We start from the raw sequence: 104,219 nt of genomic DNA, 5'->3' as shown, positions 1-104,219 counted from the left end.
ACCGGACCTACTGGCATCACTGGCCCTACGGGGAATACCGGACCTACTGGCATCACTGGCCCTACGGGGAACACCGGGCCTACTGGCATTACTGGACCTACGGGATCTGCCGATAGTGCTTCAGCAAAAAGTATTGTTTTTCAAGGAACAAATGCTGGTTTTCAACGTATAGCGGGTTCTCCTGGAATTGACTCCAATGTTATTCCATATGTCACTGCTGGAGCCGGTAGTGTTGTCGGCTTTTCTGCGTCTATAAATATAAATAATTTACCTGCTGCTATTTATACGATTAATATTTGCAGAAATGTCCCAACAAACCTTACAACCCCTTCTTCTAGCTACATCCTATCTACTATTACCTTAACTACTACTGACAAAATTACCGGAACTATGGTATTTTCCATTAAACCAACGGATAGCGGATCAGAACAAATTCAAGTATTTAATCCTACTCCGGCAGTAGGTCCCGCTACTGTAACTTGGACTAGCATTACAACTGGAAACCCAGTTGCAAGAGGAGATGCTATATCCCTTTATATTACCCCTGGAATTACTGCAAGTGCTGTATATTCTATTTTTCTAATTACTAACATATAGCAATTCATTTCATAAAAAAAGACCCGAGATTCGGGTCAACAAATAGAAATATAAATGAACTACAACAAATAACAGACAAAGCCATTATATATTTTTCGTAGTAAAACATCCATTAATTTCTTTTTACACTATCAATATATTATTTTTCGTTATCGTCCTCTTTTTTAGAACGTCTACCTAAGAAGAATACAAGAACTAATAATATAATTAACAGTAGTACTCCGCCGATAATGTAATATAATGTGTAGTCTTTTTTCGCTTCTACCGCTGTATCATTTAACTTATCAGCTGTCTTTCCTTCAATTGTAAATTTCTTCGTCCATTCCCATTTTTGATCGCCATCAGTGGCTTTCACTTCTACTCGGTACGTTCCTGGATCAAATGCTTTGTTTTCCCAGCTAATAGCATAATCAAAGTTTGAGTTTGGCGCCATTCTTAAATTTTCTTTTTTCGCTTCAAATAAAACGTCTCTACCTTTTTCTTTATATACTTTTGCATCAACACTTAAATTTTTTAACATTGCTGGCTTTACGTTTTGTAAATTTGCAGTAACAACGTTACGCCCGTTAATTTGTGTTGGCTTTACTTCGTTTAATTTCATGTCTGGTTTTACTTCAGCATCCGTCTCTTTTAAAACAACACCAATTGCGTATGCATATTTATTTTCAATTTGCACACCTTCATCTTTTTTCTTTGCATTCTCATCTTCTTTTTCTTTAAAGTATAAACCACCTAAAATAACACCATCAAACGACTCACTTGGCATTTCTAGGTTTATATCAACTGTCACTATGCTGTTAGCTGGGACTTTCGTTTCTTTTGGCATTTTAGCAATTTTAGAAAACGGATATTTCAAAGTAGAATCCGTTTTTGGTTCTACTGTACTATAATCTGTAATACCATTGCTATTCGTAATTGCTGTATTAGCAAACGATTCTACCACAACTTCTTTATTCGTATCATTTTTCATTTGGACTTGAATTGTTTGCTTTTGTCCAGGTTGCATTTTCAAATCAAAATACGTTTGATTTTTATCAATTTGATTTTCTGGTATAACTGCTGTCACAGCGAATTTCATTTCAGCTGCATATACTGAAAAAGCGTTTACCATGAAGAATGTAATTAATAGTAAGCTAGTAAATAGTTTTTTTACCATCTCTTATGTAATCCCCTTCATATCCATTTTATAGACAAGAAAGAGACAAGGTTAAAGCCATTCCCTTATCTCTTCTCATTTTCCTCTTTTATCTTAAAATTCCTCTTACTTACATAGGAGCGTCTGTTAGTTCCCAAGTTAGTGAAGTTGTGTATTGTGTTTGTTCTTTTTTCGTTTTACCTGGTACAGATAACTCTACGCTTTGTTTCGCTTCTGTTGCATCTTTACCAAACGTATTTACCCATGTACCCATACCTTGGTTTTCTTTTGCATCGATTAAATCAGATGCTGCACCACTTGGATTTAATGTGATAGATTGTTCTGCTGTTGGTGCGTCGCTACCTGCATTTGATTTCAAAGCTGAATTTTTTAATGTTAATGCCGCACCATCCAACGCTTTATCATCTGCAGTTTTGAATTGACCATTTTGTTTTACTGTTAAATGCCATCCAGCATTTGTACCACGATTATCTGTTACTTGAACGTAGTTCGGCACGTCAATTACAGAACCGTCTACTTTTTTCTTTACTTTATCTAATTCTGCAAAGTAGATTTCGTTATTCCCTGATGCTTTTTGTGTTTTAAAGTTGAAGTTAGATACATAATCAATACTTAGTGGACCATCTGTACCTTTTTTATCTGGATCTACAGTTTCATCTGGATTCTCTGGATTAACAACATCAATTTTATCTGTATTTTTCTCGAATTTAATGAATGCTTTTGAGTCTAATTTCCCGCCATCTTTCTCAGCTGCAAATGCAGACGTTCCTACTGATACTGATGATAATGTTACCGCTCCAATTAATGCTATTTTTGCTAGTTTCATAGTTTTATACCCCTTTATGATCATTTTTAAAATTCAGTCATTCTTAATTTTCAATCTTGTATAAGCTTAGTTTGGTGTATCTTCTAAAGTCCAAGTTAACTCAGCTGAATATTTCGCACCTTTTTCTTTCGCTGTCGTACCTGGTACGAATAAGCTCACACTCTGTTTACCTTGTTCTGTTCCTTTACCAAATGCAGTCGTCCAATCACCCATACCTTTATTCTTTGCGGCAGTAGTAATTTCCACCGCATCTCCACCTGGAGCTAGCGTTACTTTATTTTTAAATGTTGTAGGTGCATATTGTGCATCAGTTACAGAATTTACAGCTGGGTTACTTAAGCTTAAAGCTGCATTTGTTAACTCACTATTACCACTTTTAAATTGTGCATTTTGCTTTACTTTCAATTTCCATCCTGCATTTGTACCACGGTTATCTGTTACAGATACGAAGTTAGGTACTTCAACTGTTTTGCTCCCTTGTTTCACTTTATCCAATTTTGCAAAGTATGTTTGATCATTACCAGAGATAACTTGCTCGCCGAAGTGTAAGTTAGAAACGTAGTTAATACTTAATGGACCTTTTGTTCCTTTTTCATGGTCACCAGGGTTCTCTGGTGTAACTTTTTCATTTGGATTTTCTGGATTGTTTGGATCTGTTGTGCTTGTATCTTCAATAAACGTTACATCGGTTTTTGATTTCATATTTGCTTTCTCTTCCGCAAATGCTGAAGTTCCTACTGCTGCAACTGATGTTAATGATACTGCACCGATTAATGCTAATTTTGCTAGTTTCATATGTACCTTCCCCTTTTCTCTGTTTTCATCTATTTTTTATTTTGAATACACTTGCTTTCCCCTAATTCTTTTGAATACATATAGAGATAAAACAATCGAAAACAATCCTATATATTGTTTGAAGTCCCGTGTCTGGCCTCCTGTTTTCGGTAAATATTTATCTCCATTTTTATTTTTATCAACTGTCTCTTTTTTTGTATTTATCTTTGTCGGATCAGTTGATGTATTTGGTGTATAGCTATTCGAAAATGTAATACCCGCTTTTGAATTCGTACTTGTAGCCGTTACTACATTTGCCATAAGAAACGGCACACATATAACTGTGGAAACGATAATACCAACTATTTTTTTCATTACTCTCTCCTTTCTAAAATTTATATATTTCATATATTTTTAGAGAGGAGCATCGGTTAATGTCCATTCTAGCTGTCCAGCATATTTAGTATTTGCTTTGACATTCGGCCCTGGTTTTACTTGTAAATGAATTCCTTCGTTTTCCTTCCAATTTAGTGAAACCTCCTCGTCGTTTTTAGAAATATACGAGAATGCTTCTATACTAGAGGTACTTAAAGGTGTATCCTTTCCATTTCGTTTGTAAATCAATGCTCCTGTCAATGTGTCATTTTGCGCTGAAGTTAATGGTGTGATTTCCTTTACATATACACTCCATTTTTGCTTTTTAACACGATCATCGGTTACCTTTAAAGGATTTGAAATCGTCTTCGGTGCGTATGTCGTTGTTTTCGATGGAATTGTTAAATCTCCAAATGTAATTTCTTTTGGTACGTCTACTAACTTTAAAGTCCCATCAACGACAGTAACCGGCACTTGAATCTCCGCTTGTACACCTTGCTTCGTTTCAATTACAACCGTTACAGTATGATTCCCTATTGTTTTGGTATCTGGAATATTGATTAACTTCACTACTGATATTGGTTTATCTACATCCAAATTCGTATCTACAGATAAATCTGTCACAAATTTAGAAATATCCATTTTTGTTAAATCTGTTCCTTGCACTACTTTTTGTGGGACTGGTTTCCCAGTTGGAATACCTTTATACCTTATTTTTGCGATTCCATCTCGATTACTATCTTGTCCATTCTTATCGCCATCTAAATAATTTTTAGCTGACACCGGTATTTCAAGATAACCATCTTTGTAATATTTCATTACATTAGCACCTTTTACAGGAGAACCTGTAATTGTCATTTCATAAATTTTCCCGTTGAATTCTTCTGTTTTTAGCGCATTTACTTTCGCAACCGCAGTGACTTTATTGTTTGTCCTGCTAATATCAAAGAAGCTACTTACATCATCTCCACTCTCCACATCTTGAATGGAAACATCATTCACAGTAAAATCCTTATTCACTTCACTTTCTAATACAAAAGATTTCGCATAGTGAATCTCTTTCGATTGAGCAGGCATATTTTGATATACCTTATAAGAAAGTTGACGGGAATTATCTTCCACAATATCTCCTATTACACTTGGAGCTGGAATTTCAATTTGTGCAATCGCTAATTGGTCGTATGATACATTAACACCTGAAGCATTTAATCTAACTTCTAGCGGTAATTCTGTTAAATTATCAAATGTAATTGTCATATCTGCTTCTGGAGTAGCTACTGGACCTGCTGTTCCAGAAAACTCGATTTTATTATTCCCTTTGTCTTGATACCTAATTGAACTCGTATCATACACGTATAAATTCGTTAAATGACTACCATCATTACGTAACGTTACATTTTTATAACTATTTATCCTTTTGAAATTCCACATTGCCGTTAATGGTACTTTTTTACTTGTTCCGTGTTCATAAAATTCAAAGGAAGCATTATAAGTTTGTCCTGACCTTCCGTTCCCATATAATTGTAAAAAGTTTTTTGCATCACCTTTAGTTATTGGTGTTTTAACATCTACAGATGAAGCTGTCATAGAGTGAATATTAATACGGACATCAATCCATTTCCCTTGATATTCACCAGCTTTTTTTACTAATACGTACTGTTCTCTATTTGAATTTCTAAATGTATATTGACTTTGACCAGTTCTGTCATTGCTACTACCCTTTACCTCATATGTTACTTGTGGGCTCCAAACAAATCTAAAAGCATATTTACCCGAGATAGAAGGCCCTTCACCTGTTCTATTATTTATTACCTTTACATTTGGATATTTAAGAATACTTGTAACAGGACTAGCAGCTAGTAGAGATTGGCTCTTTAATACCTTCTCAGCTTGAATAGCAGGTAATTCCTGATTATTTTCGTTTATCCTATTGCTCTCTTTTAATTCATTTTCCTTTGGTACGAGTTCTTCATTAACCTTTTCTTTCGCTAAAGTCTTCGTTTCTTTTGGAACTTCAGCATTAGTAGAATTTATTTCTTGTTTTTTATTTTCTTCCGATACTTTCACTTTTTCACTTATTTCTTTTCTCATAACTTCCTCTGAAGCCTTTGGATTTTCATCAGAAATGGCTACATTTAAAGCCTCTTTTTTCTCTACAACATGTAGAGAAGGAGATTCAATTTTCTTTTCATCCCCTTCAAACTTCACTATCGGTTCAAATTTGTACTCTCCAGCTTTTTTCATTTGAATGACTACATATACGTCACCGATAAAATTACTTTGTTCATTCTTTTCAATTTTTACAATGTGATCTTCTGTTACTGAAATGTTTTGAATCGCTTTATTGTTTTCGTTCATTTTTTTCGTTTCTGCTTCATTGAACAGCTGTTCATTAGATAATTTCAGCTCGATATTAGCATCTTGTTTATTTGTATTTGTAATCTTTAATACTACATTTTCATCAACTTTTATTTCTTGTTTATCCATATGAACGATAAAACGTCCTTGCTCGTCGTTTGTAACCGCATAAACTTTCGTTGCAGAGTAATCTAGCACACCAACTTGCGTAAATAATATTCCTCCAGCGAGAAGTATACGCCCAAATTTACCTATTTGATTTTGCAATGTACTTCCCTCCCTCGCTTCTTATGAACCGAATATTTCGAACATTAAATTTATTATCCAGCTAAATTTACAATCATAATGTGTATTCCTAGAAAATAAAAAGCCTGGTTGCCTTTTCGATTTTCATACATCACAACATGTGTGAAAATCCAAACTGCAACCAGACTATCATAGTAATTTTCATTACCTTAGACTCTTAGCTTTGCGACCTATCCTTTCGAATAGTGTGCCCATTTATTTTTTCTTTTTGAGACAATAAAAAATCTGGTTGCCTCTTCGATTTTCATACATACAACTATGTGTGAAAATCCAAACTGCAACCAGACTATCATAGTAATTTTCATTACCTTAGACTCTTAGCTTTGCGACCTATCCTTTCGAATAGTGTGCCCATAATTTGTATTTATTTATCGTGTTTTGAATATACCATTAAAACCCAAAAAAGAAAATAGTTTTTTTAGAAAAAAACAATTAATTTTTATAGTCTAAATTTTTCACTGAAAAATCCATAATAAAAACTAAAAAAAACATTTTGATCTTAGAAATACATCATACATTCTTTATCGATAAAATGAGATTTTTACTATCCACAAATAGCAAGATAAAATAGAAAAACATCACTTATTTGGAAGTGATGTTTTTTCTATTTAATGCAGTGGTAACATAACCTCAACCGTCGTTCCAACCCCAACTTCACTTTCAAAATTCATTTTACCGTTGTGGTCTTTAATAATTTTTTCTGTAACTACTAAACCTAGACCAGTTCCTGTTTCTTTCGTTGTATAAAAGGCTTCATTTAACTTTGGAATTTTATCTTTCGGAATGCCGCATCCCTCATCTTTCACTTGAATGATGATTCCATCTTTTACAGTAACTTTAATCGTAATTGTTCCGCCAACTGACATTGCTTCAATTGCATTTTTAATTAAATTAAAAAAGACCTGTTTTAATCGTTTTTCATCACATGTAATTGATGGTAAGTCTTTACTGTAAATACCTTGTATGTAGACTCCTTGTTTTAAAGCAGGCTTTTCCATAACTCGAATAACATAAGAGATAATTTCTTGTATGTTATGAGTTTCTGATTCTAGTGATTTAGATTTCTCAAATCCACTAAGTTCTGTAGCAATTATATGAATCCGATCTACTTCTTGTTTCATAATATCACTATAAATTTTATCCTCTGGATGCTTGTCTGCTTGTTTATTCACAAGTTTTTTTAAGTTTGCTAAAGGTCTTCTAATCTTATAACCAATAACCGTCGCCATTTTTCCAACAGCTGCTAGTTTTTCTGTCTGTTTTATTTCTTTGTCCATCATCTCAAGCGTACGAACGTAAGACTGAACCCTCAAAAATATAATCCAACATATGATAGTAAATACACTATATAATGCCATTGGGATTAAAACGAGAGAAGATTGAATAATGATTCCTGTAAGAGCGTACTTCCCGACAAGTATCGCTGGAACTAACCAGAAATATCTTTTGTTCACAAAGATTGGTGCGAACAAAATAAAAAATACTTCTACTATATTTCCACCGTCAAATTCCGCATCGCTACCATAATAAATCATAATGTTATGGATACAATCTAATACATTATAGCCAATTAGAATAATATACTTTACCACAAAAACATTCTTCCATTTCATAAAGTATATTCCAATGCAAAACAATACTACCGTCAAAAAGTAAAGCCATAAACCTAAACCATCTTCAAACTTTCCTACGCCTTCTTGCTCTCCCGCGATTAAAGGTACGATAAATTCATAGGCAAGATCATACACAAAAAATATAATAAAAAATAAACTTAAAAATACTTTCAACGCCTTTATTTCTTCATTTTTAAATATATAGCCTTTATTCATATGGTAACTCCTAGCTTTTCTTCCACTTGGATTTCAGTATTTCCACACTCCCTTGGGAGAATGATGTCTATTCTCGTTCCAGTATCTCTTTCACTTGAAATATGCAGCTCACCAAGGTGCTCGGCGACAATTCGATTCGCTACCGTAAGTCCCAGACCAATTTTATCTTGTTTCGTTGTATAAAAGGCCTCTGTAACACGGGTTAAGTTTTCTTGCTTAATACCATAACCATTATCGATTACGCTGATTATTACATATTCTTTCCCTTTATTCTCTAATTGCAAATGTAATATGCCACCTTGTTCCATTGCCTCTAAAGCATTTTTTATCGTATATAAAAAGACTCCTCTTATTTTTCGTTCATCACATTCAACTTCTATTGTTTTTTCTTCCACATTAGAAATAAACTGTACGTTTAATTCATTCATTTTTTCGCGAAGACTTGTTATTACTTGTAATACAATTTTTCCTACATCATGTTTCTTATAAATAGAAGGTTTGCATGTAGCAACTTCCATTAACTCACTTATCATATTATTCATATTTTCTATTTCAAAAATCATACGTTTATAAATAGGATCCTCTTCATGCTTCTCTCGTTGTAATTGCGTAAATCCTTTTAATGAAGCGAGTGGATTTTTAATTTCATGTCCAACCGTCGCTGCCATTTTTCCGATTACTGCTAATTTCTGTGATTCGCTAGCAATCGCAATACTTTCCTTTACGGCTGAAAGATATTGTAAAAATCGATTTAAAATGATATATGCAGCTATTAACATAAGTGTACACATAATAAGGAACATAAATGCTTTTACTTCCTCTAATACAAATAAATAAATTAAATATTTTCCTACAATAGAGGAAAGTAAAAACACATAGAATTTTTTATTTAAAAATATAGGTACAAAGAAAATGAGAATAATTTCTATTATATTTGTCGCATCAAACGCCGCTTTATTATAAAAAACATATGCAAATATATTAGCGATTTCTATCGCTATGTATGCAAATATCCATGCATATTTAACAAGGTTTGCCTTCTCTTTTTTCATTAAATATATATTCACGCACAGTATTGCTACTCCGCAAATAACTTGCCATATTATGTTGTATCCCTTATCCATTATTGATTTCTCTTCTAATACGATTGCATAGAAAATTTGATATACAATAACAATGACATATAACACCCATAAAAGGATTTTTGCATTCTTTTCTTCTTCTTTATATGATAGAAAACTTTCTTTCACTTCAACACCCCTTCAAAATAATATCTCGAAGAATACCATTTATTATAATAAATGATTTTCATAGACAAACAAAGATAAATCGAACATTTGAGGAAAATCGTACCAAAAACGCAATATATTTAGACTATATACAGAGCATAAAATCTATGATCATTAATACGTATATTATGGAGGATGTTTTATATAGACGGCCTAAAAAGTAAAACAAAGCTTTTAGAATGGAGCCTATTGATAGAACAGGGGGAAATTTATGTTTATTACTGTCGAGAAAGATGTGCATATTTTTGTGCAAGACGTTAATCCTGGTCCAGGTAGTAAGACTGTTTTCTTCGTTCACGGATGGCCTTTAAATCATCAAATGTATCAATATCAACTCAATGTTTTACCAGAGCATGGCTTTCGCTGTATCGCCATGGATATACGAGGGAATGGACAATCTGATAAGCCATGGACTGGTTACACGTATGATCGATTAGCCGATGATATCGCAATTGTTCTAGAAGCACTCCAAGTAGAGAACGCTACATTAGTCGGTTTCTCAGTTGGTGGTGCTCTTTCTATTCGATATATGTCTCGCTATAATGGGCGCCGCATTTCTAAGCTCGCATTAATTGACGCTGTCTCTCCCTCTTTCGTTAAAAGTCAAGAGTCCCCTTACGGTGTACCGAAAGAACAAGCAGATGCTCTCATTAATCAAATGTATGCTAATTTACCAAAATTTTTAAATGATGTATCTTTATCCTTTTTCAATAGAAACTTAGGAGCTGCAACCCTTGAATGGTTTTCTTATCTCGGTATGCAGTCCGCTTCTTATGCCCTTATCAAAATTTTACAAGCAGCTGCAAATGAAGATGTAACGAAAGATTTAAATAAAATTAACGTCCCAACAAAAATCTTCCACGGCGTTCACGACCAACTAATTCCTTACAAAAGTGCTGAACTTACGCAACAACGAATTAAAAATTCTCAGTTACATGCTCTTACAAATAGTGGTCATGGTTCACCAATCGATCAAGCGGATGAATTAAATAAAGAACTGATAAAATTTTTACAAACATAACAACTGCAATATAAGAATGAACGTTAACATAATCGTTTTTTATAAAACATAAAATTCACACATTTCTCACAAATACACAAATAAAACGATTATATTTTCATATATACTAAATGTACAAGTAATACTCCCTAAACCCAGCTTGTCTGGTTACCCCGTTAAATATTATGAAAAAAGAACTTGTATCGTTATACAAGTTCTTTTTGTTTCTTTTATTTAAAGAGAATATCTTTACTATATTGATTTCCAACGAGTAAATCATATTGAAGCATTTTATATTTCTCTAACATTTCTTTTTGTTTCTTTGTTAAATCATTGATTACTTCTCCGTTTTTATCAACTTTTAATTCATCTCTAAGCACTGGTATTTCCTTGTAAAGTTCCGATAAAAATTGATAAAATAAGGATTTATTTAATCCTGCATAATCAAAAATAAGATTAGAAAAATGAATTGGGCTTACTAAACCTAAATTATCATTTGGCATATCAAAGTTTGCATACATTAATAACGGAGTTTGCGCCATCGCTAAACGTTCGCTCGGTGTTTTTTCATTCGTTATATACCCATTTTCTTTATAAAAAGATTTATTTGTTCCTAATGATGGAAGATGATCTCCAAAGAATACTAATAATGTAGGTCTATCTAAATTATCTAGTTGCTCTATTAAATATTGAAGAGCCTCATCTGAACGTCTTAATCCTTCTGTATACGTCTCTAATTCTCCCTTTGATTCTTCATTTTCTAGACCGCTAATTTCTATTAGGTTTTCACCAAATCGGCCTTCTGTAAATGGAAAATGATTTTGCATCGTAACTGCATGAATAAATGTTGGCTGTTTTTGTTCCTCTAACTCAGCAATTATCTCTTTACTCATCGCTAAATCACTAATATAATCTCCATCAATATCCACATTTTCCATCGTGTCATCTGCATTAAACTTATCAAATCCTAACACCTTATATACATCGTCACGTTTAAAGAATGTGCGACCAAATGAATGAATTGCACTTGTGTAATAACCTTCTTTCTTCAACGCCGTAGGGATTGATGGAATTTCTTTCTTATTTGTAATGACCTGCTGATATGGTATAGAACCTGGCTTTAACAAACTCATTGAATAACTTGTTAATGCCTCAAATTCAACGTTCGCCGTATTTCCCCCAAATGTAGGAGAAATAGTTTGTCCACCAGGAAAGTTTTCTATATAATGATGTAAATTTGGTACAGGATCTTCACTAAAAGAAAGGTTAGTTACTTTCGTCGGATCCCAAAACGATTCACTCATTACAAAAATAATATTCGGTTTCTCTTTTTTCTTTTCATTCCCTATATTTCCACTATATTGTTTTTTTATATCGTTTGCTATTTGAAGCATATTTTCTTTAGAATAATTTTTTGGTTTTTCCATAACTGTTGTATCTAAATTGCTAATAAACCCAAGTACAAAACCATTTGAAGCATAGTTCTCATTTTGATTCCACAAAACAAAATCTACACCTGATTTTTGAAATACTTTATTCATAAATGTATTTGCAAAATTACCATACGCATATAGAACAAAAATAGATCCTACTACTAATAAGGCTCTTATTCCTAGATGAATCTTTACATTTTGAATATACCTTCTCATATATATCCCTGCTACAATACAAGCTACGATACTTACGATAATGATAAAAATATAACTCCAACTAAAATAGTCCATCACCATCGGTATAACAGATTGCATATGCGTAATTTGTGTGAAATCAGAAGGATATAACGGATCACCTCTGAAAATAAGCTTCAAATAATTTACAATACCTAAAATAACTAACGTACAGCTCGTTAAAACCATACTTAGAAAAACCTTACCTATTAAATTATATACAAGAATATATATTGCATAAATTACTACAAAACTTAATATAAACTGCATATTATAAAAGTAAATCCAATTCATTGCCTCTATGAAAATCATATTAACTTGCATGACAATATAAAATAACGCTACTGTATGAGCTAGTAAAAGTAATATAAAATGCACTCGCAGGGATGCTCTAAGTATAGACATCTCTTTTTTATTGAAATGCGTAATATAAAACGTTATGCCCCATATGAAAATCATCATAACACTTAAAACAAACTTTTGATTTAAATGATCTTTCATCATGTCTAAATTAAAAACCTTTAAAATCATAAACAGCATAGTTATTACTAATAAAGTCACCATACTACTTATAATGCTAGAAATTAATATATTTCTTTTTGGAAGATGAAAAAGTGTAGAACCATACTTCAATTCATTCCCTCGTTTCTATGTCTTAATTTCCCCCGCATCGAAAGAACTATTTCTATTAAAATAACATATATTACATATTTCGTCTGCATACTTGCTTCTATCATAAATGTTTTGTCTTAATATTCCCTTAATCAACCGTTAAATTATGGTATACAAATTACTCATTCTTGAAAAGCTTAATTTCAGCACTCCACTTTATGATATAATAACTATTTTTTAGAAATCCTTAATGCTATTAAAGATTCCACATGAAAATACGAAAGAATTAATAAACAGGCGTTGCACGTTTTTAACAACTATTACTATAACGAAAAGAACCTGCCACAAGACAGGTTCTTTTCGTTATTTTATGATAAAAGAGAAAATGATTATTATGTGTATTATATAAAGGGAAGCAGCCATATTTTCCATACGATACATACGAGTACTATAACCACAAAATCAAAAAAATCTAATCTCGGGCCTTTTTTCATATTCATATGTAGCCACATATGAAACCATTTTATTTTTGTATATTTATGGATGTTTTTCTTTGCAAATCGGTAAATAAGCATTTGCACGATAAAAAATCCGGCCACAAAAATAAATAATAAGATGAGAAATCCAATCACAAAATTCCTCCTATTTTTGTAGCGTTTTTTCTACTATCCGATTTTTCAAAACCCACTCTTCAAACTGGGCACTTCCAAATTCCCAGCTAAGATCGCGAGCATGTACAGAAAAAACGTAATGGCCAGCATATTCATCCATAAATCTCCCTAACTTTACATCGTCTTTCTCAATACCGTATACTCCAAAATTAAAATACACATCCCATACGTCTTCATTCTTCCTCTTATAAGCAATCGATTCCATATCACATTCTGTCCCGAAATAATCAAGATGTAAATGTACGCTATCATCGTATTCGTACTCCATTTTATCACCCCTTATATTTGTACTTCTTTATCACCCAAAAAATTCCTGCTATCTACACTCACATATGGGCAATTACCTACATATCATGCTTGTAGAGTGACTTCTAGGAGGTGTTATATAGTGAAAAAATTAATCGCGATTTTTTGCATCATGTTACTAGCTGTTTTTACTTTTGCTGCTTGTAGTAGTAAAAAAGAAGGTACGAAAGAACAAACTCAAAACATTCGCGTCGGCGAAGTTACCCATTCTCTCTTCTATGCCCCATTATATGTTGGGATTGAAAAAGGATTTTTTAAAGATGAAGGACTAAATATTGACCTACAAACAACAGCTGGTGGCGATAAAACGATGACCGCCCTATTATCTGGCGGAATTGATATCGCTCTCGTCGGTTCTGAAACGTCTATTTACGTTCATCAACAAGGAGCGAAAGACCCTGTCATTAACTTTGCACAGCTTACACAAACAGATGGGACATTTTTAGTTTCACGTAAAAAACTAGACTCTTTTAATTGGAATGACGTAAAAGGTGTTACATTTTTAGGACAGCGTAAAGGCGGCATGCCGCAAATGGTTGGAGAATACGTTTTAAAGAAAAATGGCATTGATCCTCATAAAGATACAAACTTAATTCAAAATATCGAGTTTGCTAATATTGCAAATGCCTTCTCATCTGGTACTGGAGAGTTTGTACAGCTCTTTGAACCGACTGCAAGTATACTTGAGAAAGAAGGTAAAGGTTATATCGTCGCTTCATTCGGAAATGAATCTGGTACTGTTCCTTATACAACGTTCATGGCAAAAGATAGTTTCTTAAAGAAAGATAAAGCTGCTGCTGAAAAGTTCACACGTGCTCTCTATAAAGCACAGCAATGGGTTGATACACATAGTTCAGAAGAGATTGCTGATGCTGTTTCCCCGCTATTTAAAGACACTTCAAAAGACATAACAGTAAAAGTAATTGAACGGTACAAAAAACAGCATTCTTATGCGACAAATCCACTACTAGATGCGGAAGAATGGAAACAGCTCCAAACTATTATGAAAGACGCTGGCGAATTACAAAAAGAAGTCCCACATGAAGCGCTCGTCAATACAAAAATTGCCGAAAGCGTTATTAAGAAATAGAGGCGAAGTGTATGAGTTTTTTACAAATACGTAACGTTTCTCACTGCTTTTTTGCAAAAGAGAATGCCAAACTTATTCTCGAAGATATGAGCTTACAAGTGGAAGAAGGCGAATTTATTTCTATACTCGGTCCAAGTGGTTGTGGTAAAACAACGCTCCTCTCAATCATTGCTGGACTACTTGATCCAATTGACGGTATCGTCTTTTTAGATGGTGAACCGATTACAACGAAAACATCATCTATGGGATATATGTTGCAACAAGATTACTTATTCCCTTGGAAAACGATTGAAGAAAATATTATGCTCGGACTTCATATTCGAAAGATTTATGATGAGCAGATGAAAGAACATACTTTAAATCTTTTAAAACAAGTCGGTCTGCATGGTGTAGAAGAACAATATCCCCGTGAACTATCCGGCGGTATGCGTCAACGTGCCGCTCTCGTTCGAACATTAGCGACTGATCCGAAAATTTTATTACTAGATGAACCATTCTCCGCACTCGATTATCAAACGAAATTAAAACTAGAAGAACTCGTTTTCAACTTACTAAATAAATATAAGAAAACATCACTACTTGTTACTCATGATATTGAAGAAGCGATCGCGATGAGTGATCGTATTTATTTACTGCAAGCGAATCCCGGAAAAATCGCAAAAACCTTTATCGTCCCGGAAAGTATCCGTTCTTTATCACCGTTAGAAGCACGCCATCACTACGATTTCCCAGCCCTCTTTCAAGATATATGGAAGGAGCTGGAACGACTTGGATAATATAAAACAACTACATGAACAATTTCGAAAGAACGAATGCAGACGCGCTTGGATTGCTCGCTCGCTACAACTTTTACTACTTATTCTTTTCTTTGCACTATGGGAAATAGCTAGTAAAAAAGAATGGATTGATCCTTTACTCTTTAGCTCTCCTTCGAGTATTTTGGATCTCTTCTTAACGAAATGGATCGACGGTTCACTTTGGGTCCACATATGGACGACATTGCTGGAAACAGGAGTAGGCTTCATTCTCGGAACGGTACTCGGTGCTATTATTGCCACGTTTCTTTGGTGGATGCCACTTCTAGCCCGCGTACTTGATCCTTATCTCGTCGTCCTAAATGCAATGCCAAAAGTTGCACTCGGTCCAATCATCATCGTTATTTTCGGTCCAAACATTTCATCTTCTATTGCAATGGGAGTAATCATTTCCATCATCATTACCATTCTCGTTATTTACAGTGCATTTCAAGAAGTCGATTCTAACTATATAAAAGTGATGGACACATTTGGTGCAAATAAATGGCAATGTTATAAGCAAGTCGTTCTCCCTGCATCCTTTCCAGCAATTATCTCAACGTTAAAAGTAAATGTTGGTTTATCCTGGGTTGGTGTTATTTTCGGAGAACTTCTCGTTTCCAAACAAGGACTTGGCTACTTAATTAGCTACGGATTCCAAGTCTTTAACTTCACACTCGTCTTACTTAGCGTACTACTCACATGTGTTCTTGCAACTCTTATGTATGTGTTTGTTGAAGCATTTGAAAAAATTCTAATTGGAAAAAGAAAAAGAAGCTGACTCAAAACAGTGCGCTATAGTCAGCTTCTTTCTTTTACCTTTTATCACACATTTTCGTTTCATTTGTAATGTTTCCATCCGCAACCGTAACTGTATGGAAACAGTCTTTCACACGTACTGTAACGACATTATCTTTTCGATCTATCACATGATAATCATTAAACTTTTCATTCAAAGCACTACGAATTTGCTCCCCTTCAAAAATCGGAAAACCGTGAGACATTACCCAAATGAGACCAGCAACAGCAAGAATCGTTTTCATACGTTTCATTACCTCCTCGAGAGTAAACTTATAGTCCCTACAACACGCGCATTATAATTGTGTCTAAATTGTGACATTTTTATACTAATTCTATTTTATACCGCCAGTTCCTTCTTCTTTTAAATAAAAATACAGAATTTTCAATTTTATAAACATAAAAAAACGCAAAGAATTAAAAATTCTTCACGCTTTACTTTAACGAAACTATATCGAACGCATAACTCACATTAGTCTCCACTTTGTTGTTCTATCGTTTTCGAAACATCATATAATCCTGACAGCACTTCCGCTCTCATTTTTACAAGCTCAGGGAACTGATAGAAGAAAGCAATTTTCTTATATTTTAACTCTGTTCCTTCTTTCACTTTTTTTGAATCTTGTAAAATGAACGCTGTAAATGTATCTGCGATATCTTCTGCTACATTTGTCGTTCCATACTGTGAGACAAACTCATCTTGCTTTTCTTTAAAAAACTCAATTTGAGTTTCTTCACTTTCTTCTACTTTCTTTTCTGTCCACTCTTGCTCAATAGGCTTCCAGAAAGAGTTATAAAATTGATTAATATAAGATTTTCCCTTCGCACATCCCTCTTGTAAGAAAAGATTTCCACATTTATTTCGGTACGTTGAAATATCTTTATCTTCTTCAAAAGCCTTTACATAGTTTTCATCTACTGGTATTTGCTTATGCCCGAGCGTCAACACGTGAGCCGTCTCATGAATTAATGTTTTCATCACTTCATCGATATTTACCGCAGAATCAAGCGTATCTAGGCTAAGAGTCCAGTCTTTCGGATTCTCCATACTCGGCATAACATGGGCAACAACACCGTCATAACCATCTGTTATTAAATCAAATTCTGTTATATTCCCACGATATTTAGCTGGAATGAGTGTACGATACATATCCCATAAGTCTTCATGATACCCTCTATCTTGACGTTGTTGTAGCACCTCTTCTTTCGCTTCTTTATCTTCAGCGAATACTTTATTTAAACGTTTCCGTTCTATTTTTTCAAAATAAGGATCTACAATTTCATCACCATCGATATAATAAGAAGCTAAAAAGAAATAACTTTCATCATCATCCTCATCATCTTTTTTCTGCTCTGCCTCTTTCATATCCGCACTTTCATGCTCTTCTATTTCATAATCTTCTACTGCTTCAAGCTCAGATAATCCATCTATTTTTTCATATACTTTTTGAAGTTTCTTATCTCCTATTTCCACACATTCTTCGTCTGTTTTACACACTTCTTTTTCTTTCACACTCTTCATAGAACTTTCGCATCCTGCTAGTAAGCCGATTGCAACGATAACCCCTACTAACTTGCCATACAGTCTCTTCATACAGTCCTCCATCAATACATTCTACAAAAATATAATAATCATTTTTTAACGAATATGCGATAATTAATTATAAAAACTGCAAGGAGGCTTCTCATGATTCGTGCAATCTTATTCGACTTAGATGGAACACTATTAGATCGGCGCCAATCTTTAGAACAATTTATTTGTGAACAATATAATCGCTTCTCCTCACATTTGATGAGTATAGAGAAATCAGAGTATTGTTCTCGATTTCTTGAACTCGATAATAATGGTTATACGTGGAAGGATAAAGTATATGCTACTCTCCTTTCCGAATACAACATTACTACTTTAACGCAAGAGCAACTGCTACACGACTATATTACAAACTTCCAAAATCATTGTATTCCTTTCAAAAACACGCATGAACTACTTCAACAGTTAAAACAGCGAAACATTAAAATTGGTATTATCACAAATGGTTTTACTGAATTTCAGATGAGCAACCTTCGAGCACTACATATACATACGTATACAAACACCATTCTCGTTTCAGAAGCTGAAGGAATTAAAAAACCTCACCCTGAAATTTTCGAACGTGCTTTGCAAAGACTAGATGTTAAGGCAGAAGAATGTCTTTATGTTGGAGATCATCCAGAAAACGATGTGCTTGGTTCTGAACAAGTAGGGATTCTTGGTGTTTGGAAAAAAGATTCGTTTTGGGGTGATTTTAAGCATTCACGTATCGTAGATGATTTGTTGGAGGTGCTTTTGTTTTTAGAGGTGGAGATAAAAACACAATAATAGTAATTAAATTATATCAACAATTTTCACGATATCTTGATTCACCGACAAAAAATAATAAGAGGAGGCAGTTGTTCAAAAACGCCTCCTCTTCCTTTATTATTCATATACTGTAAACTGCGGTTTACTCGGATGATCTATCACTTGCGCATCATCTGGAAATTTTGAAACTTTTTGATATAAGACAATGTCGCCGATACAACCTGCTGTTAGTAGAATTCCTAAAAATGAGAGTGGCTCCAGATTCATAGCTAATCCCAATACAATTGGCAAAATTCCAGTTGGTAAAAACGGAAGCATTAACACTTTCTTCATTTGCTTTACTGTAACCGCCTGTTTAGAATGAGCATATGCAACACCTAATTTCCAATTAACGCCCCATTTTAGTTCACTCCACGGAACACCTCCGATATAGCGAAAGCCAATTAAATGTATCGCCTCATGAATACAAACGAGAACAATCATTGCGATAATAAAAAGAAACATCGTTAATAATGTAACTTCAACTTGAACCCCACCTGAAAGAAATATATGCAAATAACCAATTCCAAACGACAAAGCAATTATTATAAAAAATAAAGAAAAGTTTAATTTAACCATCGAAACAGTAACAGTCGTTTCTTTTCTTTTATCCATCTTCCCCCTCCTAAAATGTAAATATATCTTTACAAAATTGTATAATATACCCAAAATAATGTAAAGATATATTTACATTTATTCTTACATACAAAAAAAAGAAACCGGCCACTTTACTTCGTAAAACAGCCGATTTCTTCTATATGTTTCATCGTACGCGCTAATACGTCATCGCGCATTATAAAGCTAAATTTTCTATTCGTTTTAATGTTGTCAGGAATGTCTTTTAATAAAACAGACCCTTTCGTTTCTTCGTAATGCGTATGTTCTTCTACCGCACTAATTGTTGCAAAATAAATGTTTTTAATGATTATTTTGTCTTTTCCAGATACTTTGTATTGTCCTAAGTAAGTTAAATCAGAAACTATGCCGCCGGTTTCTTCATGAACCTCTCGAACTGCCGCTTCTTCCGGTGTTTCCCCTATTTCTACTTTACCACCTGGAAATTCAAGACCGCGACGTAAATGATGTGTTAATAACCATTGATCCCCGTACCGGCATACAACCCAAACATGCTTTGGCTCAGGAGAAAATGGATAACGTTCAAACGATAATTGTACAGTGTTGTGGTAATAATCTTTAAATTTGTACATGCCATTACTCCCCTATTGATGGTTACAAGTTTTTCCTACCACAAATTGTAGCATATTCTCGCTTTTCTGCATAATATTATCCAATTACAATCCATTGATTATTCCCATTTGCGCGACTAATTCTTTCGTCTCATGATTTCCTAAATCGTAAATCATTTTATATGCTTTTTGTAGTTGTTCATCATATCGGTCATTATTTGAATCGTGATGATACTCAACAAATGGAACGTGGGAGCGTACAAATGACCCTAAATCTTCTACATATGCTTGATCAAAGTGCTCTCTTAATTCCGTAATTTCCTCATCATTTGCGGAAATCTCAAAATTATACGTATCCGCCGTCTTCACTTGTGAAATTTGACCATTTCCTATTGATATATAATATGTTTTTTTCGTCTCCATGTAACACCCTTCTTTCATCCTTTTATTTTCTATTGTTTTCATCAATTACAAAATTATGTAAAATAAAGAAAAGGAGGGATTTTATGTTCAAAATATTAATTATCGGTATTATCATCGTCCTAATCATCCTCGTACTCTCCATCATGACAATTAATAAAGGCTATGCTTATAAACATTCCGTCGATAAACTAGAAGACAATCCTTATACAAAAAAGAATAAGGAGAATTCCTAATATGCTTCGTATACTTCGCATCATAGTAGCACTCACTGTGATCGTTATGTCGGCAATTGGATTATATACAGGTCAAAATAATTTTTTACCTCTTTCACAATTTCTATTAGGGGCTTTAATGTTTCTCATCGCATTTAAACAAATAAAGAAAAAGGAGGCAGCAACTGGATTTATTTGTATTATTGCCGGTGCTTTCATTTGGATTGTTCTCATCATTAGCTATATCAAATAAAAGGAGGTACATGCATGCTAAAAGGAGTACGGATTACTTTATCACTTATTGCTTTATCTATAGCAATCTATGGATTTTTTACTAGTAATAGAGAAATAATGCCGTATATGTTTATCTCTTTAGGAGTTATGGCCCTCACCATAAGTTTAGAGGAAATATTAAAAAGGCAAACAGGAGGTAGTGTGCTCGCTCTACTAGCAGGAGCCGCTGCTTTATTTATTGGTTTCACAGAAATATTCCGATAAATGGTCTAAAGGAGGCTATACAATGCTAACTCTAACTATATTACGGAGTTTTTTAGCATTTCTCATGCTTCTCTTACTCATTCTAAGCACTTATATCCATGTTACCGATAATTTTTCACTTCTCCCATACGTACAATTTATTCTCAGTTGTTTCTTTATTCTTCTAGGAATTAATGAATTGAAATCCGGACGAAAATCAATGAGTATCCCGTATTTTTTCGTTTCCAGTCTCATATTCTTCTTTTTAATATCAAACTACTTTCGTTATATGTAGAATGAAATTTTGACCAATTTAGCATTTATAATTATTTTCTCTCAGTAACTATTTCTTTCTACTTAAGGGGGATTCCATGTTAAAAAACATTCAAATTATAATCGCCACTATCGCTCTTTCTCTCGCCCTATTTAGCTTCTTTGCAAACTTCACTATTCTTTTACCTTACGTGTTTATCCTTTTAAGTATTATGTGTATCCTTTTTGGAATCGATGAAATAAAGAAGCAGCAAAAACGAAAGCATTTGTTTATTTTCTCTGTTCTGCCTTTGTTTTATATGTTGGAGTGTCTAGTATACTTTCATAAAAAAAGAACATGTTCGCTCTTAATAAAATAAAAAACTGCCCTTTCACAGGCAGTTTTTTATTTTATCCAAACACTTTCTCAAGTTCATCTTTATCTTGGCTTAACCAGAAGTTCATTAAGCGTTGTGCTCCTTCTAAGTCGTGAAGCTTCGCTTGACCACATTGTGTTTCATTTGCAGCTGGAATTTCTGTAATTTGAACCGCATCTTTTAATGTTAGTTCTAATAAATCAATGATTTCTCGTACTGTCGGTGTTCCGCTTACTACAAGATAATATCCTGTTTGGCAGCCCATCGGTGAAATATCGATAATATCAAAATGCGGATAACGATCAATATATTTACGTAAATTAAATGCTAATAAATGTTCTAACGTATGAATAACATCTGGTTTCATTGCTTGTTTATTCGGTTGGCAAAAACGAATATCAAATTTATTTACAATACCGTCACTACCTACATTGTGAACTCCGCAATGTCTTACATAAGGTGCCTTTACAATCGTATGATCTAATTCAAAGCTTTCTACTGATGGCATACAACATCTCTCCCGCTTTTAATTTAATTCCGTTATATCCAATATGATATAACGGAAATGCACATTAGTAAAGTATTATGTACCGTCGTGCTATAATACTTTAAGACTATGCTGAAAAGGAGACCATTATGAAACAGATTTTTATTGGGATTATACGCTTTTATCAAAAGTTCATTTCTCCGATGACACCACCAACTTGCCGCTTTTATCCGACTTGTTCTCATTACGGATTAGAGGCGTTTCAAAAACATGGTGCACTCAAAGGTTTTTGGCTTACTTGTAAGCGTATATTAAAATGTCACCCTTTCCACCCGGGAGGATTTGATCCTGTCCCAGATAAAAAGGATGACAAAGTAAATTCTTAATTGTCGTAACCATTCACAACTAAATCTAATTTTCCTGTATCAGGATCTATAACAAGACCGTGAACAGGCACTTCTTCTGGAAGTAATGGATGGTTGCGAAGTATCGATACGCTATGTTCTACACTTTCTTCTACACTAGAGAACCCTTGTAGGAATCTTTCTAAATCGATTCCAGAATAACGGAGTGTATCTAATTTCTCATTTGTTATACCCCGCTCTTTCATCTTCTCAATTGTACTGCTTGCTTGAATTTTTGCCATACCGCAATCGTGGTGACCAACTACACAAACTTCATCAGCACCAAGTTCATATACAGCAACTAAAATACTACGCATAATACTTCCGAATGGATGTGAGATAACAGCTCCTGCTACTTTAATAATTTTCACATCACCGTTACGCATATTCATTGCTTTTGGTAATAATTCAACAAGACGAGTATCCATACAAGAGATAATTACCATTTTTTTATTCGGGAATTTTCCCGTTTCATACTCTTCGTATCTTTTCTCTTCAACAAATTTTTCATTGTATTGTAAAATCTCTTCTAATGACTTCATAGTAAAAAACCCTCTTTTCTCTCATTTACATTACTTATATAGTGTACCAAAATATGAAAAACTCAAAAAGGATATCGCTTTATAGTAAAAATAAGATATTTTCAGATAATCGACATAATTCTTTCAAAATATACACACAGCTTTGTAACAAGTCTCACATACTTTAAACGTATTTTCACTATAAACTGATTGTAGATAATGTAAAAAAGGAGTGAATATTTATTATGTCCGACGTTCTGTTACTGAGTCGTTTTCAATTTGCAATTACTATTTTTTATCACTTTTTATTTGTACCTTTGACAATCGGACTTGTCATTTTAGTAGCATGTATGGAAACTCAATACGCCCGCACATTGAATCCAACATACCGTAAAATGGCAAATTTCTGGGGTAAATTATTTACAATTAACTTCGTAATGGGGATTATAACTGGGATTACGATGGAATTCCAATTTGGAACGAACTGGTCTGAGTACTCCAAATATATGGGAGATATTTTCGGATCACCTCTCGCAATCGAAGCACTCGTTGCCTTCTTCTTAGAATCTACTTTCATGGGAATATGGTTATTCGGTAAAGACAAAATTTCACCAAAGTTCCGTGCCTTCTGTATGTGGATGGTTGCACTTGGAACAAACATTTCCGCACTTTGGATTATTACAGCAAACGGATTTATGCAAAACCCTGTTGGCTACGTAGTACGTAATGGCCGCGCTGAATTAAATGATTTCTGGGCACTCGTTACAAATCCATATGCTTGGAATATGTTCTTCCATACTGTAGTTGGTTGTTATATCGTAGGTGCTTTCTTCGTTATGGCAATTAGTGCCTATCACTTATTACGTAAAAATGAAGTGGAATTCTTCAAAAAATCATTTAAGTTTGGTTTAATGTTAGGCTTATTCGCCGCAACAATTACACCGTTTATGGGACATCAATCTGGTGTATCAGCAGCTAAATATCAACCAGCAAAAGGAGCTGCGATGGAAGCAGTTTGGGAAACTGGAAAAGGACAAGGCTTCTCAATTGTTCAAATTCCTGATGTAAAAAATGAGAAAAACTTTGAATTCCTTACGATTCCAAAACTCGGAAGCTTCTTCTATACAAACTCATTTGATGGCGAAATTGTTGGTTTAAAAGATATTCCGAAAGATGAACGTCCAAATGTTAACCTCGTGTATTATAGCTTCCGCTTAATGGTTGCACTTGGTATGTTCTTTATGGCATTAACTTGGTATGGCTTCTATTTAAACCGAAAAGGAAAACTAGAAAACTCAAAACGTTATTTAAAAATTACAATATGGTCTGTCTTACTTCCTTATATCGCGATTAACGCAGGATGGATTGTCGCTGAAGTAGGTCGCCAACCTTGGACAGTATATAAACTAATGCGTACAGCAGAATCTGTATCACCTATATCTGTCCCGCAAATTTGGTTCTCATTAATTAGTTTAATTTTGTTCTACACTTTACTTTTAATCGCAGACGTCTACTTAATGCTGAAGTTCGCGAAAAAAGGACCTGCAGCATTAGAAGAACCTGCTACTGAGGGAGGTGTGGCCCATGTCTCATGATATGCTTGCAATCATCTGGTTTGGTTTATGGGGCGTGATTTGGACAGTTTACTTCATTCTTGACGGGTATGCACTTGGTAACGGAATGATCTTTCCTTTCGTTACGAAAGATCGACAAGAACGAAATCAATTACAAGAAGCAATTGGCCCATTCTGGGGCGGTAATGAAGTGTGGTTAATTACAGCTGGTGGCGCAACATTTGCTGCCTTCCCAGTCACATATGCAAATATGTTTAGTTATCTATATACACCGTTATTCTTAGTATTACTTGCACTGTTTGCGCGTGCCGCTGGACTGGAATTCATGCATAAAGATGATTCACCGATTTGGCAAAAAACTTGTAAATGGGCATTTGCAATTGGCAGTTTTTTAATTGCTTTCCTATTCGGTGTTACGTTCGCTAATCTTTATTACGGACTACAAATCGGAAAAAATGGTTATGAAGGAAATTTACTTAGCTTACTAAACCATTACGGTATTTTAGGAGGGTTGTTCTTCACTGCTATATTTGTCGTATCCGGTGCCCTTTGGGTCATGATTAAAACGACTGGTGAAGTATCCGACCGTGCTTATAAAATCGCAAGACCATTTTCAATGGCTGCAGCTATTATTTTAGCTATCTTCTATGTAGCAACTGCTAATCGGACAAACTTATTCCAAAACTTTACGGAATATCCAGTACTATTCATTCTTCCAGTACTTGCAATGCTAATGAGTGTACTCGCACTTATTATGGTGTACAAACATAAAATCGGCCTTGCATTCACATTCGTTTGTCTAACAATCGCAATGTTTATGACAACTGGCTTTGCAGGTATGTTCCCAAGAATGTTACCATCCCGTATTAACGATGCATACAGTACAACGTTATACAACGCAGCTGGTAGTCAATTAAACTTAAAAATTATGTTCTTCGTAGCAATGGTCATGGTACCAATCGTTATTGGATATCAGCTTTGGAGCTACAGTATTTTTAAAAATAAAATTCATAAAGACTCTGCTAAAGGATATCACTAAAATAAAAAAGACACTTCGTTTGAAGTGTCTTTTTTTGTACGTATGATTTTCGATAAGATGTTATATTTCTAATCTAACAACTACACTATAGAAGAATCATTAACAGCTCACAGCTAGATTGTATCATAGGGCAACTTCATCATTTTATGCAATTTTACATACTGTACTATAAAGTAAACTGTATCCCCTGATCATTCGCATCATTATCCCATACATCAGCTGTACTAATCCCGCTAAACGTTTGTACTTTCATTCCTGTATTTGAAGATCCCGATCCATTATAAGCCTTCGTCTTTTCAATCGGCTGTACGTTATATTTGTCACCTACATTAATTGTTCCATTGCAGTTTTCAATAATAACACCTTCCACAACTGCCGGCATTTTGTCACCCACTTTCATTTCTTTACTTTTATTTTATGAAAATCGCCTAGAAAAATAGCATGTTTCAATAAGAAAAAGCACTCAATTTGAGTGCTTTTTCTTTAAGCATAAAGACAAGTTTGGAGACAGTTGACTTCTTCAAAATTTTATTAGGGGTAATATTTTGAAAAAGAAAGCCTTTCATATGTAGGTTAACACCACTGGAATATATAGTAAATTGATAATATTTATACGGAAGATTGCTAATGTTTAGTATAGATAGTTTACACTATGCTAACAGTGAAAACTATCTATACTAATAAAAAAAAGGTGCCTTCAAAGAAGCCACCTTTCAAAAACAGACACTATAAAACAGAATTATTTATTGTTATACGATTGTTAGATACAAAAAGTAGAGGGAAATGTTTGTATGAAATTCTGCTTTATAAAGTCTGTCTACAACTTATATTGTAATCCTCTTCATTTGAAAAAAAATATAATATGCACAATTGCATACAAAAAGAAAAAGCACTCTACTGAGTGCCTTTTCAACCATTTTACTTTTAATATATCGCTTTGAATATATTGTAACATACGTATCTATATATTTTATTGAGAAAATTCAAAATCATTTTTTCTTTCATTTTTACTTATAAAATCATGTAATATAAAAGGTATGTCAAATTCTTATACAAATTGAGGTGTACTATATTTATGATGTATTTCGGAATTATTCCTCTTATACTATTTATTATTTTTCTTATTTCCTATTTAAAAGATCCGCGAAAAATAATAAACGGCTTTTTATTTAATGCCTTTATCTGTTCATTTCTATTATTTTGCGCTATAGCCTCATTTGAGTCTGGTAATAACGATTTACATTTTATCGTTATCATCCCCATGCTAGCACTACTTGTAATGATTCCTTTTGCTATAGTCGCTTTAATGTTTGGACTCTTTCTTAATGCAAAAATTTTAATGCAACGTGAAGGAAGACGCTTCACAAACTCTTTAACTTTAATTGCTGCTTTAGGGATTTTATTCTTTATAATGCTCCCTATCATAAATCCAGCAAATTTATTCTCAGAGCATTTTCAATTTATCTTTGCTGCTATCTCTCTTATAACTATGTATTTCTTTGTGCATTTATCTAACTTCTTAAGCGCATATTTTTTATACCAATTCAACAGACCAAGACGTAATCAAGATTTCATTATCGTTCTCGGTAGCGGCTTAATTAATGATAAAGTACCACCTTTACTTGCAAGCCGAATTAATAAAGCTATCGACTTTTATTGGAAACAAGCTGCTGTGAATACACCACCAACAATTATTTTCTCTGGCGGTCAAGGTCCAGATGAAGGACTTCCTGAGGCAGAAGCAATGCAAAATTACGCTGTTGAAAAAGGCATTCCGATTGAACATACAGTGCAAGAAAATCGCTCTGTAAACACATATCAAAACATGTTGTTCTCTAAAGAAATTATGGATTCTTTAAAGCCTGAAGGTAAATATAAAAGTATTTTTACCACAAATAATTTTCACCTTTTCCGCGCTGGTATATATGCAAGACAAGCTGGTCTTAACAGCCAAGGGATCGGATCAAAAACTGCATTTTATTATTGGCCTAACGCAATGATCCGTGAATATGTTGCGATTGTCGTAATGGGACGTAAGCGCCATATGAAAATATGTGGAACTATTTTAGGTTTCGCTTTATTCCTAACAGCCCTTAGTTTTATTGTTTCTTAATAGCTATTAAATAAAAGGTCCCCTGAATGCTTTATACAAGGGGGGCCTTTTTTATATCTTTCAGTTCATTAGATTTAAATAAGTAACATAACAGCATACAACACATTAATTATTCCAGAAACCAATCCAACAATAGCAAATGTTTTACTCGTACCTGTCACTTTTTTGTTTAAACCCAATATAGAAAATACGATAGCTACACTACCAATAAGCCCCCATAATTTTATAAACCAAGATATTAATCCAGTGATGAAACCAACTAAAGAAAAAACTTCTATACTACTATTAGAACTGCTATTTGGAAAACTTCCCTCTACCGTTTTATAGCTAAGACTCTCCCCGCACTGTCCGCAAAATTTATTGCCTTCTTTCGTTTCATTTCCACATTTCGTACAGTATCCCACAGAATCCCCTCCCTAAGGTTAGTGCCCCAAATGTATATATCCATACTATTCATTCTACTTTTTCATATTAAAATTATGACCACTCTCTAATCTTCTACTGTTGTATTTTAAATAATAATATGGTCATAATATTCCCTGCATACATCCATTAAAGGAGAAATTTTTCAAATTAAATGTTAAAATAAAATTTAGGTGTGAATTATGTAACAAACAAGAAACTAGTTTGAAACGAGGAAATTACATGGAGAAAATTATCAAAAACAAGCCCAATAAGCTAAAAATTGCTTCGAAAGCTTTGATGATTATTATTGGGGCATTTATCACAGCGTACGGATTAGAAGCAGTATTAATTCCAAATAACGTATCAGACGGTGGTGTGACTGGTTTAAGTATCGTTAGTTCAAGATTATTTGGATTGCCATTAGGAGCTCTAATCGCGGTTATTAACATTCCTTTCGTTTGGTTAGGATATAAGCAGATCGGTAAAAGCTTTGCAATTTATTCTATTATCGGGATTGCTTCATTAGCAGTAGGTACCGTTGTCATGCACGGAATACCAGCTATTATTGAAGGCGATACATTATTAGTTACAGTTGTTGGTGGTATTATCATCGGTTTTGGTATGGGACTAGCATTACGTAACGGTGGGGCATTAGATGGAATCGATATGCTTGCTGTATTGCTTTCTCGTAAGTTACCATTTGGAACGAGTGACCTTATTTTATTCTTAAACATGTTCGTATTTATTTTCGTATCAACGGTATTCGGTCTTCAAGGAGCTATCCTTTCGGCAATTGCTTACTTTATCGCTTCGAAAGTGATTCATATCGTTGAAGTTGGTTTAAGTGGTTCGAAAGCATTTAAAATCATCACAAAAGAGCCTGAATTGATGGTAGAAACCATTCGCGATCGTTTAGGCAGAAGTGCAACATATAACGAAGTATACGGTGGTTATTCAAGAGAGAAATTCAAAGAAATTTCTTGCGTAATTAACCGTTTAGAAGAAAGTAAAATGAAAGAACTTATTAATGAAATCGATCCTAATGCCTTTATTACCGTTTATGATGTAGCAGAAGTAAAAGGTGGTAATTTCAAGAAACGTGATATTCATTAATCATTATGAAAAAAGAGGGTGTGCTAACATTTTGGCACACCCTCTTTTTATTATTAAGTTGCTATCGTTGTCAGTTTTTGTCGGTAAGTCGATATATTTCAATAATCGCTGATATATTTTGAGTTGTGGTCGATATATTCTAATAATCGCTGATATATTTTTACTCTCCCCTCTTACGCCTAAATTGCACCACCCGAAAGGAATTAGTTCCTATAACAAGAAAAAAGACCAAAAAGCAACTTACACTTTTCGGTCTCTCTACTATCTTCTCTTCGTAATTTTCCCTGAACCACCGACCCTCGTTTTCGGAGGAGATGTATTTCTTGGCGGCGTTTTAATAGATGATTTCGGCTTCACATCTGATCCACTTGAACCACCTGGTGTTTTTGTAATTTTACCCTTGCTTCCAGTAGAAGGTGGGGGCGTCGTATTACTTCCTTTTTCAGTAATACTTCCCTTATCACCTACTGATGGTTTCGAATCTACATTATCGCCTCGCTTAATGATAGACCCTTTCCCTTCCTTCGTAATTGGAGGTGGGGTTTTCTTTTCTTCTTTCGTAGGTGGTCTCTCTGGAATAACTGGTTTATGATTTTGTCTGTCATTATATCCTCGATAATCACCATATGATGATTTTCGTGAACCGAATATATCGTTTAATATGCTACCCATAATATATCCTTGCAAGAAGGACGGTTGGTAGTTTTGACGGACAAATTCTTCATTACTTACTTCAATTAACGTATCAGATGGTTTCTCTTTATCCTTTTGAAGGTTATACATTTTATCCGAATAAACGAGAAACATTTGATTTTCGTCTTCTTTAGATGCTTGTTTCGGTTTCCTTTCGGCTATAAGTTCCTTCGCGACTTCAGGAACTGACCGATTGGCGGCCCTATACACGTAAGATTCTTGTTTACCTTCCTTTGCGACAGACTCAAGCGGATAACGGTCTTGAATCGACTTTGTCTGCCCGCCTTGACAACCTGATAAGGCATAACCAGCAACAACAAGTAATGTAACGATAGCAAGTATAGGGATCACAAACGATTTAATCATGGTAAACAATCGGTTTGACATGATTACGCCCCCTTACGTTGCTCTTATAATTTGTACATCAGCAGGAATGATTGCTTCTCCCTCATACATCATTGTACGACCATTTTGCCATTCAATACGCAATAATTTTCGATTATCTGATTGGAATTCCCAGACGTACTGTTCCTCTGAAGCTGAGAATGGTGTTTTCCCCATCACAACAACACGTCCGTTATATTGTTCTTCCATATGGTACTCTGTATCATCCATTTCAATTGTCGTCGGAATTTCCTCAATTGAATCTAAGCGACCATCAATTGGTGTATATAATTTGTAATACGTATTTTCACGATCTTCAATTTTTAAATAACGAATGTCTTTCCCGTCTTGCAGTGTTAAAACAATTTCCTTGCGAGAATGCATACTCGTTTTCCCAGTTAATTCGTACATGACTAATGAAACTTCAATCATATCACCAGGAGCTAACGTTAAAAGACTCTTTTCCGGCTTCGGTGGCTCTGGGCTTTTCATTATATTTTTAATTCGTTTAAATAAACTCATGATCTACCCCTCCTTTTCTCTTTATAAACAAGCACCTAAAATAAGTGCACCAACAATATGTAATGATCCGGCTAACATCGCATGTGCAACGCTACCTTCTTTCGTACCTTCTTCTAAATCAAGACCAGACATTTTCTTTAATACGAATTCGATAAACATTTCTACCACTAATAAAATAACGAAAGAAACTGCTGATGCAAGAAGTGCTTGCCATAAATCATTTGCTTTCGTTATCGATTGAGATAAAATGTACCCTTGTGCAAATAATTTCATAATAAAACGAGTTGTTACAGCTGTATTTCCATTTTTGATTTCTTTTAAATCATTGTATTTTGTAAAAATCGAATCAACCCACATAATTGCAAATAAAAGTACTGCACTCGCTCCAGTCCATACAAGCATGGCAACTACATTCATCCATGTCATTGCAAAACCTCCTCAAAAATATAATAGAAAACCGACATGAATTTGTTTAGACATGTCGGTTCATTTGTCTCTATTCTATATTATTTCTCATACTGCTTCATAATACGAGCTAATTCATCGTCAACAGCAGAATTTTTGTTTAAGCTTGCGAATTCATCATCTAATGACTTTTCTTTCTTATAAACTTCACCGCTTGCTTCCGCTTCAGCCTCTAATTGAAGAGCTTTCTCTTCCATACGGCTTAAACCAGCTTTTGCTGAATTTGAATCAAATCCAGACATCGCCTGATTAATATTCTTCTGTGCTTTCGCTGCATTTACACGTGCTACAAGTGTTTCACGTTTATTTTTCAGCTCATTTAATTGCTTGCGCATTTCTTCTAGCTTAAGGCGCAGATTATCAGCAGCAGCTTTGTTTTGCTCGTAGCTTGCTTTATACTCATTCATCTTTTGTTCTGCGTTTTGTTTTTCTTCAAGAGCACGACGCGCAAGATCTAAGTTATTAGCTTGAACAGCCATATGAGCTTGCTCTTCACGTTTTTTCACAAGTGCTTCTTGCTCTTCAAATAATATTTTGAATTTCTTCTCAAGCGCGATTTGAGCCGCTACACTTTTCTCTGCTTCTTGTACATCCGCTTGCATATCGCGTAAATATTGATCAGTCATCTTAACTGGATCTTCCGCTTTTTCAATTAACGAATACACATTTGACATTGTTAAATCTCTTAATCGTTTAAATACAGACATTTAAATTCCTCCTATGATATACCTCATATTTCAAATTCACTACTTGGAAAACTGAAAAATCTCCCTTTACAGTAAAGAATATTCATTTTACAGCCTATGTGTTTATTATAACAAAACTAATATGTCCTTACATGTTATTTCCAAAATACATCCATTATAATATGACATTCTATATACAATATTGTATTTCTAATATATTCTCATTATCCCTCTTTGAAATTAACTTACTTTTGCGCACTTTCACTAAATTACATAAGTGTAATGTTACTGTAAGCTAACTCGATAGTTACGTTTCCATATTTCTTATACACTAATACCAGAAGCAGCAAACAAGCTTCTCATCATTTCGGAACTAATACAAAAATGTATTTACTATAAAACATATCAAAGGAGAAATCATCATGAAAAAATTAGTAGGAATCGGATTAGCAGCAGCAATTTCATTTGGAGCATTATCAGGTTGTTCTTTATTAGGAGAGAAAGCGAACGGTTTTGTACTGTACGGCTCAGAAGAACAAGTTCAACAAATTACAGATAAAAACAAAAAAGAAGTGAAAGAAAAAGACTTCTATAAAATGAAAATGACAACATTAGATGGTAAAAAAGTTCTTGTAATGGATAAGAAAACTGGTGAAGAACTAGTGAAAAAAGAGTTACTTAGCAAAGTTGATGAAAAAGACAACACGAAACCACTTGATAAATTACCAGCTGTAACAACAGAACAAGGTGTATTATTCGCAAAAGAGAAAGTAGAAAATGCTACACTTGATGGAGCGAAATTAAAATATGAAGGCAACACAATTATCGGAAGTGGCCGTGCATATACAGATATGTATGCGATTGTTGATGACGCAACTTACAGCAATGTAAAAGGTGATGAAAAATCTGTAGGTGTATTAAAATTTGATAAAGACCCGAGTAAAGAATTCCCTGGTTACAAAGGCGTAGAAGCTTCTCAACTTGTAAAAATTAAAAAGTAAAACAAAAAAGCTTTGCGACATTCGCAAAGCTTTTTTCTATTTATTATGAGCAATTTGCTCCATATCCGGGCTACAAGTTTGCGACTGACATGACTTATTTAAAGAACATGCCGCGCATTTTCCTTTTTTACTTCTCTTTACAAAATTAACTAACGTATATGCTGCATAACCAAAAATGATAGCTCCAATTATAATATTGACCATCATCACAATACATCTCCTTCTAGAATCCGAGTAAGGATCCAACTTGGTATATAATGAGCGTTAATACATAAGCAACTACGAGTGGATAAACGACTGAAAAAATCGTCCATTTCGCTGATCCTGTTTCACGTTTAATAACAGCTACGGTCGCTAAACACGGAACATATAATAAAATAAAGAACATAAATGCATAAGCTGATAATGCTGTATAATGTGCTCCCATTACATTTCCAAGCACATCTTCTTTAACCGCATAAATAATTGCCATTGTAGAAACGACAACTTCTTTCGCTAAAAATCCTGTTAAAAGGGATGCCGCAGCTTGCCACGTTCCAAAGCCGAGCGGTGCAAATAATGGTGCGATAAATCCACCAATCATCGCTAAGTAGCTATCTCCCATATCAACGCCAAATCCTGATGGACCTGCATAGTTTAATAACCAAATAACAACCGAACCACCAAAGATGAATGTACCAGCTTTACGAACAAATCCCTTTCCTTTCTCCCACGTGCTCAGCCATAACGTTTTCGCTTGTGGCACACGATAAGGCGGTAGTTCAATTACGAAAATAGATTTTTCTGCTTTCAAAATCGTAAGAGACATAATTTTTGTAACGAGTAATGCCAGAACAATACCTGCGACATATAAAGAAAATACAACAGTCGCCTGACTATTAGGGAAGAATACGCCCGCAAATAATGCATATACAGGTAATCGTGCTGAACAAGACATAAACGGTGTTACTAAAATGGTAAGTAAACGTTCTTTCTCCTGTTCAATGGTTCTCGCTGCCATAATACCTGGAACGTTACATCCAAAACCAATAATCATCGGAATAAAAGCTTTACCGTTTAAGCCAAAGAACTCCATAATTCTATCCATAACAACTGCAATTCGCGCCATATATCCTGAGTCTTCTAATAATGAAATGAAAAAGAATAGTGCAAAGATTTGTGGTACGAATACTAATACAGCACCAACACCGGCAATAATACCTTCTGTAACGAGTGCTTGAATAAAATCAGAAGCTCCAATACTTGTAAGTCCAGCCGTCACCCAATCCGTAAGCTGACCACCAAAAAACTCATCTAACATATCCGATAAAGGTGTACCAATCCACGTAAACGTAACCTGAAAAATAAAAAACATAACTGCTAAAAAGATTGGAAGTCCTAAAATTTTATGTGTAATTAATCTATCAATTTTTTCTGAAAAAGGAATTTTCCCTTCTTTCTCATGCTTCATAACATTTGTTTTTAACTTTTCAATATACGCTTCACGAGTTTTGTAAATGTGCTCTTCTAACGTACAATCAAGTTTTCCTTCTAAGCGAGATCGAATGGCTATGAGTTCCTTATAAATTGGTAATGCTTTCATTTCTTTTTCTACTACTTCGTTATTGCTTAAAAATTGAAGTGCTAACCATCTCGGATGCTCATAATTCGCTGTCTCTAAAAGAGCAATTACTTCTCCAATTCCTTCATCCATTTGTACACCATATGAAATAAGGAATGGCTTTTTCTCCTTTTTGTCATTTTCTTTAAGAGTCGCAAGTAGTTCTTCACAACCTTTTCCACTTCTTGCAACGACAGGAACGACTGTTACACCTAATAGTTCTGATAATCGTTTTACATCAATGACAATCCCTCTTTGCTTCGCCACATCAACCATATTTAAACCAATTGAGACCGGCTTACCAAATTCAAGTAATTGCAACGTTAAATGCATATTTCTCTCAAACTGCGAGGAATCTACGATATTTAACATATGATTAAATTCTTCTGTTAATAGGAAGTTTGTTACAACACCTTCATCACGTGAAACTGGATTTAAATCATACACACCTGGTAAATCAATTAATGTTCCTTGTCTATCTTTTAATTTACCAACCTTTTTTTCTACTGTTACACCGCTCCAGTTTCCTACGTATTCATAAGAACCAGTAAGTGCATTAAATAATGATGTCTTCCCTGTATTCGGATTCCCTAGCAAAGCTACCTTATTCACGCTAATTCCACCTTTATCATTTTCGCGTCACAATGACGAATACTAATTAACTGTCCACGACACTCCAATGTACAAGGACCTTTGAACATCGCTTTCTGTTTCAAGCGAAGTTCGCTTCCTTCCGCAAGACCGAAAGCAGCTAGTCTACGCTTTAATAGCTGATCTAAAGACTGAATACTTTTTACTAACACTTTCTCTCCAATTTTAATATCTACTAAGCTCATAACCTTCCCCCTCAGAAGAGAATGATAATTATTTTCAAAAAAATTATACCACACCCAATTTCTCTTATACTATACCCTTTTGCTTCATATTTATTAACATTTCGCTACAATTCTATTTCAATTATTGTCATACAGCATTTGTTTGCCATTCTCATCCATTTCGCTTACAATAAACAATAGCAAATAAAGAATCTCGTTATCACTGGGGGAGCCATGCCGCTGAGAGGGAACACTTCGTTCCGACCCTTCGAACCTGTTAGTTAATGCTAACGCAGGGATTGTGCAAACGTCCGAAATACATACCTCATTTTTATTTACGTATTTCGTATCCTCCTATGATATCTATTCTTTTTTGTACAACTTGGATTTAGGGGGAGACAACATGCGTAACACCAATTTACAAGCGATGATCGAATCTGCTATTCTTGCAGCCTTCGCCTTGGTCATCGACATTTTACCACTTTCAATAAAAATATCAGCAACAGGCGGTTCCATTTCATTTGCTATGATTCCTATTTTTATTATCGCATACCGCTGGGGCTTCAAAATGGCTTTCTTAGGAGGCTTAATTTGGGGATTATTACAAATTGTCGTAGGCGATGCCATTATCGTCACACCAATTCAAGTATTAATTGAATACTTTGTTGCTTTCGCATTCATTGGATTTGCTGGTTTATTCTATCGTCCAATTCAAAAGGCGCTTTTAGCGTCAAATGAAAATAGCGAAGAACAATCAAATTTAGGTAGCCGTAAAGACAAACCTTCATCAAAACCAAACCAAGGAAAGAAAGTAATTGGATACATTATCGTCGCTACTTTTATCGGTAGTCTAGCTCGTTACTTCTGTCACTTTATCGCTGGTATCATTTTCTGGGGACAATATGCACCAAAAGGCCAATCGGCTTTCCTATATTCTTTAATATTTAACGGTAGTACAATGATTGGTTCCTATATTCTATGTACCGTTTTACTTATATTTTTATTTATCACTTCACCACGCTTATTCAAAAGCATCAGTGCTTATCAAATGAATACACAAAAAAAGGGCGCTTAATGAGCGCTCTTTTTTCATATCGTAATATTAATTAAAAATACAATAAATGCGCAAAAGAAAATAAATACCATTATACTTAGCCAATTGCTATGCACGGTTCATCGACTCCTTACATAACCTCATTTTCTAACCAGATTATATCGCTTAAAAATAAAGATTAGGTAAAGATAATATGAAAATAAATTAAAAAAAGCGTAGCATGCATTATCTACGCTTTTTTCGGTAAGTAAAAGTAAAATAATACACCGTCTTCTGTATTTTTCACTCCATATTCAGTATCATGTAGTTCTAAAATATTCTTTGAAATGGCAAGCCCAAGCCCCGTCCCACCTTGTGAACGCTGACGAGCTGTATCCACTCGATAAAAACGATCCCAAATTTTATCTAATTGTTCTTCTTCAATGTGAGTACCTTTATTTTCAATGCACACTTTTATACGATCCTTCTCATCTATTGTAGAAATAATAATATCTTCTTTATTTGGTGTATAACGTATGGCATTCGTAATGAAATTCACGATGACTTGTTCAATCCGACCTTGATTTGCAATCACTTCAAATGAACATATATTTTTATGAACACGAAGCTCTTTTTTCTCTATTTCCACAGATAGATGTTCACATATGTCTTCAATTACTGTATCAATATAAAACGAATCCTTTTTCATTTTATACGTACCAGATTCAAATTTAGCTAACTCAAGCATATCCAAAATTAACGTATCCATTTTGTCTACTTCTCTCTCCATCGCCTGAAAATAATAATCCTTTTTATGCTCAGCTACCCCGTCTTTTAAAATAGAAATACAGCTTTTCATAATACTTAGCGGTGTTTTTAATTCATGTGAAACACCAGAAATGAATTCTTTTCGCGTCTTTTCTAACTTTCTTTCCTTTTCAATATCTTCTTCTAACTGCCCAATATGCGAATGGAGTTTATTTGATAGCACATTAATATTTTTCGATAAATCTCCAATTTCATCTTTTGAAGTAATCGGTATTTTTTCTGTAAAATCTAATTGTGCTATTTTCTTCGTCGTATCATTTATTTTTAATAATGGTTTTGCAATTTGTTTTGAATAATAAAACGAAGCTAAAAAAATAAGAACGACTACAAATGCAATGATATAGATGTAATAATCTTGCACCATTTGTACAGCTTCATCTACGGGCTGTAAAGAAGCCATCGCATAAATATATGTTACTGATCCGTCTTTTTCTTTTATTGGTTTAATTAATAATTTATATTTTATATCATTCTTTTCATAATCCATTGTTTGTGTTGTATATCGTATTTTATTGCTTTCTTTTAATAATAAATCGGTTTGAAAACCCTTAATATTATCTAAAAATATGCTATTTTTATAAATTGGATTCACAGGACCGTTTACATCTGGTAACTGTACTTTTGTAACACGTCCTCCTATGTAAACGCCTAATTCCTGAGCAGCTTCTTCCTGAACAGCTGGTTTCTTTTCCTTAGCAAGTTGCTCCCCAGCCGCTCTCTTTTTCTCCTCATCTAATTTTATTTTCTCCTGAAATGCTTTTTCTAGCGGTTTATTAGATCCGCTTAAATTCTGCTTAGATAAAGAAAAAGAGAATGGAATAAAACTATCTTCTTTTCTCACTCCAGAAAAATAAATTTCTTGTCCTAAAAACTGCTCTGATAATTTATTATCAATTTCCTCTATATTGACGAGATTGCCTAAGGGAATTTTGAATATTTGTTGTCCAAAGCTCTTTTGTTGCCTACGATCTATCGTTACTTCAAAATAAAAATCATCTGCATGTTTTAAATTCCCGTTCTTATCTAATGTCGTAATCCACGTATTATTTTCTCTTAAAAATTCTTGCTCAAGTTTCTGAATTCCTTCTACGTTTCCTGTGTAGTTTAAATAATTCTTCTCAAAGGAATTTAAATTTACTTTAATATCTTCCACTTTTCGATTCGCATAATATTGTTTAAAAAATATCGTTTGTCCAATAAATATCGTCGCTAAAATCAACATACATAATGCTGTTGTAAGAGTAAATAATTTTAGTACAATTCCTTTTCTCATATATTCCCCTCAAATTTATAACCAGTTCGTACTACAGTTGTAATGTACTTTGCTTTCTCTCCTAATTTATTTCTTAAATTACGAATATGACTATTAACCGTTCGATCATCACCAGCAAATTCATATCCCCAAATTCTTGAAATAAGTTGCTCTCGCGTTAAAACGATTCCTTGATTTTTCATGAAATACGCTAATATTTCAAATTCTGTATGCGTTAAATTAATATCAGTTCGATTTACCGTAACAGTGCGCGACGGAAAATGAACGTGAATATCGTGGATTGATAATGTATCATCTTCATTCTCTAAAAGTTGCTTTGTCACTTTTCTGCTTTCTAACAACCTTTTCGCTCTTGCTAATAAAATTGGCGGACTATATGGCTTCGTCACATAGTCATTTGCCCCAAGTTCAAAACCAAGTAACGTATCGTCTTCATCTACGCGCGCCGTCAGCATAATAATAGGCACCTCGGACGTCTTTCGAATTCTTCGGCAAACAGACCATCCATCGAGTTCTGGCAACATAATATCTAAAATAACTAAATCAACCTCTTCTTCTTCAAATACAACTAAAGCCTCTTTCCCGTCCCTCGCTTCAAACACTACATATTGCTCACTTAAAAAATAATCTTTTAATATTTCACGTAATATGTCTTCATCTTCAACAATTAAAATGTTTTTTGACATAACTTATATCCCCCTCCCGCTTTCAGAAACTATAATTTCACTTCGAATAACTTCCAGTTAACTTCGCCTCGATAATATATCTATCTGGTGCATCCCCTATATAATTAAATGGGTAACAAGTTGTCAGTGTTAATATCGGTTCTTCTTTTTTTATAATAACAGTACGATCATCCGCATGAGTAATCCATGTCTTTTGAATTTCATATGTGTACGTTTTATTATCATACTCTAAAACAAGGGTATCCTTTTCTTTCAACTCTCCTAAATCTGTAAATACAGTATCTCGATGTCCACTCAGTACAGTATGTCCTCCTCCAGATGGAGTTGTCGTTAAATCACTAACAAACATACCAACTCCTTTTTTCAAAGTCGTATCATCCGCTCCCCAATATATAGAAAACTTCTTCTTTATTTTCGGTATGTTTAACATCGCTACCTTTTCACCTTCTTTATGTTCTGTTTTAGAAGATGGTATTTGAGAAGTTACAGGTGTTTCATGAGAAAGTTGAGTATCTTGTATATTTTTAAGGCTCTTTATTTCTTCTGCCGTTAATTGCCCGGCAGAGCTTTTTCCTTTATACCATTCCACAGCGTAATAGGATCCCATGAATAGCCCAATAGCCATCAATATGATACCGATATAATTGAGTAACTTCATTCTTCATTCCTCCATGCCAAAAATGGTAGGAGTAACCTACCATTTTTAATATATGAAATTATTCCATTCTTTATAGGAAAATATTTTATTTACACTTTAATCTTATTGCGACGATTCAAACCAAATAATGTACCTATCGCTACAAGACATGCACTTAATCCCATCATTGCTACATTATTTGATGCTGTATTTGGTAATTTTTCACCTTGTACAACTGGCTTTGCTACTTCATTCTTTTGCTCGGCTTTTATCGCTGCTTCTTTTTTGGCCATATCGTTTTTTAACTGTTCTTGCGCTATTTTCTTTTTCTCTTCTTCACTTTTTTTCTCAGCTTTTATTGCTTCCTCTTTTTTAGCCATATCATTTTTTTCTTGTACTTGTGCCGCTTGCTTTTTCTCTATTTCACTTTTTTGCTGTTCCTTAATTGCTTCTTCTTTTTTAGCTTTATCTTGTTGCACTTGCGCTTCTTCCTTTGTTACTGTTCCAGTATCCGCACTCGCTACTGAAGAATATCCTACTGTTAAAAGTGCCATTGCACAAATTGGTAATAGTCTCTTTTTCATTTTCATTCTCTCCTTATATTTTATTCACATCAACTCGCACCGGATGTATTACTAGAATAAGCAAGAGATATAAATATAAGATGCAGATGAAATATATTTCATTTAAAGATTTCATTGTAGAAAAAGAAAAAAACATCGCAATATGTACGATGTTTTTTTCGGGTGTGTGTCTCAATATTTACATGTTACTTTCGCGTGATTTGGAAGTAGAACGGGCCGGAGCGATAACTAATTGTCTCGGCTCAGTTTTCTTGAAGTGATTTTTGACGTTACACTTACGACGTTGAACAACCCACGCTTTAATAGGGTTTGTTAAAATAATCTTTTGCTCTTCGTTAGGGGCCTCTTCTTCAAACCTACAACTTTCGCTCCATTTATTCCATTTCATTGTAAATTTAGAAGAAGAATGATCATCTTCACGATCAAACAAGTGCAAAAAATCCATTTTTCCATCTAGCATTACGGTGTTACTAGTCGCTAAAAAAGAAAAGGTCGTCCAACGTTTCTCCATGCCCTCCTACTCCTTTTTCACATATAGAGTGCCTAAAACTTAATTTACCTAAAATATGCTTGCCTTTTACCTTACACCCATAGTTTATCCAAAATGCTATTATGCAACTATCGATTTGCCTTACAACTACCTTACATTTTTGTAAGAAACAAAAAACCTTCACTATATATAATGAAGGTTTCTTACTTTTTATCTATATGATCTCTCATATCATCAAGTCCAGCTTCTTTTAGCTGCGACATCATACCGTGCGAAATTGCTCCTAACACTAAAGTCATTCCAATTAATGAAATACGAATCGCAGGTACATCAATTACGTAAGCCAACAGGCCAAGAATAATTGTTAAAAGTAATGCTTTTATAAATGTTACACTTGTGTACTGTTTCTTCTTCATCATATTCACCCTTTATGGAAGCGTTTTCTTAATGTACTTAGTATATCATATCATCAGATGATTTTGTCGTTGTCTTTGTAAAAAATTACTATCTCCTTTGACTTTTTCTATTCTATCCTTTACAGTCGAAATGTTCGCAAGTTTTACACTGTAGGAGGATTACAATGAATATTAAAATAAAAGACACTTTAATTTCTGAAGAACAATTACAAGCAAAAGTGAAAGAATTAGCACTTCAAATCGAATGTGACTTTGAAGGAGAAGAAATCGTAGTTATCGCTGTATTAAAAGGTTCATTCGTATTTGCTGCTGATTTAATTCGTCACATTAAAAACGATGTAACAATTGACTTCATTTCTGCATCTAGTTACGGAAATCAAACAGAAACAACAGGAAAAGTGAAACTACTAAAAGATATCGACGTAAACATTACTGGAAAAAACGTAATTGTTGTAGAAGATATTATCGATTCTGGTTTAACACTTCATTTCTTAAAAGACCACTTCTTTATGCATAAACCAAAGGCACTTAAGTTCTGTACGCTACTTGATAAACCAGAACGCCGTAAAGTGGACTTAAAAGCTGAATATGTTGGCTTCCAAATTCCAGACGAATTTATCGTTGGCTACGGTATCGACTGTGCTGAGAAATATCGTAACTTACCATTTATCGCTTCAGTTGTAACGGAGTAATCGTATAACTTAAAAAATTGATAGTACATAAAATGTATATCGGCGATTTTTTAAATATATCGACTTACCGACAATAACTGACAATGTTAGCATCCAATTAATAGGGAGAAGCTGTTCTAAAATACATGGGAACAGCTCCTTTCTTTCCATTACAAACTACAGGGAGAGATGAAATATGACAAATACAAAATTTGAAAAAGTACTCCTCATCGTAAATCCGAAAGCTGGTCAAGGTGACTTACATACAAATTTAACAAAAATCGTACCACCTCTTGCCGCAGCTTTTCCTGATCTACATATCCTTCATACGAAAAAACAAGGTGATGCAACAAAATATTGCCAAGAGTTTGCTAGTAAAGTAGATTTAATTATCGTCTTTGGTGGTGATGGAACAGTATTTGAATGCACAAATGGCTTAGCACCTCTCGAAACTAGACCTACACTTGCAATCATTCCAGGTGGAACTTGCAATGACTTCTCTCGCACACTTGGTGTTCCGCAAAACATTGCAGAAGCAGCAAAACTTATCACAAAGGAACACGTAAAACCAGTTGACGTTGCAAAAGCAAATGAACAACATTTCTTAAACTTCTGGGGCATTGGTCTCGTATCTGAAGTATCAAACAATATCGATGCAGAAGAAAAAGCAAAGCTTGGTAAAATCGGTTACTATTTAAGCACAATTCGAACTGTAAAAAATGCTGAAACATTCCCAGTAAAAATTACTTATGACGGACAAGTATATGAAGACGAAGCTGTCCTTGTCATGGTTGGAAATGGTGAATATCTTGGTGGTATTCCATCCTTTATTCCGAACGTTAAATGTGATGACGGAACACTTGATATTTTCGTAGTCAAATCAACAGGTATTCAAGCATTTAAAGATTACATCGGAAAGAAACTATTCGAGGATTCAAATGAAAATGACATCTTCCACGTAAAAGCGAAATCCATTCATATTGAAACGAAAGAAGAAAAAGAAGTAGATACAGATGGAGAAAGTTCGCTTCATACACCTTGTCACATTGAATTATTAACAGGACACTTTACGATGATTTATAATCCTGCGGTTGTGTAAAGAAAAAAACGAGTGCTAGCACTCGTTTTTTTCTCTTCTAATCTAGCTATGTCGTTGAATCATTTCTTGTATTTCTTTAACTCTCTCTAAAGTAATTCCATTTCTTTGTTCGATTGCTAAAGGATGCTCGGTTGGCTCTAATTCAACATACGGTGCCATTCCAACTTCTCTTATATGTACATTTGTTTTTAAATTTAATGTTTCTGGATAAAATGGTATTTCTACAGATAACCAACCAAAATAAGGATCACTATTTTCTCGGCCTCTCTCATCCCACTTTTCTAATACTTCATCATAACTTTCTTTACTAAGTGATACCCAAACAGTCCATATGAAGTTTTCGTGGTAGTCAATGATAGGAATCTCTAAACATCCTCTAATAAAATAATGTTCATCATCCATTACACAAAGATCCGATGTTAAATGGAAGCGTCCCTCTCTTTCATGGGGCGCTACCTCGTAATAATAATATGGCGCTTCACTTCCGTAGCATAGAGGTAGTGCAAAACGATGCATTTGTACTTTTTCTCCGGATTTTCTTCTTCTTTTCATTTGTTATTCTTTCTCCTATCCTTTTCAGTCACAATCAAACTCTACCCAATTTCTCCAATGCGTATTAGCATTTTCATTCACAATAACACTTGGATCTTTCTTCTCTATTGCAGAGGCTACTGATTGGAAGAATTCATTTTCACTTACTTTTTCGTCTTCAACATGTTTCCATTCTTCCGTTTCATACGCTACTTCCCAGTCGCCTTCTAAACCGAACTCTTCTAAAATTTCTCCTTTATCCCACCACAATAATTTTTGAGCTTCCTCATTAGTAGCAAGCATACGCATAAAGTATGTTGGATAATGCTCTGTCGTTTGTACTTCTATTCCATTATTTATATAATCCTCTTCTGTAAATTCATATTCAAAACGATGCTCACGAATTTTTAGACTGCCGTTATAAATATTCGGCATAAATTCACCTTCATCATCAAACAACTCATAATTGCCATCATTTAATTGTAAGATGCAATCATCACCCATTGAATGAGTAATTCTATCTCCATATACTTGAATATCATTACATACACCTAATGAACCTACACCAACAAGTTGAAACACCATTAACCAATCCTTAGTATCGTTAAAGAAAAGAGAGAATTTCACTTGCGAAATATCCATATATTCATTATCAAATGCAGGAAATTCATAGTTACTTTGCTTTTTATCTAATAGTTTTAAAATATCTTTTTGCATATGTAGCATCTTCACCTCGATATAAACAAAAATATTTTTTTAATTTCACTAGAGTATAACATAACCATACTTAACTGTGACATTCTAATAACACTACTAAAAAATAGAAGAATGGCTTGTTTGCATACTCTAGTTCTTTTTATGTACAATGAAGGAAAGAAGCACCTTCATATAAGGGAGAGGACAAACTTTGTTCAACCAACAGTTAGTTAATTTACGCATTGATTTTGCATTTAAACAATTGTTTGGTACGAATGGTAGCGAAGATATTCTAATTGCATTTTTAAATGCTATGTTACAAGAGTCTTTAGAGTCGCCCATTGCTTCTCTACAACTAGAAGATCCACATTTACACAGGGAATATGAAGAGGATAAGTTATCTATTTTAGACATTTCAGCGACATTAGACACAGGAACAAAAGTTAATGTAGAAATACAACTCAATAATAATCACGATATGGTTAAACGCAGTTTATATTATTGGGGAAGACTATACACATCTCAACTACAAAAAGGGATGCCCTACAGTGCACTTCACAAAACCATCACCATAAACTTACTAAACTTCGTAATGTTTTCGGAACACCCAGCCTTCCATACAACGAGCATATTATGGAATACACAACAAAAAAAGCTCCTAAGTGACGACATAGAAATCCACATTATAGAAATTCCAAAGTTAACTGAACAATGGCATGAAGAAAAAGTAAATCCGTGGAAAGATCCATTTGTTCGTTGGCTTTTATTGCTTTCAGCAAATGAGGATGAGCACTTAACTAAACTATTGGAGGATATTGCTATGAACGAAGATCCTATTTTACAAAAAGCGATAAATAAATGGGAACGTATGAGTCAAGATTCTTCTTTCCGGCAAGCCTATGACGCAAGGGAGAAAGTTTTAATGGATGAAGCAGCAAAATTCGCCCATGCAGAGACAGAAGGAATAAAAAGAGGAATGGAACAAGGAATTAAAAAAGGGCTTGAAAAAGGCATTGAACAGGGCATTGAACAAGGCATTGAACAAGGCATTGAACAAGGCATTGAACAAGGTCGAAAAGAAGGAGTTCAACAGGGGAAAATTCAAATGATTAAAAATATGTATGATCTTGGTATACCACTTGAAACGATTGCTAAGGCAAGTAAATTAAGTTTGCATGAGATTGAGCATATTTTAGGACATAAATAGTGATAAAAAAAGAGCTTGAATAGTTTCAAGCTCTTTTTTATCAACTCTCCTCAATATCATCCAATTGAGTCTTATAACATTCATCACACTCTGGCCTCGTAGGAAGAATCCCTCTTTCATCAGGTAATAAAACCCTCAAAACTTCTCGATCTATCTCTACGAAAGACTTCATAATAATGGGATATCTTTCTCTAAAAAGGTTAACATCCATACAGTTTTTCCTTTATCGTTCATCAGCAGCACTTTATGGTTTAACTTCCAAGCCACTTCACTAACATGATCAAACATCTTTATTAATACGCCTTAATCAATTTCAAGCCAACCCATTCCCATAGAAAGAAATAACAACAGTCCGATTACAAAAAAGAGACCCCCAGTTAAAAAATAGAACGGCACTCCATGCAATGGATCACTAAATAACTCTATCAAATTTCCAGCTACTACTTTCCATTTCTCTTTCTTTGAATTTTTTTCTTTTAATTCTTTTATAAATCGATAATTACTTATACTAATCAAAATAATTCCTATTAATAGGCATCCTACTATGATTAAAATCTCCAAATATAACACTCCATGTGTACATTTATATCTATTTTCGTTTACATACTATTGTTATTCATAATCCATTTTAGCTAATAAACAAACGAAAGAGAACTAGGTGGATTAATGTTTACTTAAAAATCAAAAGTCCGAAACTATATAAAGTGATTTCGGACTTTTTATTTTTAAAATATTAAATTACATTTCGAACAAAAAGGAGCTGAATTTCCTCTTCTAATTTTCGTATCACATTTTGGACAATATACATATCGTTCCTCTACCTTTTGTCGTTCTATCATGTGTAAGGATACTATTTTCATACTGCACATAATTCCAATTAAGATAAGGCTAAAAATGAGTAGCACAACGCTCTTCCTTCCTTAACTACTTACCTATATTTTACCATTAAATAAAGATAATTTTATACTTATAATCCTATCTTGTCCTTCATACTGGAAGAAACTTTCTTTACTTCTATTTACTCATCAGCGTGATTCTTTTTTGTCTATATAAATAAAGAATACCTGTAACTATAAAAACAATCACGCCAAAATACACGCCATATTCTATCGCGATCGCTACAATACTTTCAATATGTTTTCCAAATAAAGCACCGAGCACAAAGTAAACGAGTGTCCAAACAAATCCTGTCGTATAAGAATACAAAGCATACGTCTTAAATGACATGTTATTCATTCCAACTAAATACGGTACGATATGTCTTACAACTGGTATGAAGTAACTTGTGACTAACGCATAATGACCATACTTCTCTACCATTTGTTGAGATTTCAAAAGATATTTCGCCTTTTTCTTTTTCATTAGCTTATCAAGTACTTTCGTACCAAATATTTTCCCTAATATATAACCTAAAGAAAGCCCAGATACAACACCTAAATATGTTAATAAAAATGCAGGAATGACACTTAATATCCCTAGTGAAGATACAAAGCCACCACTCATTACGATCATTTCGTCTGGAATTGGCATACCGATAATACCTAACCATAAACAGAAAAATAATGCCCAATAACCGTATTGTTCAATATAAGATAATAATTCATGTAATTCCATTATGCATATGCTCTCCTTAGCTCTTTTTTACAGCTAAAGATGTACGCTGGTGGGAAATTGAGCCACACTTTCTCTAGCGTAATTTCTGGAAAGAAGTGCTGTATAAATCCTTTTTTCACAAGTGAATATTGAAATGTAATGAATTCACCATTCTCATGTATCGCTTCCATCGCATTATTTAAAATGCGCTTTGAAACTTCTTCTGGTAAAGAAGTGAAAGGCAACCCTGATAAAACGTAATCAATGCATTCTATATTGAGCTCCTCCATATACTTCTTTATATTTTCAGCTGAACCGTGTACAACAATGACATTCTGCTCACCTTTAAACTTTCTTTTTAATTCTTTGAAAAATACTTCATTAATTTCAATAAGAAGAAATATTGTTTCCTTCTTTTTTCTCTTCATAATCTCTTTCGTAAAAACCCCTGTGCCAGGCCCTAACTCTACAATACATTTCGCTTTATTAAAATCAATTACATCGACCATTTTCTTTGCTAATATTTTTGAACTTGGCGCAATTGCACCAGTATGTTTTGGATGCTTTATAAATTCATGTAAAAATGTAATGAGCTGCATGTAAACCTCTCCTCATTCGTTCGATAGTTTTTAACTTGTGTCTAAGTATAACTATCGTTTCTTAATAAAAATTGAGGAAGTTTCTTAAGATTTTATGAAGAATAAAAAAACAGCTATCGCGTGTAGCGATAGCTGCCCCTTATTACTTCGCACTCACGATCTTATAATAAGAACGAACCGTTAAGAAGTAATATCCAATATAGATGACACCGTATACTCCAATACTAATGAGAAGCGGAATCATAATTTCAAATGGTAATATATTTGATAAACCTTTTAGTGCAAATAAGCTGTGTAAAATACCGATTACTAACGGAATAGCGAAGATAAAGCTCACTTGTTTTGCGATAGCTTTCTTCATTTCTTGCTTCGTTACACCAACTTTATGAAGGACAATGTAACGATCACGGTCAGCACTTGCTTCTGTTAATTGTTTAAAGTAAATAATTGAGCCTGTTGCTAATAGGAATACTAATCCTAAGAATAACCCAATAAACATCATTAAGCCTGTCGTTTCAAGCCCCATTTGGAATCCTGTATAGAAATCGTTAAATGGTTTTAAAACTTCTGATTCTCCAGCTGGCATAATGCTTGCTAATTTTGCTGTTAACTCTTTACTATTTCGCTCACCTTTTACATCAATATTTTTTACAGTACGCGTTTCGTTTACTTGTTTCACTTGCTCATATGTTTTATCAGGAACGATTACAAATAGTTCATTTAAATTTGTAAGGCTTCTATTATTTACACCTTTAATTTTTAATTCTTTTGACTCATTTCCAACAGGGAATACAGCTGTATTTCCTGTATAAAGAGGACCAAAATCAAGTTTCTCAATATATAAGCTATCATATACGAAAGCTTCATTCGCACTTAAATTTACAGGTTCTACATCTAAATGTTTCACATGTTTATTAAAGCTTGATTGAGAAATAAGCTGGTACTGATTCGTAACATTATAGTGTGTGTTCAGAACTTGATCAGCTCTTTCACCTTTAAATGTTCCTTTCACAGGAATCATTTCAACTTCTGATTCATATGTGACTGGGTGATTATTCTTCTCTCCAGCAAGTATTTCATTTACTTTTTTATCTAATGCTGCATCTTTTTTCTCATAGGAATAACTATACGGCGCAGCAACTTTTGATTGCGTAAATGTGTTGTAATACATCGTAACTGACGTACCAACCGCTGTTAATGTAACTGCACTTAAAATAGCGATTGTCGCTAATGATTTCGCATTTCCTTTAATACGATATAGTAACTGCGATGTCGTTACCATATTCATACCATTATAAAATGCTGACTTATTATTTCTTGCACGTTTCAATACAAATACTGTGAAGAACATGAACAGTAAATAAGTCCCTGCTACTGTCGCTAATAAAATATATAATGCAACGACCATAAAGTCTGCATACATAACTGCTTTCATGTACATTAGCGCTAAAAAATAACCTGAACCGATTAAGAAAACTGAAATTAATGCCATGATGACAGATCCTTTTGGCATTGCTTCTCCTTCACGTTCTGCACGGAAAAGTTCAATTAACTTAAAGCGATAAATTAAACGATATCCTTGAAGTGATGTATATAAAATAATCACAAAGAAAATAATTGCTGTATCAATAATGGCAGCCATCGGTACTTCAAAATGAACGTTTAAATTTAATCCCATCATATTTACTAATAACTCAAGGAATAATTTCGAAAGGACACTACCGATCGCAATCCCGATTACTAATGACATTAATCCCATTAACATATTTTCATAAAAGAGCATTTTACCAATTTGTCTTTTACGAATACCTAATAACGAATATAAGCCAACTTCTTTTTTACGTTTACGTGTAAAGAATCCGTTCGAATATATAATGAACACTGCTACGAAAATGATAAGCATCACACTGGAAACTTGGAACGCTCCGCTAATTTTTTTTGAAGCTTCTGCTGCTTTTTCCATTTGTGAATTATATTGCAGTGCTTTAAATGTAAAATAAATAACAATACTAAAAATCATAGATGCGAAATATACAAAGTAGTCTTTAAAGTTCCGCTGTATGTTGCGGAGGGCAATGCTAGATAAGGTCATCAGCCATACCTCCAGAAATAGAAGACATTACGTCAACGACTTTTTGGAAGAACTGTTTACGCGTTGATTCACCACGGTGCAATTCTTTATATAGTTCACCATCTTTAATGAAAATAACTCGTTTACAATAACTTGCTGCAAATGCATCGTGCGTTACCATTAAAATTGTTGAGTTATCATATTCATTTAACGACTTCATACTTTCAAGTAAATCTGTTGCAGATTTAGAATCAAGTGCTCCAGTTGGCTCGTCTCCGAAAATCATACTTGGATTCGTAACAATTGCACGCGATGCTGCACAGCGCTGCTTCTGCCCACCAGATACTTGATATGGGAACTGACTTAAAATATGATCAATACCGAATTTCTTTGAGATTTCAAGAACGCGGCGATCAATCTCACTCGCTTTCACCTTTGATAACGCAAGTGGTAAAGCGATATTCTCTTTCACTGTTAACGTATCTAATAAGTTATAATCTTGGAAAATGAAACCTAAATGATCGCGGCGGAATAACGCTAACTTATCATCATTCATTTTCACAATATCTTTTCCATCAATTAAAATTTCACCGTTCGTCGCATTATCAATTGTAGAAAGAACATTTAGTAAAGTTGTCTTACCAGAACCAGAAGGTCCCATAATTCCAACGAACTCACCTTCTTTTACTTGTAAGTTAATACCTTTTAACGCTGCAAATTTATTACCACCCGTGTCATATACTTTTTCAATATTTTTTGCTTCTAATACTGTTTTCATCTCGACATCCCTCATTTCTTCTATTCTCTATTTTCAACTATATACACTCTCTACTCTTGCCACTATCGATGTTTCTTACACAAACATGACAGTTATGTAAGGCACATAAGTAAAGAAATCAAAAAGTTAACGTAATGAATTAAAGTACTTTGTTACTATAACATTGGGATATCATACCATCCATTCATTCTCCTTACAGGAACATTACAATTTTGTAAGGTAAAAAATGCACCTACAAAGTTGTGCACGAAATGTCGGATGGAGCTATTTCGTTCCTGCTATTCTATGTACAGAGGAGGTCATAATATGGATTCACTTAAAAATATGAATGCTGCAATGCAGTATATCGAAAACAACCTTACACATGAAATTAATTTTAAAGAAGTCGCAAAAATAGCTTACTGCTCCGAATATCATTTCAAGAGAATGTTTTCTTTTTTAGCTGGCATATCACTATCAGAATATATTCGCTGTAGACGTCTTACCCTCGCTGCCTTTGAACTAAAAAACAACAATGTAAAAGTCATTGATATCGCTATAAAATATGGATACAACTCGCCAGATTCATTCACTCGTGCATTTCAAAACTTGCACGGTATAACACCTTCAGAGGCCCGAAATAGTAGCCATTCTTTGAAGGCTTATTCACCAATGACCTTCCAATTATCTATTCAAGGAGGAAATGAAATGAACTATCGAATTGAAGAAAAAGAGCCATTTCGAATTATAGGTATTACAAAACGAGTCCCAATCGTTTTTAACGGTGTAAATGAAGAAATTGCTTCTATGTGGAAAAGTTTAAACCCAGAGTCTATTCAAACATTAAAGTCCCTTTCAAACATTGCACCTACTGGAATTATTAGTGCTTCTACTAATTTTTCTGAAGGAAGAATGGCGGAAAAAGGAGAACTTGATCACTATATTGGAGTAGCCACAACAAAGGATTGTCCAGAGCAGTTTAAACAACTCGAAGTCGCAGCTTCAACATGGGCTATATTCGAAGCTGTCGGTCCATTTCCTGATGCACTACAAAATGTATGGGGGCGTATTTATTCTGAATGGTTCCCTTCTTCGAACTATGAACTAGCGGAAGGACCGGAAGTATTGTGGAATGAACAGAAACACATATCTTCTCCAAACTTTAAAAGTGAAATTTGGATACCGGTTTTGAAGAAGTGATAAAAAAACAAAGCTGCTCTTCCCTAAAAGGAAAAGCAGCTTTATTTACATTTTCAACTCTTCTTTATAAATACTATATGACTTTATTGTTGATACGATAATACATATTAATATGATTCCAATCCCCATAAAAATATTAAATGGATCTGGAAGCAAAGCCCCGGCATATATACAAAGTGAACCTATTACAAATACCCTCGAAGCAAATCTATGTGTTTTTCTCCAAACTACAGGATTTTCTAATGTCCAGTCCATTCGAATGCCTACTAACCCGTTCGGCTTCGTTTGTTGCATGTAATTACCTAGTACAAGAAACAATGTTCCAAATCCAAAATTAAATGCAATTGAGCCCGATGCAATATAATTAGACGCTGCTAATAGTGCAAATATGTTACATCCAAATCCGATAAAGAGAATGGCATAATTAATCGCTGAAAGAACTTTGGATTGCTGTGTAGACTTATCTTTTATGAATCCAAAAACTAGCCATATCATATAGAGCACTACCATACTACCTATCGAGAATGAACTTGCTTCTATTTTAGAAAAATATCCATCTACTACTCCTGCTGCATTATAATGGCGTGGAATTTGTTCTGGTAAATATGGCCATACAATATACCATCCAATTGCAATGCCAATAATTAAACTCCATGGTAATACGTGTCTTTTCATCCTCTCTCCCCCATAATTTTTTATTAGGCCCCTATTTCTTTTTTATAAGCAATATATGAATATCCCATCGTTAATCCTACTGCACCAATAATAATTCCAACCATTACGAAAGATTTCCACGTTACTGGTGCAAAAACACTTAAAATCATAATGATCCCCAATGCAACAAACACCTTTCCGCTAAAACGGTGTGTCTTTCTCCATACTTCTTCGCTACTTAACGTCCACGGCGTTTTTATACCTACAAAATAATTTGGTTTACATTGTGGTAAATAGTTTCCGATGACTATAAATAAAATACCCACTAATAATTCCGGCACGCGATTAATGAATAAATTGTATCCTAATCCACTTGTAATAATATCTATATTTCCTACAAATAGTAGCAATAGTACACCATTATTCATCATCATAAAGGCTTTAGAAAATTTCTCGTAATTTGCTTTTCTTGGATCAATCTTTGGTATCACATTTAGAAATATATATAATGCAATCATAATTCCGACCATAGAAATCATTCCGTAAAATTTAGAAGAATATCCATCTACCTTACCTCCGCTCCAATGCGTTGCAATTGTATCCGGCAAATGTGGCCAAGCAAACGCCCAAGCTAAACAAGTTATAACAATTAATAAGATTGCAAAAAGATGTTTTTTCATTTCCCCTCTTCCCCCTTATTCGTAAATGTAAACACCCAAGTTAATAAATCTTGAAAGACAGTTGTGTTTAAAGAGTACACAACAAATTGCCCTTTCTTTTCATCTTGAATAAGTTCAGCATTTTTAAGTGCGCTTAAGTGGTGTGAAATACTTGGTTTTGTCATATTGAAATGTTCAGCGATTTCACCAGCGGTTAAATCACCTTCTTTTAATAAGTCTAAAATTTTTCGCCTTGTTGGATCTGCTAATGCTTTGAATGCTTGATTCAATGTCTTTCTTCCTTTCGATAATTAGACATTTAGATATTTATCTAAATGTTAAACCGATTACCGTTATTTGTCAATTTAATCCAGCGCCCTTTTTACTTTTCTCACTTTTAACCTATACTGTTTACTAGCTTATCTTTCAACATAATGAAAAGACTTGAAACACATGATACACTATAGCTACAATTGTTTTTTTGAGGAGGAATATACATATGTATAAAATTTTAATCGTTGAAGACGATCCAAATATTTCATCATTACTGCAATCTCACATTCAGAAGTACGGTTATGAGGCTGTGGTAGCGGAGAATTTCGATGATATTATGGAATCGTTTAACGCTGTGAAACCACATCTTGTTTTACTTGATGTAAACTTACCGAAATTCGATGGTTTCTACTGGTGCCGTCAAATTCGTCATGAATCTACTTGTCCAATTATTTTCATTTCAGCTCGTGCTGGTGAGATGGAACAAATTATGGCAATTGAAAGCGGTGCGGATGATTACATTACAAAACCGTTCCACTACGATGTTGTAATGGCGAAAATTAAAGGACAATTACGTCGTATTTACGGTGATTATGCACCAAATATTTCTGAACGTATCGTTGAAGTAGAAGGTTTAAAACTATTCCCAGAACGTCCTGAAATTCACTTCGGATCTGAACAAGTTCTTTTAACGAAGAAAGAAGCTATTTTAGCTGAAATGTTATTATCTAAATTCCCTCGTACAGCGAGCCGTGAAGATTTATTAGCTGCGCTTTGGGATGACGAGAGCTTCGTTGAAGAAAATACATTAAACGTAAACATTACGCGTCTTCGTAAAAAGTTTAATGAGCTTGGCATTGAGAACTCTATTGAAACAGTACGTGGACTTGGATATCGCTTTAACGCAACTTGGAGTGAATAAGCATGAAGCTATTTTTACGTGATCATTTTGCATTTTTCCTACTGTACGTTTTAAACTTCGGTATCATTTTCGTTCTTTATGATGCAGTAGATGGATTTCAAAACAATAAATTTTACTTCGTCGTTTTAAGTTTATATTTATTTATTTGTTTCCTCGCTTACCGTTACGTTCGCAATCGTAGAATGTACCATAGATTAAGTGAGCAACCAGAAAAAATGGAAGATGCGTTTATTGAAAGAGCGACTGCTCCGATGCCTCACGGTGTCAATGAACTCGTGCGTACGCAGTACCGCCTCTTCCAAAAAGAACTACAATCGTATGAAGTAAAACAACAAGAACATCAACTATTCATTAACCATTGGGTACATCAAATGAAGACACCTGTTTCTGTTATGCAGCTTATGGTGCTAGAAATGGAAGACGAGCATTTAATTCCAAAGTTTAAAAAAGAATTAGAGCGTCTAAACCAAGGGCTTGATATGGCTTTATACATGGCTAGGTTAAATAACTTCCATGAAGATTTCCATGTCGAGACGATTTCATTAAAAGATACGGTAACAAAAAATATTAACGGATTAAAAGAACTATTCATTCGTAATGGTGTCTTCCCTGTTTTAGAAGTCCATTCTGATTTAAAAGTTGCTTCTGATGCAAAATGGCTAAAATTTATCATCTATCAATTAATGACAAACGCTGTTCGTTACTCCGGTGAGCGCGGAAAGAAAGTTTTCTTATCTGCTTACCGAAACGGAAAAGATATTATTTTAGAAGTTCGTGATGAAGGTGTTGGTATTCCACAAGAAGATATTCGAAGAGTATTTGAACCGTTTTACACTGGGAAAAACGGTCGCGCCTTCGGAGAATCTACTGGTATGGGACTTTATATTGTAAGTAAAATTTGTGATTATTTAGGTCACTCTGTCAAACTAGATTCTGAAGTTGGTAAAGGAACGACGATTAAAATCATCTTCCACAACGCTGCAAATAATCAAGCAGAACATACGGAGAAGGTGACCGAAGTATGATCGTAACATATGCAAGCAAAATGTATGAGAACTCACTCTCATACATTTTTTGCAATACAACTACTTCTATATCTTCTAGCCGGAGGTATAATCTATGACATTTTGGCAATTTGCATTTAAAAACGTCACGCGCAACTCGAGAGCTTATTTTGCTTACTTTGTAAGTAGTTCCTTTTCCATTGCTGTGTTCTTTTCGTTTGCTGTTTACTTATTCCATCCGAAATTACAAAACTTTGACATGACCTCTGAAATTTCAGCATTAATGATATTTTCAGAAGTAGTAATTGTATTTTTCTCTTTCTTCTTTTTACTATATTCCATTGGTACTTTTTTAAAAGTTAGAAAAAAACAATTTGGTATTTTGACCATTTTAGGAATATCGAGAAAACAATTACATCGTCTTATTTTTATGGAGAATATGTTAATCGGGATTTTATCTATCTTTTTCGGCATGCAGTTTGGAGTTGTTTTTTCTCAATTTTTCTTATTAGTAACAGCCAAACTTACGCATGTTCCAGGAATATATTTATACGGGCCTACTAACGCGTTTATTTTAACAACCATTGTTTTCCTTAGTCTTTTTATCATTGTATCTGCATTCACACCAATGCTTATTCGTACAAAAAAAGCAGTACACCTTTTAAAAACAAATGGTGGAAAACAAAAAGAAAGAAAACCATCCATACTTGTTTCATTATTTGGTGCGATTTGTTTATTTGGTGGTTATGCGTTAGCTGGAAATCCTAAATATTTCGTATCAGTAAGCCCGCAAATCGGTGTTATATATATGGTTTCAAGTATTTTCGTTATCCCAACGCTTGTTACAATTGGAACATATTTCTTCTTTTCACAAATTAGTTTCTTACTTATTTATATTTTAAAGAAAAGAAGGAAGTTTTATATGAAACGGATTAATATGCTTTGGATTTCGGATTTAGCAAGCCGTATTCGAACGAATATTAATATGCTGTTTATTGTAGCGATGCTATCTACAATTGCTTTCACAATGATTACGTTTCTATATGGATTCGGGAAATTTATTAAGCTAGAGGTGAATAGAACTTCTCCTTTTCCAATTTCTTATTTTTCTTATGATGCGAACCCTTTTGTTACAGAGCATTTAAATTGGCTTGAGCAACAATTACAAAAAGAGCATTTCCCCTATCAAAAAATAAAAGCTGATATATATGAAACACCACTAAAAGAAGATAAAGATATAGCTATTTATAATGACGTATACGCAATTAAGCAAAGTGACTATAACAAACTTGCATATTCTTTACGAATGAAACAACTATTTATGGATGATAACGAAGCATATGTGCTTACAGGGACATCTTATATCACCATATTCAACGAATTTGAGCAAAGCTACAAAAGAGATTACATTACACTCTCTAGTACAAATACGAAATTACGAGTGAAAGGCTATGAGCATGTGAATGCAATTCCATCTGGCTTTTCATATCAAACGATAGTTTTGCCTGATGTTATCGTAAATAACTTACCTAGCACCGTAAAGCATATATCAGCATACAATTACAAAATTCAAAACTGGGAACAGACATATGAAATTGCTGATAATTTTATAGAAAAAGTGCAAAAAGATCGAAATAAATCCCAGTATGAAGGACCTCTTATTCGTTCCTTTGAATCAGCAGGATCGTTATACAAAATAACATCAGGCAGTGCTGCATTTTTCCTAATTGGGACATTTTTAGGAGTTATTTTCTTCATTGGAGCTGGTAGCGTTCTTTACTTTAGAATGTATACGGATTTGACGAACGAACAAGAGAAATATATAACGATTTCTAAAATCGGTGTAACAGATACAGAGATGAAACGATCTGCAACCATTCAACTTAGTATTTTATTTTTCATTCCGTACATTATGGCATCCATTCATACAATGTTCGCAACAAAAATGCTACAAGATGTAATTGGTTTATCTCTGTTCAAAGAGGTTTCAGCCGTTCTTATTATTTTTGGATTCGTTGAAATCGTATTTTTCGTATTCATTCGTTCACTTTATATGCAAAAATTATCACAATACACGAGTGGACAAAATATTTAAAACAAACTTGATGAAAAGAGTATTTCTTATGCTCTTCTCATCTTCACCCTATCAGGAGGTTCAGGTGAATGACATTTTGGCAGTTTGCATTTAAAAACGTGACGCGGAACGCCAGAGCTTATTTCGCCTATTTTGTAAGCAGTGCGTTCTCCATCGCAATCTTTTTCTCATTTGCAGTTTATTTATTTCATCCTAAATTGCATATGACAGACGTGAATTATTCTCTGAACATATTAATGACAATTTCAGAAGTTGTCATTGTGTTCTTTTCATTTTTCTTTTTACTGTATTCAATCGGGACGTTTTTAAAAGTACGAAAAAAACAGTTCGGGATTTTAACAGTACTTGGCATATCCCAAAAACAATTAAAGCGACTCATATTTATAGAAAATATGTTAATTGGTGCTCTTTCTATATTTTTTGGTATTCAACTTGGAGTTGTCTTTTCACAGTTCTTTTTATTAGTTACCGCCAAAATTACACACGTACCTGGTTTATATTTATATCCGCCTACAAGTGCTATCGTTTTAACTATCATCATCTTTCTCGGGCTCTTCATTCTCGTATCATCTTTTACACCGATGCTCATTCGCACGAGAAAAGCCGTACGTCTTTTAAAAGAAGGAAAACAACAAAAAGAAAGAAAAGCATCCGTGCTCATCTCTCTATTTGGTGCGGCATGTTTAATAACTGGATATGTATTAGAATCCAATCCATTATATTTTATGTCGTTAGGCGATATCATTGGGCTTTTATATGCCGTCTCTAGTATATTTGTTATTCCATCGCTTATTGCAGCTGGAACATACTTTTTCTTTTCACAAATTAGTTTTTTACTTATTCGTATTTTAAAAACGCGAAGAACGTTTTATATGAAACGAATTAATATGCTTTGGATTTCGGATTTAGCAGCGCGCATTCGGACAAACATTAACATGCTCTTTATTGTAGCGATGCTATCAACACTCGCTTTTACAATGATTACATTCTTATACGGTTTTGGGAAATTTACAAAGTTTGATGCAATTAGACAAAACCCTTTCCCGTTTACGTATTTATCGCATACTGAAAATACATTAGCTGATGAACATTTAAACTGGTTAGAGCAAAAATTTAATGAAGAGCATTTTACTTATACGAAATTTAAAACCGATATATATGAGGTATCTTCAGCTGAAGATAACACGCAGCTCTATTACGCAATTAAACAAAGTGACTATAATGTACTTGCTAAAGCATTAAATTGGGAAAAACTTACGGTAAATAAGAATGAATCTTATATTCTTATGAAAGACTTAGATGATCAAGTTATTGGAACACTTCACAATGAAGAAAAGAAAAATACTCTTACACTTACTCAAAACAATTTACAACTACAAGTGAAAGAATATAAAAGTTATAGCCCATTCCCAAACAGCTTAATATACCAATTACTCATACTATCTGATGAAAATGTAGAATCCTTATCCACAGTTTCCAAACAAATGAGTGTATATAACTTCAAAGTTACAGATTGGGAAAAAGCACATAATATCGGTTCATCGTTTATAACAAAAATTGATAACGATAATGCAGCAATTCAAGCAGAGCATCCACCTTTCCATGCAAGTGAAGCGAGTGATTCCCTATATAAGACAAAACTAAATGTCGCTTCGTTCTTCTTAATTGGTACTTTCTTAGGTGTTATCTTCTTTATCGGTGCTGGTAGTGTTCTTTACTTCCGAATGTATACAGATTTAACAAATGAGCAAGAAAAATATATAACGATTACGAAAATTGGCTTAACTGAAACTGAAATGAAACGTTCAGCGACAATTCAGCTTGCGATTCTTTTCTTCGTGCCTTACATCATGGCGTCAATCCATACGATGTTTGCGACAAAGATGCTACAAGAAGTTTTACATCTCTCGTTCTTCGCTGAGATTACAGTCGTACTGTTGATTTTTGGAACAGTTGAAATTTTATTTTTCCTTTTAATTCGTTCCTTTTATATGCAAAAATTATCACAACATATTAAGTTTTAAAAGTAGAAAGGTGATTACTATGGAAGAAGTATTACACATAAAAAACGTCTCAAAAGTATATGAGGGAAAAGTCCCTCATACTGCTTTAAAAAATATAAATTTACACGTAGATAAAGGGGAATTCGTTGCCATTATGGGTCCATCTGGTAGCGGGAAATCTACATTTTTAAACGTTATTTCTACAATTGATTCTCCTACTTCTGGTGACGTCGTTATTAACGGAAAAAAACCACACACATTTCGTAGAGAGAAGTTAGCTATTTTCCGCCGCCAAGAGTTAGGATTTGTTTTCCAAAACTTTAACCTACTAGATACACTAACAATCGGTGAAAATATCGTACTACCTTTAACATTAGATAATGTTCCATTAAAAGAAATGGATGAAAAGCTTGATAACATTTCAAAAAAACTTGGAATTGATCATATTTTGGACAAACGTATTTTTGAAGTTTCTGGAGGACAAGCACAGCGCACTGCAGTAGCACGCGCTGTTATTCATCACCCTTCTCTCTTACTAGCCGATGAACCGACAGGGAACCTGGATTCAAAAGCCGCTATTGATGTAATGGAGTTATTTACGAAATTAAACAAAGAAGAAGATGCAACGATTTTAATGGTTACGCACGATCCGTTTGCAGCAAGTTATTGTAACCGTGTTATTTTCATTAAAGATGGAGAGCTTTACAATGAACTGCACCGCGGATTATATCGCGAGAAGTTTTATCAAGAAATATTAGATGTTCTAGCCTTATTAGGAGGAAGACGTGGATGACGTTTTGGCAATTCGCATTTAAAAATGTCTCACGTAATTCAAAAGCATATTTCGCCTACTTTGTAAGTAGTGCGTTTTCTATCATGGTTTTCTTTTCATTTACTGTATACGCGTATCATCCACGCTTACAGAGTGTACAAAGCTTTCAAGAACGTGATCCTCTAATGAATTTAGCTAGTACAGCACAGCTTGTGATTGTTATGTTCTCGTTCTTCTTTCTCTTATATTCAATTGGAACATTTTTAAATGTACGGAAGCAGCAATTCGGGATACTCACTATTCTTGGTATCTCACAGAGACAATTAAAAAGATTGTTATTTACCGAAAACATGATAATTGGGATATTATCTATCTTTATCGGCATTCAAGGTGGACTTGTATTTTCTAACTTTTTCTTATTAGTCACTTCGAAATTAACAAACGCGAAAGGTCTCTATTTATATTGGCCAACAGAAGCGATTATCGTTACAACCGTAACGTTTATCATTTTATTTTTAATCGTTTCTACATTTACACCAATGTTTATTCGTACTCGAAAAACAACGAAGCTTATTAAGGGCGTTAACAAAGAGAAGAGCGAAAAAAAACCATCTATACTCATTTCACTATTTGCTTTAACTTGTTTAGGACTATGTTATTATATTGCCGGTTATCCGCAAGGCTACATAACGGAAAAAAATGCACAAAATGGATCTGTATTCTTAATTATGCTATCTATTTTACCGCTTGTAGTGATTGGGACGTATTTATTTTTTTCACAAACATTTCTTCTCTTTATCTATATTTTAAAGAAACGAAGAAAGTTTTACTTAAAACAAATAAATATGTTATGGATTTCAGATTTAGTTTCTCGTACACGCAGTAATATTAATGTACTCTTTATTGTTTCTATGCTATCTGCACTTGCATTTACAATTATTATCGGGTTATTTGCTGCAAACAATAATACGAAAGCACCCATACTAGAACGATATCCAATACCATTCACCTATACATCAGAAGGTGTTAATGCATTTGAACAAAAGCATATTACTACGATTGAAACTGAACTTACAAATGCTAATTTTCAATATGACAAATATAAGTTTACCGTTTTAAAAGATACAGCTTCAAAAGAGTCAATTGCCATTATGAAAATGAGTGATTATAACGCAATAGCACAGCAATTAAACAGACCAAAAATCACTCTCGATTCTTCACAAGTTTATAATATTTCTCGCTATTCACCAGCGTTATTAAATCTCGTGTCTAACCCATTTGCGAAGCAGAACACAATTACACTTGGCTCTAATAAAAAGGAATTTCAAATTAAAGGTTTTATTAATAGAGGAATTGAGCCTCCCTTTGCATTACCTCACTTAATTGTGATGCAAGATGAAGTAATTGAAAATATGATTCCTCATATTGAAACAATTACAGTCTATAACTACTTCGTGGAAAATTGGGAAAATGCAATTGTCCCAACAAAAAATATATTAAAAAGCTTAGATCATGATGCAGAAATTTTGTATGAAGCACATAAAAATGAAGAAAATTTCATTAAACCATTTTATATTTATACAGCTACGGATGAACTCGTTCATAGTAAAGGAAATGCAGTCGCTCAATTCTTTATTTGGACATTTCTCGGCTTTATTTTCTTTATCGGAGCAGCTAGTGTTTTATATTTCCGTATGTATAATGACTTAACAACTGAAAGACAAAAGTATATTACGATTACAAAGCTTGGCTTAACTGAATCAGAAATGTTTCGCTCTGCAACGATTCAATTAGGAATTTTATTTTTCGTTCCTTACATCGTTGCTGGTGTTCACACATTATTTGCGGTTAAGTTTTTACAAAGCATGTTTTCTTTCTCCTTACTAAAAGAGACATGTATCGTACTCACCTTTTTCGGGATTATCGAGATCATTTTCTTCTTCTTAATCCGTTCTCTGTACATTAATAAATTATCACAGCATATAAAAATATGAATAAAATAGCCTTGTGCAATATGCACAAGGCTATTTTCAATAGTTTTTAATAATTAGCAGCAATATCCACCGTAGCCGCCTGCATAACCGCCGTAACCACCATAGCCACAACCGCCGCCTCCGCCGAAGCAGCTAGCACCGATGATAATTAATAAAATAAACAATACGATTAGAAGCGCAAAACCGCCTCCGCAACCATGTCTGCGGTTACAATCATCATGTCTGTGTTCACACTTTTCGCTCATTACCCTATTCCTCCTTTAGTATCATTCATAACAAGTTCACCTTGCTCTAAATGAGGGGATTCCATTTATATTATGTTTTCAGGGCGAATAGGAAGCTTGGCTTACCTAAAAACGGGCTTGTTTTAGGAATTGGGCTTAATCAAAAAAAAAGATACCTATTCAGGTATCCTTTAAAGAAACATATTCAACAAAAGAGCAAAACCAAATGCAATAAATGATAACAATGTTTCCAGCACCGTCCACGTTTTAAATGTTTCCTTCACCGTCAAACCTAAATACTCTTTTACAAGCCAGAACCCTGCATCATTTACGTGAGAAAACATTAATGAACCTGCACCGGTTGCAATAACGAGAAGCTCTAAATTCACACCAGACATGTGCTGAATAACTGGTGAAACAATCCCTGCTGCTGTCGTTAATGCTACTGTAGCTGAACCTGTTGCAATTCGAATTAAACCAGCTACCATGAAAGCTAATACGATTGGTGATAACGAAATATGTTCTGCCATTTGTGCAATAGCTGTTCCAACGCCGCTTTCAATTAATATTTGTTTAAATCCACCGCCTGCACCAATTATTAAAATAATAGAACCGACAGGCAATAAACTTTCATCTGTTAATTTTTTAATCATCTTTTTATTAATACCTTGTTTGATACCAAGTAAATAAAATGCTGCGAAACATGAAATAAGTAAGGCGATTACTGGACTTCCTATAAATACGAAAAATTCAGTCAATTTTTTCGGTAATGAAATATATGGTGCAACTACTGATAAAATCATCAATACAACTGGTAATAAAATAATAAAGAATGAAACTTTACGACTTGGCAAATCAGTTGATACTGTCGTAACTCGAACAAGCTCCGGTTCATTTTCAGGTATAACCCTCTTATGTACCCACTTTGCAAATATTGGGCCTGCTATAATAGCCGTCGGTAACGCGATAATTAATGAATATAAAAGTACCTTTCCTAAGTTCGCGTTATAAATACCGATTGCAGTCATGGCACCTGGATGCGGAGGTACTAGTCCATGTACAATAGATAATCCCGCAATAACAGGTAAAGCAATTAATAATATGTTTTGCTTCGTTGTTTTTCGAATTGAAATTACAAGTGGTAATAAAATAACAATCCCTACTTCAAAAAAGACGGGAATCCCTATAACAAAACCTGCAAATAACATAGCCCAAGGTAATTTTTTTACGCCGAAAAATCGAATAAAGAAATCTGCAACTTGCATGCCTGCTCCTGAATCAGACATCATTTTCCCGAGTATAGTTCCAAGTGCCAAAATACCAACTAAATGACCTAGTACACTACCAACACCAGTTTCATAGGCAGCCACTATTTTCGTTAAGTTCAGTCCAGACATAATAGCTAAAAACAAACTCGCAACTGTTAAACTAATAAATGCATGCCATTTCCACCATGATACCCCTAAAATAACAATTGTGATCGCAAGTAACGTGACGATTAATAAGTATATATCCATCTCTCATTCTCCTTACTTTTATCCCGATTGGTGTGGGCTAATAATTAGTGGGTGATGCCCTCCTCCACTAATTAAAGTTTTACTTTATAAAAAAAGAGGGAACATCCCCTCTTTTTTATACGTCATAATTCACTACATAATGCTGCATTTCTGTATTGTAGTAGCCTTCGCTATATTCAATTACTTCGCCAACTTCATCATAAGAATAGCGCATACGTTTTAATAACGCTGTTCCCTCTTTTTCACCTAGCGCTTCTGCAACGAAGCTAGGCGCAAGCCCAACAGCGAATTCATCTCTGAAGTTTTCTAAATGTATACCTCGGTCTTCAACTAAATCGTAAAGCGATTGTAAATCAAAGTCCGATAAATCTGTACTCGCCATTCGAGCTGAGAAATAGTGCGTATAATGAATATACGGCGTATCATTTAACATATATAGGCGCTCGATACGAAAACTCTCTTTACCGAATAATCGAAACGGCACTGTTCCTTCCTCATTATGAACGATTTCTGCTTTTAATAATTTCTTTTGTACTTTATATCCTTCTTCCACTAACACTTCTGTAAATTTCTTACCCTTTGACAGTTTTGTCGCAGAAGTATTACGAATCACTTTCGTTCCTTTGCCGCTCTTCTTTTCCAAATATCCTTCTTGAGCGAGTTCTTTAATCGCATTACGCACTGTAATCTTACTAACTTTGAACTCTTCTTCTAATTGCGGTTCTGAAGGAATATTCGTATGAATCGCATATACGCCATGCAATATTCGATCACGAATAATATTTTTTATTTGTAAATATAATGGTCCTTTTTTCCTCGTTACGTTCACTGTTACACCCACTACCTTTCTACATCACCTACTGATGCCGTCATCGCCCGAAGTATATCTTTCTCTGATGACATTGGCGTATCACCGACGATTGTATGTGCTAGCATTCCAGCTGCTGACGCAAATGAAACAGCTTTCTCTGGTGCAAACTCTTCTATCTCGCCATGAATAATCCCGCTCGTATAAGCATCTCCAGCACCTATTCTATCATATACAGAAAACGTAAGTGTTTTTGCAAAAGTGAACGAACCATCTTTACATATAAACCCGCGAAGCCAATGTGTATTATCACTGTTAATAGAGCGATGAGTACCAGCGATTGTAGCGATATGATACGTTTCAGCTACCTTTGGAATGAGATCCAGCAGCTGCGCCTCACGCTCCGTCTCTTCTGTTTTCATCCCAAGAACGAACATCGCATCTTTTTCATTCATCATAACGATATTAGCAAGTCCTAGCATTTCTTCATAATGCGGTTTTGCCTGTTCATATCCGTCTTCTCCCCAAAGTGAGGGACGATAATTACAATCAAAAACGACGGTTCCTCCGTTTTCTTTAACTGCTCTCGCTAAAGATTTCATATGATGACGCACCGTATCATTCATCGCAAGTGTAATACCGCAAAAATGAACGATATCAATTTCCTTTGCGATTTCTTCAAATTGATACATTTCTTCACATGCCGTATTGAAGCTACTTTCTAATCGATTCGAATATGTAACGCGGCTTGCACGTGCACCGAATCCATTTTCTAAAAAATACATACCTACATATTTACCACCTCTTGAAACAAGAGAAGTTTGAATCCCTAACTTTTGAATGTAAGATACAGCTGCATCTCCAACCGAATTTTCCGGTAAAGTTGAAATAAGAAGCCCTTCATGCCCTAAGTGAGAAAGTGCCGCTACTACGTTCACACCTGTACCTGAAAATGAGTAATTTAACGTGTTAGCTTGCGACAACAATTCATATCCAGGTACTTGCAGGCGCATCATTACTTCGCCGAACGCTGCAATTTTCTTACGCATATTGATCAACTAGCTTTTTCACGACTGCTAATAATTCACGAACATCTTCTACTTTCGTATTACCAGTTTCTTTATCAATAATAGAAGAGTATACGTGCGGGATAACTTGCTCTATATTTGCCTCAAGCGCAATACGTACAATTGTTTCAAAGTTTTCTTTATCAATTCCACCTGTTGGCTCTAATGCGAATCCTTCTTCCGCACAAGCTTTCGCAACTGCGCGATATTCTTCTTCGTGAGCTAGCCCTTTCATCGGGAAGTATTTCAATGAATTTCCGCCCATATCACGCACAAGTGCGATTGCTGTTTTAATTGGAACGATTGCTTTTTCTTCTCCAGCCGCACTAATTGGGCCAGTAGAAATATTTACGTAACCTACTTTTCCTGTTGGTGATACTAAACTATTAATCCAGCTATCTTTTTCGCCGAGATTTGCACGCGTTGCTCCAACTGAAGGGAACACTTGGTTAATATGGCTACCAGGATAATGCTTCGCAATTTCAGCCACAACTGCTGCTTGGCGATTATCTCCTGCGCCTAGTCCAATTGATACAGCGTCATCAATTTCTTTTCCGTATGCTTTCATAGCTGTAACAGCTTCTTCTACTGTTGGGTAGTCTTTTGATAACACTCCCACTACTACATAACCTTCTGCTGCTTCAAAAATATCTTTTGCGTTTTCTATATTGTTTGCCAATACATTTAATGCTACGCGACCTTTATAAAAACGTTTTTGAATGTTTGTCATTTTAGTTTCCCCCTACAATTTCTCTCATTTTTTCTTCAATCACATGTATATCATCACCTTGAAGTGGACGTGGATCGATATCAAAGAATCCTTGTCTTACTCCATAATCACGTGTATAAATTGCGATTTCCCCTTCGCGTAATGCAGTCACAACATCTCTTGCTGATTTGTTTAACTCTTTTTCGTTAATATGAATACGTGCTCTAAAGATTGCTCTTCCAGCTTCATCTTGAACGATCGTTACATTTACACCATTTAATTCTTTTAGCGGCATAAGTACTTGTAGCAATTCTTTTTCTTGCTCGCTCTTATCTTCTTTTACTCCGTACTCATCAAGCGCTTGAAGTAAGCCAAAAGTTGTCTCTTTCCCGACTTTCATACTTCTTCCGATGCAATGTAATTGCACTTTCAGCCATTCGATATATTTTCGTTTACCGCCAACAATACCAGAAGTAGGTCCTTCAATTGCCTTTGAACCACTATAAATGGCAAGGTCTGAATACTTCACATATTTTTGAATGTCTTCTTCAGCTGCCGCATCAACGATAAGTGGTACGTTATTTCGCTGCGCTACTTCCCATGCTTCTTCAACAGAAATCATATTTTTTTGCACTGCATGATGTGATTTCACATAAAGAATTGCTGCTGTATTTTCGCCAATCGCATCTTCAATATGTTCTGCTTTCCCTTCATTTGCGTAGCCAACTTCAACGAGTTTTCCTCCACCTAAGTAAATCATCGTTTCAACAGGAGCACCGTATTGAACGTTATGACCTTTTAACATAATCACTTCGTTTTTCGCGATTACTTCTTGATGAAGTCTTTCACTTTTACGGCGATTTCCTTCTGTAACGATACCAGCGATAGAAAGCGCAATTCCGCTCGATGCTGAATTCACAACGACCGCTGCCTCTGAATCTAGAATTCTCGCAATATGGTCTCCTGCTTTATCTACTAAATCAGCAATTTCCACATAATTTTGTCCACCATGTTTCATCGCATCCATTACTGTATCTGTAGGAGCAGATACACCTAAAATACTCATTCTACCGCTCGCATTAATCACTCTTTTTAATCCGTACTTAGCATTCAATGAATGACCCATTAGTTACAACCCCTTTCGTATCAATTCTTTTTTCAGCAATGCGCTGATCCCCTTCTGAATCAATTAACGTAACCTTCTCATCTTTAACCGTAAATAAAGTTAAGTTTGCAATATCCCCTTCTTGAATACGGCCAAGCTCTGGTTTCTTAAGCCACTCTGCCGCATTTTTCGTAACCGCACCAATTACTTCTTCTAGCGGATAACCTAAGTAAAGGAATTTCGAAAGAACGTGAGCCATACTATACACTGGACCATGTATACGATTCTTCCGGTAAATATCCGTACTAATTGTATTAAAGGCAATATCGTGACGCTTCGCCGCTTCTGCTACTTTAAAAGAAAAGCTAGCATTACCGTGACCAACATCTAAATGCACGCCGCGATTCACCGCATCTAACAACACAGGTAGCGGTTTCCCTTCTTCATCAAATAAATTATTTTCTTTCCCGTTTAAATAATGTGTAATCACATCATCTTTTTCTAAAAGAGGTACAACTTCCTCTATACGGGGAGGCGCTGAACCGATATGTACCATAATCGGTAATGATGTTTCTCGAGATAAAGCGCGCGCTACATGCAGCGGTTCAATTCCACTATCACAAACGACACTTTTACTCATTCTTGCCTTTAACCCAACGATTACATCTTTATACTTTTCTACTGCTTCTATCGCTTTCTCTTTATCTATCCATTCCATATTGGATAATTCATCAATTCGTTTCAAACCGATGCGAGAAATATTTAAAAAGGCAAATAAATTTGTCTTTGCCTGCTCTCTACTTTTTACTAAATCTGCAATGCGATCAGCACCGCAACTACCCGCATCAACAATTGTCGTTACCCCTTGCTTAACGCCAATTTCATCTACCTCATCGCCATACGGATCAAACTCTGGAAAAGCGTGAACGTGCAAATCAATCCAGCCACTCGATACGTAAGTACCAGAGTAATCAAGAACCTTTCCACCCTCGCCAGCACCAGCTTTCGTCACCTGTGCGATTTTATTATTTTCAATTACAATGTCAATCTCTTCCCCGTTCACACGTTTCACATTACGTAGTACGAATCGTTCTGTCATTGTATTTCCACCCTTTTCTATAAGAAGCCATAAGAATACGCTTACATTAAAGTTTCATTTTATATCTCTTTCACACGTTTAGCGTAACACAAAAAAAGGGAGAAGTAAATATAACGTTATAATGTTTAAAAATACATAAAAAGATGCTCCTCCAAAATGCTAATAGTATAGGAAATTATATCAACGATTTTTTGAATATATCTATCATAACTTACAATATATCAACGATTTTTCAATTATATCTATCATAACTTATAATATATTAACGATTCGACAAAGAATATCGATTTACCGACAAAAAACGTCACTTCCTTTCTTATATAAGAAAAGGCTGTCCCAAATGGCACAGCCTTTTTCTCTATTCCTGAACCGTCACAATAACCCCATCCATATTGTTCCCGGAAATTTCATACTGCTTGTTTGCTGGAACGTTCACTTTCGTATTCTCAGAAACTTTATAATAAGAAACAGTATATTTCTTACCTTCTACTTCAGTTGAAACCTCTTTTTCCCCTTTTAAAAACTCTAAATATTCCTCTAGTGTAAAATTCTTTTTTTGCATAATTGCGCTATGAGGTAGGCCGACATAACGGATATGCCATGGCTCATATTGAATTCCAGTAATGTTACTTTTATTTTTCGGATAACGTAATACAAAGCCATGCTTCCATACGTTCTCTTCAATCCATTTTCCTTCAGGCGCTTTCTCCATTTTCTTTTGAGTAGACCCAATGTCCAGTGATAATCCTAAATTATGTTCACTGTATCCTGCTGGAAGTGCATAATCAGATCCCATTTTTTCATATAGCTGTTTTTGCTCTTGGAAATCTCTATAACCACTACTAATCAAAAAATGGTTAACACTTTCTTTTCCAGCCGCATCGACAACGTTCAAAAACTTTTTCACAACATCCTTTGATAAACGAAGATTTCTATCAAATATTACATAACCTCTTACTAATTCACTATTATGATTTACATTTATAATATCAGACCTAATACTATCTTTTTTTACTGGATAATCCCTGTTAACTAATAATAAATCGCCCTTATAAATTTGTTCCTTCGTAATCTCTTTCCCCTCGGTGTTTGCCGCCTTTACTAGCTCATCTTTCCCGACAATTTTAACATCGATTTCCTTTTGAAATAACGGTGATATATAAACGCCTACACATACTGTGAATGCTATAAAAAAAGAAATAAATACCCACTTTTTCATTTCTAGTTCCTCCTTAACGTAACTTACGTATAGAATAGAAAAAACTATTAAAATAAAAAGTGGGGTAAAGTTTAAATTTTTATTAAATTGTTACATTCTCGTCTTTTGGCAATCGTACTTCAAATAGCGTTCTAACTACATTGCTCTCAGCAGAAATCGTACCATTATGCTGCTCGACAATATTTTTCGCAATGAATAGTCCTAGGCCAGTCCCGCCACGGTTCTCAGTTCTCGCTTTATCACCTGTATAAAACATATCAAAAAGATACGGTAAATCTTCTTCTGGAATGCTATCTCCATAATTCATAATTTGTACGACAACTTCTCCATTATCAACATATCCATTCATATCAACAAATTGCCCATCATACCCGTAACGAACGGCATTTGTTAACAAGTTTTCAAATACTCTAGCTAACAATTTTCCATCACCGTGCATCGGTAAATGAGGAGCCACGTTCAATCTAGCTTCTAAATGATGTTTTTCTAATAACGGATACAATTCCTCCTCTAACTGTATAAGTAACTCACTTATATCGATCGGCTTTTTATCCAGCTTTAGCATGCCATAATTCATACGTGTAATTTCAAATAGCTCATCAATTAAACTTTCGAGCCTTTGCGATTTCGTATATGCAATTGTGGAGAAATGTTTAATTTGTTCTTTTGTTAAATTTTCATCTTTAAGAATTAAATCTAAATATCCTAACACGGATGTTAACGGTGTTCTTAAATCATGAGCTAAATTCACAACGAGCTGATCTTTACTACTTTCTGCAAAATCTCCTCTTTCAACAGCTTCTTTTAACTTTTCACTTGCAACATTTATTTCACGCGCGATATTTCCAAACTCATCATTTGATGAAACTTGAACTTTATTCGTAAAGTTACCGTTCGCAAGATGATGAATCCCATTAGAAATTTCATCAAAGTATTTTAAATACGTTTTTGTCAAAAAGAAGAAAAAGATAATAGATAACGGAATAAAGAAAATTAAAAAGAAGTTAATGTCTCCAAATTCCCTTACCATTGACCTAAATTGTGCTAAAGGCTCTTCGTAGCGAACCATCGTTTTATAATACAACTGCAATCCTTTATAAATTATATAAGTTACAGTTGCTGCAAGCACCATACTTAACGCAAATAAGGCAATCATTTTAAATCGAAAACTTTTTATCATATTAGCCATTGAAAGTATAACCTACTCCCCACACTGTTTTTATTAATTTATCCTTTCTTTTATCTTCTCCAAGTTTCTTCCGCAAAGTACGAATATGTACCATTACTGTATTTCCACCTTCATAATAATCATCCGCCCATACGTGCTGAAAAATATTTTCCACATTGTATACTTTCTTCGGATGACTCGCTAATAAATATAAAATATCGAACTCTTTCGGCGTTAATTCAATTTGCTCACCATACACATCAACCGTCCTGCGCTCAGGATTAATTACGACTCCGCCTATTTCTAAAGCAGATTTACTCTCCGCTACTTTCGGTTGATTTAACGTAAAAAACCTACGCAGTTGTGCATTTACACGTGCAACTAATTCTATTGGTGTGAAAGGCTTCGTCATATAATCATCCGCACCTAGTACAAGACCTGTCACCTTATCAAAGTCCGAAGTTTTCGCGCTTAAAAAAATAATCGGCATATGATGTTTCGCGCGAATTTGACGCGTCACCTCATAACCATCCATTTTCGGCATCATAATATCTAAAACTACCAAGTCGATTGGCTTCGTTTCAATAATATGAACTGCCTCTTCCCCATCCGCTGCTTTCACAACATGGTACCCTTCTTTTTCTAAATGTATCTCAATTAAGTCAGCAATTTCCGCCTCATCATCAGCTATTAAAATTGAAATGCGCTTCATTTTACTCCCCCTTTTCCATTCCATTTTTATACGCTCGATTGTAAACTAGTCTATCCAATTTGTACAATACGAAAAGGCTACTCGTTAAAGTAACCTTGGTAAATAAAATTATATCAGCGATTTTCCAATTATATCGACTTACCGACAATGAACGACAAAATCCTCTCGCTATTTGCGGGCATCCTAATGAAACTTCCATTTACCGCTCAAAAACAATCCGCTGCTTCGTAATTTCTTCCAATCTTTCGCGGTCAACTTTATACTCAGCTTCAACACTTTGCGGTACAATCACTTTCCCGCCCTCAAGCGTCACTTCCGGTGAAATAATATCCCTCTGCCAATGTCTACTAGAAGCGGATATATCACCAGGAATCGTAAAGTTCGGCAGTGAAGCAAGAGCAACATTTTGCGCTCGTGAAATCCCCATTTCTACCATACCGCCGCACCAAACGGGTATGTTATGCTCCATGCAATAATTATGAATTTGAACCGACTCTGTTAATCCGCCTACTCGCCCTGGCTTAATGTTAACGATGCGGCAACTACCAAGCGTAATCGCAACGCGCGCATCTTCTAAACTATGGATACTTTCATCTAAACAAATCGGCGTTTCAATTTTCTTTTGCAACTCCGCGTGATCAAGAAAATCGTAATCCGCTAACGGTTGTTCAATCATCATTAATTGGAATTCATCTAGTCGTTTCAGCCTCTCCGTATCCGCTAATGTATACGCTGAATTCGCATCTGCCATTAGCGGGATATGCGGAAACTCTTTTCGAATTTCTTTTAATAACTCATAATCATGCTCTGGCTTTATTTTCACTTTAAAACGCTCGTATCCTTCTTCGGCGTACTTCTCGATTTGTTTTAACATAACCGGAATTGTATTGATCCCAATTACAACGCCGACTTCAATTTCATGACTAGTTCCGCCAAGTACTGTCGCTAGCGATTTCTTTTGACGCTTCGCATATAAATCCCAAACAGCCCCCTCTATTCCGGCTTTTGCCATTCGGTTTCTTTTTATATGTTGAAATAGACCCGGTACCTCATTCGGATGAGAAATTTCAGCCTTTAATAAATCAGGTATTAAAAAGTCTTGCAGTACATGCAGCGCTGTCTTCACCGTTTCTTCCGTATACCACGGTTCAGAGAATGCAACGACTTCCCCAAATCCGATGTACCCGTCCGTATCCTCTAATTCAATAACGATACTCTCACGCTTTTCGTAAGTCCCGTAGCTTGCAGCAAACGGGATTACGAGTGGCATTTCCGTTATATACAGTGTCGCTTTTTTTATTTCCACCTACATCTCCTCCACTAATTGTCTTAACTCTCGTCTTAACAATTTTTTCGAAGCGTTACGTGGTAATTCCTCTAAGAAACATGCTTTCTTCGGCACTTTATATTTCGCTAATTTCTCCTCGCAAAAATGAAGAATTTCTTCTTCTGTTACCGCCCCGCTTTTCACAACAAAAGCAGCTGGTACTTGTCCCCATTTATCGTCAGCCATGCCGACAACACCAGCTTCCGCTACTGCCGGATGAGAAAGCAACACTTCTTCAATTTGAGCTGGATATATATTCTCTCCGCCAGAAATAATTAAATCACTGCGGCGATCTAATACGTATAAAAAACCTTCTTCGTCTAAATAACCAAGGTCGCCAGTATGAAGCCATCCGTTTTGAATAGTCTCTCGCGTCGCATCTTCACGGTTAAAGTAACCGCCTGTTACGTTCGGTCCTTTTACTACAATCTCACCTTCCGCAAATGGTGGCACTACTACGCCATCTTTTTCAATACGAAGTTGGCACTGAAATAGTGGTTTTCCAGCTGATCCTACTTTCGTTAACATGTAATCTGCGGATAACGTACAAATTTGCGAAGATGTTTCTGTCATACCGTACGTTTGATATACAGGAATCCCTTTTTCTACACATGCTTCTAATAGTGGTTTTGGCGCTGGTCCTCCGCCAAGTAACATGCATCGTAAAGAAGATGGATATGTCTCTGCCCCAAGTCGCTCTAATAAATCAGTTAACATTTTAGAAACGACAGAAATAATTGTTACTCCTCTTTTTTGAAGTGCTTTATGAATAAAATCAGCATCATATTTCGGAACAAGTAAAATACGCATGCCGTACATAATGTTTTTCATTAAAAGAGATAGCCCGCCAACATGGAACATCGGCATGCAGGCTAACCAACAATCATCATCACGAAGTCCTAAATTAAGCGACGAACCGACTGCGCTTGCCCAATGATTGCCGTACGTTAAAATAACGCCTTTCGGTTTGCCTGTCGTCCCAGACGTATAAATAATTGTCATCGCTTCTTCTAAAGAAAACTCTTCTTGTATAGAGGCTTCCTCTTTTGGTCCATTCATCACTTCGGCGAATGAATAAACAGGAACATCTTTAGTATCAAAATCTTGATCCGTTACTAAACAAACAACTTCAGCATCATCCATTTGCCAAAGTAGCTCTTCTCTTGAAAGACGCGTATTTAAAAGCACAGCTACTGCACCTACATAAGATAGGGCGTGAATAACTGTAATCATCTCCATACCATTTTTCATCAGAACAGCCACCTTTTGCCCTCGCTCCACTCCAACATGCGTGAGGTGTTCACAAACAGATACTACTTTTTCATGTAGCTCCATAAAAGTAACTTTCTCTTCCTCTATTTCAATTGCAGTGCGATCTGGTGTTAAAAATGCACGTTGCATTAACCAATTTGGCATCGTCTCCATCATTCATTCTCCTTTCATGAAAGAAAGAGACTTGATATGATATCAAGTCTCTTAGTTGTTTTGTTTCCGGTTTGACCTTATCCAGCTACAGCGGCTAGAACAGTCGGTCGTTTCACGCCTTCCTACGAGGCAAAAAGCGCCTCTACGTCAGGAGTTCCAACGCCCTCTTGTTCTAAGCGAGCCGCTTCCGCTTTTAAAACATCCAGCTGCGCCTCCTAGCCCCTTCCGTCTAAGAACCTTCCGCACGAGAAAGTAAAAAACACTTTCTGTGCGAAAGAACCTTAGCCAACGGGGCTAAACAGTCGGCTCCGCTTTTAAAACATCCAGCTACAGCAGCTAGAATGTTCGGTGGCTTCACTTCTTCCTACGAGGCAAAAAGCGCCTCTACGTCAGAAGCTCCATCCCCCTCACATTCTAAGCGAGCCGCTTCCGCTTTTGATCAAGGGAAACGAGGGAATTGACCGAAGTCCGGACTGCGTTTTTCTTTGAATGCGTCGCGACCTTCTTTTGCTTCGTCAGTTGTGTAGTACAATAACGTTGCATCTCCAGCTAGTTGTTGAATACCAGCTAGACCGTCTGTGTCTGCGTTGAATGCAGCTTTTAGGAAACGAAGTGCCATTGGGCTGTTTGCTAAGATTTCTTGTGCCCATTGTACTGTTTCTGCTTCAAGCTCTTCTAATGGTACTACAGTGTTTACTAAGCCCATATCAAGTGCTTCCCCAGCACTATATTGACGGCATAGGTACCAAATTTCGCGAGCTTTCTTGTGGCCTACCATACGAGCTAAGTAACCAGCTCCGTATCCACCGTCAAAGCTTCCTACTTTAGGACCTGTTTGTCCGAATACAGCGTTGTCTGCAGCGATTGTTAAGTCACATACGATATGAAGTACGTGTCCTCCACCGATTGCATAACCTGCTACCATTGCGATAACTGGTTTAGGAATTGCGCGAATTAGACGTTGTAAGTCTAATACGTTTAGACGTGGGATTTGGTCGTCACCTACATATCCACCATGACCGCGAACTTTTTGGTCGCCGCCAGAACAGAATGCACGTCCACCTTCTCCTGTTAAAATGATAACGCCAACATTTGCATCATCACGAGCGTGTGCAAATGCATTGATTAACTCCATTACCGTTTTTGGACGGAATGCGTTATGTACTTCAGGGCGGTTAATCGAAATCTTTGCGATACCATTGTATGTTGAATAAATAATATCTTCGTAATTGCCTTCTGTTACCCATTCAATAGCCATTACAACTACCTCCTTGTATATTTCTGATCTCCTCTATAAGTGTGACTTCCTTCTTGCTGAAAAAAGCATCACTGCATAGTTTTTAGAAATCCCTTTACTATTGTATCAAACTTTTCCGGTTGTTCCACATGAATTGCATGGCCAGCACCATCAATTTTGACAATTTTCGCATCAGAAACGCATTTTTCGATGTTTTTTAATATGCGAAAGAACTTTTCATCATATTCTCCGTTCATTAAAAGAACAGGTATTTTTAAGTTTTTCAGCTCATCCCACCATGAAGGCTGAGCCCCTGTTCCCATGCCGCGCAAGCTATTCGCGAGCCCTTTTGGGTTGTTAGCAAGCCGTTCTTTTCGCACCGCTTCTTGTACGTTTTCTGCTAAACGTTTTTGCGTTTCAAAAAGCGGAATATTTTCCCACATAGAAACAAAACTTTGAACGCCTTCTCGCTCAATTTTATTAGCAAGTCGATCATCTTTTTCACGACGTTCTTTTCTATCCTCTTCGTTTTCGAGCCCAGCTGTACAATTTTCTAATAAAAGAGAGTGTACATAATCTGGATATAGACATGCCATCGTAATCGCTAATCTACCGCCCATTGAATAGCCAAGTATATGTGCTTTTTCAATCTGAAGGTAATCTAATAGTTCTTTCATTTGCAATGCCACATTTCGGATATCATAATGTGCAACATCTTCAGGACTCTCGGTCTTTCCGTGTCCAACAAGATCTACTACAATAACTTGAAACTGCTCGCTCCATGAAGGGATAAAAGAACGCCACGTTTCCATGCTTCCCGTAAAACCATGAAGAAGTAGAAGTGGTTCCCCGCTCCCGACTACTTCATATTCATACGATACACCTTGCAGTGTTACGTTCATTTTGATTCACCTTGCAATGATGTAGTAATTACGTCCTGTGTTTTTGCCCATAACGTACGGTGCAATGTTAAGTTTTCATCACGGTTCGTACAAATTTCCACAACGTGTAAACCTTTTGTCGTTGCTCCCTTTTGTACTTCTTCACGGAATTGCTCCCAACCATTTACACGGCTAAATGAACCACCGTACATTTTGACAACGTGCTCATAATCAAGCCCAATTGGAGTTCCAAATAATGATTCAAAATGTTCCTTTTTCTCATATTGTGGTAAGAATGAGAAAATACCACCACCGTCATTATTTACAACGACAATCGTTATATTTAACTCATGTAATTTTGCGGCTAATAATCCGTTTAAATCGTGATAAAATGATAAATCACCGATTACTAATACGAGCGGATCGCAAATAATGCTCGCTCCTAAAGCTGTCGAAATTATTCCATCAATCCCATTTACACCGCGGTTTGCCATCACTTGAATATTTTTATCCGATGTGAAGAAGAATGAGTCTGTATCACGAATTGGCATACTATTGCTCGCAAATAATGTTGCTCCTTCTGGTAATACGCGTACAATATCTGTAATAACCTTTCCTTCAAATGCAGTATCATATGTTTCTATTTCACGAAGCGTTTCCTTCGTTTTTTCGTTTATATGTTGCCACATTACGAACCAATCATTCTTCTTCATAACTGGCATTTTTTCTATTACTTCCTTGCAAAATTCAATGTCACTTGCTTGCACAACTTCTGTCGCAACAAGAGCTGGATCTCTCCATTGTCCTGATTCATCGACAACGATATGAACTGCTTTCGTTTGTTTTTTTATGAACTGCGTTAATGATTTAGAAACAGGCATACCACCAAAGCGAATTAAAACGTCCGGTTTCCACGTTTTTTTTAACTGTTCATTTCGTAAAAATGTATCGTAACAGTCAATTACCATCGTTTTATCGTGGTGTCCGCTACGAATATTAGAAAGTGGGTCTGCTAATATAGGATAGCCAGTTTTTTCAGCTAGTTCTGTGGCAAACATTGCAATTTCCGAATGACTATCATCACCACAAATAATAAGCCCCTTTTCCATATGTGAAAGGCGCCCTACAAGAGAATCTACATATTCACTCGGCATCGTCACGTTTCCTTGCTGAACTACTCCTGTATATTCACTACGTCCTTTATCCCATAAGCTTTCTAGTGAGAAATCGGGGATAAGTGGCTCGCGAACTGGAAAATTAAGATGAACAGGACCCTGCGGCGCTAAACAAGCACTTGCTACTATGCGCTGCGTCGTCATACGAGCGTAATGATACATCGCTTCACTCGCTTCTGGCAGTGCCATCTCTGTAAATTGTTTCACAAAAGTACCGTATAAATTAAATTGATTCATTGCTTGTGGTGCACCCACATCTCTTAATTCATGCGGTCTATCCGCTGTTAAGACGATAAGCGGGACCCTTGAATGAAAAGCTTCACATACAGCTGGATAGTAATTAGCTGCTGCTGTTCCTGACGTACATAATAATGCTACTGGGCGTTTTTTCGCTTTCGCAATACCGAGCGCGAAAAATCCTGCTGATCTTTCATCTACATGTAAATATGTGTTCATTCCTTCGTGTTGTTCCATTAGTAAAGCAATCGGCGTTGACCGTGAGCCTGGACTAATGACAACATCACATACATCTAGACGCGTCAGTTCATCCACGAACGCGCCTAAATAATATGATAATGCTTCTATATGATTGTTCATTTCATTAATTCCTCCAAAGCACCAAGCATCGGTCTAAACTTCAAACTTGTTTCTTCATATTCAAGCTGCGGGATTGAATCAATTACAATACCACAACCGGCAAATAAGGATGCTTTCTCGCCGTTTAATAATCCGCAGCGCAGTGCAACCGCAAATTCACCATTTCCTTCATCATCTATCCAGCCAATCGGTGCACCATACAATCCTCTGTCTAACAATTCAACATCACGAATCAGTTTCATCGCTTCCAAACGAGGTGTCCCGCCAAGAGCTGGTGTTGGATGTAATTCTTCTACCATTGTTAAAAGACTCGCATCGCCTTTTGCTTCTACAGGCGTATATAAGTGAATTAAGTTTTTCGTTGTTAATAAGCCTGGGCTTTCCGGAATATTAACGTATTCGCAATGTTCATTTAGTACCGAGCGAATCATGTTAACAACATACCCATGTTCAGCTAAATTCTTTTCATCATGAAGAAGCGCATTACTATTTCGTTCACTTTCTTCTATAGAATGACCATGACCGATTGAACCCGCAAGACACATCGATGTAAATTTCTCATCTTCTTTGCGAATTAATCTCTCAGGCGTCGCTCCTAAGAAGCATGCTCCTTTATAATCAAAAGAAAATACGTAACAATCCGGTTGACCAATGCGAAGTGCTTCTAAAACGAGAGCAGAATCAATCGAATGATTCATCTCTAATTTAAGTTCCCTCGCCAATACAACCTTCTGCACGTTACCCTGCTTCATCTCATCTTGTACTTTTTCAATTGCTTTCATCCAGCCTTTCGGATCCACTTCTACTTTAGAAATAACAGCTAATTTCGATCCGTTTAGCGCACATTTACTCTCTCCCAAAATTTTCTCTTCTAAAGAAATCATTTCGTTATAAAGAGTTTCTGCACAATCTGTTGCTGAAACAAATGTATTCATCGTTAACCATGCTTTTTCATTTTTTACAGTTAATAAAAATGCTGGTAGTGAAAATGTCGTATCTTTAAACTCTTTCCATAGGTCCGTTTTCTCTTTTTCTGGATCAAAGGAAAAACCACCAAATAAAAGTGGACCCGTTCCAAATTCATATTCATCTCTTTGGACAAATGCATTCTCTTTTACTTTCTCCCACTCGTCGCGAGCGGTTTGAAAGCGCTTATGAGAAGAATTTGCTATAGTGAAAACAGAGCCAATTCCTGCAAATATTACATGCTGAGCCGGGTCTGCAAAATAACATCTATTTTCGAATGAAATCCTTTTTCCTGCTGCATAGAACAGAAGTGGATCCACCCAGTCTATTTGTTTTACAAAACTAACCAATGTTTTTTCGTTAGTTGCACGCTTGATAGCTGCAATAAGAACTTCTTGCAAACCTTTTTGTTTCGTTTGAATCACAATTGTCTCCCCCCTATGGGCGAAAAATAGTCATAATTACGCTTGATTTTAAGATACACCTCAAACGAAAGGCCTGTCAACGTTTAGCATTTCTGAGAAATTCACCTTCTCTTCCTAGAAAATAAACGTTGACACTAAATGATGCTTTTTCTACACTTAGTTGTGTACAATATGTGACCAAAGGAGGATTCACCATGGAAATGAACGTCAAAACGAATTCCTCTCCTACGGCGCCAAAGCCAAGTAAGCAAACAGGCTGGCGCATCTGGTGGAGTTTACTACGTCCCCATACATTAACAGCCGCTTTCGTACCTGTTTTCATCGGAACAGCATATTCGATGCAGGTCGGAGGTATAAATCAAATACATCTTCCTCTTTTCCTTATGATGCTTCTTGCTTGTCTTCTCATTCAAGCAGCAACAAACATGTTTAATGAATATTTTGATTATAAAAGAGGACTTGATCACGAAGGTTCAGTTGGTATCGGCGGCGCTATCGTTCGCGATGGCATTCAGCCAAAAACAGTGCTTAACTTAGCATTTGGATTTTTCGGCATCGCAATACTATTAGGTATTTATATTTGTATAAATTCTAGTTGGTGGCTTGCTGCAATCGGTCTTGTTTGTATGGCCGTTGCTTACCTTTATACAGGTGGCCCACTTCCAATTGCATATACACCATTTGGAGAGTTGACAGCCGGATTATTTATGGGTGTCATTATTATTGGGATTTCATTTTTTATTCAAACTGGCACTGTAACATCAGAAGTCATTTTACTATCTATTCCAAGCTCCATTTTAATTGGTGCCATTTTACTAGCTAATAATATTCGTGACTTGGATGGCGATAAAGAAAACGGTCGTAAAACGTTAGCAATTCTCGTTGGACGTGAAAGAGCTGTTGGTGTACTTGCTTCGATGTTCATCGTTTCCTACATTTGGACAATTGCTTTAATTATCGTGGGCATCGTATCACCATGGATGCTTATCGTATTTTTAAGTGCACCGAAAGCATTTAAAGCGACGAAAGGCTTTATCGGCAAAAGCATTCCAATGGAAATGGTACCTGCGATGATTGCAACAGCAAAAACAAATACAATCTTCGGTTTCCTAATGGGAATCGGATTATTACTTGGATACTTTCTATAAAAGGAGCTGCTTATGCGGCTCCTTTTTCATATCTGAAATTCATCTCATAATTCCTACTCTCAACGCTCATACTATGTAAAGAAACTGAATTGTAGGAAGGTGGACGACTATGTTAACTCCACAACAAGTAGGTCAATTTAAATCCATTTTAGAAAAACAAAAACAAGAACTGGAACAAACGATACAAACTCATGAAAATACAGATCGTGCTTCTGAACGCGATTCAGTAGGAGAACTGTCTAGCTATGACAACCATCCAGGTGATATGGCTACAGAGCTATATGAACGTGAAAAAGACTTCGGGCTTATTGAACTTTGGCATAAACAGCTTGAGGAGACGAAACATGCCCTACAAAAAATAGAAGCGGGTACGTACGGCATTTGTGAAGTGTCTGGCGAAGAAATTCCATTTGAAAGATTGGAAGCAATGCCGACTGCTACAACATGCATACAGCACGCGACAAATAAGTTAAATATGAATACACGGCCAGTTGAAGAAGAAGTGTTGTCTCCTTCTTTCCACAAGCATGATGAGGACCATTCTGTTGAGTACGATGCGGAAGATGCGTGGCAAGATGTCGCAAATTACGGAACATCTGAAACGCCGTCTGATTTAGAAAGACAAGATTCAAAAAACTATAATGGCATGTATGTAAATAGTGAAGAAAACGTAGGCTACGTGGAGGATTTTGAAAACTTTATCGGTACGGATATGTACGGGAAAAACCCACAAGTTTTCGCTACAGAAGAGCATGAAGAATATGAACAAATGCTTGATGATTTTGAAGAACGTACCTTCAAAGGTGAATTATCTTCAAATGAATCTAGTTCCAAAGAATAAAAAAAAGCATTCCGAAAATCGGAATGCTTTTTATCGCTAGCTAATTAGTTTTTTGTAACGTTAGCTGCTTGTGGTCCGCGGTTTCCTTCAACGATTTCGAAAGAAACTTCTTGACCTTCTTCTAAAGTTTTGAAGCCGTCGCCTTGGATAGCTGAGAAATGTACGAATACGTCTTCTCCGCCTTCAACTTCGATGAAGCCAAAACCTTTTTCGCCGTTAAACCATTTAACTTTACCTGTTTGCATGTCATGTACCTCCTAAATAAAAATGAAACTATGAATCCACATGAAAAGGTGGATATAAAGGACATGAATGTATAACAAGCTTACAGCCTTTAATACAACGTGCTTTATTTCCGTACCACATTATGTAGCTCAATAGTGCTTTCACTATATCATGCTATATCGAAAACGTCAAATGAGAACACTTTCATTCCATCATTTTTTATAATCCTAGTATAACCTTAAATTTTCATTCTATTTTTATTCAAAAATTAACAAAAATACAGTACTCTAATTCTTTTAACTTCTGTACAATATAATTACTACATATTTATGAGGTGAAAAAATGCAAGCACATGAAATCGAGTATAAGCTATATGGCGATGATATGCAGTTTGTTGAAATTGAATTAGATCCAAAAGAAAGCGTTATCGCAGAAGCTGGCGCAATGATGATGATGGAAGATTACATTGAAATGGAAACAATCTTTGGTGACGGTTCTGGCCCATCTAACGGTTTATTCGGCAAATTAATGGGCGCTGGTAAACGTCTCGTTACAGGCGAAAGTATGTTTATGACTGTATTTACAAATACAGGTCACGGCAAACGCCACGTCTCATTTGCTGCTCCTTATCCTGGTAAAATTATTCCTGTAGATTTAACAGAATATCAAGGAAAAGTAATTTGTCAAAAAGATGCCTTTCTTTGTGCCGCAAAAGGTGTTTCTATCGGAATTGAATTTACGAAAAAAATAGGAACTGGTTTCTTCGGTGGTGAAGGGTTTATCATGCAGAAACTTGAAGGTGACGGCCTTGCTTTCATGCACGCAGGTGGAACTGTATATAAACGTGAATTAAAACCTGGTGAGAAACTTCGCATTGATACAGGTTGTCTCGTTGCCATGACAAAAGATATTAACTATGATATCGAATTCGTTGGTAAAGTAAAAACAGCTCTATTTGGCGGCGAGGGTTTATTCTTCGCAACATTAGAAGGTCCTGGAACAGTTTGGATTCAGTCCTTAACACTTAGCCGATTAGCAGCACGCCTTACAAGCCCAGCAGCGCAAAGTACTGGCGAAGGTAGTGTATTAGGTGGCCTTGGTCGTTTATTGGATGGGAAAGAGTAAAAAGGGCCCTTATGCAGGCTTGTCCATCGACTAATATAATACTAAAATTAAACACCCTTGCTTGCAGTAATGCAGTGAAAGGGTGTTTTAATTTACGTCTACAAACGAGAAAAAGCAGATGAAATAAAGTAATAAGGTTTACTTCAGTAAAATAAGGTATATTATATTTGTTGAATAGATTCTCTTTCAAGACAAGAAAAGTAGGTGAACAAAGTGGGAAAATATCAATTGGATTCCAAAAGTCAGGTAGCTGTGGCAAAGTTTCATGAAAAACAGAAGCCTGCCAAATTTGATAAAAAGCAGCAACTTGAACAATTACGTGCGGAGTATTTGAAAAAAAAGCAAAAACAAACAGATAAATAATATGTTTCGTTTCCCGAAATTTTCGGTATATAGTGCGAACAAACACAAGTAAATAGGTAATCATCGTTCAAATATATACAGACTATTTTTTCAAACCTCTTACAAGCCCAGCATTATAAAGTACTGGTGAAAGTAGTATATTAGGTGGCCTTGTTCACCTTTTAGATGGAAAAGAGTAAAAAATGCCTCCAATGCAAAAAAACATCGGAGGCATTTCTCTAAAGTTTATGACTATGGCACTTTATTTTTACTGCGGAGGGCTATACATACCATTTCGAATCATATAATACTCCATCGCTTCATTAAGCCATGTCTCTTCTTCTTCCGTGTAAGGAGATGGCATCATATTATTATATTGTTCTTCTACATTCTCTAATTTACCTAAAGAATACATTGTCTCTTCACCAACATACTTAAGAGTCGCCTTCATATGTTCATCAACCAATTTTTGCACTTCTGAATCCTCAATTTGTCTTCCGAATAATCTTTTCACTTCTTTTGCTAAACGCACAAACTCTTTATCAAGTGCTATGCCCTCTTCTTCCGACTTATTATATAATCCATCAGCCAAGTCTTTTGATACATATCCTTCAAGCCATAAACGTTGTTCGTTTTCTTTTTGAATGCTGTTAATTAGACTCATTAATATGTCACTATCCAACTCTTCATCTTCCTCAAGACATACCATTGTTCGTTCAAGCGCCTTTATCGAAACTTCAATGTGTCTTCTCTTTTCTTCAAAGGCTTTTCTTTGTTGTTCCAACGTTTCTTTTAAATTTACATTCAAACTTGGCATTTTCAGCATAACGCGTATTTCTTCTAAACTATATCCTAATACTTTAAGACTCACTATTTTCTGTAGTTCTAATATATCTTTTCCTTTGTACACACGGTGACCAGAGCTAACATTCTTTCCAGGTTTAAGTAGTCCAATTTCATCGTAATATTGTAGTGTCCGTATTGATGTGCCTGTCCTCTTTGCAAACTCACCAATTGAACAGCCTTCCCTTTTGCTCATCTTACACTCCTCCTAACAATATGTTTACAAAAATCATACTCCCTCACGTAACTGTAGGTTCAAGTCTTTTTTCCAAAAGCATGAATCAAGTTCCTCACCGCATATATTAAACTATACCTTTTCTTAAGGAGGGCTTCCTTAATGCGTACTCCTTTATCCTTTGATAAAGACACTGCCATACTGTTAGCTTCTTGTTGTGAGTTAACGTATGAACAATATAAACAAAATGGTATTTTCGAAATACCAGATGGTTTTCAATATGTACAAGGGTTTCAAGGAAAAGCCATTCAAACAACAGAATGGTTCGGGTTTATATTAGAATCTGAGGATACAATTATCGTTGCCTTCAGGGGCACTCAAACAGACCCTGATTGGATTATTGACTCTCTCGTCAATCAAAAACCTTATCCTTATGCTTTAAATAGCGGAAATGTCCATAACGGCTTTCTCTCTATTTATGAGTCTTGTCGTGATTCTATTATGGATATGCTCGTATCATTGCCAGCACATAAAAAACTGCTAGCTACTGGGCATAGTCTAGGTGGTGCGCTTGCCACATTACACATATTAGATGCACGTATAAATACTGCCTTCGCACAGTATGGACTTTATACATTCGCTTCTCCAAAAGTAGGAGATATCGCTTTTCGAAATTATTATAAACTACAAGTAGCTAGTAGCTTTCGTTTCGTCAACTTGTTCGATGTCGTTCCACTTCTCCCTCCCCGAAACATAAATTTTAATGATCATGATTGGGAGTATGCACACGTCCATCACAATATGACATTTACAAAAAATACAAAATCCATTACAAATAATCATTCCATTACAACATACAAAACATGTCTGACTTCTCATTTTTAACCAGTAAACAATTGGAAATAAAATATTCGTATACTATAATACTCTATGAAGTTATTTTTGGATGAGGGGACCTTACATGTTAAAATTTATCTTCACACTTTTTCTTATTGTAATTTTTACGGTCACAGGTTTCTTTACATTTTCATACTTTGCGACAGGAGAGTATGATGGGGCAGGTATCATATATACCACTGTTCCATTTCTTTCTTAAGCAAAATAAATAAAACGAGCTTAATTTTATTAAGCCCGTTTTATTTATTAATATCCATTTTTGTTGGTAAATCGATAATATATCTCCCAATATAGCATCCTCTTTAAAACTGTTTAACTACATTACCAATACCCCAAATTTCATTGCTGTACTGCAAAATCGTTCGATCACTCGCAAAATGACCAGACTGTGCAATATTTAAAATCGACATTTCTAGCCACTTCGTTCGGTTCTCATAAGCTCTACCGACAGCTTCTTGTTTTTCAGCATATGGGCCAAAATCTCGCAGAACGAAATATTCATCATTTTGAATAACGAGAGAATCATAAATCGCTTCAAATTCTGCTCCCGATTGTGCAAAGAAACCATTTGTTAATTGATCAACTACTTTTTTAATGTGCCTATTGTGGTGATAATAATCACTTGCACGATATCCACCATTTTGATAGTAATGAAGAACCTCTTCCGCTGTTAAGCCGAAAATGAAACAGTTATCATGACCGACCCGGTCTTTTATTTCAACGTTAGCTCCGTCTAGCGTTCCGAGTGTAATCGCACCATTCATCATAAATTTCATATTACCTGTTCCCGATGCTTCTTTACTCGCCGTTGAAATTTGTTCACTTACATCCGCTGCCGGGAATATATCTTCCGCTAAAGAAACTCGATAGTTTTCTAGAAAGATAACTTTCATATATTGACTGACATACGGGTCATTATTTACTTTTCTTGCGAGTTCATTTATTAATTTAATAATTTTTTTCGCGTAATAATATCCAGGTGATGCTTTCGCTCCAAAAATAAAAGTACGCGGATAAAATGTAAAACTAGCATCCTCTTTCAAACGGTTATACAAATATAAAATATGAAGAACATTTAATAATTGTCGTTTGTAAGCATGTAATCTTTTCACTTGCACATCAAAAATAGAATTTGGATCAATCGTAAGCCCCATTGTATTATGAATGCGCTCCGCTAAAATCTCTTTACGTTCTTGTTTTACTTCTGCAAATTTCTCTTGGAAACTCGCATCGTATTGAACTGTTTGCAACGATTGAAGCTTAATCGGTTCTTTCTTCCACTCTGTTCCAATCGCCTCTGAAATGAGATTTGTTAACTGTGGATTTGCTTTCATAAGCCAGCGCCTATGAGCAATTCCATTCGTCTTATTATTAAACTTATCTGGATAAAATTCATAAAACAATCGCATTTCCCGCTGCTTTAATATTTCCGTATGAATTTTTGCTACACCGTTTACGCTATGGCTACCGACAATTGCTAAATGAGCCATTTTCACAAGATCATGCGCAATAATTGCCATGTCTTCGATGCGATGCCATTCATAAGGATAACGTTCCCAAAGTTCATGACAGAAACGTTCATTAATCTCTTCAATAATCATATAAATTCTCGGTAATAACGGTTTAAAAATGTGAATTGGCCACTTTTCGAGCGCTTCTGATAACGTCGTATGATTCGTATAAGAAATCGTCTGCGTCGTTATGTGCCAAGCTTCTTCCCATGTTAACTTTTCTTCGTCTAGTAAAATACGCATCAGTTCTGGAATTGCTAAAACCGGATGTGTATCGTTAATGTGAATCGCAATTTTTTCATGTAATTGACGAAGGTCACCATATCTTTCTCTATGCATTCGAACGATATTTTGTAAACTTGCTGATACGAGGAAATACTGTTGTTTTAACCGAAGTATTTTCCCCTCATCATGCGTATCATCTGGATATAAAAACTCCGATACAGCCTCTGTTTCGCGCTTATATTTCAAAATATCTTTGCAGTTTTGCGGGAACGGAACTGGTTCAGCATTCCAAAGTCTAAGTGTGTTTACAGTACTCGTCTCATAGCCTACTACCGGCACATCATATGGCACTGCCATAATGACTTCTGCATTTGTATGCCTAAACTCTAAACGCCCGTCAATTTCTAGCGGTTCAACACTGCCGAAATAACTTACTTCCACAGCTTGATCATGCCTTCTTACTTCCCATACATTTTCATGAAGAAGCCACTGTTCTGGAAATTCAACTTGATAACCATCAACAATTTTCTGATCAAACAAACCATGTTTATAACGAATTCCACAGCCGTGTCCTGGCAAGTTTAAAGATGCAAGTGAATCGAGAAAACAGGCTGCTAAGCGTCCAAGCCCACCATTACCAAGGCCTGCATCTGCTTCCACTTCTTCTAACTCTTGCAACGAAATCCCTAGTTCAGATAACCCCTGCTCGCATACATCTCTAATACCTAAATTCAAGATGTTACTTCCAAGCAAACGTCCAAGCAAAAACTCAATAGACAAGTAATACATTTGCTTTTGCTCTCCGGATCGATAACTCTCATTCGTTGCAATCCATTGACTATTCATATACTCACGTACCATATGACCGAGTGTATTATATTGATCACGAGTTGTAGAATCTTTGAAACTTTTCCCATACATCGTCTCTAACTTTTCTAGAAAAGTTGATTTAAAACTTTCAACATGAGTAAACATTTTTTCACCACCTACATGTTATTCCATGAGACTTTTATACAATTCCTTATAAGCAAGAGCCGATTGCTCCCAGCTATAATCTTCAGTCATCGCTTGTTTTACAAGCTGCTCCCACACTGGTTTATCATGATAAAATTCAATTGCACGGTGAACCGTATGCAGCATGTCATGTGCATTAAAGTTCGTGAAACTGAAACCATTTCCTTCGCCTGTTTCTTCATCATAAGAATGTACCGTATCGTTTAATCCACCTGTTTCTCTTACAATTGGAATCGTACCGTACGCTAATGCGATAAGTTGTCCAAGTCCACACGGTTCAAACAGCGATGGCATTAAAAACAAATCGCTTCCCGCATACACTTGGTGCGCTAATTCTTCATTAAATCCGATATAAACTTTTACCTTCTCCGGATACTCATATGCCATCCACTCAAAGAATTGCTCATATTCCGAATCACCTGAACCTAAAATAATACATTGTACATCTTCTTCCATTATTTCGCGGAATACAGTGCGTACTAAATCAAGACCTTTTTGCTTCGTTAATCTCGTTACCATTGAAATAATTGGTGTATCCTCTTTTTCTGGCAAACCAAAATAACGCTGCAAAGCGCGTTTATTTTCACTCTTTTCATATAATGACTCTGCATCATACTGAGCCTTAATATACGAATCCGTTTCTGGATTATATACGCTCGTATCAATACCATTTACAATGCCGCTAAGCTTATCATTATATTTTCGCAGTAATCCATCTAGCTTCTCACCGAAAAATTCATATTGAATTTCTTCTTTATACGTCGGGCTCACCGCTGTAATTTGATCCGAAGCGATAATACCGCCTTTCATAAAGTTTATGTTTCCATAAAACTCTAGCTGCTCACTATGAAAATATTCATCACCAAGCTCTAACAAGTCGTACATCACTTCAGGAGGAAATACTCCTTGGAACTGCAAGTTGTGAATCGTATATACCGTTTTAATACGCTCATATAACGGGTTATCTTGATACTTTTCACGAAGTAAGAAATTAACCATAGCCGTATGCCAATCGTGGCTATGAAGAACATCCACTTCAAAGTCAAGGTGCGGAATACACTCTAACACTGCTTTTGAGAAATAAGAAAAACGCTCCCCGTCATCATAATGACCATACAGAGAATCTCTCTTAAAATAATATTCATTATCTATTAAGTAATACGTAATTCCGTCTTGCTCACCTTTTAAAATTCCACAATATTGATTCCTCCACCCGAGCGGGACGTTAATTACTTTATGTAACGTACATCCATCTCTTAACTTTTGTGGAATGAGGCTATAATTCGGAAGTATAATACGAACGTCCACTCCTAATTTTTTCAGCTCTTTTGGGAGCGCACCCGCTACATCAGCTAATCCTCCCGATTTCACAAACGGTACACATTCTGATACTGCAAATAAAATATTCACTTGTTGTCCCACTGCGCGAAAAGTTTTTATTACTCCTCTTGCAGCTTCCTCCCTTCGAGTTTTCATTTAAATTAAAACTTTAATCAGTGGGGGAAAAAGCCCCCACTGATTCTTTAGGAATAACTATTAATCGTACTGTTTTGTACGCTTCCTTTTTCTACAACATACGGCTCATCGATGTTTCCTTTTAATACGACACCGTCGCCAATTTTCACGTCTTTATCAATAATAACACCGTCTATTATACAGTTATCTCCAATTTGGCTCTTTTGCATAATAATACTGTTACGAATAATTGATCCTTTTCCAATTTTAACTGAACGGGAAATAACACTGTTTTCTACCTCCCCCTCAATAATACTGCCATTTGCAATCATTGTATTTTTCACGACTGCACCCTTTAGATAACGAGTTGGTGGCTCATCTTTTACTTTCGTAAAGATCGGCGCTTCTTTCTTAAATAATTGCTTCCAAATAGCAGGTTGCAAAATTTCTAGGCTATGCTTATAGTAACTTTCGATCGAGTCAATAATTGCTACATATCCAGTATGCTCATATGTAGCAATATGTAATGATTTCCCGCGTTTTTCTCTCACTACATCAAATAAACTGTATTGCTCCACATCTTTATATGACTCAAATAAGTCTAATAATAATTGTTTCTTTAACACGTATGTTTGAAGCGAAACCCCTTCATGGCAAACTTCTGTAATATCAGCTGCCGTATGTATATGTCGCTCTAACACCGCTTGAAAATTTAATGCTGTTACGAGATGGCTATTCGTAATAACAACGTACTCTTCTCTGCTTCTTAGAAAATAATCAATATGTCTTCTAAAGTGTGCAAAAGACCCAAATTCATCTTGGTCACATTGGCAGTTTGGCGGGAATAAAAATAGTCCGTCTCGTTTTCTATCTAAATCCCACTGTTTTCCTGAACCAACATGGTCCATTAACGAACGATTTTTATGGCTTGTAAAAACTGCTACACTATGAATACTAGAATTCACCATATTTGAAAGCATGAAATCAATGAGTCGATAACGGCCCCCAAACGGTAACGCCGCTAGTGAACGATGCCCTGTTACTTTCTTTAAGGAAGGAAAACTTCCCGTTGCATTAATAATTCCTAACATTTTTTCTCCCATTCATTTCATCCCCCTTTTCTATTTCCCTTCAGCAATTAATACTACATCGTCAACATTCTTTTCTGGACGAATGATTGTTCCATCTTCAATAACCATTTCTGATCCAACAATCGCTCTTTCAATCACAACATTTTTACCAATCTTAGCCCCTGGCATAACGACAGAATCAATCACCATACTTCCTTCTTCCACCGTCACTCCTTGGAATAACACAGAATGCTTCACGTCCCCTTCAATGACGCACCCTTCGTTAATAAGCGATTCTTCTACTTTCGCCTTTTCAGCAATATATTGAGGCGGTTCGTTTGGATTGACAGAGTAAATACGCCAATTACGATCGTTTAAATTCAGTGATGTTTCATCGCGAAGCAAATCCATATTCGCTTCCCATAAGCTCTTCACCGTTCCAACATCTTTCCAATATCCTTCAAACGGATACGCCATTAACTTCTTCCCTTCATCCAATAAAAGCGGAAGTACATCTTTTCCAAAATCGTTACTAGATTCAGGGTTTCTCGCATCCATCTCTAAATACTCTTTCAAAATTGACCAATTAAAAATATAGATTCCCATTGATGCAAGATTACTTCTTGGAAATTGTGGTTTCTCTTCAAACTCAACAATCTCCATTTCTTCATTTGTATTCATAATGCCAAAGCGACTCGCTTCATCCCAAGGTACTTCAATAACAGAAATGGATACGTCCGATTCTTTCTCAATATGGTAATCTAGCATCTTACTGTAATCCATTTTATAAATATGGTCACCTGATAAAATAAGAACATACTCCGGTTCATACTGACTTAAATAGTTTAAATTTTGATAAATGGCACTTGCCGTACCTGTATACCACTTAACCCCTGAAGACTCCGCATAAGGAGGTAAGACTGTGACCCCACCGTTTACTCGGTCTAAATCCCACGCATTTCCGATTCCGATATAATTATGAAGTTCAAGTGGTTGATATTGTGTTAAAATCCCAACCGTTTCAATACCAGAATTCGCACAGTTACTTAGCGTAAAATCAATAATGCGATATTTACCACCAAATGGAACAGCTGGCTTGGCTAAATTTTTTGTTAATGCACTTAAACGACTACCTTTTCCCCCTGCTAGTAACATTGCTACGCACTTTTGTTTTTGAGCCATCTTGTTTTTTGCTCCCCTTTCTCGTCTTCACTGGTCGTAATATGGATACGCCGAATGGTGGAATTGTAATCTCTACATGTGCCGCTTGATTATGGTACGGTTCTAGAATTGTCTTAAGACGTTTCTTATTCACTTGCCCCGAACCGCCATATTGCTGTGCATCACTGTTTAAAATCTCGTTATAATACTCGAAATCTGGTACACCTACTTTATAGTTTTCATATGTAGCTTTCGTAAAATTACATACGACAACTAACGCATCTTCTTGTTTATCCCCTTGGCGGATAAAAGAGAAAATACTTTGCTCATTATTATTAGCATCAATCCACTGAAAACCTTCAGGTGAATGGTCAAGCTGCCAAAGTGGTTTTGAGCGCTTATACAATGCTATGAGCTCATTAAAGTAATCATGCATATAACGATGCATTTCAAAATCATGTAAATTCCAATCTAAATCTTCAAGGTCTTTCCACTCATCAAACTGTCCGAATTCTCCTCCCATGAAAAGTAACTTCTTTCCTGGGTGAGTAAAGAAATATCCATATAATAAACGAAGTTGAGCAAACTTATCCCAGTAATCACCTGGCATTTTATTTAATAACGACTTTTTCCCATGAACGACTTCATCATGAGAAAGCGGTAATATGAAGTTTTCAGAGTACGCATATAGTAAAGAAAACGTCATTTTCTCATGAATGTGTTTCCTATATTCAGGCGCACACTCCATATATTTCAGCACGTCATTCATCCAGCCCATGTTCCATTTGTAATTGAATCCAAGCCCACCTTCATACGTTGGAGTTGTTACAAGTGGCCAAGCTGTTGAATCTTCTGCCGTCATAAGAAAATCTTCATCCTCTGCAAACACTGCTTCATTTAACTCTCTTAAAAATGAAACAGCATGCTCATTACTTTGCTCTTGTCCTTCTTTATTCCAGTACAACATATTCGCAACTGCATCTACTCTGAAACCATCAATATGGAAATATCTCATCCAAAATAACGCATTTGAAATTAAGAAATTACGTACCTCTCTCTTCCCTAAATCAAAATTGACAGTTCCCCATACTGGATTTTCTTGTACATCTTTATCTTTATATTCATAGGTCGGTGTGCCATCAAACAAATATAAACCGTGAGCATCTTTACAAAAATGCCCCGGCACCCAATCTAAAATGACACCGATTCCATATTTATGACATTCGTCGACAAAATGCATTAAATCATGCGGCGTACCAAATCTACTCGTCGCTGCATAATATCCCGTTCCTTGGTATCCCCAAGAACGATCATATGGATGCTCAACAAGCGGCATAATTTCAATATGTGTAAATTGATGTTCCACCACATACGGGATGAGCTCTTCAACCATTTCCCTGTAAGAGTACAGCGTTCCATCTTCTTTCTTTTTCCAAGAACCAAAATGTAATTCATAAACTGTCATCGCTTCTTTATAAATCGATTTTTTCTTTTTCTTACGATTCCAGTTTTTATCATTCCATTCATATCCTTTTATATCAAAAACTACAGATGCCGTATTCGGTCTTACTTCTGCATATACAGCATACGGATCTGCCTTTAAAATGACGTCACCAGCCAACGTTTCAATCGCATATTTATATATTTCTCCTTCTTCAATATGCGGTATAAATAAGGACCAAATGCCTTCTTCTGTCACTTGTAGCATCTTATGTTGCTCATAATCCCACTCATTAAAATCCCCAACAACACTCATTGCTTTCGCATGAGGAGCCCACACTGTAAATCGTACCCCTTGAATCTCATCTTCCGTCACAACATGTGCGCCAAAGATGTTATAACTTTCATAGTACTTTTCTGTATGAAACTCATCTCGTTTCACTTCTTCACAATTTATTACACTCAATATGCTCACCTCACTTAGATGACAGAATTTTTTATACTTTAACTATTTCTGCGAAAAACTGCAATATCCTTGTTAATTTATAAAAAACATTCGTTTTTTTCTTAAAAATGTTAGTTTTTATTCACATTTCCGTGTAAAATATCGAATTTTGACGAATATTCATTGTAAACGCTTCATTCTACTTCTATATTTCCTCCTATTATTTTTTTCTCAACCTTTATTTTATTAGGTTTATTCTATCTTTCACGCTATTTTCCACTTAAAATAACCATAAAATAATCTGTCATAAAAAAATGTTTCTCAACATTTTTCGTCATATTTTTATTGAAACGCGAAATTCATAAGCATATACTTGTTCTCAATAAAGAACCGTTATCTTTCGTAAATATAATTCATAGCGGACTACTATGTTTACTTATTTATCCTTGTTGCGAACGATTGCTATAAAAATTTAACTAGGGGGCTTTCTTATGTCATTAAAACAAAAAGTAGGAATGGGAGTTGTCACCGCTTCACTTGGTTTATCCCTTACATTCGGAGGTGTATTCGCCTATTTCAGTGATTCAGAAACATCGAGTAACTCATTTCAAGCTGGAACACTAGATCTTTCTATTAATCCAAGTGTAATCGTTAATGTGAAAGATTTAAAACCAGGTGATTTTATTGAAAGGAACTTCAAGCTTGAAAATAAAGGTACATTGGATATTGCAAAAGTAGCACTTGAAACATCATATGAAGTTACAGATGCAAAGCAAAATAATGACGGTGAAGATTTAGGTGATCACATTATCGTCAAGTTTCTAGTGAATGATGGACAGCCATCTAATTCAAACGATGATCATGAGATTTTGTGGGAAACAAAACTATCAAAATTAAAAACTATGAAACCTGAAGATGTCGCTACGTCTCTAGAACGTCATAACTTAATAGATGGTATTAAATCTGGTGAAACAGATTACTTACATGTCCTCTTCTCATTTGAAGATAACGACCAAGATCAAAATAAATTTCAAGGTGATTCCCTGCAGCTAAACTGGACTTTCCATGCTGAGCAAACAGCAGGTGTGGAGAAATAATTTTTAAAAATATAAATTACCGGAGGCCTATAAATGAAAAAGAAAAATCGTTTTGTTACTGGAATGGTAACAGCTGGCGTTCTGTTTTCAACTGCCATTCCGTTCAATGTACTTGCTGAAAGTCCTATTAACCAAATTGAATCTTCAAATGCTCATTCTATATTATCGAAGCTTTCTAAAGAACAACGCCTGGCATTACAAACGGTAGATGCCAACCCTGGTTTTACAATTTCACCAGATATTAATACGAGTAGTTCTGAGCCTGTAAATATCATTGTAGAATTTCAAACTGCTCCAGTAAAGATTAATGAATTAAAACAAAAAGAAAAAGGATTACAATCTGCTCCTGAAAATATAAAAGTACGTATTGATCAAGAACATGAAGAATTCGAAAAAGGACTAAAACGTCTTTATCAATTCAGCCCATCAGTAAAATCAGGAAACTTCCAGTCTGTACAAATTAAACGTTCTTATAAGCATGCGCTAAATGGTGTTGCAATGACATTACCAGCAAATACAGTTGAAGAGTTGTTACGAATTGGTGTTGTAAAACGCATTTGGAAAGATTACGAAGTGAAATTAAATTTACCAAAACAAGCTGAGCAAAAAGCACCCCAAAAACTAACAGACAGCATCCCTCAAATCGGGGTAGATAAGTTACATAGTGAGGGTATTACCGGAAAAGGAATTAAAGTTGGTGTATTAGATACAGGTATTGATTACAATCACCCTGACTTAAAAGACGTATATAAAGGCTATCGCGCAAAACCTGGTGAGGACTCTAGCAAAGTAGATCCAAATTCAGTAAAGGGTTGGGACTTTATTAATAATGATGCAGATCCAATGGAAACTACTTATTCAGAATGGCAACAATCTGGTGCTCCTGAATTTGATAACCGTGGTTCTTCCTTCTACACAGCCCACGGCACTCACGTAGCAGGTATCGTTTCTGCTCAAAAGAAGAACCAATCTGATTCAGCAGTAAAAGGTGTTGCACCTGACATTGAACTGTATAACTATCGTGTACTCGGTCCATACGGAAGTGGAGATAGTTCAGGTATTATCGCTGCAATTGATAAATCTATTTCTGACGGTATGAACGTTATTAACTTATCGTTAGGTGATGATAGCAACAATCCTCTTGATCCAACATCTATCGCTGTTAATAACGCGATGCTTTCAGGCGTTGTTACAGTCGTTGCTGCTGGTAACTCTGGACCGAATCCATCAACACTCGGATCACCAGGTGCTTCGCCATTTGCTATTACGGTTGGAGCCAGTGATAGCTCTATTTCCTTACCGAAACTATCAGGTCATGCTGGACAATTACAATTCCCTAACCTAATTTTGTTCGGCAAAAACTTCACTGATAAAATAGAAGATTTCAAGGGACAAACTTTACCTATTGAATCTGTAGGAATCGGTACGCCTGACGAGTTTAGTAAAAAAGATGTAAAAGGAAAAATCGCTCTCGTTGCACGTGGTACAACCTCATTTGATGAAAAAATTGCTAACGCAAAACAAGCAGGTGCAAAAGCCGTTATTATTTATAACAACGTGGATGGAGAAATTCCTTTCTACGTTGGTGAAAGCACAAAATACATTCCAGCATTCCGCCTAACGAAAGAAGACGGTGAAAAACTAAAAGCTCAAATTGAACAAGGTAGCACATCCTTAACTTTCGATGAAATTAATTACATTCAAACAGAAGGCGATCATCTTGCAGACTTTAGCTCACGCGGTCCTGTTACAGCAAATGATGATATTAAGCCTGATATTACAGCGCCTGGTGTCGCTGTCCTTTCAACAGTTCCTGAATATATTAACGACCCGCAAGAGGGTGAAAGCTACGCTGTTTCCTATGAGCGTATGCAAGGAACATCTATGGCTTCCCCTCATATTGCTGGCGTTGCTGCTCTAATTTTACAAGAACACCCAGACTACTCTCCGTTCGATGTAAAAGCGTCTCTTATGAACACAGCTGATGATTTAAAAGAAAAATATTCGGTGTATGAAGTTGGAGCTGGGCGAGTAGATGCTTACAACGCCGTTCGTACAGAAACAAGCTTTAAAGTATTAGATACGACACAAACTGTTGTAAATGATGAAGTAATTGAAGTGCCCGAAGAAACTGGATCTATTGCATTCGGTAAGTTTTATCAAAAAGACGGTGAAGCTCTTGAACAAAAACGAAATATAAAAGTAACTAATCATAATAAACAAGAGAAAAAAGAATTTAAAACAGAAATTTCTTATACACCGGCTTCTTCTACTATTAACGATGCTGTCGCAAACGGTGTAAAAATCTCAGCTCCAGAAACAATTACTCTTGATGCTGGCAAAGCAGATGAAATTGAAGCAAAAATTAATGTTCCAGCCGGTGTAAAACAAGGCCGATATGAAGGATATATTCATATTACGAACACGAAAAATAAAGAAGAAACATATCAAATCCCATTCTCTATTCGTGTATCAGAGCCTGGTATTGAAAATACAATACTATCAAGAAAAGCAATTTCAACTGATACATCTAAATTTAATCCATACGGTGAATCGTATGTTCACGGGGCATTCCAATTAAACAGCGAACTTGAAACGTTAGATCTTATCGTAAAAGATTCCAAAACAGATAAAGCTCTGGGCTTCATTGGGACATTAAACACAAGTGGACTAAAAACTGATGTGTATTACTACTTAGACTCATTCTTTAATGGAAAAGTGTATCCTTTTACAAATGATCCTGCAAAACCAATTGGTGATGAGAAAATCAACTTACCAGAAGGAGACTACACAATTGAGTTTGTCGGTTATGATAAGGCTGGGAAAGCACGTGTAAAAGGTGATTATGTTGTAATTGATAATACCCCACCAGAAGTGAAACTAACTGGATTAAAACCTGGTATTTACGAGTTAAATGAAGAAAATTATACAGTAGAAGATGGCAAAAAAGCACTATGGATTAAAGGAAATGTATACGATTCAAACGTTGACTACTTAAAAGGAAAAGGATTAAACATTACGCAAGAAGCGAATGGCGTTATGTACTATGACTATTCTCCATACTTGCATAAGTTTTTACCGATTAATGCAAATGGCGACTTTAAAGTTGGCATTACACCTGACTCCTTCAAAACGGAAGGTCCAATGAACACAGGCGTATATATTTTCGATTATGCAACTGCAGGAGCTGACTATCCAAGCGGTGTAAATAACTACTGGTTTATCCCACAAGGTGCTCAATATGCGAAAGCTAGTTACGATAAAAAAGAATTATATAAAAATGACGAGTTCACAGTAACACTAAACGCAAAACACGTAAAACAATTTGTTGCTGGGCAATTTAATGTAAACTTCCTAGAGAAGAACTTCAAATTTGCAAATGCGAAGTTTAATCCTGCTTTTGAAAAGCTACTTTCCGAAAAAGGAGTAACCGCAAAAGTAAATGAACCGAAACTAGAGGCAAGTTCGGTTACAGTTGGTGGCGCTATCGATGACAAAAACTTTGCTGGATTAGATGGTGATTTCCCGTTCATTGATGTAACTTTCAAAGTAGAAAATGATGAATTTTATGAAGCAAACGCTCAATTAGAGTCACCAATTTTTGTTTACTGGAAACAAGGTGAATCAGAACCAAATAGAATGCGTGTACTTCAAGATCAAACATTCTCAGTTATGTCCTTAAATTCACTAGTAGAAGGAAATATTAAACCTGGTGCATTCTTAAATGAACGTGGATATTTAGATGAAAAGTTTGATTATGCAAAGCTTGGCGTAAAAGTATACGCAACTGATTCTTACCGTCATAAGTTTGAAGGCTCACTAGATAAATATGGGTACTTCAAACTAAATGGACTTCCAGTTAATAAACGCGACTATAACCTATATGTAGAAGTGCCAGGACATTTAACAAGCCGCCTAACAACGAAACTTGGTACTGAAAAAGACGGTAAGCTGCTTGGCCAATATTATTATGCAAGACCTGACGAAAACCTTGCCGGCGATGTAAATGCTGATAAAGTAATCGATATTAAAGATGCTGAAATTATCGCTAGCAACTATGGTAAAAAAGGACTAACTGTAAAAGACGGAGACCTTAATAAAGATGGGATTGTCGACGAAAAAGATATTCGCTTCGTTGAAAAGAACTTCTTGAAAAAAGGGCCAGATGCATCTAAATCACAAACGCCTGTAGAAAAATCAAAAAGCGGTACACTGACAGATATTTTAAAGAAATTGGGATTAACGCCTAAAAAATGATAAAGTGAAACTTTAATCAGTGGGGGGTGTTCATCCCCCACTGATTATCAGCCCTCACCAATCGGGCTTTTACGGGCAGGTGATCACCAAACTAACTTCTTTGCTTTCGCTGCATTTTGAGGTGGGGATCTTACTGCCCGTTAATGCGGGATAATAAAGAGCACTCTACGTAAAGTAGAGTGCTCTTTTCTATAAACGACCCTTATCCAGCAAAAGGGGTATATTGGGGATATACAAGGGAAACCGGAAAAGGAATTTATATTAAATTATATAAGTTCAGAGGTAAGAAGCAGTTTCCCACCTCTGAATTATTTAGCAATTATTATAGTACTGGTGCCATTGTTTCTTTTAATACTTTTACAGAATGAGCGAATTTCGCTTTTTCATCTTCATTTAGCTCAAGTTCTACGATTTCACGTACACCTTCGCGGTTAATTACAGCTGGAACACCTACATAAGCATCTTTCTCTCCGTATTGACCTTCAAGGTATGCAGATACAGTTAATACGCTGTTCTCGTTGTTTAAGATTGCTTTAGTTACACGAAGTAGTGACATACCGATTCCGTAGTAAGTTGCACCTTTACGCTCGATAATATGGTAAGCTGCATCACGTACGTTTTCGAAGATTTTATCTAAGTCTTCTTGATTGTACTGTTCGTTGTTAGCTAAGATTGTTTCTAGTTTTTGTACACCGATAGTAGCGTGGCTCCATACTGGAAGTTCAGTGTCACCGTGTTCACCAACGATGTAAGCATGAACGTTACGTGGATCTACATCTAAGTAGTCACCTAACATGTAACGGAAACGAGCAGAGTCTAAAGTAGTACCAGAACCGATTACGCGCTCTTTTGGTAAACCAGATTCTTTCCAAGTTACGTAAGTTAAAATGTCAACTGGGTTAGTTGCGATTAAGAAGATTCCATCGAATCCACTATCCATAATACCGCGAACGATTTGTTTAAAGATCTTTGTATTTTTCTCAACTAAGTCTAAACGAGTTTCACCTGGCTTTTGTGGTAATCCAGCAGTGATAACTACTAAATCTGCATCTTTACAATCTGCATAGCTACCGCTCCAAACTTTTGTTGGTGATGGAGAGAATGGTACCGCATGGCTTAAGTCCATTGCTTCCCCTTCTGCTTTTGCTTCATTAACATCTACTAATACGAACTCTTCAGCTACACCTTGGTTGATCATTGAGTAAGCGTAACTACAACCTACAGCTCCTGTTCCTACTAATACTACACGATTGATACCTTTTTTCATGGTAATTTCCCCTCTCTATTGTTCACATCTATTTTTTATGATTGTTTAAGTAATTAATTAAAATACTAATTTAATGTTGTTTAACTTCTTTACACTCATATTGTAGCACGTATTATTGTGAATTACTTCACAAATTATGACCTATTTGTGAACTTTTTCACATAGAGTGTAAAGTTATTAGAATAGGTGTGGAATCCATTTCAATGGAGGCGTTTTCTTTAGATTGTGAACAAAAAGAATGTGATTCGATTATTCCCTATAACTAAATTCAATTTCTATAATCAAACTAACACATTATCCCCTTATAAGCTGGACGTCAGTTGGTCTATATAGACTACGGTGAAATAAATGAATTAGCCTATACTTTATCACCTCCCTTTTAACCATTACTGTATATTAAAAAATATCCGTTAAAATTAAGCGTTCTTTTCTAGTAATAAACCATCCAATATAAGTGATAGGCCATGCAAAGCTTTAGACAACTGCATCTCTGCATCTTCAGAATTCGCAATCCAACAAGCAAGGTCCACTAGTCCGCCATTTATGAATCTTGCTAAGGCTTCACAGTCCGTTTTTTCAATAATAGAGTCCTTCATTAATTGTTGAAGTATCTCCGCCATCGTCGTTAAACATTGCGACTGTGATGATTGATAATAACTATTTCCTAATACTGCTGGTGCATCTCGAAGTACGATTCGCTGAATTTCTGGATTAAGTGCCATTGTTAAATACGCACGACAACGCCCAACAAATCCTTCCCATTTTCCTTCCGCCTCATTTGATACTTCCCCTAATTTGTTATCCATTTCCATGTCAATTTCTTTTACAACTGCTTCTAACAACCCTTTTTTATCACCAAAATGATGATAAATTGCACCACGTGTTAAACCGACAGATGCTGTAAAATCATCCATAGACGTGTTTACATATCCAACTGTACCAAAAGCCTCTCTTGCTGCACTCAGCAATTTAGCACGTGTTTCAGTAATCATTTCTGCTCTCGTTTTTTTAACCATCTTTTCCTCCTATTTCTATTCATTCTCTTTATTCAAAATAAATCGCATTATAGTATCGTTCTCTATGTAAAAGAATAACTCCTTTGAACGTCAGCTCTCTATCCAGAGATAAAACATTTCAATTGACATACGCACCGTATGTTAATATGATATTGGCATACGGTGCGTATGTCAATTATTTCTAGCTTACAAGATAATATAACTTCTTACCCATCCCCTACATTGACTCACTGTCCCTTTTTATAGAAGGTATTAATGAAACAGAGGAGGAGTTAAAAGAATGAAGAATGTATATGTAAACGTCAAATACTTTGGTGATTATTATGTTTAATTCCTACCGTGAAATTTTCAGTGCTCCTGGTACAAAAGGATTCTCATTAGCAGGATTTATAGCTCGGATGCCCATATCAATGATGGGCATTGGTATTGTTACAATGTTATCTCAGTTACGTGGTGACTATTGGCTTGCTGGAGCTGTTGCAGCCACCTTTACATTATCATCAGCTTTACTAGCTCCTCATATTTCTCGGATGGCCGATCAATTAGGGCAATCTCGCATACTTCTTCCGACTACAGGTATCAGTGTTTTCTTTACGATCCTCTTACTTCTATGCACGAAATATGAAGCTCCTTATTGGACGCTATTTCTATCCGCCTTATGTGCAGGTTGTATGCCCAACATGTCAGCCATGGTGCGTGCACGTTGGACTAAACTATACCGTGGATCCCATAAATTGCATACAGCATTTTCCTTCGAGTCGGTTGTCGACGAAATTTGCTTCATAATTGGGCCTGTATTATCTGTCAGTTTAAGTGTTATGTTCTTCCCAGAAGCAGGCCCACTTTTATCATCTGTTTTTCTTACAATTGGGGTATGCCTATTCACCATGCAAAAAAGCACAGAACCGCCTGTACACCCTCACGACATTACAAACAAAGGAACAGTGTTTAAAATTGGTTCTTTACGAGTACTAGTATTCACACTCATCGCCATAGGGACTATATTTGGCACAATAGATGTCGTTAGTGTAGCTTTTGCTGAACATCAAGAAAACACGGTAGCTGCTAGCTTTGTGCTTTCTGTCTATGCAATCGGTTCATGCCTTGCAGGTCTAATTTTCGGTACTCTTAAACTCAATACTCCACCCTATAATCAGTTTTTAATAGCAGTCACACTGTCCATGATAACAATGCTGCCACTAGTTTTCGTAAACACTATTCCTTGGCTAGTAGTTATTGTTTTCTTTGCAGGGTTATCTGTCGCTCCTACAATGATTATTACTATGGGACTTGTGGAAAAAATCGTACCTGAATCAAAAATAACTGAAGGAATGACTTGGGCAATTACAGGACTTGGTATTGGAGTCTCCCTAGGATCGGCGATAGCTGGTTTAGTTATTGATAACTTTGGAGCTCGGGCAGGATTTAGTGTGGCTATTATAGCAGGAGGCCTTGCCTTAACTATTGCACTTTTAGGATACAAAACTCTTCACTCCGCATATAGTCATGCTGTTATGAAACCGGATGGCCGCTCAGCAGAGAGTTAAAACATATTCAAAAAATAGGATTACCTCTTTTCTTATGTATAAGAAGAGGTAATCCTATTTAAATTAATATAACTTTTTTAAATTGATTATTTATAATCTGTTATAGCTTCTTTTATATTTATACACAACAAAAAAGAGATAGCAGTTTATGCTATCTCTTTTAGTATGACCCGTACGGGATTCGAACCCGTGTTACCGCCGTGAAAGGGCGGTGTCTTAACCACTTGACCAACGGGCCAATTACTGGCAGAGAAGAAGGGATTCGAACCCTCGCACCGCGTTCGCGATCTACTCCCTTAGCAGGGGAGCCCCTTGAGCCACTTGGGTACTTCTCTATAATATGGCTCCGCAGGTAGGACTCGAACCTACGACCGATCGGTTAACAGCCGATAGCTCTACCACTGAGCTACTGCGGAACAATTATGGTGGGCCTAAATGGACTCGAACCATCGACCTCACGCTTATCAGGCGTGCGCTCTAACCAGCTGAGCTATAGGCCCATAATTGAAAAGCGGGTGAAGAGAATCGAACTCTCGACCAGAGCTTGGAAGGCTCTTGTTTTACCACTAAACTACACCCGCATTAAATTGAAAATGGTGAGCCATGAAGGATTCGAACCTTCGACCCTCTGATTAAAAGTCAGATGCTCTACCAACTGAGCTAATGGCTCATTTTGAAAGTGGTGCCGGCTAGAGGACTTGAACCCCCAACCTACTGATTACAAGTCAGTTGCTCTACCAATTGAGCTAAGCCGGCTTGCGACTTCAAAATGGTGGCTCGGGACGGAATCGAACCGCCGACACGAGGATTTTCAGTCCTCTGCTCTACCGACTGAGCTACCGAGCCTTATTAAAATGGCGGTCCCGACCGGGGTCGAACCGGCGATCTCCTGCGTGACAGGCAGGCATGTTAACCACTACACCACGGGACCATTTGGTTGCGGGGACAGGATTTGAACCTGCGACCTTCGGGTTATGAGCCCGACGAGCTACCGTACTGCTCCACCCCGCGATGATATAATATGTAATTTAAGAAAAAATGGAGGAGGTAGAGGGATTCGAACCCCCGCGCGACTCTCGCCGCCTGTCGGTTTTCAAGACCGATCCCTTCAGCCGAACTTGGGTATACCTCC

General features: G+C 35.7%; 102 protein-coding genes, 11 tRNA genes, 2 pseudogenes and 3 riboswitches. Of the genes and pseudogenes, 36 read left to right on the top strand and 79 right to left on the bottom strand.

What is annotated here, in order from left to right; genetic code table 11:
- A pseudogene (locus tag BM089_RS31485) lies at positions 1-597 on the top strand (collagen-like protein); the annotation flags it as partial.
- 139 nt (positions 598-736) lie between these two features.
- Here the strand turns inward: BM089_RS31485 and BM089_RS09665 are convergent.
- The 7 genes from BM089_RS09665 to BM089_RS09635 all read right to left on the bottom strand — a co-directional run bounded on the left by BM089_RS09665 (position 737) and on the right by BM089_RS09635 (position 9,471).
- Positions 737-1,753 (bottom strand): WxLIP family cell surface protein, encoded by a 1,017-nt coding sequence (locus tag BM089_RS09665; RefSeq protein WP_072941209.1) that lies wholly within the window; start codon positions 1,751-1,753, stop codon positions 737-739.
- Between the two features lie 109 nt (positions 1,754-1,862).
- Positions 1,863-2,579 (bottom strand): WxL domain-containing protein, encoded by a 717-nt coding sequence (locus BM089_RS09660; protein WP_090976835.1) that lies wholly within the window; start codon positions 2,577-2,579, stop codon positions 1,863-1,865.
- 66 nt (positions 2,580-2,645) lie between these two features.
- On the bottom strand, positions 2,646-3,374 hold the full coding sequence (locus tag BM089_RS09655) for a WxL domain-containing protein (protein ID WP_071713469.1): 729 nt from the start codon (positions 3,372-3,374) through the stop codon (positions 2,646-2,648).
- A 36-nt stretch (positions 3,375-3,410) separates the two neighbouring features.
- Positions 3,411-3,728, bottom strand: coding sequence for a hypothetical protein (locus BM089_RS09650; RefSeq protein WP_000724871.1), 318 nt, complete (start codon positions 3,726-3,728; stop codon positions 3,411-3,413).
- Between the two features lie 39 nt (positions 3,729-3,767).
- Positions 3,768-6,353 (bottom strand): WxL domain-containing protein, encoded by a 2,586-nt coding sequence (locus tag BM089_RS09645; protein ID WP_090976833.1) that lies wholly within the window; start codon positions 6,351-6,353, stop codon positions 3,768-3,770.
- A 152-nt stretch (positions 6,354-6,505) separates the two neighbouring features.
- A riboswitch (cyclic di-GMP riboswitch) is annotated at positions 6,506-6,594 on the bottom strand.
- A 71-nt stretch (positions 6,595-6,665) separates the two neighbouring features.
- Positions 6,666-6,754: riboswitch (cyclic di-GMP riboswitch) on the bottom strand.
- 246 nt (positions 6,755-7,000) lie between these two features.
- The gene (locus tag BM089_RS09640; protein ID WP_001032635.1) at positions 7,001-8,221 is read right to left on the bottom strand and encodes an ATP-binding protein; all 1,221 of its coding nucleotides are present in this window, start codon (positions 8,219-8,221) and stop codon (positions 7,001-7,003) included.
- Entirely contained in the window at positions 8,218-9,471 is a 1,254-nt protein-coding gene (locus tag BM089_RS09635; RefSeq protein WP_016512215.1) for an ATP-binding protein, read from the bottom strand. Before BM089_RS09635 ends, BM089_RS09640 begins: the two co-directional genes overlap by 4 nt.
- A 250-nt stretch (positions 9,472-9,721) precedes the next feature.
- Between BM089_RS09635 and BM089_RS09630 the strand changes: the two genes are divergently transcribed.
- The gene (locus tag BM089_RS09630) at positions 9,722-10,531 is read left to right on the top strand and encodes an alpha/beta fold hydrolase (RefSeq protein WP_090976830.1); all 810 of its coding nucleotides are present in this window, start codon (positions 9,722-9,724) and stop codon (positions 10,529-10,531) included.
- A gap of 209 nt (positions 10,532-10,740) precedes the next feature.
- Here BM089_RS09630 and BM089_RS09625 read toward each other — a convergent pair whose 3' ends face one another.
- The 3 genes from BM089_RS09625 to BM089_RS09615 all read right to left on the bottom strand — a co-directional run bounded on the left by BM089_RS09625 (position 10,741) and on the right by BM089_RS09615 (position 13,728).
- On the bottom strand, positions 10,741-12,810 hold the full coding sequence (locus BM089_RS09625; RefSeq protein ID WP_090976828.1) for an LTA synthase family protein: 2,070 nt from the start codon (positions 12,808-12,810) through the stop codon (positions 10,741-10,743).
- 380 nt (positions 12,811-13,190) lie between these two features.
- Positions 13,191-13,421 (bottom strand): hypothetical protein, encoded by a 231-nt coding sequence (locus BM089_RS09620; protein WP_030028720.1) that lies wholly within the window; start codon positions 13,419-13,421, stop codon positions 13,191-13,193.
- Positions 13,422-13,431: 10 nt separating this feature from the next.
- Positions 13,432-13,728: a DUF3986 family protein gene (locus BM089_RS09615; protein WP_090976826.1), complete on the bottom strand. Its 297-nt coding sequence runs from the start codon at positions 13,726-13,728 to the stop codon at positions 13,432-13,434.
- A gap of 120 nt (positions 13,729-13,848) precedes the next feature.
- On the opposite strand from BM089_RS09615, the gene BM089_RS09610 reads away from it, so the two are divergent.
- From BM089_RS09610 to BM089_RS09600, 3 genes are read left to right on the top strand one after another with little or no spacing between them, the layout of a single operon-like run.
- Complete coding sequence (locus tag BM089_RS09610) at positions 13,849-14,856, top strand: ABC transporter substrate-binding protein (protein ID WP_139213248.1); 1,008 nt, start codon at positions 13,849-13,851, stop codon at positions 14,854-14,856.
- An 11-nt stretch (positions 14,857-14,867) separates the two neighbouring features.
- Positions 14,868-15,632 carry an ABC transporter ATP-binding protein gene (locus BM089_RS09605; protein WP_000009022.1) on the top strand — a complete coding sequence of 255 codons (765 nt, stop codon included), beginning with the start codon at positions 14,868-14,870 and terminating at the stop codon, positions 15,630-15,632.
- On the top strand, positions 15,625-16,431 hold the full coding sequence (locus tag BM089_RS09600) for an ABC transporter permease (RefSeq protein ID WP_090976823.1): 807 nt from the start codon (positions 15,625-15,627) through the stop codon (positions 16,429-16,431). The genes BM089_RS09605 and BM089_RS09600 overlap by 8 nt, the downstream gene beginning before the upstream one ends.
- Positions 16,432-16,465: 34 nt before the next feature.
- Here BM089_RS09600 and BM089_RS09595 read toward each other — a convergent pair whose 3' ends face one another.
- Together BM089_RS09595 and BM089_RS09590 are read right to left on the bottom strand one after the other, a co-directional pair.
- On the bottom strand, positions 16,466-16,693 hold the full coding sequence (locus BM089_RS09595; protein ID WP_000849112.1) for a hypothetical protein: 228 nt from the start codon (positions 16,691-16,693) through the stop codon (positions 16,466-16,468).
- A 227-nt stretch (positions 16,694-16,920) separates the two neighbouring features.
- The gene (locus tag BM089_RS09590) at positions 16,921-18,042 is read right to left on the bottom strand and encodes a hypothetical protein (protein ID WP_063548865.1); all 1,122 of its coding nucleotides are present in this window, start codon (positions 18,040-18,042) and stop codon (positions 16,921-16,923) included.
- A gap of 93 nt (positions 18,043-18,135) precedes the next feature.
- Between BM089_RS09590 and BM089_RS09585 the strand changes: the two genes are divergently transcribed.
- On the top strand, positions 18,136-18,807 hold the full coding sequence (locus tag BM089_RS09585) for an HAD family hydrolase (RefSeq protein ID WP_090976821.1): 672 nt from the start codon (positions 18,136-18,138) through the stop codon (positions 18,805-18,807).
- 99 nt (positions 18,808-18,906) lie between these two features.
- On the opposite strand, the gene BM089_RS09580 is transcribed toward BM089_RS09585, so the two are convergent.
- From BM089_RS09580 to BM089_RS09570, 3 genes are all read right to left on the bottom strand, one after another.
- On the bottom strand, positions 18,907-19,443 hold the full coding sequence (locus tag BM089_RS09580; protein ID WP_090976819.1) for a DUF3267 domain-containing protein: 537 nt from the start codon (positions 19,441-19,443) through the stop codon (positions 18,907-18,909).
- A 113-nt stretch (positions 19,444-19,556) separates the two neighbouring features.
- Positions 19,557-20,036 (bottom strand): antimutator 8-oxo-(dGTP/GTP)ase, encoded by a 480-nt coding sequence (gene mutTA / locus BM089_RS09575; protein ID WP_000276382.1) that lies wholly within the window; start codon positions 20,034-20,036, stop codon positions 19,557-19,559.
- A gap of 84 nt (positions 20,037-20,120) precedes the next feature.
- Positions 20,121-20,438 (bottom strand): hypothetical protein, encoded by a 318-nt coding sequence (locus BM089_RS09570; RefSeq protein ID WP_000448409.1) that lies wholly within the window; start codon positions 20,436-20,438, stop codon positions 20,121-20,123.
- Positions 20,439-20,521: 83 nt separating this feature from the next.
- On the opposite strand from BM089_RS09570, the gene ytzI reads away from it, so the two are divergent.
- From ytzI to BM089_RS09550, 4 genes and pseudogenes are all read left to right on the top strand, one after another.
- On the top strand, positions 20,522-20,671 hold the full coding sequence (gene ytzI / locus BM089_RS09565; protein ID WP_000472791.1) for a YtzI protein: 150 nt from the start codon (positions 20,522-20,524) through the stop codon (positions 20,669-20,671).
- A gap of 1 nt (position 20,672) precedes the next feature.
- The gene (locus BM089_RS09560; RefSeq protein ID WP_090976817.1) at positions 20,673-20,903 is read left to right on the top strand and encodes a DUF3953 domain-containing protein; all 231 of its coding nucleotides are present in this window, start codon (positions 20,673-20,675) and stop codon (positions 20,901-20,903) included.
- Between the two features lie 14 nt (positions 20,904-20,917).
- Complete coding sequence (locus BM089_RS09555) at positions 20,918-21,148, top strand: DUF3953 domain-containing protein (protein WP_000912059.1); 231 nt, start codon at positions 20,918-20,920, stop codon at positions 21,146-21,148.
- A gap of 350 nt (positions 21,149-21,498) precedes the next feature.
- Positions 21,499-21,728, top strand: a pseudogene (locus tag BM089_RS09550) (YczI family protein).
- Positions 21,729-21,790: 62 nt separating this feature from the next.
- On the opposite strand, the gene luxS reads toward BM089_RS09550, so the two are convergent.
- Positions 21,791-22,264, bottom strand: a complete 474-nt coding sequence (luxS, locus tag BM089_RS09545; RefSeq protein WP_001141371.1) for an S-ribosylhomocysteine lyase LuxS — start codon at positions 22,262-22,264, stop codon at positions 21,791-21,793.
- Positions 22,265-22,392: 128 nt separating this feature from the next.
- Here luxS and yidD point away from each other — a divergent pair, with 128 nt between their 5' ends.
- Complete coding sequence (gene yidD, locus BM089_RS09540; RefSeq protein ID WP_000809334.1) at positions 22,393-22,629, top strand: membrane protein insertion efficiency factor YidD; 237 nt, start codon at positions 22,393-22,395, stop codon at positions 22,627-22,629.
- Here the strand turns inward: yidD and BM089_RS09535 are convergent.
- Positions 22,626-23,189: a beta-class carbonic anhydrase gene (locus BM089_RS09535; RefSeq protein ID WP_000838173.1), complete on the bottom strand. Its 564-nt coding sequence runs from the start codon at positions 23,187-23,189 to the stop codon at positions 22,626-22,628. The two genes, yidD and BM089_RS09535, sit on opposite strands and share 4 nt — an antisense overlap.
- A 224-nt stretch (positions 23,190-23,413) precedes the next feature.
- Between BM089_RS09535 and cydA the strand changes: the two genes are divergently transcribed.
- Complete coding sequence (cydA, locus tag BM089_RS09530; RefSeq protein WP_001286188.1) at positions 23,414-24,763, top strand: cytochrome ubiquinol oxidase subunit I; 1,350 nt, start codon at positions 23,414-23,416, stop codon at positions 24,761-24,763.
- Positions 24,753-25,781, top strand: coding sequence for a cytochrome d ubiquinol oxidase subunit II (gene cydB, locus BM089_RS09525; protein ID WP_000017662.1), 1,029 nt, complete (start codon positions 24,753-24,755; stop codon positions 25,779-25,781). The genes cydA and cydB overlap by 11 nt, the downstream gene beginning before the upstream one ends.
- Positions 25,782-25,947: 166 nt before the next feature.
- On the opposite strand, the gene BM089_RS09520 is transcribed toward cydB, so the two are convergent.
- Positions 25,948-26,181, bottom strand: coding sequence for a spore germination protein (locus tag BM089_RS09520; RefSeq protein WP_002001299.1), 234 nt, complete (start codon positions 26,179-26,181; stop codon positions 25,948-25,950).
- A 678-nt stretch (positions 26,182-26,859) separates the two neighbouring features.
- On the opposite strand from BM089_RS09520, the gene BM089_RS09515 reads away from it, so the two are divergent.
- Positions 26,860-27,894 (top strand): YdcF family protein, encoded by a 1,035-nt coding sequence (locus BM089_RS09515; protein WP_042969141.1) that lies wholly within the window; start codon positions 26,860-26,862, stop codon positions 27,892-27,894.
- A 74-nt stretch (positions 27,895-27,968) separates the two neighbouring features.
- On the opposite strand, the gene BM089_RS09510 is transcribed toward BM089_RS09515, so the two are convergent.
- Complete coding sequence (locus BM089_RS09510; protein ID WP_090976815.1) at positions 27,969-28,298, bottom strand: zinc ribbon domain-containing protein; 330 nt, start codon at positions 28,296-28,298, stop codon at positions 27,969-27,971.
- A 241-nt stretch (positions 28,299-28,539) separates the two neighbouring features.
- Between BM089_RS09510 and BM089_RS09505 the strand changes: the two genes are divergently transcribed.
- Complete coding sequence (locus BM089_RS09505; RefSeq protein ID WP_090976813.1) at positions 28,540-29,412, top strand: YitT family protein; 873 nt, start codon at positions 28,540-28,542, stop codon at positions 29,410-29,412.
- A 261-nt stretch (positions 29,413-29,673) separates the two neighbouring features.
- On the opposite strand, the gene BM089_RS09500 is transcribed toward BM089_RS09505, so the two are convergent.
- The 4 genes from BM089_RS09500 to BM089_RS09485 form a co-directional block, all read right to left on the bottom strand.
- A complete protein-coding gene (locus BM089_RS09500) occupies positions 29,674-30,492 on the bottom strand; it encodes a DUF4247 domain-containing protein (RefSeq protein ID WP_065229475.1) in 819 nt (272 codons plus the stop codon).
- A 12-nt stretch (positions 30,493-30,504) separates the two neighbouring features.
- A complete protein-coding gene (locus BM089_RS09495; RefSeq protein ID WP_000051755.1) occupies positions 30,505-31,011 on the bottom strand; it encodes a DUF4178 domain-containing protein in 507 nt (168 codons plus the stop codon).
- A gap of 21 nt (positions 31,012-31,032) precedes the next feature.
- Complete coding sequence (locus tag BM089_RS09490; protein ID WP_000220087.1) at positions 31,033-31,437, bottom strand: DUF350 domain-containing protein; 405 nt, start codon at positions 31,435-31,437, stop codon at positions 31,033-31,035.
- Between the two features lie 80 nt (positions 31,438-31,517).
- Complete coding sequence (locus BM089_RS09485) at positions 31,518-32,183, bottom strand: PspA/IM30 family protein (RefSeq protein WP_000110280.1); 666 nt, start codon at positions 32,181-32,183, stop codon at positions 31,518-31,520.
- Between the two features lie 401 nt (positions 32,184-32,584).
- Here BM089_RS09485 and BM089_RS09480 point away from each other — a divergent pair, with 401 nt between their 5' ends.
- Entirely contained in the window at positions 32,585-33,163 is a 579-nt protein-coding gene (locus tag BM089_RS09480) for a lipoprotein BA_5634 family protein (protein ID WP_048565089.1), read from the top strand.
- A gap of 36 nt (positions 33,164-33,199) precedes the next feature.
- On the opposite strand, the gene BM089_RS09475 is transcribed toward BM089_RS09480, so the two are convergent.
- Genes BM089_RS09475 through BM089_RS09465 form a run of 3 tightly spaced genes read right to left on the bottom strand, consistent with a single transcriptional unit; the run spans position 33,200 to position 35,599 of the window.
- The gene (locus BM089_RS09475) at positions 33,200-33,370 is read right to left on the bottom strand and encodes a FeoB-associated Cys-rich membrane protein (RefSeq protein ID WP_000989598.1); all 171 of its coding nucleotides are present in this window, start codon (positions 33,368-33,370) and stop codon (positions 33,200-33,202) included.
- A 16-nt stretch (positions 33,371-33,386) separates the two neighbouring features.
- Positions 33,387-35,375 (bottom strand): ferrous iron transport protein B, encoded by a 1,989-nt coding sequence (gene feoB, locus BM089_RS09470; protein ID WP_053563489.1) that lies wholly within the window; start codon positions 35,373-35,375, stop codon positions 33,387-33,389.
- Positions 35,372-35,599, bottom strand: a complete 228-nt coding sequence (locus BM089_RS09465) for a FeoA family protein (protein ID WP_000060512.1) — start codon at positions 35,597-35,599, stop codon at positions 35,372-35,374. The genes feoB and BM089_RS09465 overlap by 4 nt, the downstream gene beginning before the upstream one ends.
- Before the next feature lie 194 nt (positions 35,600-35,793).
- Positions 35,794-35,895, top strand: a riboswitch (TPP riboswitch).
- A gap of 86 nt (positions 35,896-35,981) precedes the next feature.
- Here BM089_RS09465 and BM089_RS09460 point away from each other — a divergent pair.
- Entirely contained in the window at positions 35,982-36,653 is a 672-nt protein-coding gene (locus BM089_RS09460) for an energy-coupled thiamine transporter ThiT (protein ID WP_001246567.1), read from the top strand.
- Between the two features lie 208 nt (positions 36,654-36,861).
- On the opposite strand, the gene BM089_RS09455 is transcribed toward BM089_RS09460, so the two are convergent.
- The 6 genes from BM089_RS09455 to BM089_RS09430 all read right to left on the bottom strand — a co-directional run bounded on the left by BM089_RS09455 (position 36,862) and on the right by BM089_RS09430 (position 41,528).
- Complete coding sequence (locus BM089_RS09455; RefSeq protein ID WP_090976811.1) at positions 36,862-38,712, bottom strand: sensor histidine kinase; 1,851 nt, start codon at positions 38,710-38,712, stop codon at positions 36,862-36,864.
- Positions 38,709-39,398, bottom strand: coding sequence for a response regulator transcription factor (locus tag BM089_RS09450; protein WP_000041862.1), 690 nt, complete (start codon positions 39,396-39,398; stop codon positions 38,709-38,711). Before BM089_RS09450 ends, BM089_RS09455 begins: the two co-directional genes overlap by 4 nt.
- 37 nt (positions 39,399-39,435) lie before the next feature.
- Positions 39,436-40,056: a class D sortase gene (locus BM089_RS09445; protein ID WP_090976810.1), complete on the bottom strand. Its 621-nt coding sequence runs from the start codon at positions 40,054-40,056 to the stop codon at positions 39,436-39,438.
- Between the two features lie 89 nt (positions 40,057-40,145).
- On the bottom strand, positions 40,146-40,619 hold the full coding sequence (locus BM089_RS09440) for an LPXTG cell wall anchor domain-containing protein (RefSeq protein ID WP_090976808.1): 474 nt from the start codon (positions 40,617-40,619) through the stop codon (positions 40,146-40,148).
- Between the two features lie 178 nt (positions 40,620-40,797).
- Positions 40,798-41,130: a hypothetical protein gene (locus tag BM089_RS09435; protein WP_000415613.1), complete on the bottom strand. Its 333-nt coding sequence runs from the start codon at positions 41,128-41,130 to the stop codon at positions 40,798-40,800.
- Positions 41,131-41,312: 182 nt separating this feature from the next.
- Positions 41,313-41,528, bottom strand: coding sequence for a hypothetical protein (locus BM089_RS09430; RefSeq protein ID WP_139213247.1), 216 nt, complete (start codon positions 41,526-41,528; stop codon positions 41,313-41,315).
- Between the two features lie 161 nt (positions 41,529-41,689).
- On the opposite strand from BM089_RS09430, the gene hpt reads away from it, so the two are divergent.
- Together hpt and BM089_RS09420 are read left to right on the top strand one after the other, a co-directional pair.
- Complete coding sequence (gene hpt / locus BM089_RS09425; RefSeq protein WP_090976804.1) at positions 41,690-42,217, top strand: hypoxanthine phosphoribosyltransferase; 528 nt, start codon at positions 41,690-41,692, stop codon at positions 42,215-42,217.
- 175 nt (positions 42,218-42,392) lie between these two features.
- A complete protein-coding gene (locus BM089_RS09420) occupies positions 42,393-43,295 on the top strand; it encodes a diacylglycerol/lipid kinase family protein (RefSeq protein ID WP_090976802.1) in 903 nt (300 codons plus the stop codon).
- Positions 43,296-43,337: 42 nt separating this feature from the next.
- Here BM089_RS09420 and BM089_RS09415 read toward each other — a convergent pair whose 3' ends face one another.
- Together BM089_RS09415 and BM089_RS09410 are read right to left on the bottom strand one after the other, a co-directional pair.
- Positions 43,338-43,847: a DUF2199 domain-containing protein gene (locus BM089_RS09415; RefSeq protein WP_090976800.1), complete on the bottom strand. Its 510-nt coding sequence runs from the start codon at positions 43,845-43,847 to the stop codon at positions 43,338-43,340.
- A 24-nt stretch (positions 43,848-43,871) separates the two neighbouring features.
- On the bottom strand, positions 43,872-44,543 hold the full coding sequence (locus BM089_RS09410; protein ID WP_090976798.1) for a DUF7003 family protein: 672 nt from the start codon (positions 44,541-44,543) through the stop codon (positions 43,872-43,874).
- Positions 44,544-44,733: 190 nt separating this feature from the next.
- Here BM089_RS09410 and BM089_RS09405 point away from each other — a divergent pair, with 190 nt between their 5' ends.
- Entirely contained in the window at positions 44,734-45,729 is a 996-nt protein-coding gene (locus tag BM089_RS09405) for an Rpn family recombination-promoting nuclease/putative transposase (protein WP_069356359.1), read from the top strand.
- Between the two features lie 303 nt (positions 45,730-46,032).
- Here BM089_RS09405 and BM089_RS09400 read toward each other — a convergent pair whose 3' ends face one another.
- From BM089_RS09400 to BM089_RS09375, 6 genes are all read right to left on the bottom strand, one after another.
- The gene (locus tag BM089_RS09400) at positions 46,033-46,290 is read right to left on the bottom strand and encodes a hypothetical protein (RefSeq protein WP_000404320.1); all 258 of its coding nucleotides are present in this window, start codon (positions 46,288-46,290) and stop codon (positions 46,033-46,035) included.
- A 164-nt stretch (positions 46,291-46,454) separates the two neighbouring features.
- Positions 46,455-46,634 (bottom strand): hypothetical protein, encoded by a 180-nt coding sequence (locus BM089_RS09395; RefSeq protein ID WP_001986677.1) that lies wholly within the window; start codon positions 46,632-46,634, stop codon positions 46,455-46,457.
- Positions 46,635-46,743: 109 nt separating this feature from the next.
- Complete coding sequence (locus BM089_RS09390) at positions 46,744-47,343, bottom strand: DedA family protein (protein ID WP_000418924.1); 600 nt, start codon at positions 47,341-47,343, stop codon at positions 46,744-46,746.
- Complete coding sequence (locus BM089_RS09385; protein ID WP_090976796.1) at positions 47,343-47,921, bottom strand: class I SAM-dependent methyltransferase; 579 nt, start codon at positions 47,919-47,921, stop codon at positions 47,343-47,345. Before BM089_RS09385 ends, BM089_RS09390 begins: the two co-directional genes overlap by 1 nt.
- A gap of 142 nt (positions 47,922-48,063) precedes the next feature.
- Complete coding sequence (locus BM089_RS09380) at positions 48,064-50,013, bottom strand: ABC transporter permease (RefSeq protein WP_000176150.1); 1,950 nt, start codon at positions 50,011-50,013, stop codon at positions 48,064-48,066.
- Positions 50,000-50,770: an ABC transporter ATP-binding protein gene (locus tag BM089_RS09375; protein WP_000859656.1), complete on the bottom strand. Its 771-nt coding sequence runs from the start codon at positions 50,768-50,770 to the stop codon at positions 50,000-50,002. Before BM089_RS09375 ends, BM089_RS09380 begins: the two co-directional genes overlap by 14 nt.
- Positions 50,771-51,076: 306 nt before the next feature.
- On the opposite strand from BM089_RS09375, the gene BM089_RS09370 reads away from it, so the two are divergent.
- The gene (locus tag BM089_RS09370) at positions 51,077-51,949 is read left to right on the top strand and encodes an AraC family transcriptional regulator (protein ID WP_090976794.1); all 873 of its coding nucleotides are present in this window, start codon (positions 51,077-51,079) and stop codon (positions 51,947-51,949) included.
- Between the two features lie 45 nt (positions 51,950-51,994).
- On the opposite strand, the gene BM089_RS09365 is transcribed toward BM089_RS09370, so the two are convergent.
- The 3 genes from BM089_RS09365 to BM089_RS09355 are packed head-to-tail and all read right to left on the bottom strand — an operon-like array spanning position 51,995 to position 53,552.
- Positions 51,995-52,624 carry an SdpI family protein gene (locus BM089_RS09365; RefSeq protein WP_090976792.1) on the bottom strand — a complete coding sequence of 210 codons (630 nt, stop codon included), beginning with the start codon at positions 52,622-52,624 and terminating at the stop codon, positions 51,995-51,997.
- 23 nt (positions 52,625-52,647) lie between these two features.
- Positions 52,648-53,283, bottom strand: coding sequence for an SdpI family protein (locus tag BM089_RS09360; protein ID WP_090976789.1), 636 nt, complete (start codon positions 53,281-53,283; stop codon positions 52,648-52,650).
- Positions 53,280-53,552, bottom strand: coding sequence for an autorepressor SdpR family transcription factor (locus BM089_RS09355; RefSeq protein ID WP_001070531.1), 273 nt, complete (start codon positions 53,550-53,552; stop codon positions 53,280-53,282). The genes BM089_RS09360 and BM089_RS09355 overlap by 4 nt, the downstream gene beginning before the upstream one ends.
- Positions 53,553-53,761: 209 nt before the next feature.
- Here BM089_RS09355 and BM089_RS09350 point away from each other — a divergent pair, with 209 nt between their 5' ends.
- The 6 genes from BM089_RS09350 (at position 53,762) to BM089_RS09325 (ending at position 62,325) form a co-directional block, all read left to right on the top strand.
- Entirely contained in the window at positions 53,762-54,457 is a 696-nt protein-coding gene (locus tag BM089_RS09350) for a response regulator transcription factor (protein ID WP_000276738.1), read from the top strand.
- Between the two features lie 2 nt (positions 54,458-54,459).
- Entirely contained in the window at positions 54,460-55,482 is a 1,023-nt protein-coding gene (locus BM089_RS09345; protein ID WP_000765342.1) for a sensor histidine kinase, read from the top strand.
- A 94-nt stretch (positions 55,483-55,576) separates the two neighbouring features.
- Positions 55,577-57,556 (top strand): ABC transporter permease, encoded by a 1,980-nt coding sequence (locus tag BM089_RS09340; RefSeq protein ID WP_090976788.1) that lies wholly within the window; start codon positions 55,577-55,579, stop codon positions 57,554-57,556.
- Positions 57,557-57,624: 68 nt separating this feature from the next.
- The gene (locus BM089_RS09335) at positions 57,625-59,580 is read left to right on the top strand and encodes an ABC transporter permease (protein ID WP_075717293.1); all 1,956 of its coding nucleotides are present in this window, start codon (positions 57,625-57,627) and stop codon (positions 59,578-59,580) included.
- A gap of 19 nt (positions 59,581-59,599) precedes the next feature.
- The gene (locus BM089_RS09330) at positions 59,600-60,352 is read left to right on the top strand and encodes an ABC transporter ATP-binding protein (protein WP_000393250.1); all 753 of its coding nucleotides are present in this window, start codon (positions 59,600-59,602) and stop codon (positions 60,350-60,352) included.
- Positions 60,349-62,325 carry an FtsX-like permease family protein gene (locus tag BM089_RS09325; protein ID WP_090976786.1) on the top strand — a complete coding sequence of 659 codons (1,977 nt, stop codon included), beginning with the start codon at positions 60,349-60,351 and terminating at the stop codon, positions 62,323-62,325. The genes BM089_RS09330 and BM089_RS09325 overlap by 4 nt, the downstream gene beginning before the upstream one ends.
- 53 nt (positions 62,326-62,378) lie before the next feature.
- Here the strand turns inward: BM089_RS09325 and BM089_RS09320 are convergent, their stop codons facing one another.
- From BM089_RS09320 to BM089_RS09230, 16 genes are all read right to left on the bottom strand, one after another.
- Positions 62,379-62,570, bottom strand: coding sequence for a YjcZ family sporulation protein (locus tag BM089_RS09320; protein ID WP_001290392.1), 192 nt, complete (start codon positions 62,568-62,570; stop codon positions 62,379-62,381).
- A gap of 170 nt (positions 62,571-62,740) precedes the next feature.
- Positions 62,741-64,066: a gluconate permease GntP gene (gene gntP / locus BM089_RS09315; RefSeq protein WP_000356187.1), complete on the bottom strand. Its 1,326-nt coding sequence runs from the start codon at positions 64,064-64,066 to the stop codon at positions 62,741-62,743.
- A gap of 115 nt (positions 64,067-64,181) precedes the next feature.
- Entirely contained in the window at positions 64,182-64,907 is a 726-nt protein-coding gene (locus tag BM089_RS09310; protein ID WP_090976784.1) for a GntR family transcriptional regulator, read from the bottom strand.
- Positions 64,907-65,923 (bottom strand): sugar kinase, encoded by a 1,017-nt coding sequence (locus BM089_RS09305; RefSeq protein WP_090976782.1) that lies wholly within the window; start codon positions 65,921-65,923, stop codon positions 64,907-64,909. The genes BM089_RS09310 and BM089_RS09305 overlap by 1 nt, the downstream gene beginning before the upstream one ends.
- Positions 65,916-66,671 carry a 2-dehydro-3-deoxy-phosphogluconate aldolase gene (locus BM089_RS09300; RefSeq protein ID WP_090976780.1) on the bottom strand — a complete coding sequence of 252 codons (756 nt, stop codon included), beginning with the start codon at positions 66,669-66,671 and terminating at the stop codon, positions 65,916-65,918. Before BM089_RS09300 ends, BM089_RS09305 begins: the two co-directional genes overlap by 8 nt.
- Before the next feature lies 1 nt (position 66,672).
- Positions 66,673-67,776, bottom strand: a complete 1,104-nt coding sequence (locus BM089_RS09295; protein ID WP_060632690.1) for a DgaE family pyridoxal phosphate-dependent ammonia lyase — start codon at positions 67,774-67,776, stop codon at positions 66,673-66,675.
- Complete coding sequence (locus BM089_RS09290) at positions 67,754-68,854, bottom strand: amidohydrolase/deacetylase family metallohydrolase (protein ID WP_090976778.1); 1,101 nt, start codon at positions 68,852-68,854, stop codon at positions 67,754-67,756. Before BM089_RS09290 ends, BM089_RS09295 begins: the two co-directional genes overlap by 23 nt.
- A 358-nt stretch (positions 68,855-69,212) precedes the next feature.
- Positions 69,213-70,073, bottom strand: a complete 861-nt coding sequence (locus BM089_RS09285) for a M15 family metallopeptidase (protein ID WP_090976776.1) — start codon at positions 70,071-70,073, stop codon at positions 69,213-69,215.
- An 82-nt stretch (positions 70,074-70,155) separates the two neighbouring features.
- Positions 70,156-71,262 carry a sensor histidine kinase gene (locus BM089_RS09280; RefSeq protein WP_090976773.1) on the bottom strand — a complete coding sequence of 369 codons (1,107 nt, stop codon included), beginning with the start codon at positions 71,260-71,262 and terminating at the stop codon, positions 70,156-70,158.
- Positions 71,255-71,953, bottom strand: a complete 699-nt coding sequence (locus tag BM089_RS09275) for a response regulator transcription factor (RefSeq protein ID WP_090976770.1) — start codon at positions 71,951-71,953, stop codon at positions 71,255-71,257. The genes BM089_RS09280 and BM089_RS09275 overlap by 8 nt, the downstream gene beginning before the upstream one ends.
- 199 nt (positions 71,954-72,152) lie before the next feature.
- Positions 72,153-73,259 carry an o-succinylbenzoate synthase gene (menC, locus tag BM089_RS09265; protein ID WP_090976765.1) on the bottom strand — a complete coding sequence of 369 codons (1,107 nt, stop codon included), beginning with the start codon at positions 73,257-73,259 and terminating at the stop codon, positions 72,153-72,155.
- Positions 73,260-74,705 carry an o-succinylbenzoate--CoA ligase gene (locus tag BM089_RS09260; RefSeq protein WP_139213246.1) on the bottom strand — a complete coding sequence of 482 codons (1,446 nt, stop codon included), beginning with the start codon at positions 74,703-74,705 and terminating at the stop codon, positions 73,260-73,262.
- 439 nt (positions 74,706-75,144) lie between these two features.
- Positions 75,145-75,963: a 1,4-dihydroxy-2-naphthoyl-CoA synthase gene (gene menB, locus BM089_RS09245; protein WP_065229489.1), complete on the bottom strand. Its 819-nt coding sequence runs from the start codon at positions 75,961-75,963 to the stop codon at positions 75,145-75,147.
- Between the two features lie 68 nt (positions 75,964-76,031).
- Positions 76,032-76,844, bottom strand: a complete 813-nt coding sequence (gene menH / locus BM089_RS09240; protein ID WP_075717052.1) for a 2-succinyl-6-hydroxy-2,4-cyclohexadiene-1-carboxylate synthase — start codon at positions 76,842-76,844, stop codon at positions 76,032-76,034.
- Positions 76,841-78,595, bottom strand: a complete 1,755-nt coding sequence (gene menD, locus BM089_RS09235) for a 2-succinyl-5-enolpyruvyl-6-hydroxy-3-cyclohexene-1-carboxylic-acid synthase (protein WP_075717051.1) — start codon at positions 78,593-78,595, stop codon at positions 76,841-76,843. The genes menH and menD overlap by 4 nt, the downstream gene beginning before the upstream one ends.
- Positions 78,592-79,986: an isochorismate synthase gene (locus BM089_RS09230; protein ID WP_090976759.1), complete on the bottom strand. Its 1,395-nt coding sequence runs from the start codon at positions 79,984-79,986 to the stop codon at positions 78,592-78,594. The genes menD and BM089_RS09230 overlap by 4 nt, the downstream gene beginning before the upstream one ends.
- A gap of 194 nt (positions 79,987-80,180) precedes the next feature.
- Here BM089_RS09230 and BM089_RS09225 point away from each other — a divergent pair, with 194 nt between their 5' ends.
- A complete protein-coding gene (locus tag BM089_RS09225) occupies positions 80,181-81,134 on the top strand; it encodes a 1,4-dihydroxy-2-naphthoate polyprenyltransferase (protein ID WP_075717049.1) in 954 nt (317 codons plus the stop codon).
- A 109-nt stretch (positions 81,135-81,243) separates the two neighbouring features.
- On the top strand, positions 81,244-81,975 hold the full coding sequence (locus BM089_RS09220) for a yteA family sporulation protein (protein WP_000957398.1): 732 nt from the start codon (positions 81,244-81,246) through the stop codon (positions 81,973-81,975).
- A 44-nt stretch (positions 81,976-82,019) separates the two neighbouring features.
- Here the strand turns inward: BM089_RS09220 and cspD are convergent, their stop codons facing one another.
- Positions 82,020-82,220, bottom strand: a complete 201-nt coding sequence (cspD, locus tag BM089_RS09215; RefSeq protein ID WP_001193052.1) for a cold-shock protein CspD — start codon at positions 82,218-82,220, stop codon at positions 82,020-82,022.
- A gap of 322 nt (positions 82,221-82,542) precedes the next feature.
- Between cspD and BM089_RS09210 the strand changes: the two genes are divergently transcribed.
- On the top strand, positions 82,543-83,325 hold the full coding sequence (locus BM089_RS09210; RefSeq protein ID WP_090976757.1) for a TIGR00266 family protein: 783 nt from the start codon (positions 82,543-82,545) through the stop codon (positions 83,323-83,325).
- Positions 83,326-83,538: 213 nt separating this feature from the next.
- Positions 83,539-83,688: a hypothetical protein gene (locus BM089_RS31045; RefSeq protein WP_000521642.1), complete on the top strand. Its 150-nt coding sequence runs from the start codon at positions 83,539-83,541 to the stop codon at positions 83,686-83,688.
- A gap of 247 nt (positions 83,689-83,935) precedes the next feature.
- Here the strand turns inward: BM089_RS31045 and BM089_RS09200 are convergent, their stop codons facing one another.
- Positions 83,936-84,706 (bottom strand): MerR family transcriptional regulator, encoded by a 771-nt coding sequence (locus tag BM089_RS09200; RefSeq protein ID WP_000043962.1) that lies wholly within the window; start codon positions 84,704-84,706, stop codon positions 83,936-83,938.
- 141 nt (positions 84,707-84,847) lie between these two features.
- On the opposite strand from BM089_RS09200, the gene BM089_RS09195 reads away from it, so the two are divergent.
- Positions 84,848-85,570 carry a lipase family protein gene (locus BM089_RS09195; RefSeq protein WP_001260112.1) on the top strand — a complete coding sequence of 241 codons (723 nt, stop codon included), beginning with the start codon at positions 84,848-84,850 and terminating at the stop codon, positions 85,568-85,570.
- Between the two features lie 76 nt (positions 85,571-85,646).
- Positions 85,647-85,781 carry a hypothetical protein gene (locus BM089_RS31765; protein ID WP_016079902.1) on the top strand — a complete coding sequence of 45 codons (135 nt, stop codon included), beginning with the start codon at positions 85,647-85,649 and terminating at the stop codon, positions 85,779-85,781.
- A 103-nt stretch (positions 85,782-85,884) separates the two neighbouring features.
- On the opposite strand, the gene glgP is transcribed toward BM089_RS31765, so the two are convergent.
- From glgP to glgB, 5 genes are all read right to left on the bottom strand, one after another.
- Positions 85,885-88,293, bottom strand: a complete 2,409-nt coding sequence (gene glgP, locus BM089_RS09185; RefSeq protein WP_090976755.1) for a glycogen phosphorylase — start codon at positions 88,291-88,293, stop codon at positions 85,885-85,887.
- An 18-nt stretch (positions 88,294-88,311) separates the two neighbouring features.
- The gene (gene glgA, locus BM089_RS09180) at positions 88,312-89,742 is read right to left on the bottom strand and encodes a glycogen synthase GlgA (protein ID WP_029948456.1); all 1,431 of its coding nucleotides are present in this window, start codon (positions 89,740-89,742) and stop codon (positions 88,312-88,314) included.
- 113 nt (positions 89,743-89,855) lie between these two features.
- Positions 89,856-90,890: a glucose-1-phosphate adenylyltransferase subunit GlgD gene (glgD, locus tag BM089_RS09175; protein WP_000504162.1), complete on the bottom strand. Its 1,035-nt coding sequence runs from the start codon at positions 90,888-90,890 to the stop codon at positions 89,856-89,858.
- Positions 90,891-90,908: 18 nt separating this feature from the next.
- Positions 90,909-92,039, bottom strand: a complete 1,131-nt coding sequence (gene glgC / locus BM089_RS09170; RefSeq protein WP_000057604.1) for a glucose-1-phosphate adenylyltransferase — start codon at positions 92,037-92,039, stop codon at positions 90,909-90,911.
- Positions 91,987-93,924 carry a 1,4-alpha-glucan branching protein GlgB gene (glgB, locus tag BM089_RS09165; RefSeq protein WP_075717046.1) on the bottom strand — a complete coding sequence of 646 codons (1,938 nt, stop codon included), beginning with the start codon at positions 93,922-93,924 and terminating at the stop codon, positions 91,987-91,989. The genes glgC and glgB overlap by 53 nt, the downstream gene beginning before the upstream one ends.
- A 470-nt stretch (positions 93,925-94,394) precedes the next feature.
- Between glgB and BM089_RS09160 the strand changes: the two genes are divergently transcribed.
- Both BM089_RS09160 and BM089_RS09155 read left to right on the top strand, forming a co-directional pair.
- Complete coding sequence (locus tag BM089_RS09160; RefSeq protein WP_090976753.1) at positions 94,395-95,000, top strand: CalY family protein; 606 nt, start codon at positions 94,395-94,397, stop codon at positions 94,998-95,000.
- A 33-nt stretch (positions 95,001-95,033) separates the two neighbouring features.
- The gene (locus tag BM089_RS09155) at positions 95,034-99,257 is read left to right on the top strand and encodes a S8 family serine peptidase (RefSeq protein WP_090976751.1); all 4,224 of its coding nucleotides are present in this window, start codon (positions 95,034-95,036) and stop codon (positions 99,255-99,257) included.
- 322 nt (positions 99,258-99,579) lie between these two features.
- Here the strand turns inward: BM089_RS09155 and BM089_RS09145 are convergent, their stop codons facing one another.
- Positions 99,580-100,524, bottom strand: a complete 945-nt coding sequence (locus BM089_RS09145; protein WP_000715346.1) for an L-lactate dehydrogenase — start codon at positions 100,522-100,524, stop codon at positions 99,580-99,582.
- 416 nt (positions 100,525-100,940) lie between these two features.
- A complete protein-coding gene (locus BM089_RS09140; RefSeq protein ID WP_075717044.1) occupies positions 100,941-101,540 on the bottom strand; it encodes a TetR/AcrR family transcriptional regulator in 600 nt (199 codons plus the stop codon).
- Positions 101,541-101,863: 323 nt separating this feature from the next.
- On the opposite strand from BM089_RS09140, the gene BM089_RS09135 reads away from it, so the two are divergent.
- Positions 101,864-103,087 carry an MFS transporter gene (locus BM089_RS09135; protein WP_075720466.1) on the top strand — a complete coding sequence of 408 codons (1,224 nt, stop codon included), beginning with the start codon at positions 101,864-101,866 and terminating at the stop codon, positions 103,085-103,087.
- A gap of 166 nt (positions 103,088-103,253) precedes the next feature.
- Here BM089_RS09135 and BM089_RS09130 read toward each other — a convergent pair.
- The 11 genes from BM089_RS09130 to BM089_RS09080 all read right to left on the bottom strand — a co-directional run bounded on the left by BM089_RS09130 (position 103,254) and on the right by BM089_RS09080 (position 104,219).
- Positions 103,254-103,325: transfer RNA gene (locus BM089_RS09130), tRNA-Glu, on the bottom strand.
- Between the two features lie 6 nt (positions 103,326-103,331).
- Positions 103,332-103,422 (bottom strand) — tRNA-Ser (locus BM089_RS09125).
- Positions 103,423-103,428: 6 nt separating this feature from the next.
- A tRNA-Asn gene (locus BM089_RS09120) sits at positions 103,429-103,503 on the bottom strand.
- Positions 103,504-103,510: 7 nt separating this feature from the next.
- Positions 103,511-103,587: transfer RNA gene (locus BM089_RS09115), tRNA-Ile, on the bottom strand.
- 10 nt (positions 103,588-103,597) lie between these two features.
- Positions 103,598-103,668, bottom strand: a tRNA-Gly gene (locus BM089_RS09110).
- 13 nt (positions 103,669-103,681) lie between these two features.
- Positions 103,682-103,757, bottom strand: a tRNA-Lys gene (locus tag BM089_RS09105).
- Positions 103,758-103,767: 10 nt separating this feature from the next.
- Positions 103,768-103,843 (bottom strand) — tRNA-Thr (locus BM089_RS09100).
- 14 nt (positions 103,844-103,857) lie between these two features.
- Positions 103,858-103,933, bottom strand: a tRNA-Phe gene (locus BM089_RS09095).
- Positions 103,934-103,942: 9 nt separating this feature from the next.
- Positions 103,943-104,018, bottom strand: a tRNA-Asp gene (locus BM089_RS09090).
- 3 nt (positions 104,019-104,021) lie between these two features.
- Positions 104,022-104,098, bottom strand: a tRNA-Met gene (locus BM089_RS09085).
- Positions 104,099-104,126: 28 nt separating this feature from the next.
- A tRNA-Ser gene (locus tag BM089_RS09080) sits at positions 104,127-104,219 on the bottom strand.

It is taken from the genome of Bacillus sp. 5mfcol3.1 (assembly GCF_900114335.1).
Taxonomy (GTDB): domain Bacteria; phylum Bacillota; class Bacilli; order Bacillales; family Bacillaceae_G; genus Bacillus_A; species Bacillus_A thuringiensis_S.
The sequence above is the reverse complement of the archived record's forward strand: the minus strand, read 5'-3'. Positions and strand labels throughout refer to the sequence as shown.

Coding starts and splice junctions, on each gene's coding strand:
- BM089_RS09665 (WP_072941209.1), bottom strand. CDS start 1,753: ATGGTAAAAAAACTATTTACTAGCTTACTATTAATTACATTCTTCATG.
- BM089_RS09660 (WP_090976835.1), bottom strand. CDS start 2,579: ATGAAACTAGCAAAAATAGCATTAATTGGAGCGGTAACATTATCATCA.
- BM089_RS09655 (WP_071713469.1), bottom strand. CDS start 3,374: ATGAAACTAGCAAAATTAGCATTAATCGGTGCAGTATCATTAACATCA.
- BM089_RS09650 (WP_000724871.1), bottom strand. CDS start 3,728: ATGAAAAAAATAGTTGGTATTATCGTTTCCACAGTTATATGTGTGCCG.
- BM089_RS09640 (WP_001032635.1), bottom strand. CDS start 8,221: ATGAATAAAGGCTATATATTTAAAAATGAAGAAATAAAGGCGTTGAAA.
- BM089_RS09630 (WP_090976830.1), top strand. CDS start 9,722: ATGTTTATTACTGTCGAGAAAGATGTGCATATTTTTGTGCAAGACGTT.
- BM089_RS09615 (WP_090976826.1), bottom strand. CDS start 13,728: ATGGAGTACGAATACGATGATAGCGTACATTTACATCTTGATTATTTC.
- BM089_RS09605 (WP_000009022.1), top strand. CDS start 14,868: ATGAGTTTTTTACAAATACGTAACGTTTCTCACTGCTTTTTTGCAAAA.
- BM089_RS09595 (WP_000849112.1), bottom strand. CDS start 16,693: ATGAAAACGATTCTTGCTGTTGCTGGTCTCATTTGGGTAATGTCTCAC.
- BM089_RS09590 (WP_063548865.1), bottom strand. CDS start 18,042: ATGAAGAGACTGTATGGCAAGTTAGTAGGGGTTATCGTTGCAATCGGC.
- BM089_RS09585 (WP_090976821.1), top strand. CDS start 18,136: ATGATTCGTGCAATCTTATTCGACTTAGATGGAACACTATTAGATCGG.
- BM089_RS09580 (WP_090976819.1), bottom strand. CDS start 19,443: ATGGATAAAAGAAAAGAAACGACTGTTACTGTTTCGATGGTTAAATTA.
- mutTA (WP_000276382.1), bottom strand. CDS start 20,036: ATGTACAAATTTAAAGATTATTACCACAACACTGTACAATTATCGTTT.
- BM089_RS09570 (WP_000448409.1), bottom strand. CDS start 20,438: ATGGAGACGAAAAAAACATATTATATATCAATAGGAAATGGTCAAATT.
- ytzI (WP_000472791.1), top strand. CDS start 20,522: ATGTTCAAAATATTAATTATCGGTATTATCATCGTCCTAATCATCCTC.
- BM089_RS09560 (WP_090976817.1), top strand. CDS start 20,673: ATGCTTCGTATACTTCGCATCATAGTAGCACTCACTGTGATCGTTATG.
- BM089_RS09555 (WP_000912059.1), top strand. CDS start 20,918: ATGCTAAAAGGAGTACGGATTACTTTATCACTTATTGCTTTATCTATA.
- luxS (WP_001141371.1), bottom strand. CDS start 22,264: ATGCCATCAGTAGAAAGCTTTGAATTAGATCATACGATTGTAAAGGCA.
- yidD (WP_000809334.1), top strand. CDS start 22,393: ATGAAACAGATTTTTATTGGGATTATACGCTTTTATCAAAAGTTCATT.
- BM089_RS09535 (WP_000838173.1), bottom strand. CDS start 23,189: ATGAAGTCATTAGAAGAGATTTTACAATACAATGAAAAATTTGTTGAA.
- cydA (WP_001286188.1), top strand. CDS start 23,414: ATGTCCGACGTTCTGTTACTGAGTCGTTTTCAATTTGCAATTACTATT.
- cydB (WP_000017662.1), top strand. CDS start 24,753: ATGTCTCATGATATGCTTGCAATCATCTGGTTTGGTTTATGGGGCGTG.
- BM089_RS09520 (WP_002001299.1), bottom strand. CDS start 26,181: ATGAAAGTGGGTGACAAAATGCCGGCAGTTGTGGAAGGTGTTATTATT.
- BM089_RS09515 (WP_042969141.1), top strand. CDS start 26,860: ATGTATTTCGGAATTATTCCTCTTATACTATTTATTATTTTTCTTATT.
- BM089_RS09505 (WP_090976813.1), top strand. CDS start 28,540: ATGGAGAAAATTATCAAAAACAAGCCCAATAAGCTAAAAATTGCTTCG.
- BM089_RS09500 (WP_065229475.1), bottom strand. CDS start 30,492: ATGTCAAACCGATTGTTTACCATGATTAAATCGTTTGTGATCCCTATA.
- BM089_RS09495 (WP_000051755.1), bottom strand. CDS start 31,011: ATGAGTTTATTTAAACGAATTAAAAATATAATGAAAAGCCCAGAGCCA.
- BM089_RS09490 (WP_000220087.1), bottom strand. CDS start 31,437: ATGACATGGATGAATGTAGTTGCCATGCTTGTATGGACTGGAGCGAGT.
- BM089_RS09485 (WP_000110280.1), bottom strand. CDS start 32,183: ATGTCTGTATTTAAACGATTAAGAGATTTAACAATGTCAAATGTGTAT.
- BM089_RS09480 (WP_048565089.1), top strand. CDS start 32,585: ATGAAAAAATTAGTAGGAATCGGATTAGCAGCAGCAATTTCATTTGGA.
- BM089_RS09475 (WP_000989598.1), bottom strand. CDS start 33,370: ATGATGGTCAATATTATAATTGGAGCTATCATTTTTGGTTATGCAGCA.
- BM089_RS09465 (WP_000060512.1), bottom strand. CDS start 35,599: ATGAGCTTAGTAGATATTAAAATTGGAGAGAAAGTGTTAGTAAAAAGT.
- BM089_RS09460 (WP_001246567.1), top strand. CDS start 35,982: ATGCGTAACACCAATTTACAAGCGATGATCGAATCTGCTATTCTTGCA.
- BM089_RS09455 (WP_090976811.1), bottom strand. CDS start 38,712: ATGAGAAAAGGAATTGTACTAAAATTATTTACTCTTACAACAGCATTA.
- BM089_RS09450 (WP_000041862.1), bottom strand. CDS start 39,398: ATGTCAAAAAACATTTTAATTGTTGAAGATGAAGACATATTACGTGAA.
- BM089_RS09445 (WP_090976810.1), bottom strand. CDS start 40,056: ATGAAGTTACTCAATTATATCGGTATCATATTGATGGCTATTGGGCTA.
- BM089_RS09440 (WP_090976808.1), bottom strand. CDS start 40,619: ATGAAAAAGAGACTATTACCAATTTGTGCAATGGCACTTTTAACAGTA.
- BM089_RS09435 (WP_000415613.1), bottom strand. CDS start 41,130: ATGGAGAAACGTTGGACGACCTTTTCTTTTTTAGCGACTAGTAACACC.
- BM089_RS09430 (WP_139213247.1), bottom strand. CDS start 41,528: ATGATGAAGAAGAAACAGTACACAAGTGTAACATTTATAAAAGCATTA.
- hpt (WP_090976804.1), top strand. CDS start 41,690: ATGAATATTAAAATAAAAGACACTTTAATTTCTGAAGAACAATTACAA.
- BM089_RS09420 (WP_090976802.1), top strand. CDS start 42,393: ATGACAAATACAAAATTTGAAAAAGTACTCCTCATCGTAAATCCGAAA.
- BM089_RS09415 (WP_090976800.1), bottom strand. CDS start 43,847: ATGAAAAGAAGAAGAAAATCCGGAGAAAAAGTACAAATGCATCGTTTT.
- BM089_RS09410 (WP_090976798.1), bottom strand. CDS start 44,543: ATGCAAAAAGATATTTTAAAACTATTAGATAAAAAGCAAAGTAACTAT.
- BM089_RS09390 (WP_000418924.1), bottom strand. CDS start 47,343: ATGGAATTACATGAATTATTATCTTATATTGAACAATACGGTTATTGG.
- BM089_RS09385 (WP_090976796.1), bottom strand. CDS start 47,921: ATGCAGCTCATTACATTTTTACATGAATTTATAAAGCATCCAAAACAT.
- BM089_RS09380 (WP_000176150.1), bottom strand. CDS start 50,013: ATGACCTTATCTAGCATTGCCCTCCGCAACATACAGCGGAACTTTAAA.
- BM089_RS09375 (WP_000859656.1), bottom strand. CDS start 50,770: ATGAAAACAGTATTAGAAGCAAAAAATATTGAAAAAGTATATGACACG.
- BM089_RS09370 (WP_090976794.1), top strand. CDS start 51,077: ATGGATTCACTTAAAAATATGAATGCTGCAATGCAGTATATCGAAAAC.
- BM089_RS09365 (WP_090976792.1), bottom strand. CDS start 52,624: ATGAAAAGACACGTATTACCATGGAGTTTAATTATTGGCATTGCAATT.
- BM089_RS09360 (WP_090976789.1), bottom strand. CDS start 53,283: ATGAAAAAACATCTTTTTGCAATCTTATTAATTGTTATAACTTGTTTA.
- BM089_RS09350 (WP_000276738.1), top strand. CDS start 53,762: ATGTATAAAATTTTAATCGTTGAAGACGATCCAAATATTTCATCATTA.
- BM089_RS09345 (WP_000765342.1), top strand. CDS start 54,460: ATGAAGCTATTTTTACGTGATCATTTTGCATTTTTCCTACTGTACGTT.
- BM089_RS09340 (WP_090976788.1), top strand. CDS start 55,577: ATGACATTTTGGCAATTTGCATTTAAAAACGTCACGCGCAACTCGAGA.
- BM089_RS09335 (WP_075717293.1), top strand. CDS start 57,625: ATGACATTTTGGCAGTTTGCATTTAAAAACGTGACGCGGAACGCCAGA.
- BM089_RS09330 (WP_000393250.1), top strand. CDS start 59,600: ATGGAAGAAGTATTACACATAAAAAACGTCTCAAAAGTATATGAGGGA.
- BM089_RS09325 (WP_090976786.1), top strand. CDS start 60,349: ATGACGTTTTGGCAATTCGCATTTAAAAATGTCTCACGTAATTCAAAA.
- BM089_RS09320 (WP_001290392.1), bottom strand. CDS start 62,570: ATGAGCGAAAAGTGTGAACACAGACATGATGATTGTAACCGCAGACAT.
- gntP (WP_000356187.1), bottom strand. CDS start 64,066: ATGGATATATACTTATTAATCGTCACGTTACTTGCGATCACAATTGTT.
- BM089_RS09305 (WP_090976782.1), bottom strand. CDS start 65,923: ATGCGTAAGAAAATTGCAGCGTTCGGCGAAGTAATGATGCGCCTGCAA.
- BM089_RS09300 (WP_090976780.1), bottom strand. CDS start 66,671: ATGACAAACATTCAAAAACGTTTTTATAAAGGTCGCGTAGCATTAAAT.
- BM089_RS09295 (WP_060632690.1), bottom strand. CDS start 67,776: ATGGGTCATTCATTGAATGCTAAGTACGGATTAAAAAGAGTGATTAAT.
- BM089_RS09290 (WP_090976778.1), bottom strand. CDS start 68,854: ATGACAGAACGATTCGTACTACGTAATGTGAAACGTGTGAACGGGGAA.
- BM089_RS09285 (WP_090976776.1), bottom strand. CDS start 70,073: ATGAAAAAGTGGGTATTTATTTCTTTTTTTATAGCATTCACAGTATGT.
- BM089_RS09280 (WP_090976773.1), bottom strand. CDS start 71,262: ATGGCTAATATGATAAAAAGTTTTCGATTTAAAATGATTGCCTTATTT.
- BM089_RS09275 (WP_090976770.1), bottom strand. CDS start 71,953: ATGAAGCGCATTTCAATTTTAATAGCTGATGATGAGGCGGAAATTGCT.
- BM089_RS09260 (WP_139213246.1), bottom strand. CDS start 74,705: ATGGAGACGATGCCAAATTGGTTAATGCAACGTGCATTTTTAACACCA.
- menB (WP_065229489.1), bottom strand. CDS start 75,963: ATGGCTATTGAATGGGTAACAGAAGGCAATTACGAAGATATTATTTAT.
- menH (WP_075717052.1), bottom strand. CDS start 76,844: ATGAACGTAACACTGCAAGGTGTATCGTATGAATATGAAGTAGTCGGG.
- menD (WP_075717051.1), bottom strand. CDS start 78,595: ATGAACAATCATATAGAAGCATTATCATATTATTTAGGCGCGTTCGTG.
- BM089_RS09225 (WP_075717049.1), top strand. CDS start 80,181: ATGGAAATGAACGTCAAAACGAATTCCTCTCCTACGGCGCCAAAGCCA.
- BM089_RS09220 (WP_000957398.1), top strand. CDS start 81,244: ATGTTAACTCCACAACAAGTAGGTCAATTTAAATCCATTTTAGAAAAA.
- cspD (WP_001193052.1), bottom strand. CDS start 82,220: ATGCAAACAGGTAAAGTTAAATGGTTTAACGGCGAAAAAGGTTTTGGC.
- BM089_RS09210 (WP_090976757.1), top strand. CDS start 82,543: ATGCAAGCACATGAAATCGAGTATAAGCTATATGGCGATGATATGCAG.
- BM089_RS09200 (WP_000043962.1), bottom strand. CDS start 84,706: ATGAGCAAAAGGGAAGGCTGTTCAATTGGTGAGTTTGCAAAGAGGACA.
- BM089_RS09195 (WP_001260112.1), top strand. CDS start 84,848: ATGCGTACTCCTTTATCCTTTGATAAAGACACTGCCATACTGTTAGCT.
- BM089_RS31765 (WP_016079902.1), top strand. CDS start 85,647: ATGTTAAAATTTATCTTCACACTTTTTCTTATTGTAATTTTTACGGTC.
- glgP (WP_090976755.1), bottom strand. CDS start 88,293: ATGTTTACTCATGTTGAAAGTTTTAAATCAACTTTTCTAGAAAAGTTA.
- glgD (WP_000504162.1), bottom strand. CDS start 90,890: ATGGGAGAAAAAATGTTAGGAATTATTAATGCAACGGGAAGTTTTCCT.
- glgC (WP_000057604.1), bottom strand. CDS start 92,039: ATGGCTCAAAAACAAAAGTGCGTAGCAATGTTACTAGCAGGGGGAAAA.
- BM089_RS09160 (WP_090976753.1), top strand. CDS start 94,395: ATGTCATTAAAACAAAAAGTAGGAATGGGAGTTGTCACCGCTTCACTT.
- BM089_RS09155 (WP_090976751.1), top strand. CDS start 95,034: ATGAAAAAGAAAAATCGTTTTGTTACTGGAATGGTAACAGCTGGCGTT.
- BM089_RS09145 (WP_000715346.1), bottom strand. CDS start 100,524: ATGAAAAAAGGTATCAATCGTGTAGTATTAGTAGGAACAGGAGCTGTA.
- BM089_RS09140 (WP_075717044.1), bottom strand. CDS start 101,540: ATGGTTAAAAAAACGAGAGCAGAAATGATTACTGAAACACGTGCTAAA.
- BM089_RS09135 (WP_075720466.1), top strand. CDS start 101,864: ATGTTTAATTCCTACCGTGAAATTTTCAGTGCTCCTGGTACAAAAGGA.